The organism is Nocardia sp. NPDC057663 (assembly GCF_042799895.1).
In the GTDB taxonomy this organism is placed as follows: Bacteria; Actinomycetota; Actinomycetes; order Mycobacteriales; family Mycobacteriaceae; genus Nocardia.
Genome location: NZ_JBHVHX010000018.1, coordinates 1 through 114,324 on the forward strand (window position 1 = coordinate 1; position 114,324 = coordinate 114,324).

At 68.8% G+C, this 114,324-nt stretch carries 98 protein-coding genes, 5 tRNA genes and 3 pseudogenes (1 of these 106 only partly in view); 59 read left to right on the forward strand and 47 right to left on the reverse strand.

The annotated features are described in order from the left end of the window. Window positions 1–131 precede the first annotated feature (131 nt). On the forward strand, window positions 132–1,424 hold the full coding sequence (locus tag ACFVAV_RS27745) for a M18 family aminopeptidase (RefSeq protein ID WP_379038447.1): 1,293 nt from the start codon (window positions 132–134) through the stop codon (window positions 1,422–1,424). Here ACFVAV_RS27745 and ACFVAV_RS27750 read toward each other — a convergent pair. Then, a complete protein-coding gene (locus tag ACFVAV_RS27750) occupies window positions 1,376–2,698 on the reverse strand; it encodes a glycosyltransferase 87 family protein (protein WP_379038448.1) in 1,323 nt (440 codons plus the stop codon). The two genes, ACFVAV_RS27745 and ACFVAV_RS27750, sit on opposite strands and share 49 nt — an antisense overlap. Before the next feature lie 158 nt (window positions 2,699–2,856). Here ACFVAV_RS27750 and purL point away from each other — a divergent pair, with 158 nt between their 5' ends. Continuing rightward, window positions 2,857–5,151, forward strand: a complete 2,295-nt coding sequence (gene purL / locus ACFVAV_RS27755) for a phosphoribosylformylglycinamidine synthase subunit PurL (RefSeq protein ID WP_379038449.1) — start codon at window positions 2,857–2,859, stop codon at window positions 5,149–5,151. 23 nt (window positions 5,152–5,174) lie between these two features. After that, window positions 5,175–6,944, forward strand: a complete 1,770-nt coding sequence (locus ACFVAV_RS27760; protein ID WP_379038450.1) for an alpha/beta hydrolase — start codon at window positions 5,175–5,177, stop codon at window positions 6,942–6,944. Window positions 6,945–6,988: 44 nt separating this feature from the next. Here the strand turns inward: ACFVAV_RS27760 and ACFVAV_RS27765 are convergent, their stop codons facing one another. Beyond that, complete coding sequence (locus tag ACFVAV_RS27765; RefSeq protein WP_336086490.1) at window positions 6,989–7,279, reverse strand: YiaA/YiaB family inner membrane protein; 291 nt, start codon at window positions 7,277–7,279, stop codon at window positions 6,989–6,991. Window positions 7,280–7,425: 146 nt separating this feature from the next. On the opposite strand from ACFVAV_RS27765, the gene ACFVAV_RS27770 reads away from it, so the two are divergent. Together ACFVAV_RS27770 and ACFVAV_RS27775 are read left to right on the forward strand one after the other, a co-directional pair. After that, the gene (locus tag ACFVAV_RS27770) at window positions 7,426–9,156 is read left to right on the forward strand and encodes an alpha/beta hydrolase (protein ID WP_379038451.1); all 1,731 of its coding nucleotides are present in this window, start codon (window positions 7,426–7,428) and stop codon (window positions 9,154–9,156) included. 179 nt (window positions 9,157–9,335) lie between these two features. Then, on the forward strand, window positions 9,336–9,950 hold the full coding sequence (locus tag ACFVAV_RS27775; protein WP_379038453.1) for a CPBP family intramembrane glutamic endopeptidase: 615 nt from the start codon (window positions 9,336–9,338) through the stop codon (window positions 9,948–9,950). On the opposite strand, the gene ACFVAV_RS27780 is transcribed toward ACFVAV_RS27775, so the two are convergent. Continuing rightward, the gene (locus ACFVAV_RS27780; RefSeq protein ID WP_379038454.1) at window positions 9,889–11,103 is read right to left on the reverse strand and encodes a type III polyketide synthase; all 1,215 of its coding nucleotides are present in this window, start codon (window positions 11,101–11,103) and stop codon (window positions 9,889–9,891) included. The two genes, ACFVAV_RS27775 and ACFVAV_RS27780, sit on opposite strands and share 62 nt — an antisense overlap. Before the next feature lie 162 nt (window positions 11,104–11,265). After that, on the reverse strand, window positions 11,266–12,135 hold the full coding sequence (locus ACFVAV_RS27785; protein ID WP_379038455.1) for an alpha/beta fold hydrolase: 870 nt from the start codon (window positions 12,133–12,135) through the stop codon (window positions 11,266–11,268). Window positions 12,136–12,217: 82 nt separating this feature from the next. On the opposite strand from ACFVAV_RS27785, the gene ACFVAV_RS27790 reads away from it, so the two are divergent. Continuing rightward, a complete protein-coding gene (locus ACFVAV_RS27790) occupies window positions 12,218–12,853 on the forward strand; it encodes a TetR/AcrR family transcriptional regulator (RefSeq protein ID WP_379038456.1) in 636 nt (211 codons plus the stop codon). Between the two features lie 365 nt (window positions 12,854–13,218). Here ACFVAV_RS27790 and ACFVAV_RS27795 read toward each other — a convergent pair whose 3' ends face one another. Both ACFVAV_RS27795 and ACFVAV_RS27800 read right to left on the reverse strand, forming a co-directional pair. Further along, a complete protein-coding gene (locus ACFVAV_RS27795) occupies window positions 13,219–13,992 on the reverse strand; it encodes a transposase domain-containing protein (RefSeq protein WP_379038457.1) in 774 nt (257 codons plus the stop codon). Between the two features lie 363 nt (window positions 13,993–14,355). Then, window positions 14,356–14,739, reverse strand: coding sequence for a hypothetical protein (locus ACFVAV_RS27800; RefSeq protein ID WP_379038459.1), 384 nt, complete (start codon window positions 14,737–14,739; stop codon window positions 14,356–14,358). A 672-nt stretch (window positions 14,740–15,411) separates the two neighbouring features. Between ACFVAV_RS27800 and ACFVAV_RS27805 the strand changes: the two genes are divergently transcribed. The 8 genes from ACFVAV_RS27805 to ACFVAV_RS27840 all read left to right on the forward strand — a co-directional run bounded on the left by ACFVAV_RS27805 (window position 15,412) and on the right by ACFVAV_RS27840 (window position 20,739). Beyond that, window positions 15,412–15,804: a sterol carrier family protein gene (locus ACFVAV_RS27805; RefSeq protein ID WP_379038460.1), complete on the forward strand. Its 393-nt coding sequence runs from the start codon at window positions 15,412–15,414 to the stop codon at window positions 15,802–15,804. 232 nt (window positions 15,805–16,036) lie between these two features. Further along, entirely contained in the window at window positions 16,037–16,591 is a 555-nt protein-coding gene (locus tag ACFVAV_RS27810) for a DUF3558 domain-containing protein (protein ID WP_379038462.1), read from the forward strand. A gap of 41 nt (window positions 16,592–16,632) precedes the next feature. After that, a complete protein-coding gene (locus tag ACFVAV_RS27815) occupies window positions 16,633–17,094 on the forward strand; it encodes a hypothetical protein (protein WP_379038463.1) in 462 nt (153 codons plus the stop codon). Between the two features lie 9 nt (window positions 17,095–17,103). After that, window positions 17,104–18,315, forward strand: coding sequence for a WXG100 family type VII secretion target (locus ACFVAV_RS27820; RefSeq protein WP_379038464.1), 1,212 nt, complete (start codon window positions 17,104–17,106; stop codon window positions 18,313–18,315). A gap of 24 nt (window positions 18,316–18,339) precedes the next feature. After that, a complete protein-coding gene (locus tag ACFVAV_RS27825) occupies window positions 18,340–19,101 on the forward strand; it encodes an ESX secretion-associated protein EspG (protein ID WP_379038465.1) in 762 nt (253 codons plus the stop codon). A 324-nt stretch (window positions 19,102–19,425) separates the two neighbouring features. Further along, complete coding sequence (locus tag ACFVAV_RS27830; protein WP_379038466.1) at window positions 19,426–19,992, forward strand: GNAT family N-acetyltransferase; 567 nt, start codon at window positions 19,426–19,428, stop codon at window positions 19,990–19,992. Window positions 19,993–20,110: 118 nt separating this feature from the next. Next, complete coding sequence (locus ACFVAV_RS27835) at window positions 20,111–20,431, forward strand: AbrB/MazE/SpoVT family DNA-binding domain-containing protein (RefSeq protein ID WP_379038467.1); 321 nt, start codon at window positions 20,111–20,113, stop codon at window positions 20,429–20,431. After that, a complete protein-coding gene (locus ACFVAV_RS27840) occupies window positions 20,428–20,739 on the forward strand; it encodes a hypothetical protein (RefSeq protein WP_379038468.1) in 312 nt (103 codons plus the stop codon). The genes ACFVAV_RS27835 and ACFVAV_RS27840 overlap by 4 nt, the downstream gene beginning before the upstream one ends. A 27-nt stretch (window positions 20,740–20,766) precedes the next feature. Here ACFVAV_RS27840 and ACFVAV_RS27845 read toward each other — a convergent pair whose 3' ends face one another. Continuing rightward, window positions 20,767–22,029, reverse strand: a complete 1,263-nt coding sequence (locus ACFVAV_RS27845) for a YhgE/Pip domain-containing protein (RefSeq protein ID WP_379038469.1) — start codon at window positions 22,027–22,029, stop codon at window positions 20,767–20,769. 316 nt (window positions 22,030–22,345) lie between these two features. On the opposite strand from ACFVAV_RS27845, the gene purF reads away from it, so the two are divergent. The 6 genes from purF (at window position 22,346) to purM (ending at window position 30,675) form a co-directional block, all read left to right on the forward strand. Further along, entirely contained in the window at window positions 22,346–23,908 is a 1,563-nt protein-coding gene (gene purF, locus ACFVAV_RS27850; protein ID WP_379038569.1) for an amidophosphoribosyltransferase, read from the forward strand. 254 nt (window positions 23,909–24,162) lie between these two features. Continuing rightward, on the forward strand, window positions 24,163–25,779 hold the full coding sequence (locus ACFVAV_RS27855; protein WP_379038470.1) for an ABC transporter substrate-binding protein: 1,617 nt from the start codon (window positions 24,163–24,165) through the stop codon (window positions 25,777–25,779). Window positions 25,780–25,832: 53 nt separating this feature from the next. Beyond that, the gene (locus ACFVAV_RS27860; RefSeq protein WP_379038571.1) at window positions 25,833–26,873 is read left to right on the forward strand and encodes an ABC transporter permease; all 1,041 of its coding nucleotides are present in this window, start codon (window positions 25,833–25,835) and stop codon (window positions 26,871–26,873) included. Further along, window positions 26,873–27,829, forward strand: a complete 957-nt coding sequence (locus tag ACFVAV_RS27865; RefSeq protein ID WP_379038471.1) for an ABC transporter permease — start codon at window positions 26,873–26,875, stop codon at window positions 27,827–27,829. Before ACFVAV_RS27860 ends, ACFVAV_RS27865 begins: the two co-directional genes overlap by 1 nt. Continuing rightward, window positions 27,822–29,507, forward strand: coding sequence for an ABC transporter ATP-binding protein (locus tag ACFVAV_RS27870; protein WP_379038472.1), 1,686 nt, complete (start codon window positions 27,822–27,824; stop codon window positions 29,505–29,507). Before ACFVAV_RS27865 ends, ACFVAV_RS27870 begins: the two co-directional genes overlap by 8 nt. Window positions 29,508–29,595: 88 nt before the next feature. After that, window positions 29,596–30,675 (forward strand): phosphoribosylformylglycinamidine cyclo-ligase, encoded by a 1,080-nt coding sequence (gene purM, locus ACFVAV_RS27875; RefSeq protein ID WP_189030046.1) that lies wholly within the window; start codon window positions 29,596–29,598, stop codon window positions 30,673–30,675. Window positions 30,676–30,962: 287 nt separating this feature from the next. On the opposite strand, the gene ACFVAV_RS27880 is transcribed toward purM, so the two are convergent. The 4 genes from ACFVAV_RS27880 to ACFVAV_RS27895 form a co-directional block, all read right to left on the reverse strand. Beyond that, window positions 30,963–31,187: a DUF3073 domain-containing protein gene (locus ACFVAV_RS27880; RefSeq protein ID WP_189030048.1), complete on the reverse strand. Its 225-nt coding sequence runs from the start codon at window positions 31,185–31,187 to the stop codon at window positions 30,963–30,965. Window positions 31,188–31,362: 175 nt separating this feature from the next. Next, the gene (locus ACFVAV_RS27885) at window positions 31,363–32,313 is read right to left on the reverse strand and encodes an asparaginase (RefSeq protein ID WP_379038474.1); all 951 of its coding nucleotides are present in this window, start codon (window positions 32,311–32,313) and stop codon (window positions 31,363–31,365) included. Next, window positions 32,310–32,993 carry an MOSC domain-containing protein gene (locus ACFVAV_RS27890; protein WP_379038475.1) on the reverse strand — a complete coding sequence of 228 codons (684 nt, stop codon included), beginning with the start codon at window positions 32,991–32,993 and terminating at the stop codon, window positions 32,310–32,312. The genes ACFVAV_RS27885 and ACFVAV_RS27890 overlap by 4 nt, the downstream gene beginning before the upstream one ends. Continuing rightward, entirely contained in the window at window positions 32,990–34,105 is a 1,116-nt protein-coding gene (locus ACFVAV_RS27895) for a YgfZ/GcvT domain-containing protein (RefSeq protein WP_379038477.1), read from the reverse strand. Before ACFVAV_RS27895 ends, ACFVAV_RS27890 begins: the two co-directional genes overlap by 4 nt. A 100-nt stretch (window positions 34,106–34,205) precedes the next feature. Here ACFVAV_RS27895 and ACFVAV_RS27900 point away from each other — a divergent pair, with 100 nt between their 5' ends. The 5 genes and pseudogenes from ACFVAV_RS27900 (at window position 34,206) to cydC (ending at window position 41,821) form a co-directional block, all read left to right on the forward strand. Further along, window positions 34,206–35,108, forward strand: a complete 903-nt coding sequence (locus ACFVAV_RS27900; protein WP_379038478.1) for an aminodeoxychorismate lyase — start codon at window positions 34,206–34,208, stop codon at window positions 35,106–35,108. A gap of 177 nt (window positions 35,109–35,285) precedes the next feature. Continuing rightward, window positions 35,286–36,782 (forward strand): cytochrome ubiquinol oxidase subunit I, encoded by a 1,497-nt coding sequence (locus ACFVAV_RS27905; protein ID WP_379038479.1) that lies wholly within the window; start codon window positions 35,286–35,288, stop codon window positions 36,780–36,782. 9 nt (window positions 36,783–36,791) lie between these two features. Continuing rightward, window positions 36,792–37,820 (forward strand): cytochrome d ubiquinol oxidase subunit II, encoded by a 1,029-nt coding sequence (cydB, locus tag ACFVAV_RS27910; RefSeq protein WP_379038480.1) that lies wholly within the window; start codon window positions 36,792–36,794, stop codon window positions 37,818–37,820. Between the two features lie 3 nt (window positions 37,821–37,823). Further along, window positions 37,824–39,608: pseudogene (gene cydD / locus ACFVAV_RS27915) on the forward strand (thiol reductant ABC exporter subunit CydD); the annotation flags it as partial. A 467-nt stretch (window positions 39,609–40,075) separates the two neighbouring features. Next, window positions 40,076–41,821, forward strand: a complete 1,746-nt coding sequence (gene cydC / locus ACFVAV_RS27920; protein WP_379038572.1) for a thiol reductant ABC exporter subunit CydC — start codon at window positions 40,076–40,078, stop codon at window positions 41,819–41,821. 333 nt (window positions 41,822–42,154) lie between these two features. Here the strand turns inward: cydC and ACFVAV_RS27925 are convergent, their stop codons facing one another. The 6 genes from ACFVAV_RS27925 to ACFVAV_RS27950 all read right to left on the reverse strand — a co-directional run bounded on the left by ACFVAV_RS27925 (window position 42,155) and on the right by ACFVAV_RS27950 (window position 46,226). Further along, window positions 42,155–42,847, reverse strand: coding sequence for an FABP family protein (locus ACFVAV_RS27925; RefSeq protein ID WP_379038482.1), 693 nt, complete (start codon window positions 42,845–42,847; stop codon window positions 42,155–42,157). A gap of 180 nt (window positions 42,848–43,027) precedes the next feature. Continuing rightward, a complete protein-coding gene (locus tag ACFVAV_RS27930) occupies window positions 43,028–43,333 on the reverse strand; it encodes a DUF1416 domain-containing protein (protein ID WP_189030076.1) in 306 nt (101 codons plus the stop codon). A gap of 5 nt (window positions 43,334–43,338) precedes the next feature. Beyond that, window positions 43,339–44,172, reverse strand: a complete 834-nt coding sequence (locus ACFVAV_RS27935; protein WP_379038483.1) for a sulfurtransferase — start codon at window positions 44,170–44,172, stop codon at window positions 43,339–43,341. 31 nt (window positions 44,173–44,203) lie between these two features. After that, window positions 44,204–44,674 carry a DUF4395 domain-containing protein gene (locus tag ACFVAV_RS27940; RefSeq protein ID WP_379038484.1) on the reverse strand — a complete coding sequence of 157 codons (471 nt, stop codon included), beginning with the start codon at window positions 44,672–44,674 and terminating at the stop codon, window positions 44,204–44,206. Window positions 44,675–44,949: 275 nt separating this feature from the next. Continuing rightward, complete coding sequence (locus ACFVAV_RS27945; protein WP_379038485.1) at window positions 44,950–45,384, reverse strand: thioredoxin family protein; 435 nt, start codon at window positions 45,382–45,384, stop codon at window positions 44,950–44,952. After that, the gene (locus ACFVAV_RS27950) at window positions 45,381–46,226 is read right to left on the reverse strand and encodes an LmeA family phospholipid-binding protein (RefSeq protein WP_379038486.1); all 846 of its coding nucleotides are present in this window, start codon (window positions 46,224–46,226) and stop codon (window positions 45,381–45,383) included. The genes ACFVAV_RS27945 and ACFVAV_RS27950 overlap by 4 nt, the downstream gene beginning before the upstream one ends. A gap of 188 nt (window positions 46,227–46,414) precedes the next feature. Between ACFVAV_RS27950 and ACFVAV_RS27955 the strand changes: the two genes are divergently transcribed. The 6 genes from ACFVAV_RS27955 (at window position 46,415) to pstB (ending at window position 52,328) form a co-directional block, all read left to right on the forward strand. Further along, window positions 46,415–47,176, forward strand: a complete 762-nt coding sequence (locus tag ACFVAV_RS27955) for a winged-helix domain-containing protein (RefSeq protein WP_379038487.1) — start codon at window positions 46,415–46,417, stop codon at window positions 47,174–47,176. A 75-nt stretch (window positions 47,177–47,251) separates the two neighbouring features. Next, complete coding sequence (mshD, locus tag ACFVAV_RS27960) at window positions 47,252–48,160, forward strand: mycothiol synthase (protein ID WP_379038488.1); 909 nt, start codon at window positions 47,252–47,254, stop codon at window positions 48,158–48,160. Window positions 48,161–48,451: 291 nt separating this feature from the next. Next, a complete protein-coding gene (pstS, locus tag ACFVAV_RS27965; protein ID WP_379038489.1) occupies window positions 48,452–49,564 on the forward strand; it encodes a phosphate ABC transporter substrate-binding protein PstS in 1,113 nt (370 codons plus the stop codon). 91 nt (window positions 49,565–49,655) lie between these two features. After that, complete coding sequence (pstC, locus tag ACFVAV_RS27970) at window positions 49,656–50,627, forward strand: phosphate ABC transporter permease subunit PstC (protein ID WP_379038490.1); 972 nt, start codon at window positions 49,656–49,658, stop codon at window positions 50,625–50,627. Then, window positions 50,627–51,532, forward strand: coding sequence for a phosphate ABC transporter permease PstA (gene pstA, locus ACFVAV_RS27975; protein WP_379038491.1), 906 nt, complete (start codon window positions 50,627–50,629; stop codon window positions 51,530–51,532). Before pstC ends, pstA begins: the two co-directional genes overlap by 1 nt. Before the next feature lie 19 nt (window positions 51,533–51,551). Further along, window positions 51,552–52,328 carry a phosphate ABC transporter ATP-binding protein PstB gene (gene pstB / locus ACFVAV_RS27980; protein WP_379038492.1) on the forward strand — a complete coding sequence of 259 codons (777 nt, stop codon included), beginning with the start codon at window positions 51,552–51,554 and terminating at the stop codon, window positions 52,326–52,328. 184 nt (window positions 52,329–52,512) lie between these two features. Here pstB and phoU read toward each other — a convergent pair whose 3' ends face one another. From phoU to dusB, 3 genes are all read right to left on the reverse strand, one after another. Continuing rightward, window positions 52,513–53,175: a phosphate signaling complex protein PhoU gene (gene phoU / locus ACFVAV_RS27985; RefSeq protein WP_379038493.1), complete on the reverse strand. Its 663-nt coding sequence runs from the start codon at window positions 53,173–53,175 to the stop codon at window positions 52,513–52,515. Between the two features lie 90 nt (window positions 53,176–53,265). Beyond that, a complete protein-coding gene (locus tag ACFVAV_RS27990) occupies window positions 53,266–55,341 on the reverse strand; it encodes an LCP family protein (RefSeq protein ID WP_379038495.1) in 2,076 nt (691 codons plus the stop codon). A gap of 184 nt (window positions 55,342–55,525) precedes the next feature. After that, the gene (gene dusB / locus ACFVAV_RS27995; protein WP_379038496.1) at window positions 55,526–56,689 is read right to left on the reverse strand and encodes a tRNA dihydrouridine synthase DusB; all 1,164 of its coding nucleotides are present in this window, start codon (window positions 56,687–56,689) and stop codon (window positions 55,526–55,528) included. Window positions 56,690–56,979: 290 nt separating this feature from the next. On the opposite strand from dusB, the gene ACFVAV_RS28000 reads away from it, so the two are divergent. Next, on the forward strand, window positions 56,980–57,576 hold the full coding sequence (locus ACFVAV_RS28000; protein ID WP_379038498.1) for a hypothetical protein: 597 nt from the start codon (window positions 56,980–56,982) through the stop codon (window positions 57,574–57,576). 62 nt (window positions 57,577–57,638) lie between these two features. Here ACFVAV_RS28000 and ACFVAV_RS28005 read toward each other — a convergent pair whose 3' ends face one another. After that, on the reverse strand, window positions 57,639–58,595 hold the full coding sequence (locus tag ACFVAV_RS28005) for an acyl-ACP desaturase (protein WP_379038499.1): 957 nt from the start codon (window positions 58,593–58,595) through the stop codon (window positions 57,639–57,641). A 436-nt stretch (window positions 58,596–59,031) separates the two neighbouring features. Between ACFVAV_RS28005 and ACFVAV_RS28010 the strand changes: the two genes are divergently transcribed. Continuing rightward, window positions 59,032–62,118, forward strand: coding sequence for a TIR domain-containing protein (locus tag ACFVAV_RS28010; RefSeq protein ID WP_379038500.1), 3,087 nt, complete (start codon window positions 59,032–59,034; stop codon window positions 62,116–62,118). 121 nt (window positions 62,119–62,239) lie between these two features. Here ACFVAV_RS28010 and ACFVAV_RS28015 read toward each other — a convergent pair. Further along, window positions 62,240–62,315 (reverse strand) — tRNA-Lys (locus ACFVAV_RS28015). 797 nt (window positions 62,316–63,112) lie between these two features. On the opposite strand from ACFVAV_RS28015, the gene ACFVAV_RS28020 reads away from it, so the two are divergent. The 4 genes from ACFVAV_RS28020 (at window position 63,113) to ACFVAV_RS28035 (ending at window position 64,188) form a co-directional block, all read left to right on the forward strand. Continuing rightward, window positions 63,113–63,784 (forward strand): TetR family transcriptional regulator, encoded by a 672-nt coding sequence (locus ACFVAV_RS28020; RefSeq protein ID WP_379038501.1) that lies wholly within the window; start codon window positions 63,113–63,115, stop codon window positions 63,782–63,784. 92 nt (window positions 63,785–63,876) lie between these two features. After that, window positions 63,877–63,949 (forward strand) — tRNA-Glu (locus ACFVAV_RS28025). Between the two features lie 30 nt (window positions 63,950–63,979). Beyond that, a tRNA-Asp gene (locus ACFVAV_RS28030) sits at window positions 63,980–64,053 on the forward strand. Between the two features lie 58 nt (window positions 64,054–64,111). Next, window positions 64,112–64,188: transfer RNA gene (locus ACFVAV_RS28035), tRNA-Phe, on the forward strand. 41 nt (window positions 64,189–64,229) lie between these two features. Here the strand turns inward: ACFVAV_RS28035 and ACFVAV_RS28040 are convergent. The 10 genes and pseudogenes from ACFVAV_RS28040 to ACFVAV_RS28085 form a co-directional block, all read right to left on the reverse strand. Then, complete coding sequence (locus tag ACFVAV_RS28040; protein WP_379038502.1) at window positions 64,230–64,919, reverse strand: TetR/AcrR family transcriptional regulator; 690 nt, start codon at window positions 64,917–64,919, stop codon at window positions 64,230–64,232. A gap of 50 nt (window positions 64,920–64,969) precedes the next feature. Further along, a complete protein-coding gene (locus ACFVAV_RS28045) occupies window positions 64,970–65,953 on the reverse strand; it encodes an NADPH:quinone oxidoreductase family protein (RefSeq protein WP_379038503.1) in 984 nt (327 codons plus the stop codon). Between the two features lie 18 nt (window positions 65,954–65,971). Continuing rightward, window positions 65,972–67,000 carry a phosphotransferase family protein gene (locus ACFVAV_RS28050; RefSeq protein WP_379038504.1) on the reverse strand — a complete coding sequence of 343 codons (1,029 nt, stop codon included), beginning with the start codon at window positions 66,998–67,000 and terminating at the stop codon, window positions 65,972–65,974. Continuing rightward, the gene (locus ACFVAV_RS28055; protein ID WP_379038505.1) at window positions 66,993–67,775 is read right to left on the reverse strand and encodes an SDR family oxidoreductase; all 783 of its coding nucleotides are present in this window, start codon (window positions 67,773–67,775) and stop codon (window positions 66,993–66,995) included. Before ACFVAV_RS28055 ends, ACFVAV_RS28050 begins: the two co-directional genes overlap by 8 nt. Window position 67,776: 1 nt before the next feature. Next, a complete protein-coding gene (locus ACFVAV_RS28060) occupies window positions 67,777–68,997 on the reverse strand; it encodes an acyl-CoA dehydrogenase family protein (RefSeq protein WP_379038506.1) in 1,221 nt (406 codons plus the stop codon). Between the two features lie 29 nt (window positions 68,998–69,026). After that, complete coding sequence (locus tag ACFVAV_RS28065; protein ID WP_379038507.1) at window positions 69,027–69,848, reverse strand: SDR family oxidoreductase; 822 nt, start codon at window positions 69,846–69,848, stop codon at window positions 69,027–69,029. A 216-nt stretch (window positions 69,849–70,064) separates the two neighbouring features. Next, a pseudogene (locus ACFVAV_RS28070) lies at window positions 70,065–71,600 on the reverse strand (acyl-CoA carboxylase subunit beta); the annotation flags it as partial. A gap of 117 nt (window positions 71,601–71,717) precedes the next feature. Then, on the reverse strand, window positions 71,718–72,866 hold the full coding sequence (locus ACFVAV_RS28075) for an RNA-guided endonuclease InsQ/TnpB family protein (protein WP_379038508.1): 1,149 nt from the start codon (window positions 72,864–72,866) through the stop codon (window positions 71,718–71,720). Between the two features lie 115 nt (window positions 72,867–72,981). Further along, a pseudogene (locus ACFVAV_RS28080) lies at window positions 72,982–73,062 on the reverse strand (biotin carboxylase N-terminal domain-containing protein); the annotation flags it as partial. A 43-nt stretch (window positions 73,063–73,105) separates the two neighbouring features. Beyond that, window positions 73,106–73,735: a TetR/AcrR family transcriptional regulator gene (locus tag ACFVAV_RS28085; protein WP_379038509.1), complete on the reverse strand. Its 630-nt coding sequence runs from the start codon at window positions 73,733–73,735 to the stop codon at window positions 73,106–73,108. Between the two features lie 116 nt (window positions 73,736–73,851). On the opposite strand from ACFVAV_RS28085, the gene ACFVAV_RS28090 reads away from it, so the two are divergent. Beyond that, window positions 73,852–73,925 (forward strand) — tRNA-Asp (locus tag ACFVAV_RS28090). Between the two features lie 50 nt (window positions 73,926–73,975). Here the strand turns inward: ACFVAV_RS28090 and ACFVAV_RS28095 are convergent. From ACFVAV_RS28095 to ACFVAV_RS28105, 3 genes are read right to left on the reverse strand one after another with little or no spacing between them, the layout of a single operon-like run. Further along, a complete protein-coding gene (locus ACFVAV_RS28095) occupies window positions 73,976–75,001 on the reverse strand; it encodes a hypothetical protein (protein WP_379038510.1) in 1,026 nt (341 codons plus the stop codon). 9 nt (window positions 75,002–75,010) lie between these two features. Beyond that, on the reverse strand, window positions 75,011–76,270 hold the full coding sequence (locus ACFVAV_RS28100; protein WP_379038511.1) for a hypothetical protein: 1,260 nt from the start codon (window positions 76,268–76,270) through the stop codon (window positions 75,011–75,013). Then, the gene (locus tag ACFVAV_RS28105; protein WP_379038513.1) at window positions 76,270–76,578 is read right to left on the reverse strand and encodes a hypothetical protein; all 309 of its coding nucleotides are present in this window, start codon (window positions 76,576–76,578) and stop codon (window positions 76,270–76,272) included. Before ACFVAV_RS28105 ends, ACFVAV_RS28100 begins: the two co-directional genes overlap by 1 nt. 151 nt (window positions 76,579–76,729) lie before the next feature. Between ACFVAV_RS28105 and ACFVAV_RS28110 the strand changes: the two genes are divergently transcribed. Both ACFVAV_RS28110 and ACFVAV_RS28115 read left to right on the forward strand, forming a co-directional pair. After that, entirely contained in the window at window positions 76,730–77,413 is a 684-nt protein-coding gene (locus ACFVAV_RS28110; RefSeq protein WP_379038514.1) for a GAP family protein, read from the forward strand. A 126-nt stretch (window positions 77,414–77,539) separates the two neighbouring features. Continuing rightward, window positions 77,540–78,259: a polyprenol monophosphomannose synthase gene (locus ACFVAV_RS28115; protein ID WP_379038515.1), complete on the forward strand. Its 720-nt coding sequence runs from the start codon at window positions 77,540–77,542 to the stop codon at window positions 78,257–78,259. A 63-nt stretch (window positions 78,260–78,322) separates the two neighbouring features. On the opposite strand, the gene ACFVAV_RS28120 is transcribed toward ACFVAV_RS28115, so the two are convergent. Then, window positions 78,323–78,763, reverse strand: a complete 441-nt coding sequence (locus ACFVAV_RS28120; protein WP_379038516.1) for a DUF6069 family protein — start codon at window positions 78,761–78,763, stop codon at window positions 78,323–78,325. Window positions 78,764–78,916: 153 nt separating this feature from the next. On the opposite strand from ACFVAV_RS28120, the gene ACFVAV_RS28125 reads away from it, so the two are divergent. The 3 genes from ACFVAV_RS28125 (at window position 78,917) to ACFVAV_RS28135 (ending at window position 81,318) form a co-directional block, all read left to right on the forward strand. After that, the gene (locus ACFVAV_RS28125; RefSeq protein ID WP_379038517.1) at window positions 78,917–79,465 is read left to right on the forward strand and encodes a hypothetical protein; all 549 of its coding nucleotides are present in this window, start codon (window positions 78,917–78,919) and stop codon (window positions 79,463–79,465) included. 97 nt (window positions 79,466–79,562) lie between these two features. Further along, entirely contained in the window at window positions 79,563–80,120 is a 558-nt protein-coding gene (locus ACFVAV_RS28130) for a copper chaperone PCu(A)C (RefSeq protein ID WP_379038518.1), read from the forward strand. After that, window positions 80,113–81,318, forward strand: a complete 1,206-nt coding sequence (locus ACFVAV_RS28135; RefSeq protein ID WP_379038519.1) for a Dyp-type peroxidase — start codon at window positions 80,113–80,115, stop codon at window positions 81,316–81,318. Before ACFVAV_RS28130 ends, ACFVAV_RS28135 begins: the two co-directional genes overlap by 8 nt. Window positions 81,319–81,353: 35 nt before the next feature. Here the strand turns inward: ACFVAV_RS28135 and ACFVAV_RS28140 are convergent, their stop codons facing one another. Beyond that, window positions 81,354–82,769, reverse strand: coding sequence for an HAD-IB family hydrolase (locus ACFVAV_RS28140; RefSeq protein ID WP_379038520.1), 1,416 nt, complete (start codon window positions 82,767–82,769; stop codon window positions 81,354–81,356). Continuing rightward, window positions 82,769–85,198, reverse strand: a complete 2,430-nt coding sequence (locus ACFVAV_RS28145) for a glycerol-3-phosphate 1-O-acyltransferase (RefSeq protein ID WP_379038521.1) — start codon at window positions 85,196–85,198, stop codon at window positions 82,769–82,771. The genes ACFVAV_RS28140 and ACFVAV_RS28145 overlap by 1 nt, the downstream gene beginning before the upstream one ends. 232 nt (window positions 85,199–85,430) lie before the next feature. On the opposite strand from ACFVAV_RS28145, the gene ACFVAV_RS28150 reads away from it, so the two are divergent. Continuing rightward, window positions 85,431–86,687, forward strand: coding sequence for a salicylate synthase (locus ACFVAV_RS28150; RefSeq protein ID WP_379038573.1), 1,257 nt, complete (start codon window positions 85,431–85,433; stop codon window positions 86,685–86,687). Window positions 86,688–86,747: 60 nt separating this feature from the next. Here ACFVAV_RS28150 and ACFVAV_RS28155 read toward each other — a convergent pair whose 3' ends face one another. Then, window positions 86,748–88,367, reverse strand: a complete 1,620-nt coding sequence (locus ACFVAV_RS28155; RefSeq protein WP_379038522.1) for a (2,3-dihydroxybenzoyl)adenylate synthase — start codon at window positions 88,365–88,367, stop codon at window positions 86,748–86,750. 345 nt (window positions 88,368–88,712) lie between these two features. Here ACFVAV_RS28155 and ACFVAV_RS28160 point away from each other — a divergent pair, with 345 nt between their 5' ends. The 3 genes from ACFVAV_RS28160 to ACFVAV_RS28170 all read left to right on the forward strand — a co-directional run bounded on the left by ACFVAV_RS28160 (window position 88,713) and on the right by ACFVAV_RS28170 (window position 94,274). After that, a complete protein-coding gene (locus ACFVAV_RS28160) occupies window positions 88,713–92,768 on the forward strand; it encodes an amino acid adenylation domain-containing protein (protein ID WP_379038523.1) in 4,056 nt (1,351 codons plus the stop codon). Window positions 92,769–92,845: 77 nt separating this feature from the next. After that, window positions 92,846–93,709: an oxidoreductase gene (locus ACFVAV_RS28165; RefSeq protein WP_379038524.1), complete on the forward strand. Its 864-nt coding sequence runs from the start codon at window positions 92,846–92,848 to the stop codon at window positions 93,707–93,709. A gap of 94 nt (window positions 93,710–93,803) precedes the next feature. After that, entirely contained in the window at window positions 93,804–94,274 is a 471-nt protein-coding gene (locus ACFVAV_RS28170; RefSeq protein ID WP_379038526.1) for a carboxymuconolactone decarboxylase family protein, read from the forward strand. A 97-nt stretch (window positions 94,275–94,371) separates the two neighbouring features. Here ACFVAV_RS28170 and ACFVAV_RS28175 read toward each other — a convergent pair whose 3' ends face one another. Continuing rightward, the gene (locus ACFVAV_RS28175; protein ID WP_379038527.1) at window positions 94,372–95,205 is read right to left on the reverse strand and encodes an NAD(P)H-binding protein; all 834 of its coding nucleotides are present in this window, start codon (window positions 95,203–95,205) and stop codon (window positions 94,372–94,374) included. A 313-nt stretch (window positions 95,206–95,518) separates the two neighbouring features. On the opposite strand from ACFVAV_RS28175, the gene ACFVAV_RS28180 reads away from it, so the two are divergent. The 4 genes from ACFVAV_RS28180 to hrpB all read left to right on the forward strand — a co-directional run bounded on the left by ACFVAV_RS28180 (window position 95,519) and on the right by hrpB (window position 100,124). Beyond that, entirely contained in the window at window positions 95,519–96,607 is a 1,089-nt protein-coding gene (locus ACFVAV_RS28180) for a 3-deoxy-7-phosphoheptulonate synthase (RefSeq protein ID WP_379038528.1), read from the forward strand. Between the two features lie 118 nt (window positions 96,608–96,725). Then, window positions 96,726–96,950: a CopG family transcriptional regulator gene (locus tag ACFVAV_RS28185; protein WP_379038530.1), complete on the forward strand. Its 225-nt coding sequence runs from the start codon at window positions 96,726–96,728 to the stop codon at window positions 96,948–96,950. Further along, window positions 96,938–97,363 (forward strand): type II toxin-antitoxin system VapC family toxin, encoded by a 426-nt coding sequence (locus tag ACFVAV_RS28190; protein ID WP_379038531.1) that lies wholly within the window; start codon window positions 96,938–96,940, stop codon window positions 97,361–97,363. The genes ACFVAV_RS28185 and ACFVAV_RS28190 overlap by 13 nt, the downstream gene beginning before the upstream one ends. A gap of 79 nt (window positions 97,364–97,442) precedes the next feature. Next, complete coding sequence (hrpB, locus tag ACFVAV_RS28195; protein ID WP_379038533.1) at window positions 97,443–100,124, forward strand: ATP-dependent helicase HrpB; 2,682 nt, start codon at window positions 97,443–97,445, stop codon at window positions 100,122–100,124. 121 nt (window positions 100,125–100,245) lie between these two features. On the opposite strand, the gene ACFVAV_RS28200 is transcribed toward hrpB, so the two are convergent. After that, entirely contained in the window at window positions 100,246–100,824 is a 579-nt protein-coding gene (locus ACFVAV_RS28200; protein WP_379038534.1) for a GNAT family N-acetyltransferase, read from the reverse strand. Window positions 100,825–100,890: 66 nt separating this feature from the next. Between ACFVAV_RS28200 and sigJ the strand changes: the two genes are divergently transcribed. Further along, window positions 100,891–101,784: an RNA polymerase sigma factor SigJ gene (gene sigJ / locus ACFVAV_RS28205; RefSeq protein WP_379038535.1), complete on the forward strand. Its 894-nt coding sequence runs from the start codon at window positions 100,891–100,893 to the stop codon at window positions 101,782–101,784. 50 nt (window positions 101,785–101,834) lie between these two features. Here sigJ and ACFVAV_RS28210 read toward each other — a convergent pair whose 3' ends face one another. Then, on the reverse strand, window positions 101,835–102,050 hold the full coding sequence (locus ACFVAV_RS28210; RefSeq protein WP_189030173.1) for a hypothetical protein: 216 nt from the start codon (window positions 102,048–102,050) through the stop codon (window positions 101,835–101,837). 174 nt (window positions 102,051–102,224) lie between these two features. Between ACFVAV_RS28210 and ACFVAV_RS28215 the strand changes: the two genes are divergently transcribed. Beyond that, window positions 102,225–103,403 carry a pyridoxal phosphate-dependent aminotransferase gene (locus ACFVAV_RS28215; protein ID WP_379038536.1) on the forward strand — a complete coding sequence of 393 codons (1,179 nt, stop codon included), beginning with the start codon at window positions 102,225–102,227 and terminating at the stop codon, window positions 103,401–103,403. 31 nt (window positions 103,404–103,434) lie between these two features. On the opposite strand, the gene ACFVAV_RS28220 is transcribed toward ACFVAV_RS28215, so the two are convergent. Together ACFVAV_RS28220 and ACFVAV_RS28225 are read right to left on the reverse strand one after the other, a co-directional pair. Then, window positions 103,435–104,124 (reverse strand): trimeric intracellular cation channel family protein, encoded by a 690-nt coding sequence (locus tag ACFVAV_RS28220; RefSeq protein WP_379038537.1) that lies wholly within the window; start codon window positions 104,122–104,124, stop codon window positions 103,435–103,437. Window positions 104,125–104,221: 97 nt separating this feature from the next. Further along, window positions 104,222–104,818, reverse strand: coding sequence for a LysE family translocator (locus tag ACFVAV_RS28225; protein ID WP_379038574.1), 597 nt, complete (start codon window positions 104,816–104,818; stop codon window positions 104,222–104,224). Window positions 104,819–105,192: 374 nt separating this feature from the next. Between ACFVAV_RS28225 and ACFVAV_RS28230 the strand changes: the two genes are divergently transcribed. From ACFVAV_RS28230 to ACFVAV_RS28245, 4 genes are all read left to right on the forward strand, one after another. Then, window positions 105,193–106,854: a DNA repair helicase XPB gene (locus tag ACFVAV_RS28230; protein WP_379038538.1), complete on the forward strand. Its 1,662-nt coding sequence runs from the start codon at window positions 105,193–105,195 to the stop codon at window positions 106,852–106,854. 134 nt (window positions 106,855–106,988) lie between these two features. Next, window positions 106,989–107,654 carry a DUF3239 domain-containing protein gene (locus ACFVAV_RS28235; protein ID WP_379038539.1) on the forward strand — a complete coding sequence of 222 codons (666 nt, stop codon included), beginning with the start codon at window positions 106,989–106,991 and terminating at the stop codon, window positions 107,652–107,654. 71 nt (window positions 107,655–107,725) lie between these two features. After that, window positions 107,726–109,117, forward strand: coding sequence for a M1 family metallopeptidase (locus tag ACFVAV_RS28240; protein ID WP_379038540.1), 1,392 nt, complete (start codon window positions 107,726–107,728; stop codon window positions 109,115–109,117). A 235-nt stretch (window positions 109,118–109,352) separates the two neighbouring features. Next, window positions 109,353–109,745, forward strand: a complete 393-nt coding sequence (locus tag ACFVAV_RS28245) for an SgcJ/EcaC family oxidoreductase (protein ID WP_379038542.1) — start codon at window positions 109,353–109,355, stop codon at window positions 109,743–109,745. Window positions 109,746–109,847: 102 nt separating this feature from the next. Here the strand turns inward: ACFVAV_RS28245 and ACFVAV_RS28250 are convergent, their stop codons facing one another. Further along, entirely contained in the window at window positions 109,848–110,708 is an 861-nt protein-coding gene (locus ACFVAV_RS28250; RefSeq protein ID WP_379038544.1) for a hypothetical protein, read from the reverse strand. 109 nt (window positions 110,709–110,817) lie between these two features. Between ACFVAV_RS28250 and ACFVAV_RS28255 the strand changes: the two genes are divergently transcribed. After that, window positions 110,818–111,327, forward strand: coding sequence for a hypothetical protein (locus ACFVAV_RS28255; protein ID WP_379038545.1), 510 nt, complete (start codon window positions 110,818–110,820; stop codon window positions 111,325–111,327). Between the two features lie 10 nt (window positions 111,328–111,337). On the opposite strand, the gene ACFVAV_RS28260 is transcribed toward ACFVAV_RS28255, so the two are convergent. Then, a complete protein-coding gene (locus ACFVAV_RS28260) occupies window positions 111,338–113,638 on the reverse strand; it encodes a helicase-associated domain-containing protein (protein WP_379038546.1) in 2,301 nt (766 codons plus the stop codon). 39 nt (window positions 113,639–113,677) lie between these two features. Here ACFVAV_RS28260 and ACFVAV_RS28265 point away from each other — a divergent pair, with 39 nt between their 5' ends. Next, entirely contained in the window at window positions 113,678–113,869 is a 192-nt protein-coding gene (locus ACFVAV_RS28265; RefSeq protein ID WP_378852503.1) for a hypothetical protein, read from the forward strand. Between the two features lie 66 nt (window positions 113,870–113,935). Here the strand turns inward: ACFVAV_RS28265 and ACFVAV_RS28270 are convergent, their stop codons facing one another. Beyond that, window positions 113,936–114,324, reverse strand: the 3' portion of a protein-coding gene (locus ACFVAV_RS28270) for a transglycosylase family protein (RefSeq protein ID WP_379038547.1). The gene runs 220 nt beyond the window's last position; only the last 389 of its 609 coding nucleotides appear in the window; its start codon lies off the right edge, out of view — the gene reads right to left on this strand; the stop codon is at window positions 113,936–113,938.

The window sequence follows — 114,324 nt, forward strand, 5'->3', positions numbered from 1 at the left end:
TCCTTCGTCGCCTACGCAACGGCACCTGACCGGCGGGACGGCCGCGACGGCCGCTTCGCGGCCTGCCCCTCCTCGAGGTCGGGGCGTGCGGGCTAAGTCGATCGGGAGCTTCAGCACTTAGGATCGCGGATGTGCCTGTATCCCTGACTGCGGCTACTGCGAGTGGCCTGTGCGCCTTCATCGATGCTTCGCCGTCGCCGTTCCATGTGTGTGCGACGGTTGCCGCCGAGCTGGCTGCCAACGGGTTCACGCCGTTGGCCGAGGCGCAGGCGTGGGCGGGTGCCGGCGGGAAACACTATGTGGTGCGCGGTGGTTCGCTGATCGCGTGGGCCGACGTCGACGCGGCGCCCACCGATCCGTTCCGGGTGGTCGGGGCGCATACCGACAGTCCGAATCTGCGGGTGAAGCAGCATCCGGATCTGGCCGTGGCCGGGTGGCAGCTGGTCGGGCTCGAGCCCTACGGCGGTGCGTGGCTGAACTCGTGGCTGGACCGGGAGCTCGGGATCTCCGGGCGGCTCAGCGTGCGCGACGGTGCGCGGATGAGCGATGTCCTGGTCCGGATCGACGAGCCGATTCTGCGGGTGCCGCAGCTGGCGATCCACCTGTCCGAGGACCGGCGCGGGGTGACGCTCGATCCGCAGCGGCATGTGAACGCGATCTGGGGGATCGGTGATTCGCCCGCCTCGTTCCTGGATTTCGTGGCCGAGCGGGCCGGGGTCGACGGCGCCGACGTGCTCGGCTGGGAACTGATGACCCACGATCTGGCGCCGAGCACGCTGGTCGGGCGCGACAACGATCTGGTGAGCGCGCCGCGGCTCGACAACCAGGGCACCTGCTACGCCGGGCTGCAAGCGTTCCTCGCCGCGGTCGACGAGCCGGGGGCGGCGACGCCGGTGCTGGTCATGTTCGATCACGAGGAGGTCGGCAGCCAGTCCGATCGGGGCGCTCAGTCGGATCTGCTGCCCGCCGTACTGGAACGCATCGTGCTGGCCCGCGGCGGTGGGCGAGCGGATTACCTTGCCGCGCTCGCCGGTTCGGTGGTCGCCTCCGGTGACATGGCACACGCGACGCACCCGAACTATCCGGAGCGGCACGAACCCGCGCACCGGATCGAGGTCGGCGGCGGTCCGGTGCTCAAGGTCAACCAGAACCTGCGCTACGCCACCGACGCGGCGGGTGCGGGTGCCTTCGCGCTGGCGTGCGCGCAGGCCGATGTTCCGTTGCAGCGCTACGTCCACCGCGCCGATCTGCCGTGCGGTTCGACCATCGGCCCGATGACCGCGGCGCGCACGGGCATGTCCACCGTCGACATCGGCGCACCCCAGCTGGCCATGCACTCGTGCCGAGAACTCATGGGCGCGGCGGACGTTCCCGCCTACGCCTCGGCGCTGGCTGCCTTCTTGACGCCGGCCGCCCTCGACTGAGGGGTGGGCCGGTAGGTGATCACCGCGTACACGATCACCGCGAAAGTGGTCCACACGTAGCTGGCCCCGATGATCTGCTGCCACCAGGCCCAGCCGAGTTCCTTGCCGTTGGAGTGTGGCAGCACCCACTGCGGGCCGACGATGAACATCACCGTGAACAGGGCGACGACGGCGGTGAACGCGCGGGAGCGGCGGCGCGTGACCTGGTCGACGGCGACGACCAGGGCGGGCGCCACCCACACCCAGTGATGCGACCACGACACCGGCGAGACGAGCAGCACGGCAGCGGCATTGACCAGCAGCGCGGCGACGTCCTTGCCCGCGCCGATCAACCGGTACATCCACACCGCGGCCAGCGCCACCGTCAGCACCGACAGCGCGATCCACAGCCCGGTGGCCACCGATTCGTTCATGCCGAGCCGGAACAGCGTGCCCTTGATCGACTGGTTGCCCGCGAAATACGGGGTGCCGATGCGGCCGGTGTCGGTGACGGTGTGGAACCAGTATTCGACCGAATCGCTCGGGAACAGCAGGAAGCCGACGCCGACCGCGCCCGCCGCCGAGACGACCAGGGTGGCCGCGGCCTTCCAGTCCCGGCGCAACAGGAAATACAGCAGGTAGCCGGCCGGGATCAGCTTGATCGACACCGTGATGCCGATCAGCATGCCGCGCGGCCAGAACGGCTTGCGGACCAGGATGTCGACGGTGATCGCGGCCATCAGGATCAGGTTGATCTGGCCGAAGTTGAAGGTCTGCCGGATCGGCTCGAGGAACTGGGCCAGGCCCAGACCGGCGATCACCACGGTGAGCACCGCGATCCGGTCGAGCTCGGGACGGATGCGAACGAGTACCAGCCACAGCGCGACACCCAGGCTCGCCAGCGAGGTCACCAGCACGGCGATCTCGGCGACCACCAGCGGCATCAGCGCCAGCGGCACGAAGAACGCCGCGGCGAGTGGGGGATAGGTGAACGGCAGGCCGAGGCCGTAGACCGGCGGCATCGGCCCGTACAGGTCGCCGCCGTCCAGCCAGACGCGGGCGCCGTTGCGGTAGACCTGCAGGTCGATGAACCCGTGCCACCAGTGCGCGAGCAGCGCGACGGCGGCGGAGAACACGAACAGCCCGATCGAGGCGGCCAGCCACTTCAGCTGCCGATCGCGGGTGACCGCATGCGGTGGGTTGGCCGACGGCCCGGCAGGAGTGGAACCCGACGCCGCGTCCCGCGCGGGAACAGGCGGCTCGACCTGCTCGGCAACCCCCGGACTCTCGTTCACGGCGTCAGACTAACGGGTGCGGACCGGCCCGAAGCGCAGGTGTGATCAGGCCGGGTGCGAGGTCGGTCACCAGTGGGCAGTGCGGGGCGAAGCCGCTCCGGTACTAACCATTAGACTCTGAAGTCAAGTTCCCCCGGCCGAAAGGACCCTGGTCTCCCGTGACACTGCAGGTCGACACCGTCGCTACCGCCGCAGCCACCCCGGATGCTCCGCAGCCGTACAAGGAACTCGGTCTCAAAGACGACGAGTACGCCCGCATCAAGGAGATTCTGGGCCGTAGGCCCACCGACGCCGAATTGGCGATGTACTCCGTGATGTGGAGCGAGCACTGCTCCTACAAGTCCTCCAAGGTGCACCTGCGCTACTTCGGTGAGACGACCACTCCCGAGATGAAGGCCTCCATGCTGGCCGGCATCGGCGAGAACGCCGGCGTGGTCGACATCGGCGACGGCTGGGCGGTCACCTTCAAGGTGGAGAGCCACAACCACCCGTCCTACGTCGAGCCGTACCAGGGCGCGGCCACCGGCGTCGGCGGCATCGTGCGCGACATCATGGCGATGGGCGCGCGCCCGATCGCGGTCATGGACCAGCTGCGCTTCGGCGCGGCCGACGCGGCCGACACCCGTCGCGTGGTCGACGGCGTCGTGCGCGGCGTCGGCGGTTACGGCAACTCCCTCGGCCTGCCGAACGTCGGCGGCGAGACCGTCTTCGACGCCTCCTACCAGGGCAACCCGCTGGTGAACGCGCTGTGCGCGGGCGCGATGCGCGTGGAAGACCTGCACCTGGCCTTCGCCTCCGGCGCGGGCAACAAGATCATCCTGTTCGGCGCGCGCACCGGCCTCGACGGCATCGGCGGCGTCTCCGTGCTGGCCTCGGACACCTTCTCCGGCGAGGAGACCGGCACCGGCCGCAAGAAGCTGCCCGCCGTGCAGGTCGGTGACCCGTTCACCGAGAAGGTGCTCATCGAGTGCTGTCTGGACCTGTACAAGGCCGGTCTGGTCGTCGGCATCCAGGACCTCGGCGGCGCCGGGCTGTCCTGCGCGACGTCCGAGCTGGCCGCGGCCGGTGACGGCGGCATGCACATCGACCTGACCAAGGTCCCGCTGCGCGCCAAGAACATGACCCCCGCCGAGATCCTGTCGAGCGAGTCGCAGGAGCGCATGTGCGCGGTCGTCACCCCCGAGAACGTGGACGCCTTCATGGCCGTCTGCAAGAAGTGGGACGTGCTGGCCACCGTCATCGGTGAGGTCACCGACGGCGATCACCTCGTCATCACCTGGCACGGCGAGACCGTGGTGGACGTGCCGCCGCGCACCGTCGCCCACGAGGGCCCGGTGTACGAGCGCCCGGTGCAGCGTCCCGACACCCAGGACGCGCTGATCGCCGACACCACCGCGAACCTCACCCGGCCCAAGACGGCCGACGAGCTGCGCGAGACCCTGCTGACGATGATCGCCAGCCCGCAGCTGTGCAGCCGCAAGTGGATCACCGAGCAGTACGACCGCTACGTGCGCGGCAACACCGTGCTGGCCGAGCACGCCGACGCCGGTGTCGTGCGCATCGACGAGGAGTCCGGCCGCGGTATCGCGCTGGCCACCGACGCCTCGGGCCGCTACACCAAGCTCGACCCGTACACCGGCGCGCAGCTGGCGCTGGCCGAGGCGTTCCGCAATGTCGCCACCACCGGCGCCACCCCGAAGGCCGTCACCAACTGCCTGAACTTCGGTTCGCCGGAGGACCCGGGCGTGATGTGGCAGTTCCAGCAGGCCGTGCGCGGTCTCGCGGACGGCTGTGCGGCGCTGGGCATTCCGGTCACCGGCGGCAATGTCAGCTTCTACAACCAGACCGGCAAGGACGCCATCCTGCCCACCCCGGTGGTCGGCGTGCTCGGCGTCATCGACGATGTGCACCGCCGCATCCCGACCGGCCTGGGCCTCGAGCCGGGCGAGTCGCTGATCCTGCTCGGCGAGACCCGCGACGAGCTGGACGGCTCGATCTGGTCGCAGGTCGTGCACGATCACCTCGGTGGCGTGCCGCCGAAGGTCGACTTCGCCCGCGAGCAGCTGCTCTCGGAGGTGCTCACCTCGGGTTCGCGCGACGGCATGATCTCGGCCGCGCACGACCTGTCCGAGGGTGGCCTGGCGCAGACCGTCGTCGAGGCCGCGCTGGCGGGCGAGACCGGTTGCCGCATCGTGCTTCCCGAGGGTTCGGACGCGTTCGTCGAGCTGTTCTCGGAGTCGGCGGGCCGCGTGCTCGTCGCGGTGCCGCGCTCGGAGGAGACCCGCTTCACCAAGATGTGCGACGCGCGGCAGCTGCCGTGGGTGCGGATCGGCGTGGTCGACCAGGGCTCGGATTCGATCGAGGTGCAGGGCCAGTTCTCGGTGACACTCGCCGAATTGCGCGAGGCGTTCGAGGGCACCCTGCCTAAGCTGTTCGGAGCGCACACCGCCTGATTCACCGGTACGAGGAGTCGAGCTTGATCATCGAGGAAACCAGCTCGACTTCCACGCCCGCTGTTCATGAGAACCTCTTCGTCCGTGGAATCCACGTGGCGGAGAGGTTTTTTCATCCGAACTACACCGGGCTCGTCGTGGCCACCGTGTTCTTCGGCTGGTCGCTGACACCTTCGCTGCTGCCGCGTGACTGGTTCTTCCAGGGCCTGGTCAGCGGTATCAACGCGACGATCGGCTACGGCCTCGGCTGCGCGCTGGCCTGGGCCTGGCGCCGGTGGCTCGTGCCGAAGATCACCCTGCCGGAGCAGGTCACCGCGCGCTGGGCGCAGCGTCCGAGCTGGACGCTCATCGCGGTGAAGTCCGTGATCGTGGTGGCCTGCCTGCTCTTCGCGATCCTGATGAGCATCCAGTCGGCGCACTGGCAGCGCCAGATCACCGATCTGATGGGGATGGAACCGGTTTCCGGCTCGGGATATTCGCGCACCGTGCTGGTCGGCGCGGTGGTGGTCGGGTTGCTGATCTGGATCTCGCGTGGCGTGGTCAGGCTCGTGCGGGCCGTGGCGCGCGGGCTGAACCAGTGGGTCCGGATTCCCGCCTCGGTCGCGCGCCCGCTCGGCGTGGTCATCGTGATCGTGGCCGCCGTGCTGCTGTTCAACGGTGTACTGGCGAAAACCTTCTTCACCGTGGCGAATTCGGCGTTCAGCGCCCGCAACAGCCACACCTCGGCCCACGCGATCCAGCCGACACTGCCCGAACGTTCCGGCAGTCCGGAGTCCTTGGCCAAGTGGGACACCCTCGGCTCCGAGGGCCGGTGGTTCGTGTCCAACGCCCCGACCGCGCTGGCGATCGGGCAGGTCACCGGAAAGCCTGCCCGCGAACCGATCCGGGTGTACGCCGGGCTGGAATCGGCCGACGGATTCGAGGCGCAGACCGATCTGGCCGTCGCCGAACTCGACCGCACCAAGGCCTTCGAACGCGAAGTGCTGGTAGTGATCAGCACCACCGGCACCGGCTGGGTCGATTCCACCAGCGCGGAGTCGATCGAGCTGATGTACGGCGGAGACAGCGCGCTGGTGGCGACCCAGTACTCCTACCTGCCCAGCGCCCTGTCGTTCCTGTCCGACCGGGACAAGTCGATGACCATGGGTCGCCTGCTGTTCGACAAGGTGTACGAGCGTTGGGCGGCGCTGCCCGAGGACGCCAGGCCCAAGCTGCTGGTCTACGGCGAGAGCCTCGGCTCGCAGGGGTCGGAGGGCGCGTTCTCCGGGCTGGCCGATATCCGCAATCGCGCCGACGGCGTGCTCTGGGTCGGCCCGCCCAACTCCAACCGCCTCTGGTCGGAATTCGTGCGCAGGCGTGACCCCGGCACCGAGGAGATCACCCCGATCTACGCCGACGGGCTCTCGGTGCGGTTCGCCGCGAGCGCCGATCAGCTGGTCCGGCCGTCGGACAACTGGACCGACCCGCGCATCGTCTACCTGCAGCACGCGTCGGATCCGGTGGTGTGGTGGTCGCCGGATCTGCTGTTCGGGCAGCCCGACTGGCTGGGCGAGGAGCGCGGACCCGATGTGTCACCGGCGATGTCGTGGTATCCGATCGTCACGTTCTGGCAGGTCGCCGCGGATCTGCCCCGTGCGCAGACGGTGTCCAACGGGCACGGGCACAACTATGGCAACGTGGTGCCCGACGCGTGGGCCGCGGTGGCCCAACCACCGGACTACACACCGGAATTGGCCGAACGGATCAAGTCTTTCCTCGTCGAGTCCGCGGCCACCGAACATCAGCTGAAATAGACCGGGCGGCGCCGAACCCCTCGATCGGCGCCGGCCCGATCCGATCAGGACACCGATTTGAACGGATTGTGTTCGGCGATCAGCTGTTCCAGCCGTGCCTCATCGATCCGCCCGATCAGTGACTGGGTTTCCTGCTGGTCGCGCACGACCTTGGCGAGGGTGAAGCAGCTGGTCACCAGGAACAGGCCCGACATCGCCAGGAACGCGCGCTGCCAGCCGTCCAGCGGCAAGTAGGCAATTCCGGCACCGGTCCCGAACAGGCTGACGGCGAAAGCGATCGCGGCCTGGGCCATGTAGGCCGAGGTGTTCTTCGGCTTGGCATTGGGTGTGCTCATGAGAACAAGCATGCTGACCGGGGGATATGCCCGGGCGCGTGAAACTACTCGAGTGCGGTGGGTAGTTGCCGAACGCAGGCGGAAAGTGACCGACCCGCCATCCACAACACCCTGCCGCGCCGAAACCGGCCAGCCATACTGGTTTGGTGTCCGCGACAGGCTCGACCCTCGCGACGCTGCGTACGCGCGGCGCCGGGCTGCTGCGCCGCGTCGAGGACGTCGTCGACCTCAACTACCCGGGTCTGGTCCTGGCGACGCTGTTCTTCGCGCTGTCGGTGACGCCGTCGCTGGTGCCACGCGACTGGCTGTTCCAGGGCCTGATCAGCGGGATCAACGCCGCCATCGGCTATGGGCTCGGGTGTGTGCTCGAGTGGGCGTTCCGGCGCTGGGTGCGGGCGCGGATCCCGATTCCCAGCCCGTCGGACCGGCTGCGATACGGGATCAAGGCGACCGTGCTGGTCGTCTGCGCGCTGGTCGCGGCGCTGATGCTGGTGCAATCGGCGCGCTGGCAGCGCGAGATCACCTCGCTGATGGGGATGACGGGCACCACGACGACCGCGTACCTGCGAACCGGGCTGCTCAGCGTGGCCGTCGGGATCGCCGTCGTCGCCGCCTACCGGACCGTGCGGGTGCTGGTGCTGGTGCTGGCCCGCCAGCTCAACCGCTGGGTGCGGGTACCGCGCGAGCTCGCGCCCGCCGCCGGTGCGCTCGTGCTCGTCGTGCTCGCGGTGACGATCTTCAACGGTGTGGCCTCGCGGGCATTCTTCGCCGTGGCCAACTCCGCGTTCAGCGTGCGCAACGACCGGGTTTCCGAGTTCGCGGTGCAGCCGACGAAACCGGAGCGCTCGGGAAGTCCGGCTTCGCTCGCGCCGTGGCAGACCCTCGGCTTCGAGGGACGGTGGTTCGTGTCGAACGGGCCCAGTGCCGACGACATCACCGAGGTGACGGGAAAGACTGCACAGGAACCGATTCGGGCCTATGTCGGGTTGGAGTCGGTGACCGGTGAGCAGACCGCGGCGCAGCTGGCCGTCGACGAGCTCGACCGGACCAAGGCCTTCGAACGCGAGGCCATGGTGGTGGTCACCACGACCGGGACCGGCTGGGTCAACTCGATGGCGGCGGGCGCGATCGAATACCTCTACGGCGGCGACACGGCGATCGTGGCCACCCAGTACTCGTATCTGCCCAGCGTGCTGTCGTTCCTGTCCGACCGGGAGAAGGCGGCCGCGGCCAGCCGGGAACTGTTCGACGCGGTGTATCAGCGATGGCTGGAGCAGCCGGAGGGGCAACGGCCGAAACTGTTCGTGTACGGGGAGAGCCTGGGTTCCCAGGGCTCCGAGGAGGCCTTCGACGGGCTCGCCGATCTGCGCGAGAAGGTGGACGGTGCGCTGTGGGTCGGGCCGCCGAACTCGAACCGGCTGTGGCGGCAGTTCGTCGACCGGCGTGATCCCGGGTCGTTCGAGGTGGCGCCGGTCTATGCCGACGGGCTGGTCGTCCGATTCGCCGACGACGCGGGCGATCTGGGTCCCGCGGAGACCTGGCGCGAACCGCGCATCGCCTACCTGCAGCTCCCGTCCGATCCCATCGTGTGGTGGTCTGCCGACTTGATCCTCACTCAGCCGGATTGGCTGAGCGAACCGCGCGGCACGGATGTGTCGACACAGATGCGATGGGCGCCATTCGTGACGTTTTGGCAGGTCACGGCCGATCTCACCAATGCGCAAGGGGTGGTCGACGGGCACGGGCATCGGTATGGGTCGCTGGTGCTCGACGGGTGGCTGGCCGTGGCTGAGCCGCCGGGGGTCAGTGCTGAAGTCGTCGAAAGTATCCGTGCCGCACTGGAATCCGCGGACGAGTACGAGCGAGCGGTCAAGTGAGTCGGGGCCTGACTGTCACCTCGGTACGCACCGCGCGTCGCGGAGTGGAAGGCCTGGCCGGCGTGCCGGTCGTGGCGACGCTGGAGTCCGCGGAAGGGCCTCGCGTGAGGCGGGCCGCGACGTACACCGTGCGTCGCGCAGGGACGCGCGCGCCCGGTCCGTGGCGACGGGTGCGGACCGTGGCTGCGCTGGGACTACCGCTGCTGTGGAGTAATCGGATGCTGCCTGGTCTCGATCTTCCGTTGCGCGGGCGCACCGCGGCGAACATCGTGTTCGCTGCGGGGTACACCGCGGTGTTCGATGGTCGCCCGAACTGGCTGTCGGCCAAGGGATTCCGATGGGGTGTCGGCAGTGCCGCGCTGGTGTTCGCCGGTTATGTTGTCGCGCTTGCTATTCCGGTATTGCGGAGGTTACCGCTCGAGGTGGCCGAGCGGGTGCCGGAGACCTCGACGCTCGAATGGATCGCTCTGCACATCCCGGTGGGTACGGTGCTCGCCGAGGAAGCGGTGTTCCGCGGCACGCTCGATCCGCTGCTCGACGAGATCGCCGAACCGCGGGGCGCCGCGGCGGTGGGCGCGCTCGATTTCGGGCTGTGCCACATCCGCCCCGCGCAGGCCACCGGCGAATCGGTGCCCGGAACGGTCGCGCTCACCACGCTCGCCGGTCTGGTCTTCGGCGCATTGCGCAGGCACACCGGCAGCGCGACCGCGCCCGCCCTGCTGCACCTGGCGATCAATGCCGGGGGAGCATTGCTGCCGCTCGCGGCGCTGCGGATCGAACTGCTGAGGCAGTAACGACGTCGAAGACGAATCCCTCGATCGTGACTCCCGGCGCGAACGAGAACGCGACGCCCGTCGAGATCGGCTCGGTCACCTCGGTCTGAGCGGCGATCCGTTCGAGCACGAAGATCAGTGAGACGCTCGACATGTTTCCGTACTCACCGAGAACATCCCAGCTCGTCGACGCGGCTTCCGGCGGAAGGCCGAGCGAGCGCGCGGATTCGAGCAAGATCTTCGGCCCGCCCGGGTGGATTGCCCACACGTCGATGTCCGACTGCCGCAAGCCATTGCGGCGCAGAACGTCTCCGACGACGGGAGCGACGCCGTCGTAGATGTACTGGGGTACTGTCTCGGACAGCTCGCAGGTGATGGCGTCCTGGTTGACGCCGACCGCGATGCCGTCCTGGGTGCCCTCGAACAGATGGGTGAATGTGTCCCGGATGACAATCGTCCCGGCAGCGGCTAGCTCCGTTTCGCTGTGTGCCCCGATGACGACCGCGCCGCAACCGTCGCCGAACAGGCTGTGCGCGACCACATCGTTGACGTCTTCGACAGGGACCGCATGCACCGAGTTGAGCTCGAGGCACAGGACCATCGCCTTCTTGTCCGGGTTGGCCCGGACAAAGTCCGAAGCGGCGCGAATTCCGTTCATCGCCGCCGCGCAGCCCATGAAATTGACCACCAGGCGAGCGACCGACCGGGGCAGTCCGAGGTGTTCGACGACCGCGACGTCGACGCCGGGCGCCATGATCCCGGTGCTCGTGGCGAACACGATGAGTCCGACGTCGGCCGGATCGGCACCGTCGAGTGCGCGCCGCGCCACGTCGACCGCCAGCGGAACAGCGTGACGGTAGAACAGGCGCATACGATCCTGGATCGTCGCTGGTTGGCCGCTGGGCGCAGGAAGGCCGGCTTCCAGCGGGTCGACCGCGAAGCGCCGGGTGTTGATCTCGGTTTTGCGGAAGATGCGTCTGACCAGGGATTGCTGCTCCGGATCGGTGAATTGCCCAGCCATCCAGTCCGCTGCGACGGTTTGGTCGAGGACCAGGCTGGGCGCACCGGTCGCGATTGCTTCGATGACGGGTACGGTCGGCGCCGACGGAACTGTGTGCTTGCGCGCATGCGCTACCGTGCGGGTGAGAAGTGCCTGGTCGAGTGCGATTGACATGGAGTCGTTCTTCCTCGTGCGAGCGATTGGGCTACCCCAATCGTCGAACAGCGAACGTCCCGCAAATAGGTACCCAAGGGGTGTGGGTCCCCACCCGTCGCCCAGCGGCCACCGCGGACCAAGGGGAGTCCTCGGTGCTGACGGCGCAGTGGGTCGGGTAGCTCAGGTGGTAGCGACGAAACCGGCGACGGCGTCGGTGAAGGCGTCGTTGTCGTCGCCTGCCGCGGTGTGCGCGGCCGCGGTGATCTCGGCCAGGCGGGCGTGCGGGGCCAAGGCGAGGAAGGCGGCCGCGCCCTCGTCGCTGACGACATCGGACTTGCCGCCGCGGACCAGCAGGACCGGGATGGTCAGCGCCTCGGCGGCGGCTTCCATCTCGGCGATGCGGGACTGCGGGTTGTCCTCGAGGCCGGTGAGCAGGTCCGGATCCCAGTGCCAGTACCAGCGGCCGTCGCGCTGACGCAGGTTGCGCAGCAGTCCGTCGGCGTTGTCGGGGCGCGGGCGGTGCGGGAGGTAGGCGGCGACGGCGTCGGCCACCTGGTCGAGGGTGTCGAAGCCGTCGCGGTGCCTGCCGAGGAAGTCCATGACCCGTTCCACGCCTTTGGATTCCGAGCGGGGCACGATGTCGACCAGCACCAGGGCGCGGATCACGTCGCCGCCGGGCGAAGCGGTGGTGAGCAGACCGGTGATGCCGCCCATGCTGGCGCCGACGACGACCGCGCCCGCCTCGGGCGTCGCGCCGAGCTGATCGAGCACCGTGAGCAGGTCGCCGACCATCACGTCGCGGGTGTAGTCGCGCGTCGGCGACCAGTCGCTGTCACCGTGGCCGCGCGCGTCCACCGCGACGACATGCATCCCCGCCGCCGCCAGCGCTCGGCCGGTGCGCTTCCACGAGTGCCGGTTCTGCCCGCCGCCGTGCAGCATCACGACCAGCGGGCCGCCTGGCACACCGAAACTGTCGGCGACCAGGGTGAGACCGTCGGAGCTGCGCAACCGCAGCGTCGTCGGTTCCAGTGGCTCGGTGGAGCTCGGCATGACACCTCCTGAACGTTGTTTACTGTGCTGAACGTTGTTCAGAATGTAGCGTGAGGCCCCGATCGAAGGGAAGTGGGGACCAGTGGCCGAATCGAGCCGGGCGGGGCGGCGTGACGAGATCGCCGAGGCGAAACGCGCGATCATCCTGCGCGCGGCCAGGACGATCTTCGAGGCCGACGGTGTCGACGCGGCCAATATCCGGGCCATCGCCACCGCCGCCGGCTACACCCCGGGCGCCCTCTACGCGTACTTCCCGAGCAAGGAACACATCTACGCCGCCCTGCTCGGCGAATCCCTGGAACGACTCTCGGCCGAGGTGGCGGCGGCGACTGCCCTCGACGAGCCAGCCGCCCGCTTCCGAGCCGCAGGCCTGGCATTCTTCGACTTCTACGACGGCAACCCCCGCGACCTCGACCTGGGCTTCTACCTCTTCCGCGGCGGCATCCGCCCCCACGGCCTCGGCGCCGAACTGAACGCGGGCCTCAACGCGGCCATGCTGGCCGGCCTCGCCCCGATCGTGTCGGCGGCGATGGAACTCGGCGCCACCGAGGAACGAGCCCGCGTCATCACCGCCGATGTCCTGGCCCACCTCTCCGGCCTGCTCCTGCTAGCCCACACCAAACGCCTGGCTCTTCTCGGCGGCACCGCCGACGCTCGCCAGATGATGCGCGAGTACCTCGACCTGCACATCGATGCGCTGCGCGCCGATCACGGCTAGCCGCCCGACGTTCCCCGTCCTGTGCTCGGCTTATAGGCCGATTCGGCTTGGCGGTGCGAGGCGGGCGGCGTAACCCGCCATGGGGTGATGTGGGTGAGATCGTCGGCGATCGCGGCGCGAGCCATGTCGGCGTCGTATCGGGTTCTTGCGATAGGAGTGCTCCAACAAAAAAACGGCGTCCATGCTTCTATCCTCCCGAGGTGAATCCTTCTGGCCAGTGGTCCTGGCCGATGGGAAATCTGTTTACGTGGAACTCATTCGGCCGATCGCGGAATCCTGGCAACAAGCGCATCCGGTCGATCGCTTCACCAGCCGCAGCCTCGGACGAATATATTCCGATTGTCCGGACCATGTCCCAATGCCATTTAGCTTGCTGCTGGTAGGGCTGTGACCTGCGGTTCGTCGGGTTTCGGGTCGGTCATCCAGCTGGTGTTGGCGAGGCCGACCACGGCCGGTCCGGTGTAACGGGTGCCGCTGTGATGGCCACGTTTGACGGGGAAACCGTTGTGGCGTGCGCGTTTCACCACGCGCGGGTAGCTGCGGTGGCGGACCGGGTTGCGGTTTCGGCGGGCGGTGATCAGGGCTGCGACCTCCCGATACAGTTCCGTTTGCCGGTCCAGGGGAAAAGCGTCCGGATCGGCGATGTGGTCAGCCACGATCCTGACGGTGGCGGCGAACTTGATCCGGTGGGGATCGAGGCCGGTTTCGGTGGCCGCGTCGCAGATCAGGGCACTGATCGCATTGTGGGCCAACAGGTATCCGTAGATTTCCTGGCGGACCAGGTCGGGATCGCGGGACCGCAGGACCTTGCCGGGGCCGCGGAGTTGGGTTTTGATCTCGGCGTTGGCTTGTTCGTGTTGCCAGCGCAGGTGGTAGGCGTGAGCGAGGTCGAGCGCGGGCGCAGCGTCGGGGTCGGTGATGGAGGTGTGCAGGCAGATCAGGTTCCCGCTGCCGCGGTCATCGATGTCGCCGAACAGTGCCATCGCCATCGGGTAGTAGGCCATCACTCGGGGCGGGAGTGTCCCGCCGCGGCGTTTGGCTTGTTTGCCCAATAACGCGATCACGGTGTCGACGTCGTCGCGTGACACCCAGGACGTCAACACGCCCAACGAGATCCGATCGGTCAGTGGTACCGGCACCGTTGCGGTTGTGTCGTTGGTCTCGTGTTCACGGTGTCGAGCATGCCCGATGACGGTCGTGGGTACGAACGTCCACACCTCGGGCAGGTGGGAATCCATCGAAAGCGCAGGTCAAATACTATGCGGCACTAGCTAAATGGCATTGCAGCCGGGGGCACCCTCCGCCGCCCCTGCATGTCAGTGCGAGGTGAATCCACCGGCACTCAGCAAATGCGGGCCGACGCCGGGGCGCGACCGTGACCGCGTGCGTCGTACCGGCACCACGATGTGGACCGTCGGACAGAGCTTCCTCATCGACGGGCGACCTAACGAGAAGGCCGAAGCACCGACCGCAATGCCTGACACAAAAACTTGCCGACTGACTCATAGGTGTTCACCATCAACGTCAATCTTTGGGAATACGTTCAGCTCCCCCAGTACCCGCTGATAATCATCTATATAAAACATATCCATATTGTCTTTTGGGTCCCCGAACAATGCCAGCAGCTCGGCCAAAGCATCACGTTCGGCCGGGCTGACCAAAATTTTATGCTTCACAAGAGTGGCACAAAGATTATCGACCAACAAGGTCCACTCACCAACGTCGCTGAAAGATCGGAAATCAGCCAGCGTTTCGGGCCCAAGGCGGTCCGCGAACCGCTCAAGAAGTTGCCGGGAGCCATTGCTTAGCTTCGCGAATCTGGCCAACTGTTCCGGAGTGAACTGTCGCCTCTTGCGCTTAGAGCTAGGCCTTTCATCAGAATCCATGTGTGTCACCTAACTCTTATTTGATCGGGACGCCTTTTTCGTCATTCCTATAGACGCCGGGACCACTTACCGGATGGCCCGTCACGCCGAGTACGGCGCCGATGTCGCGAACCGGGACTCCGTCGGCGGTCAGTCGTCGCGCGGTCGCGGTCGCGACCTGCGCGGCATGAGCTTTCCTGGCGGGCAGCTTCTGCGCGTGCTCGCGAGACCTCTGCCGCGGCGGCCGTCACGTCGGTTTCGCCTACGCGGTGATCACGAGTTCGACAGTTTGAGGGAGCTACGTCGGCGATTGTGCAGATGTAGTCGGTTGCTTCCTTGGCGATGTCGGCGTAGCGACGTGCCTGGGTGAGCCCTTCGATATTGCCGTTGACACCGTCCAGCTGGGGGATTCGGATCATCCACCAGCGGTCGTCCCGGGACACGGCGATCTGGTAGGTGGTCATGCTTCCTCCGTGCATTGCGCCTGGCACAGGGCGACCGCCTTGTCCCGGTGACTGTGAGTTGTGCCCGGAAGCGACGGTCACTGTGACGGCTCCGTGTTTCGAGATCCACATGGTATGACTGCCCTTGCCTGGACGGCTGGTGAATACGGCTACAACGAGGCGTTTCCGGGTGTGCGCAAAGCCGTCGGCTCGGTGCCGGGGATTGTTCGAGGTCGGTAGCGTCTTGGGCATGGCAGGACGGAATGTGGTCGATCCCGCGCAGGTGCGGGCGGCGGTGTGGGCTGTGGGGGAATGGTTGCGCGATGCGGAGGTGGGGGCACCTGGGCGGGCCGAGATTGCGGCGGCGGTGCGGGGCACAGTTCGGGCGCTGGCCGCCGATGCGCCGGGGCATTCGGTGGAGGTGCGGGTGCCGCCGTTCGTGGCGGTGCAGTGCATCGAGGGGCCGCGGCATACCAGGGGGACGCCGCCGAATGTGGTGGAGACCGATCCGCGTACCTGGTTGCTGCTGGCCACCGGGTTGCTCGGGTTCGATGCGGCGGTGGATTCTGGGGCGGTGTCGGCGTCGGGGCATCGCGCCGGAGAGATCGCGGGGTGGCTGCCGATCGTCCCGTTGTCCGAGTGAGCCGCCGGGTGTCGCGAGTTCGGGAATCGGCGAAATTGGCGGGAACCGGCGAGGGGTGTGGTGCGTCCAAGTAAGCATGAGGCACCGCTGCATCACGGGGGAGAACCCCACCGCCGCCGGTCGATTGCCGGTCACGGTTCGGGTGGGTAGCGTGACGTGCCGACGGGGCGGGGACTTCCCGACGCAGGAAAAGATGGCTGTCGAGGAGGGCGTTGTGCGAGGTAGCCGGGTTGTGTCGACCACGCTGGGCGTGCTGTTGCTGGTCGCCGGGTGTGGGTCGGCGGGCGATGGGGACGCCGGCGGAGGTCAGGGCACGACGAGTGGGCAAGGGCTCGCTGCGGGTGTGCCTGCTGGGTTCGATCCGTGTAAGGACATTCCGAAGTCGGTGCTGGATTCGGAGCGGTTGCGGAAGGCTAGTTCGAACAACAACGCCGATTTCGACGGTGCGGGTGGGATCAAGTGGCGGGGGTGCAGTTGGGTGATGTCCGACGGCTATGCCGTAGGGATCACCACGACCAATCTGACAGTCGACAAGGTGCGGGCCAACACCAAGCTGACGGTTCGCGACGAATACGCCATCGGTGGGCGCACCGCGTTGGCGACCAGCAGCGCCGACCACAACAATCCCCGTTCTGTGTGCACGCTCAATGTCGCGATGCAGGGCGGGAGTATCGAGTTCTCACTGGATAATCCCGACTCGAACAGGTTGACCGGCCATCTAGACACGTGTGGTTTGGCGCGTGGACTTGCGGAAGATGTTGTTCCGTTGATTCCTGTCGGCGCGTGACCGGCGGACGACTGGACTCTTACATCAAGGGGGAACTGATCATGAGCGGTGACAGGCCGTTGCAGGACCTGCTGACCGAAGCGCAGGATGGCCGACTATCGGTGAGCTTTGGGGGCTCCGTTCGACTCGATGCCGAGGAATTCGTGTATATCGAACGGGAATGCCAGTCGTTCAAGGATTTGATTCGCGAGCTCCAGCGAACCGCGTCCGACATTTCCAAGCGCGAGGTGTGGGGCCTCGGTGAAGCGGTCGCCGAGCTGACATCAGCCAAGACCATGGTGAACAGATTCCGGCAGAAGGGCCAGGGCTCGGACAACAGCGTCCACGCCGTCCTCGAACAGCACTACCAGATCGTCGACGATCTCCAGGTCCTGCACCGCACGATCGCCCAGCGCTTCCAGGCCAGCGATGCCGAATTCGCTTCCCGGTACACCGAACTCATGGCCGAGACACCGCAACCGGGCACTCCCGGCGGCGGCGACACCCCGCAAGACCGAGCCTGAGGACGCGACATGGCATTCGAAGACCCCGCGATCGTGACGAAAGAGCTCACGTTCGAGTTCGCGCACTCGAAGATCAATGACGCGTTCAATCCGTTGCAGCCCAACGACAATGCCCTGGCAGCGGCGGGCCAGTACACCCAGATCGCCCAGAAATGGCGCCAGGGTGTCACCGATTTCGCCGCCCGGATGAACCGGGCGAGTACGGCGGCCTGGGAAGGTCAGGCAGCTGAGAAGTCGCGGACGGCGATCACCAACTACACCCAGCGGGCCACCGACCTGACGCCGGAGCTGGAAGCCCTGGCGAACCGGGTCAGTGAGACGGCGCAGGCGATCACCCTGACCAAGGACAACCTGCCCCCGGTGGTCGACAAGTTCAGCTGGGGTTCGCCCAGCACCTGGTTCGGACTCAAGGACGACGAGCGCGACGACGCGGAGGAGAAGGCCAGGCAGGTGATGAACGACAACTACCTGGTTCCGTTCACCGACGCCGACAAGATCGTTCCGAAGCTGTCGACACCGGTGAGCCCGACCAACCCGTTGTACGGGCCGGGCGACGACGACACCGGCGGCGCGGGCACGAACAACAACAACGGCACCGGCGGTGACACGTCCGGTGGCGCGACCGGCGGTGGTGACGATCCGGCCGCCACCGACCCGGCGACCACCGAGGACCCGACCGAAGAGGACCCCGGAACCGAGACCGACGACGGTACGGACGACGACTCGTCCGACGACGATTCCTCGGACGACGACAGCACCGACGACGACACCACCCCGAGCAGCGCCACGCCCACCGGCGATCCCACTTCCCCGGCGGCGACGTCCCCTACCGCGACCACGCCGACAACCGGTTCACCCGGCGGCGGCACCGGCGGCGGCGGTGGCGGGGCCGGATCGCCCGGCACCGGGCTGTCGGCACCGAGCCCCGGCCGCAGCGTCGCCGGCGCACCGGTCGCCGGCGTACCCGGCACCGCGGGAATCGGATCGGCCGCAGCGAGCGCGGGCCGCGCCGGTATGCCGGGCATGATGGGCGCGCCGGGCGCGGGTCGCGGCCGCGGTGGCGACGACGATGACGAACACAAGATCCCCGACTACCTGATCAACGCCGAGAACACCGAGGAACTGCTCGGCGAGCAGCAGCGAACCATCGCGGGCGGAGTGATCGGCGGCGACGCGCCCGCTGCGGCACCAGCTGCGCCCACCCAGCCCGAACAGCACTGAGCGAACCAGGAGTATTACCCAACCATGGCCGAATGGGTCTGGGAGCCAGATGATTTCGCGGCATTGTGGTACAGCGACGGCATCGATCGCTTCCCACGCCCGCTGCACTTCCTGAGTAAGTACCGCACGCTCGACGAGTACGAGGCGAATCGAGCCAGGGTCCGCGCCGCGCTCGACGAGGACTCCCACGAACTGATCCGGCTGGCGTTGCACACGCTGACCTTCGGGCAGTTCCGCATCGAGATCCGGGGCGGTTCGACCGCGACCGACCAGGGCGACCTGCGCGAGTACCGCATCGTCGGCGCGCAGAACCACCAGCACGGCGTGGTGCTGGCCCAGGCCACGGTCGACGACGTCGACGGCCCGATCCACGCCCGCCTCTTCCCCGCCGCCCAGCTACCGCAACGCCTCTCGGGCCGCGTTCCCACCTGCGCGCCCGGCACCCACCAGCCCCTCGCCGTCGACGCGGCAGACCTGCGATCCCCCGCCACCCCGCAGACCTACGCCGCACGCACCCCCAGGGAGCAGTACGAGGCACTGGCCAGACGCCCGATCGACGGCAGCGGCTATGCCCGTCTGCTCGTCGGCCACATCCTCGACCGCCCCGCCCCCTGGTTCACCACCCAATGGATCGACGTCACCGCCGACGGCCGCTACCTCCAACGCCGCACCCCCGACCGCGTCACCGTCCGCCCCGCCACCACCGCCGACCTCACCGCAGGCTTCACCAACTGGATCGACCGCGCCCACCGCCGCCTCCGCGAAGCCGAACCCGCCGATTGGTGATCGGCTCGATCCGGCCCGAATTCCCTACCGAAATACCGACACGACCGCGATCGCCGCCAGTATGCCGAGTATCGACAGCACGAAGTCGGCGTAACGCAGGTGGCGGTCCTGGACTACTTGCATGGAGTTGCAAGAAACCCACAAAATGGACTGTAGGAAACTGTCGGCGAATGCCAACCAGGTTCGGACCCTGGGCCTGCCCGCCCTGCTCAGCGGTCCTGTCGGGAAGCTGGGCGACGACAGGCGGACCCCGTTGCGCGGGAGGCGCCATATGTCGTCGAACGGGCGAATGACGTTGAAGGTCGTGCGAACCGATGCGCGTGCGTGGGCGGACGAGCATGCCAAGGAACTCGCCGGCGAGAAATTCCCCAAGTTCAGAAGTCCACGCTCCCCACCGGGTATACCCAGGCCCTTGTCCAGGCCGTTGAGGGCCGCGAACGGGGCGTGGCGCCGAATACCCTGGTGATCTGCGGTGCAGTCGTCATTCCGTCGCTGAGGGGGCGCGGATTCGCCGGTGAGGTGCTGATGGCTTTGCGCCGGACCGCCGAGGCTGCCGGGCTCAGCCGGGTGATCGTGCCGGTCCGTCCGACCGCGAAGGCCCTCTACCCGCTCACGCCGATCGAGAACTTCATGACGTGGCGCCGCGACGACGGAACAGCGTTCGACCCCTGGGTCCGCACCCATGAGCGCTTGGGCGCGAAAATCCTCGCAGCTGCCCCCAAGTCGCAGACGATGACCGGCACGGTATCCGAATGGGAAAGCTGGACTCGAATGCCGTTGCCGGAATCCGGTGACTACGTGATCCGGGGAGGACTGAGCGTGCTGCGCATCGACCGCTCCGCCGATCAGGGCGTCTACCACGAACCCAATATCTGGATGCGGCACGTCTGAAGCTGAAAGCGAACCAACCCCGATCGGGACCGTTAGCCGTCGACCATTCTCGCCTACCATGCGCTGCATTGCGGTTTTACTGCTTGACGGCATAGCTGCAGGCGAGGATCCTGGGGGTATGGGTATCTTTCGTGGATATGCGGCTATTCAGGGGCGGGGGACCGTCGCGCTACCGGCCGAGCTGCGCAAGAAGTATCGGCTGGACGAGCCGGGGGCGCAGCTGGAGATCACCGAGCGCGCGGACGGTGTCATCGAGCTGCGGCCGACCCTGCCGGTGCCCGTCGACGAGATGTGGTTCTGGAACGAGGGGCATCAGGCCGCCGAGCGTGAGGCCGAAGCGGATGACGCCGCCGGGCGGCACAGCACGTTCGGCGACGCCGAGGCATTGCTGGCACACCTCGATACCCTGGCCTCCGGTCCCGTTGAGGCGGTGGAGTGAAGTACCGGACGCTCGCTGCGTTCGACCGAGATTTCCAGCGGTTGCCCGCTGAGCATCAGCGAATGTTTCTGCAGGCCTTGCGCTTGCATTTCCTGCCGGCCATCGACGCCGGGGCGTTCAGCGGCGCGCCTGGATGGACTCGACGACTGCGGGTGCACAAGCTCGGCAATTGCGATGTCTACTCGTTGACGTGGAATTTCGCCTCGCCCGACGGTCGCGCGACGTTTCACCTGGACAAGACGGACGGGGGCGAGCCGATTCTTGTGTGGCGCCGGGTCGGCGACCATGGAATATACGACCGGCCGTAGCCGCGGGCGATGGGTGCCCGGTCGCGCTCAGGCGTCGGAGTTCTTCCGGTGTAGGCCCTTGTAGTCGTAGTAGCGGGTGATGGTGACGCCGCCGACGACGGCGATCGCGATGCCGAGCAGCGACATCCATATCCCGCGGTCGAGGCCTGCCTCGTAGTTGGCCTCGAAGTACAGGATGGAGCGGACGCCGAGGAAGACCTGGCGCATCGGCTCGAATTCGGCGAGCCAGACCATGTGGGGTGGGATGGCCTCGATCGGGACGGTGCCGCCGGAGGACGGCAGGCCGAGGATGACGAACAGGATCAGGTTCACCAGCAGGCCGGCGCTGCCGAGGGCGGCGAGCGTCATCAGACCGGTCCAGCCGACCGCGACCATCGCCAGTACCGAGAACAGGTACAGCGCGAGCGGGTTGCCGATGGGCATGCCGACGATCTTCGCCGCGATCATGAAGACTCCCGAGATGACCACCGCCGCCAGGGTCAGCACGCCCCATTTGAGGAGCAGGGTGTGGAAGCGGGAGATCGAGGCCGTCGGGTAGTGGACGAACCAGGGTCCGTATTCGGTGGGGACGAAGCCGAGCTGGGCGTCGACCATCGTGTGGATGACCATCGCGCCGACCATGCCGGCCAGCAGCAGGAGCAGGGCGTAGAAGAACGCCGTCAAGCCCTCGCCGGAGCCGCTGGGCAGCGGCCGGAACTGCTGGGACACCACCTCGACCGGGCTCTCCAACGTGAGCATCGCCGCGCCGGACACCTGGGGCGCCGGCGCGCCCTCCGGCGTCTGCGCGAGGGTGGCCTTCACCTGATCGGTCAGCTGGGCGCCGATCTGCTTGTCGACCTCGGCCAGTGCCTGGTCGCCGATGCGGTGCACGATCTGCACGCCGAACGCGCCCATCCCCGGGTTGGTCTGCAGGGTGATGATCGGCCGTTCCATCTCGCCGGGCACGATGCTGCCCGCCCCGAGAATGCCCAGACGTTTGCTGAAGTCGCCGGGGATGACGATGGCGCCGTAGACCTGCGCGTTGCGCAGCAACTGCTCGGACTCCGCCTTGCCGACGACGCGCAGGTTCACCTTGTCGGTGGGCACGTTCGCGACCAGCCCGTCGGCGACCTGCTTGCCGTAGTCGACCTTCTTCTGCTGGTCGCCGGAGCCGGTGACATCGCCGACATCCAGGTTGACCAGCGCGATCGGGAAATCGTGCAGGTTCTCCTCGGGATCGGCGACATAGCCGAGGTACATCACGCCGAGCAGCGCGGTGAGTGCCGTGAGCACCAGCGTGGGAATGACCACGATGTGGGACCAATGACGCCGATCGGGCGCAGGTGTGGCGAATATCGCTTCGCCCGTCCGTGCCTGTCCGGAATCTTTTCGCTCCGAACTGGCGTTTTCACTATCCGAACCAGCATCACCGGCTGCTTCGTGCCCGCTGTCGTCCGTCGTCACCTTGCGCACGGTAACAGCTCGCGGCGGCCGATCGGTGGGTACGCGAACAGGAGATTGCTGCCGGGATGCGAGCGCGCGTACAGCGCGTCCCTATTCACCCGTAGAATGACGGGTGCCCCCAGCCCGCCCGAACAGGGAGCAAACGGTGAATGACGCCGATCCGATGATCGACAGTACTTCCACACTTCCGGACGAGCCCGAAAACGAGCCCCGCGAGGAGTGTGGCGTCTTCGGCGTCTGGGCTCCCGACGAGGACGTAGCCAAGCTCACCTACTACGGCCTGTATGCGCTGCAGCATCGCGGGCAGGAGGCGGCCGGTATCGCCGTCTCCGACGGCTCCCAGATCCTGGTCTTCAAGGATCTCGGCCTGGTCAGTCAGGTCTTCGACGAGCAGACCCTCGGCGCGATGCCGGGTCATATCGCCGTCGGACACTGTCGCTACTCCACCACCGGTGGCGTCACCTGGGAGAACGCGCAGCCGATCTTCCGCACCACCGCCGTCGGCTCCGGCCTGGCCCTCGGCCACAACGGCAACCTGGTCAACACCGCCGAATTGGCCGGGCGCGCACGCGAACTCGGTCTGATCGGGGCAGGCGTGATCGACGGCCGCCCGCAGATGACCGGCGCCACCTCCGACTCCGACATCGTCACCGCCCTGCTGGCGCACGCCGCGGCGGACTCCAGCATCGAGCAGGCCGCGATGGAGCTGCTGCCGCAGCTGCGCGGCGCCTTCTGCCTGACCTTCATGGACGAGCACACCCTCTACGCCGCGCGTGACCCGCACGGCGTGCGCCCGCTGGTGCTGGGCAGGCTCGAGCGCGGCTGGGTGGTCGCCTCCGAGACCGCCGCCCTCGACATCGTCGGCGCCGCGTTCGTCCGCGAGATCGAGCCGGGCGAGCTGCTCGCGATCGACTCCGACGGCGTGCGCTCGATGCGCTTCGCCAACCCCGAGCCCAAGGGCTGCGTCTTCGAGTACGTGTACCTGGCTCGCCCCGACACCACGATCGCCGGGCGTTCGGTGCACTCGACCCGCGTGGAGATCGGCCGCAAGCTGGCCAAGGAGAGCCCGGTCGAGGCCGACCTGGTGATCCCGGTGCCCGAGTCGGGCACGCCCGCCGCGGTCGGCTACGCGCAGGGTTCCGGCATTCCCTACGGCCAGGGCCTGATGAAGAACGCCTATGTGGGCCGCACCTTCATCCAGCCGAGCCAGACCATCCGCCAGCTCGGCATCCGGCTCAAGCTCAACCCGCTGCGCGAGGTGATCCGTGGCAAGCGGCTCATCGTCGTCGACGACTCGATCGTGCGCGGCAACACCCAGCGCGCGCTGATCCGCATGCTGCGCGAGGCCGGTGCGCTGGAGATCCACGTCCGCATCGCCTCGCCGCCGGTGAAGTGGCCGTGCTTCTACGGCATCGACTTCGCCTCGCGCGCGGAGCTGATCGCCAACGGCGCGGGCGCCGACGACAGCTACGACGACATGGTCGAGAACGTGCGCCGTTCGATCGGCGCCGACACCCTCGGCTACATCTCCACCGAGGGCATGATCGCCGCGACCGAACAGCCCGCCTCGCGGCTGTGCACCGCCTGCTTCACCGGCGATTACCCGATCCCGCTGCCGCAGGAAGCGGCCATCGGCAAGAACGTGCTCGAGGGCATGCTCTCGGGTAAGCCCGAGGCGAAGCTGCTCGCCGAGAACGTCAACGCCGATGCGCTGAGCAGGCCGTAGCGCCGCATCGTCACCAGGAGGGGCCGGTCAGGATAAACCTGATCGGCCCCTTTTGTGCTGTGTACGTGAATAATTCCGGTAGCCGATAATTACGTAAGATTTGTTCATAACATCCCCGCAATTTTTCGATCGATTTGAAACTGGGCGGTAATGGTTCGCCTGTACGGTCCCCCGGTATATCGCTAGCTCACCGTGTTGTCGTCGCTCCTGTGATCCGGGTGCGGCGACGACGTGGCGTTCGAGAATGGGACCTGATGTTGAACAGTGCACTGAGCGTTCGCAAGAATCGCGCGAAACAAGTTGCCGCAGTGGGTGTCGCGGCTGTCGTCGCCGCCGCGCTGGCGGGCTGTGGTTCGGGCCGCACCGATGACGCGGGGTCCGGCGCGGGGCTGGTCGTCGGCACCACGGACAAGATCTTCTCGCTCGACCCGGCCGCCGCCTACGACAACGGCTCGCTGCTGGTGGAGAACCAGATCTATTCGTATCTGCTGAATTTCGCGCCGGGCGATACCACACCCAAGCCCGATGCGGCGGAGAAGTGTGAGTTCACCGCACCCACCGTGTACACGTGCAAGATCAAATCCGGGCTGACATTCGCCAACGGAAATCCGTTGACCGCCAAGAGCGTCAAGTTCTCCTTCGATCGAATGCTGAAGATCAACGATCCGCACGGTCCCGCGTCGCTGCTCGGTAATCTCGACAAGACCGATGTGGTCGACGATCTCACCGTCGCGTTCACGCTGAAGGTCGCCAACGATCAGACCTTCCCGACCATCCTGCCGACCCAGGCGGGCCCGATCGTCGACGAGAAGGTGTTCTCGGCCGACAAGGTGGCCACCGACGAGGAAGTCGTTGCGGCGAAGGGCTATTCGGGTCCGTACACGATCACCAGCTACGACAAGAACAAGCTGGTGGAGTACCAGGCCAACCCCGCCTATCAGGGCATCCTCGGCACGCCGAAGAACACCACGGTGTCGACGAAGTACTACGCCACCTCCGACAACCTGAAGCTGGACCTGCAGAACGGCGCGATCGACGTCGGCTACCGCTCGTTCACGCCCACCGACATCGACTCTCTCCGTGCCGATTCCAAGGTGAAGGTCACCGACGGCCCCGGCGGCGAGCTGCGCTACATCGTGTTCAACATGAACACCATGCCGGGCAACACCCCCGAGCAGAAGCTGGCCGTGCGCAAGGCGCTGGCCGCCTCGGTGGACCGGGAAGCGCTGGCCTCCTCGGTGTACAAGAACACCTATCAGCCCGCGTACGGCTATGTGCCGCAGGGCATGACGGGCGCGGCCGAGCCGTTGAAGCAGCTCTACGGCGCCAAGCCGGACAAGACACTGGCCGCGAAGTTCCTGGCCGACGCGGGCGTCGCCGCCCCGGTGACGCTGAACCTGCAGTACAACCCGGACCACTACGGCTCCAGCTCGTCGGAGGAGTACGCCGCGGTCAAGTCGCAGCTCGAGGCGTCGGGCCTGTTCAAGGTGAACTTGCAGTCCACCGAATGGGTCACCTACCAGAAGGAACGCGCCTCCGACGGCTACCCGATGTACCAGTTCGGCTGGTTCCCGGACTTCCCGGACGCCGACAACTACCTCTCGCCGTTCTTCGGGCCGAACAACTTCCTGCAGTCGCACTTCGAGAACCCCGGCATCAACGCCCAGCTGACCGCCGAGACCACCGAATCCGATCCGGCCAAGCGGATCGAGCTGCTGCAGAAGATCCAGACCGACCTGGCACAGAACTTCCTGCCCACGCTCCCGCTGCTGTCGGGTAAGCAGGTCGCGGTGTCCAAGCCCGGCGTCTCGGGTGTCGACCAGACCCTCGACGGCTCCTTCAAGTTCCGGTTCACGGTACTGAGCAAGTGAGTGACGTTCCCGCCGCGCCCGGATCGCTGATCGGGGCGCGGCGTTTCGGGTGGATGCGCGGCGGGGGCTCCCGCCAGGTGGCCTTGCTGCGGTACCTGCTGATTCGGCTGCTGCTGATTCTGCCGACCGCGTGGTTGCTGGTGACGGTGGTGTTCTTCCTGATGCGGGTGATCGGCGACCCGATCAGCGCGGCCATGGGTGGCAGGCTCACCCAGGATCAGATCGAGCAGCGCAAGGAAGCGGCCGGGCTCAATCGGCCGATCCTGACCCAATATTGGGAGTACATCACCGGTTTCCTGCACGGTGATTTCGGCCAGACCCAGGACAACCAGGCGATCGGCGAGGTGGTGATCACCTATGGCGCAGCCACTTTCGAGCTGGTGTTCTGGGGACTGCTCGTGGCCTTCGCCGTCGGCGTGCCGCTGGGCAGATACGCCGCGACACACCGGGATTCGACCTCGGACGCGGTGCTGCGGTTCTCGGCGGTGCTGGCCTACGCGGCGCCGGTGTTCTTCGTCGGCATGCTGTTCAAGCTGATCTTCTCGGTGTGGCTCGGCTGGTTCCCGGTCGGCGGGCGGGCCAGTACCGATGTCGAGCTTGCGCTGCAACATGTCTCGCCGAAGACGAACATCCTGATCATCGACGCGATTCTCTACGGCGAACCGTCCTATGTGCTCGACGTGCTCGAGCACGCGGTGCTGCCCGCTGTCGCCCTGGGTCTGCTCACCGGCGGCATCTTCCTGCGGCTGGTCCGGGTCAACCTGATCCAGACGCTGCGCAGTGATTTCGTCGAGGCGGCGCGGGCGCGTGGATTGTCCGCGCGGGTGGTCACCGGGCGGCACGCGGTGCGCAACGCGCTGATCCCGATCATCACGGTGATGGGTATGTGTATCGCGATGATGCTCGGCGGCGCGGTACTCACCGAGACCACCTTCGAATGGAAAGGCCTGGGCTATCAGCTCGCCGAGTATCTGCGGGCGCGCGACTTCATCGCGGTGCAGGGCATCGTGGCGTTCATCGCGCTGGTGGTCGCGGTGATGAGCTTCGTCGTCGACGCGATCGTCGCGCTGATCGACCCGAGGGTGAGGTTCTGATGAGCACGGCAACGGTCACACGGCGGCGCCTGCCCGGCGCTGAGCTTCTGTCGAAGACTGTTGGGCTGCAACGGGTCACGCTCATCACCGGGCTGGTGCTGGTCGGGGTGTTCGTGCTGGTCGCGGTGTTCGCGCCACTGCTCGCGCCCTACGGACTGGCCCAGAACTCCGCCGACGGTGTGGCTTTCGTCTCGCAGCAGCCGCCGTCGGCGGAGCACTGGTTCGGCACCTCGGTGCGCAGCGAGGACGTGTTCTCCCGGGTGCTGTTCGGCGCGCGCACCGCGCTGCTGGTGATCATGATCGCGGTGGTGCTCTCGCTGCTGGTCGGCGTGCCGCTCGGGCTGCTGTCCGGGTACGTCGGGCGGTGGGTCGACCGGGTGCTGGTGCTGGTCATGGACGCCATCTACGCGTTCCCGTCGCTGCTACTCGCCATCGTCGTGTCGATCGTCGTCGCGGGCGGCACGTCGAGCAGTCTCGGCGGGATGCTGTCGGCGGCCATCGCGATCACGGTGGTGTATGTGCCGCAGTACTTCCGGGTCGTGCGCAATGCGACGGTGGCGGTGAAGACCGAACCGTACGTGGACGCGGCGCGGGTCACCGGCGCGTCGACGGCGCGAATCATGTTCCGGCACATCCTGTCCAATGTCACCGGCTCGCTGCCGGTGATCATCACGATCAACGCCGCCGACGCCATCCTCACGCTGGCCGCGCTCGGCTTCCTCGGGTTCGGCATCGAACCGACCCAGGCCGCCGAATGGGGCTACGACCTGAACAAGGCACTCAACGACGTGTCCAACGGGATCTGGTGGACCTCCATCTTCCCCGGCACCGCCATCGTGCTCGTCGTCCTCGGGATGACGCTGGTCGGCGAGAGCATCGACGAGACGCTGAACCCGCTGCTGCGGACGCGCCGCGCGGTCACCACCGCGGAAGAGAAGGAGACGGTCGATGACTGAGACCCGCACGCCCGCACTGTCGGTGGCCGGGTTGTCGGTGACCTTCGCGACCGACAGCGGGCCGGTCGCGGCCGTGCGCAATGTGTCCTACGAGGTGTTTCCCGGCGAGGTGCTCGCCATCGTCGGCGAGTCCGGCTCCGGGAAGTCGGTGAGTTCGCGCACCGCGATCGGGCTGTTGCCGCACACCGCGCAGGTGCGCGGACTGGTCGGCATCGGTGATCGCGCGGTGACCGCGATGACCGAACGGCAGCTGACCGCGTTGCGCGGCGGCGAGGTGTCGATGGTCTTCCAGGAGCCCGCCCGCGCGCTCGATCCGCTGTTCACCGCCGGCTTCCAGATCTGTGAAGCGCTGCGCGCGCACAGCGGGATGAGCAGGAAAGACGCGCGCGCCAAGGCGATCGAGCTGTTGCGCACGGTCGGGCTGCCCGATCCGGAGCACCGGGTCGACTACTACCCGCACCAGCTCTCCGGCGGGCAGAAGCAACGCGTGATGATCGCCATCGCCATCGCGTGCGAACCCAAGGTGATCATCGCCGACGAGCCGACCACCGCGCTGGACGTCACGGTGCAGGCCGAGATCCTGGAACTGCTGCGTGATCTGCGCGACCGGCTGGGCAGTGCGATCGTGCTGATCACCCACAACATGGGTGTCGTCGCCGACCTGGCCGACCGGGTGGTGGTGATGCGGGCGGGTGAGGTCGTCGAGCAGGCGCCGGTGCACGAGCTGTTCGCCGCCCCGCGCGCCGAGTACACCAGGGCGCTGCTCGACGCCGTTCCGCATCTGGGAGCGGCGACCATCGAGCGGCCCGCCATCGATCCGGATGCCGAGCCGGTGCTCGACGTGCGCGATCTGGTCGTGCAGTTCCCCGGACCGTTCGGGCGGCCCGCGTTCCGGGCCGTCGACGGGGTCGGTCTGCGGATCCGGCCGGGGGAGACCCTCGGCCTGGTCGGTGAGTCCGGGTCGGGCAAGTCGACCATCGGACGGTGCGTGGCAGCGCTGCAGCGGCCGACCTCGGGGCGGGTGCTGGTCCGTGGACAGGACATCGCCGAGTTGTCCCAGCGCAAGCTGCGGCCGATCCGGCGGCGCTTCGGTTTCGTGTTCCAGGATCCGGCGGGCTCGCTCAACCCGCGCCTGACCATCGGTGAGTGCGTGGCCGAGCCGCTGGTGGTGCACGGCGTCGGCAATCGGGCGAGCATCCGCGATCGGGTCAGGAAGCTGCTGGACGACGTCCAGCTGCCCGCGGGCACCGAGAACCGGTATCCGCACGAGCTGTCCGGCGGGCAGCGCCAGCGCGCCAGCCTGGCCAGGGCGCTGGTCCTCGATCCAGATCTGCTCGTGGCCGACGAGCCGACCAGCGCGCTGGACGTCTCCGTGCAGGCGGCGGTGCTCGAACTGTTCGCGCAGCTGCAACGCGAGTGCGGATGGGCATGTCTGTTCATCAGCCACGACCTCGCCGTCGTCGACCAGCTCGCCGATCGGATCATGGTGCTGCGCGACGGAACCTGCGTCGAGGAAGGCGACAACGAGCAGATTCTGCGCAACCCGCGGCACGAGTACACCCGCCGCCTCGTCGCCGCTGTTCCGGTACCGGATCCTGTGCAACAGCGCAGTCGCCGGGCCGAGAACGCCGCCGACCGGCGCAAATCACCCGCACTGGCCACCGAGCTGGAACAATGAGCTAGGAGCCGCACGACAGCTGAACCGGCGGATCACTTAGAGTTACTAGGCATCTATCCGCCGATTCGGTTTGGAGCTTTCCCCCACAATGACTGAACAGACACCCAGCGGTGCAGGCGCTTCCTACGCTGCGGCAGGCGTGAGCATCGAAGCCGGTGACCGCGCCGTCGAATTGTTCGGACCATTGGCGAAGAAGGCCAGCCGACCCGAGGTGCAGGGCGGCATCGGCGGCTTCGCCGGTCTGTTCGCGCTCAAGGGCGGATACCGGGAGCCGCTGCTCGCCGCGTCCACCGACGGTGTCGGCACCAAGATCGCCGTCGCCCAGGCGCTGGACAAGCACGACACCGTCGGCCTCGACCTGGTCGCCATGGTCGTCGACGACCTGGTGGTCTGTGGCGCCGAGCCGCTGTTCCTGCAGGACTACATCGCCATCGGCAAGGTCATCCCGGAGAAGGTCGCCGAGCTGGTCTCCGGCATCGCCGAGGGCTGCATCAAGGCCGGTTGCGCGCTGCTGGGCGGCGAGACCGCCGAGCACCCCGGCCTGATGGATCCGGACGACTACGACCTGTCCGCCACCGGCGTGGGCGTCGTCGAGGCCGACTCGGTGCTGGGCCCCGATCGCGTGCGTCCCGGTGACGTCGTCATCGCGATGGGCTCCTCGGGCCTGCACTCCAACGGCTACAGCCTGGCCCGCAAGGTCCTGCTCGACATCGACCGGATGTCGCTGACCGGCTACGTCGAGGAGTTCGGCCGCACCCTCGGTGAGGAACTGCTCGAGCCGACCCGCATCTACGCCAAGGACTGCCTGGCGCTGATCGCCGAGACCGATGTGCGCACCTTCTCGCACGTCACCGGTGGCGGTCTGGCCGCCAACCTGGCGCGCGTGCTGCCCGCCGGCCTGGTCGCCGAGCTGGACCGTGGCACCTGGAACCCGGCGCCGGTGTTCAAGATGATCGCCCAGCGCGGTCGCGTCGAGCGGGCCGAGATGGAGAAGACGTTCAACATGGGCGTCGGCATGGTCGCGATCGTCGCGCCCGAGGACGCCGATCGTGCGCTCGCGGTGCTCACCGCCCGCCACATCGACTGCTGGACCCTGGGCCAGGTCAAGAAGGCCGCCGACGCCGGCGCGCCGCGTGCCGTCCTGCTGGGAGACCACCCCAGGTTCTGACGCACTGCCTGCAACACGTGAGCCGGGTCGCTGCCGCGACCCGGCTCACGTGTTTGTGGTGGTTTGTGCGCCGCGGGAACGGCTATCCCTGACGGAAGGGGTAGGTGGTGCCTGTCGGCTCGGGGTGGTCGGGGCCTGGAGGCGGCGAACACGACGAGCGTCCTGTGTGTGCACAGGACGCTCGTCGTGTATTCGGATGTTCGCCGTACTTCTGCGAGCCTGGATCGCTGCCGGAACAACGGTTGAAGGGGGAGGCCGCCGTGGCCTCCCCCTTCACCGGCGTTCGATCAGCGACGCCAGCTGTCGTAGTCGTCGTCCTCGTTGTTCCAACGGGACGGCGAATCGTCTGCGTCGTGCTCATCGGAAATCACGCCGCCACTCCTTGGTTGGGAGTGGAGCGGAGTGCTATCCGACAGCTCGCGCTGAAGGCTCGCGAAGTCGGTCGGCGCGGAGCTGTACTTGAGCTCACGTGCGACTTTGGTCTGCTTTGCCTTAGCCCGGCCACGGCCCATGGCTGACCCCCTCGCGTCACTGCGGGGCGGCCTGGGGTTTGTTGGCGGCCCCGTTCGAATTAATACTCTTCCTGACAGACACTTTAGCGTGTGTCAGGCGGTCGCGCTTCCAGGAGTGGGTGAAGAACTGCCGAACCGGTGCCGTTTGCCCCTTCTTCGCCGAGACCAGCCGGTCTCAGAGCGCCCCCGGGATCGCGCGGATCACACCGACTCTGGCATCGCCGCCGAGCACCGCGGTGGCCGCGAGCTCGGTGTGCTCGTCGGTCCAGTCGACCCCGAGCCTGCGCAGAATCGCCAGCGTCAAGGGCATCCTGGCACGGTCGTGACCGTCGTCGATCTTGTACGCGAAGGCCCTGCCGTCGGGCAGCGCGCCCGCGTGCACACCGTCCGCGCCGATCTTGCAGAACAGGCCGGGAGTGGCCGCCATGGCCAGCAGGTCCGGGCCCTTCGTGCCCGAAATCACTCGCGGATTCGCCCGAACGGCGTCGGCGATCCGGCGCGGCGCGGTGCCGGTTTCGGCCGTGGTGAAGCCGGCGAAGGAGCGCGCGAGGTTGACCAGTGAGACGGGCACGATCGGCAGGCCGCAGCCGTCGATGCCCAGGTCGGTTTCCGGTTCGCCGGTGACGTCGGCGATCGTGGCGAGCACCGCCTGCTGCAGCGGGTGCTCGACGTCGAGATATCCGGTGCGCGGCCAGTCGTTGATCACGCAGGTGGCCAGCATCGCCGCGTGTTTGCCCGAGCAGTTCATGTAGAGCGGGCTCGGGCCGGAGCCGGTGAGCGCGGCGGCGCGGGCGCGCTCCTCGAAGGGCAGGTCGGGCGGGCAGGCCAGGTCGGCGGGGGTGAAGCCGTAGCGGTCGAGCAGCCTGCGGACCAGCGCGATGTGGTCGGGCTCGCCGAAGTGCGAGGCGGTGGCGACGGCGAGTTCGTCGTCGTCGACGGGGTCGAAACCGTTGCGCAGCAGGGTCAATGCCTGCATCGGCTTGTTGGTCGAGCGCGGGAAGATCGGGCCGTGCACCTCGCCGAGCTCGAGTGTCGGCGTGCCGTCGGCATCGAGCACGACGACCGAGCCGCGGTGCACGCACTCACGGAATCCCGACCGGACGACTTCGACGAGTTCGACGCTCATGGCCGGGCCTCCAAGCGAACATCGGGGCGGGTTCTGGTGTGCCGGTCGATCTGCATCCGGATGTCGTCGGAGATGCTCGGCTCCTCGGTGCGCAGCCGTTCCAGCAGCGCGGGGTCGGCGCCGGTGAACACGTCGCGCACGGTGATGCCGTGGTCGGGCACATGCACCACGCGCACCTCGTCGCCCGCGCCGATCGTGCCCTCGGTGAGCACCCGGAAGTAGGCGCCGGTGTCGGACTGGAGGGTGAAGCGCTTCACCCACTGCCGCTCGCCCGCCCACTGCTGGAAGGTCGAGCAGGGGACGCGGGGCGCGCTGACCTCGAGGAGGGTGTCGCCGATCGTGACACGTGCGCCGAGCACCGCATCGCTGATCGGGAGCCGGCTCAGTCGCAGGTTCTCGCCGAACCAGCCGGCGGGCAGCTCGCGGTCGAGTTCACCGGCCCAGCGGCGGGCGTCCTCCTCGCCGTAGGCGTAGACGGCCTGGTGCGCGCCACCGTGGTTGGTGGTGTCGCAGACGTGATCGCCTGCCAGGCCGAGGGCGCGGACTTCGACGCGACCGTCGACGGGGCGCTTGTCGATGGCGGTCCGTCCGACCCGGGTGCGTACCTCGAGCTCGGCGTGCACGACGCACACGGCCTCGACCCGGCCGGTGTCACCGACGCGCAGGATCGGGCGGCTCATCGCCCGCGCAGCCGGTCGACGGCGGCCCTGCCCGGCTGTACGACATCGTCGGCGGGGATCGAGTCGGGGTCGATGGCGGCGGCCATGGCGCCGACCACCAGTTCGGTGCCCGCGGGGACCGACCGCTTGACCAAGGCCAGCGCGATCGGGCCGAGTTCGTAGTGGTCGACGACCGTGCCGAGCCTGCCGACCGTGCGGCCACCCGCGGTGACGTCGGCGCCGGTGGCCGGGCGCTCGTCGGCCGAGCCGTCCAGGTGCAGCAGCACCAGATTGCGCGGCGGCTTGCCGAGGTTGTGCACCCGGGCGACCGTCTCCTGCCCGCGGTAGCAGCCCTTGTTCAGGTGCACCGCGCCGTGCTCGTCGACGCCGCCGATCCAGCGGGCCTCGTGCGGGATGGTGCGCTCGTCGGTGTCGACGCCGATCCGGGGCCGCAGTTCGGCCACGCGCAAGGCCTCGAAGGCCCACATGCCCGCGGGCTCGGCGCCCGCCTGGGTGAGCTTGGTCCACCAGGAGGTGAGCTCGGCGCGGGGGATGACGAGGTCGAAGGAATCGGCGCTCGGCCACGGCATGCGCCGCAGGAAGCCGCCACCCGGCAGCGCGACGGCGGCGTAGACCTCGGGCAGTGCGGCGATGCCCAGCGCGTCGAGCAGCGTGCCGACCTGCGGGCCGAGCAGGCTCAGTACGGCGTAGTCGGGCGCGGGCTCGGGCTTGGCGTCGGCCCAGAAGACCATCTTCTGCAGGAACGCGACCAGTTCCGCACCGCGCTCGGCTTCGGTGTCGAGCCAGACGGTGCCGTCGAGATCGGTGAGCACGAAGTGGTGCAGCACGCGGCCGTTGAGATCGAGGTCCAGATTCTCGGCGCTGTGCCCGTCGGGCAGCGCGGCGATGTGCTGGCTGGTGATGGTGTGCAGCCAGCTCAGGCGCTCGGCGCCGGTGATCCTGGCGACGCTGCGATGCGAGCGGTCGACCACCGCGACCCGCTGCGCCGCGGCCTTCTGCTCGCCGAACGGATCACCGTAATGCCACGCGACCGCGGCGTCCGGGGAGCCCGGTGCGCCCGCGACGGCACCCGGAGTGTGGAGAACAGGACTGGGGGCGACGACCACCGACACAAGACCCACTGTAGGCGCGTCCACCGACACGCGCCGCAGCCGGGCGTCCGATTCGGAGCAGCCGTAGGCATAACGGACCGATAACGCCTACGCTCGTCACATGGGAGAACGGGTACTTGTGACACTCGACGGCGCGCTCGCTGATGCGAACGCGCCGTTGCTTTATGCCGACGACATCGGCGCACTGCGCGGCGATGGCGTCTTCGAAACGATTTTGGTGCGCGGCGGCACGGCGACCGCGCTGGAATTCCACCTGGCCAGGCTGCGCCGGTCCGCGCAGGCGCTCGAGCTGCCGGAGCCGGGGCTGTCGAAATGGCGCGCCGCGGTCGAGCTGGCGTGCAAGGAGTGGGGTTCGGACGAGGAAGGCATGCTGCGGCTGATCTACTCCCGCGGCCGCGATTCGGAATACGACGCTCCGGCGGGACTGACCCCGACCGAACCGAAGCCCACCGCGTACGTGCTCGTCTCCCCGGTACCGGCTCGGGTCGCGACGGCCCGTGCCGAAGGCGTGAAGGTGATGTCGCTGGCGCGCGGCATCTCGGTCGACCTCGCGCAGGCGGCGCCGTGGCAGCTGCTCGGCGCGAAGACCCTCTCGTACGCGACCAATATGGCCGCGCTGCGGTTCGCGCGGCGGATGGGCGCCGAGGACGTGATCTTCCACAGCACCGAGCACCGGGTGCTCGAGGGCCCGCGGTCGACCGTCGTGATCGCGCGCGACAAGCAGCTCATCACGCCGCCTGCGAAGAGCGGAGTGCTGCCGGGGGTAACGCAGCGTTCGTTGTTCGCGGTGGCGGAGAAGCAGGGCTGGGAGTGCAAGTATCAGTCGCTGTTCACCGCCGACCTGTTCGACTGCGACAGCATCTGGCTGCTGTCGAGCATCACGCTGGCCGCGCGGGTGAACCAGCTCGACGGTGTGCGCATGTCGGCGCCGGACAACGCGCAGGAGATCATCGACATGGTGAATCTGGGGATCGAACGGCCGGGGACCATCGGCGACTGGTGAGTCGTGTGCGGGGCACGGGTGGGCGTGCCCCTGCGGCGCCGGGAATCCCCGGTCGGACCGCGTATATCCAATCGTGCAGCAACTTTTCGGCGTGTCGTGGCGGTTGTCACGCTCCGCGGGGGTAGATCCGGGCGTAGGATCTACTACGACATGTCGTAGTAGTGGCTGGAGGGTCGGATGGACATTGTGGACGTCTCCCGGTGGCAGTTCGGGATCACCACGGTCTACCACTTCATCTTCGTTCCGCTGACCATCGGTCTGGCACCGCTGATCGCCATGATGCAGACCGCCTGGGTGATCACCGGCAAGGAACACTGGTACCGGCTCACCAAGTTCTTCGGCAAGCTGTTCCTGATCAACTTCGCCATCGGCGTCGCCACCGGCATTGTGCAGGAATTCCAGTTCGGGATGAACTGGAGCGAGTACTCCCGCTTCATCGGCGACATCTTCGGCGCGCCACTGGCGCTGGAAGCGCTCATCGCGTTCTTCATGGAGTCGACGTTCATCGGCCTGTGGATCTTCGGCTGGACCCGGCTACCGAAACTCGTGCACCTGGCGACCATCTGGATCGTGGCCTTCGGCGTGAACGCGTCGGCCTACTTCATCGTCGCCGCGAACTCGTTCATGCAGCATCCGGTCGGCGCGCGCTACAACCCCGAGACCGAACGCGCTGAGCTGGAAAGCATCTGGGCGCTGCTCACCAACAACACGACCTTGGCCGCGTTCCCGCACGTCGTCGCGGGCGCGTTCCTCACCGCGGGTACCTTCGTCGCCGGCATCGCGGGCTGGTGGATGGTGCGCAACGCGCGCAGCGGCGATCCGGCGAAACTCGAGGACGCGCGCACCATGTGGCGGCCGGTGGCGCGGGCCTCGCTGGTGGTGGTCGCCCTGGCCGGCGTCGCGGTGATCTTCACCGGTGACATCCAGGGCAAGCTGATGTTCGAGCAGCAGCCGATGAAGATGGCCTCGGCGGAATCGCTGTGCCACACCCAGACCGACCCCGACTTCTCGATTCTCACCGTCGGCACGCACAACAACTGCGACAGCGTCACCCACGTGCTCGAGGTGCCCTATGTGCTGCCGTACCTAGCCGAGGGGCAGTTCACCGACGTGACCCTCGACGGCGTCGTCGACCTGCAGCAGACCTACAACGTCAAGTACGGTCCCGGCGACTACCGGCCGAACCTGTTCGTCACCTACTGGGCCTTCCGCGCCATGATCGGCCTGGCCGCGGGCTCGGTGCTGCTGCTGCTCGCCGGATTCTGGGTGACCCGCGGGGGCAGGGTGCCCGACCAGCGCTGGTTCTCCTGGCTGAGCCTGCTCGCGATCCCCACCCCGTTCCTGGCCAACGCCGCGGGCTGGGTGTTCACCGAGATGGGTCGCCAGCCCTGGGCGGTGGTGCCCAACCCCACCGGCGACCCGAACATCCGGATGACGGTGCAGCAGGCGGTCTCCGACCACGCGCCCGCGACGGTGGTGTTCTCCCTGGTGGTGTTCACGCTGCTCTACGGCGCGCTGGCGGTGGTGTGGTTCTACCTGATCCGCCGGTACACCGTCGCCGGGCCGGACGAGCCGACGCCGCCCACCCCCGGCGAGGGCCCCGGCGGTCCGGACACCGGCGGGCACGGGAAGCCGGAAGAGTCTGCCGTCGAACAACTTTCCTTCGCGTACTAGGAGCCGGTGATGGATCTGCAGCAGTTCTGGTTCGTACTGATCGGCGTGCTGTTCACCGGGTACTTCGTGCTGGAGGGCTTCGATTTCGGGGTCGGCATGCTGATGCCGATCCTCGGCAAGGGCTCCGATACGCGCAGGCGCGTGGTGCTCAACACCATCGGCCCGGTGTGGGACGCCAACGAGGTCTGGCTGATCACCGCGGGCGGCGCGATGTTCGCGGCGTTCCCCGAGTGGTACGCGAGCATGTTCTCCGGGTTCTACCTCGCGCTGTTGCTGTTGCTGGTCGCGCTGATCCTGCGGATCTGCGCGATCGAATACCGCGCCAAGATCAACGATCCGAAATGGCGGGCCTGGTGCGACATCGGCATCGGGATCGGCTCCTGGATCCCGGCGCTGGCCTGGGGCTGGGTGTTCGCGAACCTGGTGCGCGGCGTGCCGCTGAACGAGGAACGCCAGATCGTCGGCTCGGTGTGGGACCTGCTCAGCCCCTACGCCCTGCTCGGCGGCCTGACGACCGGCGTCCTGTTCGCGCTGCACGGCGCGGTGTTCCTGGTGCTCAAGACCGGCGGCGAGGTCCGTGCCGACGCGCAGCGCATCGTCCGGTTGCTGCTGGTGCCGACCGCGGTGATCGTCGGCGGCTTCGGGGTGTGGACCCAGCTCGCCTACGGCACCGGCTGGACCTGGGCGGTGCTGGTGACGGCCGTACTCGGCCTGGTGCTCGCCGGCGCGGCGAACGCGGCGGGCCGCGACGGCTGGGCCTTCGTCGGCACCACGCTCACGGTCATCTCGGCGACGGCGCTCATCGTCGGCTCGATGTACCCGAACGTGCTGCCCTCGACCATCAGCCCGCTCTACGACCTGAACATCTACAACGCGTCCTCGACGCCGTACACCCTGAAGGTGATGAGCTGGGCCGCCCTGCTGGCTACGCCGGTCGTGCTGGTCTACCAGGGCTGGACGTACTGGGTGTTCCGCCAGCGGCTGACCGTCGAGCACATCCCCGCGCCGACCGGGCTGCCGCTGACCAGCAAGGACTGAGTGATGTCAGCGGCGACCACATCCCGGAACGGTTCGGCCGCCGACCGACCCGGCGCTGCCAAGCGCCGCCCCGTCGATCCACGCCTGTGGCGGTACGCCCGCTCGGCCCGGCCCCACCTGGTGGTGTCGGTGCTGCTCGCGCTGGTGATCACGGCGACGATCGTGGTGATCGCCGTATTGCTCGGCCGGGTGCTCGCCGGGGTCATCACCGATCCCGGCAAGCGCGAGTTCAGCGCGTGGACAGCGGAATTGATCGGGCTGGCCGTCGCTGTGGCGGTGCGTGCCGCGGCGAGCTGGTGGCAGGCGCGGGTGGCCCATCGGGCGGGAGCCACCGTCGTCGCCGAGCTCGAATCGGCGGTGCTGCGGGCGGGCGCCGAACTGCCGCCGCGGGAACTCGACGCGCGCCGGACCGAGATCGCGGTCGTGGTCGGCAACGGTCTGAGCGGCTTGCGCGGCTGGTTCACCGGTTACCTGCCCGCACTGCTGCTGGCCTGCCTGGTGCCGCCGATCGTGTTGGTGGTCATCGCCTTCCACGATCCGACCTCGGCGCTGATCGCGATCATCACGGTGCCACTGATCCCGCTGTTCATGGTGCTCATCGGCCTGCTCACCCAGGGGCGTGCCGAAGCGACCCTCGCCGCGACCACCCGCCTGTCCGACCAGCTCCTCGATCTGTTCGCTGGCATGCCGACACTGCGCGCCCTCGGCCGTGAAGGGTCCGAGGGTTCGAGCATGGTGAATCAGGTCCGGGCACTGGGGGATTCACTGCGGCGGCGGACCATGCGAGCGCTGCGGATCGCGTTTCTGTCCTCGATGGTGCTGGAGTCGCTGGCGACTCTGAGCGTCGCGCTGATCGCCGTCGCCATCGGATTGCGGTTGGTGTACGGGGAGATGAGTTTGTACGCCGGGCTCGTCGCGTTGATCCTGGCGCCGGAGGTGTACTGGCCGCTGCGGCAGGTGGGGGAGAAGTTTCATGCGGCGCAGGATGGGATGGCGGCGGGGGACAAGGCTTTTGCGGTGCTGGAGCCGGGGGATTTCGCCGGTGATGGCGCGTCGGCTGCCCGTGACCAGAGCGCGGCACACGGTGACGTCCGGGGCGCCGGGTCCGATGCGAGCCGTCGGGCTGCGGAGATCGGCGACCCTCGGGGTCGTACTGGTTCGGGAATCATGCTGCGCGGGTTGACGATTGCCGCCCGCTCGGGGAACGCGCCCGATCGCCTGACCGCCGAGCTCGCTCCCGGAGCGGTGACAGTGCTGACCGGGCCGAACGGATGCGGGAAATCGACCGCGCTGCAAGCGATTCTCGGCCTGGTCGCCCCCGATGCCGGTGCCGTCCTCGTCGACGGTACCGATGTCCGCGAGCTCGACCCGGACAGCTGGTGGGCCCGCATCGCCTGGCTGCCTCAGCGACCTGTCCTGGTCCCGGGAACGCTGCGCGAGAACGTCGAACTCCTCGGCGCCCACTCCACCGCCGCAGGCCTCGACGAGATCAGCGCCACAACAGGTTTCGATGCCGTGCTGAACGAACTACCGGACCGCTGGGACACGATCGTCGGCCAGGGCGGCATCGGCCTGTCACTGGGTCAGCGACAGCGCCTCGCCCTCACCAGGGTGCTGGCCGCCCGCCGCCCTATCCTCCTGCTCGACGAACCCACCGCCCACCTCGACTCCCAGAGCGAGCAGCAGGTGCTGACCACTCTGCGCGCCCTCGCGGCCGCAGGCGCGACCGTCGTCGTCGTCGGCCACCGCCCGACAGTCCTGGCCGCAGCGGACGTCGTCGTCCAGGTAGTCGGCAGCAGCGCGCCCGCCACCGACCGACCCGCCACCGACCGACCCGGCGACGACGATCCCGACCGGCCGGCACCTACGGCTGAAGCTGCCTCGGCTGATGCGGTCCCGGACACCGGATTCGGCGTCGGCGGCACCTCGTCCAACCACGCCCACGGCACACAGACGATGAGCGCGAGCGCGGAGTCCCAGAGCTGCGGAGCCGCCGATCGTGGACCTGACGGGGCCGATGGCGATCAGAGCGATGGGGCGTCGAACGGTTGGCCCGTAGCAGCGGGCCGCGGACCGGATGCGGCCGGTGGCGCGTCTGACGTGGCTGGTGTGTCTGGACGTGAGCCTGTGGTGGTCAGCGACGCCGGTCCGGGTGATGAGATGCCGCATGGCGTGCAGGGGGTGTCGGTGTCATGACCGAAGTCGCGCTGGTGCGTGGCGGTTCCGATGGGTCGCTGCGGCAGGACCTGCGGGAGATGCGGCAGCTGCTGGCGTTGTCGCCGTGGCGGGTTGTGGTGGCGATCGCCTGGGGTGTGGCGGCGCTGGGTAGTGGGCTCGGGCTGGCTGCGCTGGCGGCGTGGTTGATCGCGCGGGCCTGGCAGATGCCGCCGGTGCTGTATCTCAGTGTGGCGGTGGTCGGGGTGCGGGCGCTGGGCATCTCGCGGGGATTGTGCCGGTATCTGGAGCGGCTGGCCACCCATGATGTGGCGCTGCGGGCGATGACCACGGCGCGGACGACGGTGTATCGCACCCTCGCCCATGCGGATATCTGGTGGTGGCAGGGGACTTCGGCGGATCGTCCGTCGGCTACGCAGGCCGGCGCGCGTGGGATCGGCTCCGCGGCGGAGGCCGGCCTGGGCGGGTCGGTGCCTGGTGTCGCGGCGCAACCCGCACGCGTGGGCGTTTCGGGGCGCGGTGCCGTGGCTCGAGCCGGCGTGAGCGGGGGCGGTGATCTGCGGGAGATGCGGCGTGGTGATCTGCTGGTGCGCATCGGCGCCGATATCGATGACCTCGGTGCGGTGGTGGTCCGGGTGCTCGTTCCGGTCGCGGTCGCGGTGATCCTGTCACTCGCGGCGGTCGCCCTGATCGCCTTCATCTCGGTGCCCGCCGCGGTGATTCTGGCTGTCGCCCTTGCTGTGTCGGGGATGCTGGCGCCCTGGCTGTCGGGCGTGGCGGCGCGCGAGGCCGAGCAGGCCGTGCGAGCCGACCGTGCGGAGTTCACGGCGGAGGCGGTCACCGTGCTCGACCATGCCGCCGAACTGCGGGTCGCGGGCAAGCTCGACGGCGCACTCGCCCAGGCGGACACGGCGACTCGGCGCGCGGTGAAAGCCGAGGACACCGCCGCCGCGCACAGCGCCTGGGCGGCTGCGGCGACCCCGCTGTCCATCGGCGTCAGTGCGCTGGGTGCCCTGCTGGTCGGCATCGCCGCGTACGGACCGACGGGTGGTCTGCCCGGCGGGATGACACCGATGGCCCTCACCATCCTCGTGCTGGTCCCGCTGTCAGCCTTCGAAGCAGTCGGCGCCCTCCCCGCCGTGGCAACCACTTTGACGACTTCCCGCGCCGCCCTGCACCGTCTCCGCGCCGCCGAGTCCGCCGAGACCGGCGAGACCAGCGGCGCCGCCGAAAGGGTTGTCGGCGCGGCGTACCGGTTGCCGCGTATCCCGCTGCCCGAGGGCCGCCGAATCGTCGTCATCGGACCCAGCGGCGCGGGCAAGACGACCCTGCTCATGTCCTGGGCAGGCCTGTTCGGCACTCCCCGCGACGGAGTCACCTTCTTCGCCGAGGACGCCCACCTGTTCGGCACCTCGATCCTGGAGAACCTGCGCGTCGCTCGCGGTGATCTCACGGTCGAAGACGCGGAAACCGTCCTGCGCACAGTCGGACTCGGCCCTTGGCTCGACTCCCTGCCCGACGGCGTGCACACCGGACTCACCGCAGGCGCGGCCGCGGTGTCAGGTGGGCAGCGCCGCCGCATCCTCCTCGCCCGCGCACTCGTCGCCCCAGCCACCACCCTGCTGCTCGACGAGCCCACCGAACATCTGGCCGCTGCCGAAGGCGAACAACTGCTACGAGACCTGCTCGATGCTGACAGCGGCCTGATCGATCCGGACCGCACGGTTGTCGTGGTCACCCACCAGCTCCCGGCGGACCACCGCGCCGACACGATCGTCACCGTCGACGCCACCGGCACCTGCCAGCTCACCCACCCGGCGCAGTGACCGGCGTTCGCCCAGGTCAGCGCGACGAGAAAATCAATTGCCGAGCTCACGATGCGCCGATAGATTCGTCAGTACACAAGAGAGGAGGTGATCTGAGGAATGTATGTTCATCGGATGCGTGAGGTGGCTGCCCGCTAGCACCACCACTGCGGGAGATTCCCCAGCGGTGCGCTGAGCGAATCCCAGGCAGTCACCCGACCCCCGAGCCCCCGGCGAATCCAACCGGGACCGCCGCGTTCACCGAACGCAGTGGAACGGCTCGGGGGTCGCTCCATTTCTCCCGGAGAACGTCGAAGGCCCCGCACAGCAGGTGCGGGGCCTTCGGTGTGTCTGTCAGCCGATGTAGCGCTGCAAGCGGGCCGAGAGGCGGGGTTCGAGGGCGCCGTCGGCGTCTACTCGTTCCTCGACGTAGGCCAGGTCGCCACCTTCGACGATGCCGTAGAGGCGCTTGGCGCCGCCGACGACCGCGCCGGACTGGCTGCGGATCACCACGTCGGTGGCCAGTTCCCAGGAGGACTGGGTGCGGGCGGTGCCGTAGAACAGCTCGACGATGCCGTTGCTGTGGGTGAGCAGGAGTTCGAGCATCTCGTCGTCACCGTCGGTGCCGACGCGCCAGAAGCCGCTCTCGCGCAGATCGGGGCGCTCGTAGTTGCCCTCCGCGTCGAGCTTCCAGGTCTGCGATTCCCAGACCAGGTAGTCGCCGCCGTCGTGGGAGACGATGATCTGCTGGCCGAAGCGGTAGTCACCGTCGGCGGAATGATTGCCCTCGCCCTCGCCGCGCCACACGCCGACCAGTGGCAGCAGGGCGAGCATGGCGTGGTTCAGGTCGGGACCTTCGCGCAGGTTCGCGGTGTCGGTGGGCAGGGGAAGACCTGCCAGGACCGCGATGTTCCTGACACCGGTCTCCTTGGCCCGTTCGGCGGCGACGTTGACTGCCTCGTCACCGCTGCGACGCTCGGCCGGAGCGTCTTGCTCTGTGCTCGCTCGCTCGGCCGGATCGGAACCTTCGCTCGCGAGACCGCTCATGACTCGGTGAAGAGCCGGTAGAAGACGTACAGGCCGAACCAGCCGATGAGGATCGACACGGCGACAAGGAGAATCTCGAAGAAGAGGACCACGAATCGGAGTCTAGCGAGTCCGGTGAGTGGACACGAAAACGGCCCTGGTAGTTCCCGCACAGGAACTACCAGGGCCGTTGTGAGGTTCTTACTTCGCGACCGCGACGTCCACCGAGTGGATGCCGGCGCCCTCGGGGGTGACCGAGGCCGAGCCGTTGCCCGACGAGGACAGCGCGCGCAGGGTCCACGAACCCGGCGCGGCGAAGAAGCGGAAGTCACCGGTGCCGGAGGCCACGACCTCGGCGGTGAAGTCACCGTTGCCGTCGAGCAGACGCACGAACGCGCCGCCCACCGGCTGACCGTCGGCGCTCAGGACGCGGCCGGTGATGACCGTCTCCTTCTCCACGTCGACACCGGCCGGGATGGCCTGACCCTGGGTAGGTGCTGCACACATATTGATTACGCTCCCAACTCGATAGGTACAGCGACGAGCGAACCGTATTCGGTCCAGCTGCCGTCGTAGTTCTTGACGTTCTGGTGGCCGAGCAGCTCCTGCAGCACGAACCAGGTGTGCGAGGAACGCTCGCCGATGCGGCAGTAGGCGATGGTCTCCTTCTCGCCGTCCAGGCCCGCATCCTTGTAGAGCTCGGCGAGCTCGGCGTCGGTACGGAAGGTGCCGTCCTCGTTGGCCGCCTTGCTCCACGGCACGTTGATCGCGGTCGGGATGTGGCCGGCCCGCTGGCTCTGCTCCTGCGGCAGGTGCGCGGGAGCCAGGATCTTGCCGGAGAACTCGTCGGGCGAACGCACGTCGACCAGGTTCTTGGCGCCGATGGCCGCGATGACCTCGTCGCGGAACGCGCGGATCGAGTTGTCGGGGGCGGCGGCCTTGTACTGGGTGGCCGGGCGCGCGACCGCGTCACGCGAGAGCGGACGACCGTCGAGCTCCCACTTCTTGCGGCCGCCGTCGAGCAGCTTGACGTCGTTGTGGCCGTACAGCTTGAAGTACCAGTAGGCGTACGCGGCGAACCAGTTGTTGTTGCCGCCGTACAGCACGACGGTGTCGTCGTTGGCGATGCCGCGCTCGGACAGCAGGTCGGAGAACTGCTCCTGGTTCACGAAGTCGCGACGAACGTGATCCTGCAGGTCGGTCTTCCAGTCCAGCCGGACGGCGCCCTCGATGTGGCCACCTTCGTAGGCGGAGGTGTCCTCGTCGACCTCGACGAAGACGACGCCGGGGGCGTTGAGGTTCTCTTCGGCCCAGTCAACGGAGACCAGGACATCGGAGCGAGCCATGTTGTTCCTTTCAGAGATGACTTGCAGGGGGTCAGAACGGTGCCGGGGCAGTGGTCCGGCGGAAGCGGGCCACCAGCGGATAGATCTGGCAGCCCAGGCAGACCCCGAACGCCGCGTTCAAGAACGCCGCGAACAGGGCGAAGCCGGCGAACACCGCGCCGACGATCGGGGAGCCGAGCGCGAAGCCCAGCAGGGCGAGACCGGCGAACGCGAAGCCGAGCAGCTGCGCGAAACGCAGCGGCGGCACGGGCTCGGTCTCGGTGGGCGGACCCAGCCGCGGCGCGATGAACGCCGCGTAGATCCGGCCGTAAGGGTGCTTGGCAGGGCCGCCGGCCGCGCCGATCGCGAAGACCACGGCCTGCAGGCCGATCAGGATCGCGGCGGCGACGGTGGAGAAAGCGGCGGCGACGAGCACCAGAACCAGCACGCCGGTCGTCACCCAGGCCACGAAACGTGGCCCGCGGACGTCGACGCGCGGTGGGGAATCGAGGGTAGTGGTCATTGTGCGAACTCCTGCGCTGAAATGAGTCTGTTGACTTCGGATCTGCCAGTTCGCCGGGGGATCGAGACGATCACTCGCGCGGCGGACATAGGTCGGCATCAGGAATCTCGGGAGAGAAGCCGACCGTTCAGCGGCACAGGCAGCAACAACCACCGAGCCGACACAGATCAACTGTGCGGCGTCGGGTGAGCATCAGCTCGTGGTCGGATTGCACGAGAAGCAGTTTACCCGGTCGTCCCGGGAAATGTCCCGGCCCCCCTGAACAGGGGGCTAGATCACACTGTCAGCGGCTGCAGCGCGGTGCGCAGATCGCCCGCCTTCGGCACGCCGGAGATGCGGAAACGCTCCTTGCCCTCGGCGTCGAAGACGAAGGTCGTCGGCAGTGAGAGCACGTTGAGTTCGCGGGCCAGCGCGGGGTCGGCGTCGATGTCGATCTCGATGTCGCGCGGGGCGTTCGGGGAATCGGACAGGTCGGCGGTGACGCCGGCGACGACACGGCGGACCGCGTCGCAGGGGCCGCACCAGTCGGCCGAGAAGTGCAGCACCGCGGGGGTGACGCCGGTGACGCCCGCCGCGTCGAGCAGGCGGGCGCGCTGCGCGGTCTCGGGGTCGAGTGTGGCCGGGCGGACGCGGCCCTGGTTGCGCTGCAGCAGCAGGCCGACCGCGACGGCGGCCAGCACGACGGCGGCGAGAATGACGAGTTCGATCATGGTTGTTGCAATCGGTCCAGGTCGATGGTCAGGGAACGGCCGACACCGTAGACGATGATCTGGCCGCCTTTGGCCTCCACCTCGGTGGGGGCGATGCCGAACGGCAGTTCCTTGGTATCGATCGTACGGCTGAAGCGTTCGAGCACGGCCGGCCGATCGACGTCGAGGATCTCGGACTTGGTGGTCGAGGCCGGGGTATCGGCGGTCGAGGCGCGGTCGGTGTAGAAGCGGGTGGCCTGGATCCGGATCTTGTCGCCGTCGAGCAGCAGATCGGCTTCGACCTGCACCTCGACCTTGGTCGCGTTGCTCGTCGGGACGACGCCGGGCCCGAGAATGCGGCCGTTGGGCGCGACCGGGAGGGAGCCCTTGAGGACATGGGCGCCCGCAGTGGTCAGCCCGGAACCGCCGGAACCGCCGGTGCCGTCGGACTTGTCGGCGGGCGGACCGAGTACCTGCAGGTCGGGGATGCCGAACAGGCGACCCAGCTCGGTCGGCTCGATCGCCATCTTGGCTTCGACGCGGTCGACCTGCACGGTGCGCGCGGTACCGTCGACCAACTGGCTCGCCGAGGCGTGCAGGCCGTAGAGGTTGGCCTCCAGCGCGATCTCACCCGGGATGTCGGGGCGCATGCTGCGGGCCCGGATCAGCACGTCGTCGTAGCGGCCCGACACCGCCTGGGCGAGGAACGGGAAACCCTTGATGGTCACTTCGGGGTCGGCCGACAAGTCGGCTCCGGCTCGCAGTTGCCGCGATACGTGGTACTCCGTGTAGGCGGCGGCGCCGAAATCGATCACCACCGCCACCCCGGCCAGGCACAGCAGCCCGATGATCAGCTTGCGCATGCTGTGACTCTAGCGGCGTGCACCGCGGGTCACGGGCCCCTGGTCCCGGCAAAGACACGTCAGCGAGGCCCATGGTGCGAGGTCATTGGCGTTCAGGGGCTAATGTTGCAATCGACTGACCTGTGTTTCGGCGACGTAGCTACGCGGCTGCTGTCGTCCGCGGAGCCACGAGATAGGAGGAGAGCCCGGTGGAGCTGCTCCTACTGACCTCCGACCCCAACCCCGATGCGGTGTTGCCGTCGTTGTCGCTGCTGGCGCACAACGTGCGGCCCGCGCCGACCGAGGTGTCGTCCCTATTGGAGGCGGGCAGCGCCGATGTTGCGCTGGTCGACGCCAGAACTGACCTGGCCGCCGCGCGCGGCCTGTGCAGGCTGCTCGGCAGCACCGGCTCCTCGGTGCCGGTCGTCGCGGTCCTCACCGAGGGTGGTCTGGTGGCCGTCAACGCGGACTGGGGCCTGGACGACATCCTGCTGCCCGGCACCGGCCCCGCCGAGCTGGACGCGCGGCTGCGGCTGCTGGTCGGCCGCAACGGTGGCGTGGCCAGCCCCGAGAACACGGGCAAGATCACCCTGGGTGAGCTGGTGATCGACGAGGGCACCTACACCGCGCGGCTGCGCGGCCGCCCGCTCGACCTCACCTACAAGGAATTCGAGCTGCTCAAGTACCTCGCCCAGCACGCGGGCCGGGTGTTCACCCGGGCCCAGCTGCTGCAAGAGGTGTGGGGCTACGACTTCTTCGGCGGCACCCGCACCGTCGACGTGCACGTGCGGCGCCTGCGCGCCAAACTCGGCAGCGAGTACGAGTCGCTGATCGGCACCGTGCGCAATGTCGGCTACAAGGCGGTCCGCCCGGCCAGGACGCCCGCGGGCAAGGGGGACGTGGTGAGCTTCCACGACGAGGACGTCGACGGCGACGACTCGCTGACCCCGCTCAACGGCACCGCGCAGTAGCGCGCGCCGAGCAGCGCCAGGACGGTACGGCGCGGCGTGGTCATCTCCCCGCCGCGCACAGCGAGGAGGACGGCGATGTCGCAGACAGCAACCCTGACCTGGACCGATCGGGTCGAGCCGGTGACCGCGTCGCTGGTGCGCGACCTGCTCGCCAGGACAAAGGCCGCCGACGGCGTCGCGCCGGTCTCCGAGCAGGCGGTGCTCTCGCTCGCCGAGGCCGACCCGGCGACCAGGCATCTGCTCGCCGAACGCGCGGGCGAACTCGTCGGCTACGCGAATCTCGTTGCGGCACATGACGAACACCCCGCGATGGCGGAGGTCGCGGTCGACCCCGCCGCGCGCGGCGACGGCGTCGGCGCCGAGCTGGTGCGCGCCGCCCTGGCCGAAGGCGGACCCGGCGCGCGGGTGTGGGCGCACGGTGACCTGCCCGCGGCCAAGGCGGTCGCGGCCGACCTCGGGCTCGTCACGGCCAGGGAGCTGTGGCAGATGCGCCGATCGCTGGCAACCCCGGAGCTACCGGAGCTGGTGGTGCCGGATGATCTCGTCCTGCGCACCTACCGAGGCCCCGCCGACGACGCCGAACTGTTGCGGGTCAACAACGCCGCCTTCTCCTGGCACCCCGAGCAGGGCGGCTGGACCGAAAGCGACATCGCGGCCAGGCGCGCCGAATCCTGGTTCGATCCGGCCGGCTTGTTCCTGGCCTTCGACGCCGCCGATCCGGCGCGCTTGCTCGGCTTCCACTGGACCAAGGCGCATCCCGACGCCGCGCCGGCCGGTGAGGTCTACGTGGTCGGCATCGATCCGTCCGCGCAGGGCCGTGGCCTCGGCAGGCTGCTGACCCTGGCCGGACTGCGGTACCTGCGCGCCGAGGGGCTGGCCGAGGTGTTGCTCTACACCGAAGCCGACAACCACGCCGCCGTGCGCACCTACACGAAACTCGGGTTCGCCCCGGCGCATATCGACGTCGCCTACACGCTGTCCTGACGGATGCGAGACACCTCACACCGCGGGTGAATTCTTCTGCGCCGCTGAATATTGCGCAGATGACCGGGTACGTGTGAGTAAAACTGGGGCAAACGTCACAATCGTGGCCCTATTCGCGCCGGGGTGTTCATTCTCCGTTAACCCACGTCCGGCTCACTGTCAACCGGGCGACCCTAGGTTACTTCTGGGCGGCACAGTCGTCGCCTGGTGCGCGCGTTCCCCCGCGATCCGCACCTCCCAACTCGCCCGGGCCGGTGAGGGACCGAGCGAGTCAGCAATGTCGGAGGAAAAGTGAACTTCAAGCGCACCAGTGCCCTGGTCGGTGTTTTCGCCGTGGGTGCCATGACCCTGGCCGCCTGTGGCAGCGATGACAACACCGGTGGCGACACCGGCAACGCCGCCAACAGCAGCGTCGCCTGCGGCGGCAAGAAGGCGCTGAAGGCGTCCGGCGCTTCCTCGCAGAAGAACGCCATGGAGCGTTTCGTCGCCGCCTACGAGACCAACTGCGACGGCTTCACCCTGAACTACACCTCCAGCGGCTCCGGCGCCGGCGTGAACGAGTTCATCGGCGCCCAGACCGACTTCGGTGGCTCCGACTCGGCGCTGAGCTCGAAGAAGGAAGAGCCGGCCAAGGCTCAGGAGCGTTGCGGCGCCCCCGCGTGGAACCTGCCGACCGTCTTCGGCCCGATCGCCATCACCTACAACGTCGACGGCGTGACCGACCTGGTCCTCGACGGCCCGACCGCCGCCAAGGTGTTCAACGGCTCCGTCGCTACCTGGGATGCCCCCGAGATCAAGGCGCTCAACCCCAACGCCAAGCTGCCGTCGGAGAAGATCGCCGTGATCTTCCGCTCCGACGAGTCGGGCACCACCGACAACTTCCAGCTCTACCTCGACGCCGCCTCCGACGGCGCGTGGGGCAAGGGCGGCGGCAAGACCTTCAACGGCGGTGTCGGTGAAGGCGCCAAGGGCAACGAGGGCACCTCGGCCGCGATCAAGAGCACCAAGAACTCGATCACCTACAACGAGTGGTCCTTCGCCAAGGCGCAGAGCCTGTCGATCGCGCAGATCATCACCTCCGCGAGCAAGGACCCGGTCAAGCTGTCGGCCGAGTCGGCCGGTAAGTCGATCGACGGCGTGAAGGTCAAGGGCGAGGGCAACGACCTGGTCCTCGACACCAGCTCGTTCTACAAGCCGACCGCGGCCGGCTCGTACCCGATCATGATGGCGACCTACGAGATCGTGTGCTCCAAGTACGCCGACGCCGAGACCGGCAAGGCCGTCAAGGCGTTCCTGACCTCGGCCGTCACCAACGGCCAGACCGGTCTCGCGGACGCCGGCTACGTGCCGCTGCCCGACGCCTTCAAGACCAAGCTGACCACCGCGATCAACGCCATCTCCTGATCGCTCGAAGACCATGACCACGCACCCTGAGGTGACCGCAGCGGGCTCGTCGGATTCGACGAGCCCGAGGGCGGCCGGAGATACTGCGACTATGCCGACCGAACCGAAAATCGACAAGGCCCCTGACGGGGGTCGTACCGGCCGCCTGAACGCCGAGACGATCTTCCGTTGGACGGCCACCGCGGCCGGCGCGACCATCGTCGCTGCCATCGCGTTGATCGCGCTGTTCCTGCTGATCCGCGCGGTCCCCTCGCTCCGGGCTGACGAGGTCAACTTCTTCACCAGCACCGAATTCTCGACCGGTGACGCGAACAACCTGCGCTTCGGCATTCGTGACCTGTTCATGGTCACGGTGCTGAGCTCGGTGTTCGCGCTCATCGTCGCGGTGCCGATCGGTGTCGGGATCGCGCTGTTCCTGACCCACTACGCGCCGTCGAAGCTCGGCAGGCCGTTCACGATGCTGATCGACCTGCTCGCCGCGGTGCCGTCCATCGTGTTCGGCCTCTGGGGCTTCCTGGTGCTCGCGCCGCAGATCGCGCCGGTCCAGCAGTTCCTCAACGACAAGCTGGGCTGGTTCTTCCTCTTCTCCGACGGCAACGTCTCGATCGGCGGCGGTGGCACCATCTTCACCGCGGGCGTCGTGCTCGCCGTCATGATCCTGCCGATCATCACCTCCGTTGCCCGCGAGGTCTTCGCGCTGACCCCGCGCGCCCACATCGAGGCCGCGCAGGCGCTCGGCGCCACCAAGTGGGAAGTCGTGCGGATGACCGTGCTGCCCTACGGCCGCAGCGGTGTGATCGCGGGCTCGATGCTCGGCCTCGGCCGCGCGCTCGGTGAGACGATCGCCGTCCTGGTGGTGCTGCGCACCGCGAGCCAGGCTGGATCCTGGTCGCTCTTCGACGGCGGCTACACCTTCGCCTCCAAGATCGCTTCCGCCGCCTCGGAGTTCAGCGCACCGCTGCCGACCGGCGCCTACATCGCCGCCGGCTTCGTCCTGTTCGCGCTGACCTTCGTCGTCAACGCGCTGGCCCGCCTGGCCTCCGGTGGAAAGGTGAACGGCTGATGACCAGCACAACGACCCTCGACAAGCCGGTCAAAGCGCCTACCTTCCGCCACGTCAGCACCGGCAGGCGGATCAAGAACAACATCGCGACCGGCCTGGTCACCGCTTGCTTCGTCATCGCGTTGATCCCGCTGGTGTGGGTGCTCGGACTGGTCGTCACCAAGGGCATCACCGCGATCGTGTCCGCCGACTGGTGGTTCAACTCGCAGAAGGGCATCCTGCCGGATCAGACCGGCGGCGGTGTCTACCACGCGATCTACGGCACCATCGTGCAGTCCGCGGTCGCCTCGGTGATTGCCGTGCCGCTCGGCGTCATGGCCGCGGTCTACCTGGTCGAATACGGTCGCGGCAGGCTCGCCAGGGTCACCACCTTCATGGTCGACATCCTCGCCGGTGTGCCTTCGATCGTCGCCGCACTGTTCATCTTCGCGCTGTGGATCGCCACCTTCGGTATGCCGCAGAGCTCCTTCGCCGTCTCGCTGGCGCTGGTCCTGCTGATGCTGCCGGTCGTCGTGCGCAGTACCGAGGAAATGCTCAAGCTGGTGCCCGACGAGCTGCGTGAGGCGTCCTACGCGCTCGGCGTGCCGAAGTGGAAGACCATCCTGCGGATCGTCATTCCCACCGCGGCCCCCGGCATGATCTCGGGCATCCTGCTCGCCCTGGCCCGCGTCATGGGTGAGACCGCGCCGGTGCTCGTGCTGGTCGGCTACAGCAAGTCGATCAACCAGAACATCTTCGACGGCAACATGGCCTCGCTGCCGCTGTTGATCTACCAAGAGCTGGCCAACCCGGAGGCTGCCGGTCGCGAGCGGGTCTGGGGTGCGGCGCTCACGCTGATCCTGATCATCGCGGCGCTGTACCTGGCCGCTGCCGGCGTCAACAAGCTGCTCACCCGGAACCGATAGAAGCGAACGGATAACTCAGATGGCCAAGCGGATCGACGTCAAAGATCTCAATATCTACTACGGCGCCTTCCACGCTGTGTCGGACGTGGACCTGACCGTGCTGCCCCGCAGCGTCACCGCCTTCATCGGTCCCTCCGGTTGTGGCAAGTCCACCGTGCTGCGTTCGCTGAACCGGATGCACGAGGTGACCCCGAACGCCCGCGTCGAGGGCGCGGTGCTGCTCGACGGCGAGGACATCTACGGCGCCGCCATCGACCCGGTGGGCGTGCGCCGCACCATCGGCATGGTGTTCCAGCGCCCGAACCCGTTCCCCACCATGTCGATTCGCGACAACGTGGTGGCGGGCCTGAAGCTGCAGGGCGTGCGCAACAAGAAGGAACTCGACGAGGTCGCCGAGCGCTCGCTCAAGGGCGCCAACCTCTGGAACGAGGTCAAGGACCGGCTCGACAAGCCGGGCGGTGGCCTCTCCGGTGGTCAGCAGCAGCGTCTGTGCATCGCCCGCGCGATCGCGGTCTCGCCCGACGTGCTGCTGATGGACGAGCCCTGTTCGGCGCTGGACCCGATCTCCACCCTGGCGATCGAGGACCTGATCACCGAGCTCAAGAAAGAGTTCACCATCGTCATCGTCACCCACAACATGCAGCAGGCCGCGCGCGTGAGTGACCAGACCGGTTTCTTCAACCTCGAGGCCCAGGGCAAGCCCGGCAAGCTGATCGAGATCGACGACACCGAGAAGATCTTCTCCAACCCCACCCAGCGCGCCACGGAGGACTACATCTCCGGCCGATTCGGGTAGAGAGTGACTGTGAAAGGCCCGTGCAGTCGCTGCACGGGCCTTTCACATTGCAAGCCGACAGATCTCGTCAGCACATGGGTAACTCGTCGGGTACCGGCGAACCCAGCCTGACAGCTACCGGCGGGCGCGTGCCGCAGTACCCCGCGCCTAGGTCTGGCTAGGGGCGCGGGGAGGCGGGGGAGCCCTAGCTTTCGGTGTCGTCGTCGCCGGGGAGGACGCCCGTCACGAGGAAGATGACGCGGCGGCCGATTTCCACGGCGTGGTCGGCGAAGCGCTCGTAGTAGCGGCCCAGCAGGGTGACGTCGACGGCCGAGGCGACGCCGTACTTCCACTCGCGGTCCATCAGCAGGGTGAACAGGTGGCGGTGGAGGTCGTCCATCGCCTCGTCGTCCTGGTTGAGCTGGGCGGCGCGCTCGGGATCACGGGTCTCGAGCACCTCCTTGGCGCCGGCGCCCATGTTCACCGCGATCCGGCCCATCTCGGCGAAGTAGCCGTTCACCGACTCGGGCAGCGCGTGGTTGGGGTGGCGGCGGCGGGTCACCTTGGCCACGTGCAGCGCCAGCGCGCCCATCCGGTTGACGTCACCGACGATCTGGATGGCGCTCACCACCTGGCGCAGGTCGCCGGCGACGGGGGCCTGCAGCGCGAGCAGGGCGAAGGCCTTCTCCTCGGCCTCGGAGATCATCACCGAGATCCGATCCTGCTCACCGATGACCTGCTCGGCCAGGGTGAGGTCGGCTTGCAGCAGCGACTGGGTGGCCTGTTCCATCGCCTGGCCAGCGAGACCGGCCATCTCGCCCAGGAGGTTGGCGAGATCGGCCATTTGCTCGTTGTAGATGACACGCATGATTGCAGACCCTAGTGGGTACCCCCGGCGCTGTCACCCAACGGCGGGTTAATGCCGCGTGGCAGTGTCGTGGCAGCTCAGCGGGGTTTGTTACTTGCAGGTGTCGTCGGCGGCGTTCATGTGCTCGAGGTCCGAGGGCAGCGCCACCGGGCCCGCGCTGTGCGGCGTGCCGATCGGCACGTTCGGCAGTTCGCTCCCGATCGGGGTCGCCGTGCGCACGGTACCCGCGAAATCGGTGCCGAGTACCACCTCGATGATGCTGCCCAGCTCGTTGGCCTGCTCCAGGCTCGCGCCGGGGATCGTGCTGGCCACCGTCGCCGCCTCGGCCTCGAGACCTGGGGCGAAGCGGATCTTCGACGTGGTCGCGGTGCCGCCCGCGTAGTTGCCGGTGCTGTAGATCTGGAAGCCCTGGTTGTCCAGCTTGGTCGCCGCCCGATTGGCCGCGCCCGGCTGACCCGAGCCGTTGGAGACCAGCAGCGACATGGTGCTCGGTGCCACCGCGAGCAGCTTCGGCGCGGCGGGTGCTGGTGTCGGGGCCGAGCTCTCCACCTCGGGCGCCTTCACCTCGCCGGGCAGCGGCTGGTCGTCGATGACGGCGCGGAAGATGGCCTTGATGTCGGATTCGCGGGGGATCTCGTTGCCGTAGGAGGTGGTGCCCGCGGTCGGGATGGTCAGGAACGTCACCGCGCCCGCGTCCATCTTCTGCAGCGAACGGCCGAGCAGCAGCAGGTCCTGTGGCGTCACCTTGTCCACGAAGGTGTGGTTGGTAAACGCCTGGATGAACCCGTTGAGCTTGCCCGGATCGAAGAGCACCTTGCTCGACAGCGCCCCGCGCAGCAGCGACGCCATGAACCGCTGCTGGCGGTTGATCCGGTCGTAGTCACTGCGTTCCTCGCCGACGACATGCCTGGCCCGCACATAGTTGAGCGCGGTCTCACCGTTGACGCGTTGCTTGCCCGAGGTTTCCAGGACCGTGCCGAGCACGCCGTCGATGATCGGCTTGGTGGAGCAGACCTCGACGCCGTCGACCTGGTCGACCATCGCCTGGAATCCGGCGAAGTCGATGCCGATGAAGTGGCCGATACTCAGACCCGACATCTTGCGGACGACGTCGACCAGGCAGCGCGGGCCGCCGAGGGCGTAGACGGCGTTGAGCTTGTCGCCCATGGCCGAGGGGAACTTCTGGTCGGTGTAGGCGGCCTTCTCGTTGTCCCAGCCCGCGCACTGCGGCCGGGTGACATCGAGGTCGCGGGGAAAGGAGACGACGACGACGCGCGAACGGTTCTTCGGGATGTGTACCAGCATGACCGTGTCGGCGCGCGCGCCTTCGGCGTCGTCGGTGGTGCCCGCGCCCAGATCGGCGTTGACGCCCGCCCTGGTGTCGGTGCCGACGATCAGGTAGTTCTCGTCACCGAGCTGCATATCGCCGTCGAGCACGTCCTCGGTGGTGCCGTCGAGCGCCGAGACCTGGGTGAAGGCGTTGCCGGTGGCACGCAGGTAGCTCCAGCCGCCACCGGTGACGACCAATGTCAGCACCGCGAAGAAGATGAGTGCGCCCCGGCCCGCCATCCGTGCCTGCTTGCCGCCGCGGCGGCCGTCGGTCGATGGGCGGCGCGGTGGCGCGCCCGCCGCGGACTTGACCGGTCTGGCGCGCTGCGCCGGCTCGGTGGTGACGGCGGGCAGGATGTCGGTGGCCGGATCGCCGATCGGATCATGTGCGCGGCGCGGCGCGGCAGGCTTGCGCCCGCCACGGCCTGGCTCGGGGGTCTGGGCAGGCAGCGCGGTGGTCGCGGTGCGGTCGGCGGGGGACTCGGCGCGATGCGGTGTGCCCACGATGTCGTCGACGACGGGCGAGCTGTCGGTGCGGGCGGCGATGTCGGGACGCTGGGTGGGACGCGGCGCCTGCTCGCGAGCCCGGCGACCCGCACGCGAACCCGCATCGGTGTCGGGGGCGGGGCGCCTGCTGCGCCTGGTGCGTTCGCTGTCGACGCGGTCGACCAGGTCCTGCACCGTCAGCGGCGCCGCACCGGGGTCCTGCGTCGTATCCGCGTGCCGGGAACGTCGCGTGCCGGTCTCCGGCTGCCCGGTGGGTTCGGCCGTCGAATAGCGCTCCCAGGGGGCGCGACCTCCGGGCCGGGGCGTACGCCCGCGCCGATCGTCACCCACCAACGAACCTCACTTCTTGAATCTGCCGCACCATGCGCGTCACCACCCGGCCCCGATTCGTACCGCAGCCGAACGATGTCCGCAATGATAACGATTCCGCCACGAGTAGCCACTCCTGTACGCAAACGAATCGAAGGCGAACTCGTTGCGCACCTATGACAAAGGGGGGCTGACCTCGTCGGAATCAGCCGCCGCTGTGCATCACATCGGCTGCCGAGGGGACGGTGTCGTCCTCGGGATCGTCGAGCCAGCCGTCGGGGAGGGCGACTTTGGCCTGCGGTGAGCCCTGGCGGCCGCGGGGGCCGAGGGCGTCGGTGGGGAAGGGGGCGGACGGGTCGAGCTGACCGATCAGATCTTCGAGCTGAGTGAGCCGGGAGACGGTGGCGAAGCTGCGGCGCAGTTGCGAGCCGACCGGGAAGCCCATCAGGTACCAGGCCATGTGCTTGCGGATGTCGCGCATCGCCTTGTCTTCGCCGTCGTGCTCGGTGAGCAGGGTGGCGTGCCGGAGCAGGATCTCGCCCACGCGCCCGAGCACAGGGCCCTCGGGGATGGGTTCGCCGCGCAGCGCGGCACTGAGTTCGGCGAACAGCCAGGGGCGGCCGAGGCAGCCGCGGCCGACGACGACGCCGTCGCAGCCGGTCTCGTGCATCATCCGCAGCGCGTCGTCGGCGGAGAAGATGTCGCCGTTGCCGAGCACGGGGATGGTGGTGACGGCCTCCTTGAGCCGGGCGATGGCCGACCAGTCGGCCGCGCCGGAGTACAGCTGGGCCGCGGTGCGGGCGTGCAGCGCCACGGCGGCCGCGCCCTCGGCTTCGGCGATGCGACCGGTGTCCAGGTAGGTCAGGTGGTCGTCGTCGATGCCGATGCGGAACTTGAAGGTCACCGGGACACCCGCTGGTTCGGCGGCCTGTACCATCTCCCGGACGATATTGGCGAAGAGCCTGCGCTTGTACGGCAGCGCCGAGCCGCCGCCGAGCCGGGTCACCTTGCGGACCGGGCAGCCGAGATTCAGGTCGATGTGATCGGCCCAGCCCTCGCCGACGATGATCCGCACCGCCTCGCCGAGGGTCTTCGGGTCGACACCGTAGAGCTGCATCGAGCGCGGGTTCTCGTCGGCGTCGAACGACATCATGTGCAGCGTCTTCTCGTTGCGCTCGACCACCGCGCGGGCGGTGATCATCTCGCACACGTAGATCGAGGTCGAGCTGCCGAACTCGCGGCACAATGTGCGGAACGCGCGGTTGGTGATGCCCGCCATGGGGGCGAGCACGACCGGCGGATCGACCGGGTAGGGCCCGATCCGCAGCGCCGTGGTTGCCTGGGGCATCGTCGTAGTCACGCCAGCCATTGTCTCATCACCCGAGGTCGCGACCGAAAAACACCCTCGTGCGACCTATCACAGCCGTGCCGGTGAGCGCTCGGCGCCGACCGATTCGCGTCGAGTGTGATCGATATCGCTCAGTATCTGTTTCGCGTGGTAACAGCATTGTGACCGGCCCGGCGGGCCGGCAGGTGTGAGCAACGCGACAGCATTCGGCCGCGGCTGACCGCTGACCCCGCTACGGCTCAGTAACCTGTCACTGCTGGCATCGTCGCCTCCGGCGGTGCGCTGTCCCCACGTAATCGGAGAAACCACCCATGGCCGAACCCGCTGACGACGCCACCGACCTGACCAAGTCCGCCCCCACCGCCGCGCCGGCCCAGCCGGGCAAGGGCACGGTCGCGGTGCAGGTCTCGTCGCTGATCGGCGGCGCCGTGATCGCCGTCCTCGCGATCATCGCCCTCGTGCTCGGCGTCCTGCTCGGCTCGGCGCGTTCCGATCTCTCCGACCTGAAGGCCCAGGACGCCGACAACGCGAAGGCCGGGCAGATCGCCCTCGACTACGCTGTCGGCTCGGCGACGCTGAACTACCAGGACGTCAACGCCTGGGTGGCCGAGCTGAAGGCGGGCACCTCGCCGGAGCTGTCGGCCAAGTTCGACGCCACCGGCGCCAAGCTGGAGCAGATCATCATCCCGCTGAAGTGGACCTCCTCCGCGACGCCGATCACCGCCAAGGTGATGTCGCACGAGGGCGAGGTCTACCAGGTCGCCGCCTTCGTCGACGTGAGCACCACCAACGCCCAGAACCCCGACGGCCTGCGCAATACGGTCACCTACGACATCACCGTCGATGCGGGTCGGGACTGGAAGATCACCGACGTCGGCAGCACCGACGGCGCGCTGCCCACCAAGTAGCCCCACCGACAACAGTGCCCGCCTTCCGGACTCGGAAGGCGGGCACGTGTCGTTGTGGCCGACTAGACGCGGGCCAGCTCGAGCTTCTTGGCTTCGCGGGCGAGCATCTTGTCGCGCTGCTCCTCGAACTTGAGCACGTCCTGGCCCAGCCTGTCGAGGAATCCGGCCAGCCGCTCACGGGTGGCCTCGCCGCGGGCGGTGAAGTCGGTGCGCTCGAAGATGTTCCACTTCTTGAGCACCGGCTGGACGACCTCTTCGAGGTGCTGACGCAGGTCGTAGATGCCGTGCTTGGCCATCAGGACGCCGTTGCGCCGGAAGTTCGGCATGCCCGCGCCGGGCATCTGGAAGTTCTCGACGATGAGCGAGATGGCCTCGATCGCCTGGTCGGGGCTCAGGTCGAGGGCCGCGCCGCAGAGGTTGCGGTAGAAGATCATGTGCAGGTTCTCGTCGGCGGCGACGCGCTGCAGCATCCGGTCGGCGATCGGGTCGTCGCACACCTTGCCGGTGTTGCGGTGGCTCACGCGAGTGGCCAGTTCCTGGAAGGTCACGTAGGCGACCGAGTGCAGGAAGCCGGCGTCGACCTCGGTGGGCGAGGCGAACCCGTTGGTCATGTGGATCATGCGCGCGTTCTCGAGGGCGACCGGATCGACGCCGCGGGTGACCACCAGGTAGTCACGCATCACGATGCCGTGGCGGTTCTCCTCGGCGGTCCAGCGGCCGACCCAGGTGCCCCAGGCGCCGTCCTGGGAGAAGTTCTCGGCGATCTCGCGGTGGTAGGAGGGCAGGTTGTCCTCGGTGAGCAGGTTGGTGATCATGGCCGCCTTGGCGACCTCGTTGAGCTTGGACTGCTCCGGATCCCAGTCGATGCCGCCCATGGCGGCGAAGTTGCGGCCCTCATCCCACGGGACGTAGTCGTGCGGATGCCATTCCTTGGCCAGCGACAGGTGCCGGTTGACGTTTTCTTCGGCAACCGGCTCCAACTCCGTGAGCAGTTCGAGTTGAGTCAGATCCCTTGCCATGTAAAAACCCTTCGCTGTCGTGCTTACGGTCGAACGTCGCGATGCGGCCATACCTTACGGCACCGTAGGTGTGATGCGAAACGCAACTGAGCGGATTTCCGCCGAAGTTGAGCAACGCCACAACCTCGGCCGACGCCGTCTCGTCGTGCTGACGAGTCTAGGTGCTCGGCCCGCAGCGTAGGGTCTATCGCTGCGGGCCGCGCGACGTTAGCTTCCGGTGGGAAAACTCTCAGCGCTTGCCGCCGAGCGCGCTGATGACCGTGTTCTTCTCGTCACCGAAGACGTTGCGGCGCGTCGCCACGTGACGATCCATCGTGTGGCCGGAGATGTGCCCGGCCGAACCCGAGTAGCCGGGTACTCGTGATCCGGGCGCGCCGCCGGGGGACCCTCGAGGGGAACGGTCGTCCCGTGCTGGGAGAAGACGATGGGTGAGTCGATGACGATCACGACGGATCCACCGCCCGGTCCCGCGCCGACGTTCGCCTACGACGCGTTCCTGTCGTACGCACACGCCGACCGCGCGGTCGCGGCGGGCACCCAGAAGGGCCTGCACCGCATCGGCCGCCGGATGGGGCACCTGCACGCGCTGCGGGTGTTCCGTGACGCGACCGACCTGACCGCGAGCCCCGATCTGTGGGGCAAGGTCACCGAGGCGATGGACCAGGCCCGGTACTGCATCGTGGTGCTGTCGCCGCACTCGGTCGCCTCGGAGTGGGTCGACCGCGAGATCGACTACTGGCTGCGTTCGCGAGGACCGGAACAGTTGTTGTTCGCCGTCGCGGGCGGACAGCTGAAATGGGATCGGCACACGCACTGCTTCGATCCGCAGCGATCGACCGTGGCGCTGCCGGTCCTGACCCAACCGGGCGTGCTGCCCACCGAACCCCTCTACGTCGACGTCACCGAGGACGCGCCGTGGGACCCGCGTGCCTCGTTGTTCCGGGAGAAGCTCACCGACCTGGCCGCTCCTATCCACGGCAAACCGAAATACGAGTTGGCGGGAGATGACCTGCGGGAGCAACGCCGGTTCCGCCGGGTGCGCCGTGCCGCCATTGCGGGTCTGGTGCTGCTGACCGTGCTCGCGTTGGCGGCGGCGTTTATCGCCGTCGACCGGCAGCGGGAGGCGGTGAGGCAGCGCAATCAGGCGATCGCGTTGCGGTTGGTGTCCGAGGCCGAAGGGATGCTGGGCGGTGCCCGGCCCCGCGACGACGTCCGGGCGATCCAGCAGACGCTCGCCGCAGCGCAGATCGCTCCCGACTTCGACGAGGGTGCGCTGCTGCGCACTCTGAATGACGAAGCGGCGGTGGACAAGATCGTCCAGACCGGCAAACCGTTCGATCCGTTTCGCTTGTCCGATGACTATGCGGCAACGGTCGAGTACATGCGGTCGACCAAGCCCGACCTGGGCATCGCGTTCAGCCCCGCAGGAGACCGAATCCTGACCAGCGGCATAGAGATGCGGCTCTGGGATGCAGCGACCGGAGCCAGGATCGACCGGGACTTCGCGTCGCAATCACCCCAATCGCGAGCCGTGTACGCGGTGTTCAGTCCGGACGGCCGTCGGATCGCCGCCGGCACCGTGGACGGCGCGGTCCGGATCTGGGACGCCGAGACCGGCCGGGCCGAGACCACGCCGCTCACGGGCTTCCAAAGAGCCGCCAGCAGTGTCGCTTTCTCGCCGGACGGCCGGTTGGTGGTAGCAGCAGGCCCGGACGGCACGATCCGGTGGGGGGACGTCGCCGGCGGTCGCGCGGAGGTTTTCACCGGCCACGACGGCCCGGTGCATTCCGTGGCGTTCAGCCCCGACGGGCGGCACATCGTCTCGGGCGGCGAGGACACCACCGTGCGAATCTGGAACGTCGAATCCCCCTCGGATCCACCCGAGATTCTGCGGCAACACCACTATCCCGTGAGGACCGTCGCGTGGAGCCCCGACGGTCGGCGCATCGCGTCCGGCAGTTCCGGTGCGGCCAAGGCGGCAGAGGTGACACCCGAGCTCGGCACGCCGCTGCTGCTCTGGGATGCCGACACTCGCCGACCGGTGGGAAATCCACTCGTCGGGCACGAGGGTGTCGTCAATTCGGTCGCTTTCAGTCCGGACAGCACCAGGTTGGTCTCCGCGGCGTCCGACAACACGATCCGACTGTGGAACGCCGCCACCGGCTCCGCGGAAGGAACCCCGCTGACGGGGCACGCGGGGTCGGTGATGGGCATCGTGTTCAGCCCCGACGGTCACCGCCTCGCCTCCACCGCCTGGGACGGGACGTTGCGCGTCTGGAATGTCGGCCGGTCCGGTTCGCTCGGTGCGCCCTGGCCGTCGGACCCCGGATCGCCAAAGGCCGGCTACGGTCCGGTGCTGACCTTCGAGGCCGATGGCAGGCGACTCGTGAAGCAGGACAAAGAGAATGCCTCCGTCTGGCTCATGGATTCGCGGACCGGCCGCAGCACCGCCTTGGTCGACTACCCCGACGGCTCCGGCGCCCGTGCGGCGATGAGCGAGGACGGCAGCCGTGTTGCCGTCGCCGGACCGGACAAGACCGTCACCTTCTACGACACCGAGACAGGTAAGCAGGTCGGCCGTCCGCTGACCGGCTTCGGTGAGCCGGTGGGCGCGCTGGAGTTCGGTGCTCGCGGCACCCGCCTGGCCACAGTCACCGCCGGAACCGTCGTGCAGCTGTGGAACATCGAAACCGGGGCACCCGTCGGCGGTCCGTTCGAAGGATTGCCCGAGGTCGACGGGATCAAGCTCAGCTCGGACGGCCGTTACCTCGCCGCTGTCGGCGACAAGACCGTGCGACTGTGGGACACCGAAACCGGCACACCGATCGGCGACCCGATGATCGGGCAGACCGCCGGCTTCAGCGGCCTCGAATTCGACACCGCGGGAACACGCCTGCTCACACACAGCGATTCGGTACGACTGTGGGACGTGCGTACTGGTGCCCTGGTCAAGGAAATTCGTGCTACGGGAATCTGGTCGGTGGCGATGGCTCCGGACGGTTCCATGTTTGTGACTGGTGAGGAGACCACCCTGCGCCGGTGGGACATGCGCACCGGCGAGCAGATAGGCCCCCCGATGGAAGGGCACACCGCGATGGTGCGCAGCGTGGCGATCAGCGCCGACAGCCGCTACATCGTCTCGGGCTCCACCGACCAGACCCTGCGCTTCTGGGGCTTGGCCGACGGCCGCGCCGTCGGAGAGCCGTTGCACGGGTCACCGGGCTGGATCGAGGGCGTCTGGATCAGCGCGGACAGCACGATCGTCAGGACCAGATCTCAGGACTTCACCAATAAATCCGCCGTGTGGACTTGGCCTGGGCCCGGCGCATGGACAGAGCTGCTGTGCGACAAGCTGAACCTTCGAAATGAGTCGCCAGCAGTGGTCGGACTGGGTTTCCCCCGACCTGGAGTACCGCCCCAGCTGCCCCGGCCTCCCACCTCATCCCGACGACCGCTGACGCGGCTCGAGCGTGGCGGGAATCACAAGAATTCGCCCTCGTGGAACCGCAGGTCAGGGGCATAGGCGGCGGGAATCATTAGGACGTGCGATGGCTTCGGAGAGCGTCGTCGGCAGTGTTGTGGGCACGTCAAGCCCTGCTCGTGGTTCGCCTGGGCTATAACCACTGGTCAGGCGCGGTGAAGCGTGGTGCCCCCTGTAGGACTCGAACCTACGACCTAGTGATTAAAAGTCACCAGCTCTACCAACTGAGCTAAAGGGGCGCGGAGGGGAGTCTAGCGGACACCCTGCCATCGGGCCGAATACCGGTCCCAGGCCGCCGTCGCGGGGGCCCGATCGGCGCTGGTGGCCGCCGGTAACGAAGGGCGGGGTGCCGACGATTCCCGGTAAACAACTGGTGCCCACCAGTGTTCGCACTTCAGGTTTCGGCATGGTATCGAATACTGTTGTCACACAACAGGTTTCGATGAGCAGGGGATTCGTGGTCGATCAGGTGGTCCGGTGTGGACGCAGGTCTCGCGACCGTGGGGCGAACAGCAGGGGGTTCGCCCGAGGGTCGTCGGCCCGGTCAACCGGGCTGTGCGCCTACGGAATTCATAGCCGACGAAACCATTCGGGTTGCGCCTCGTTTGCTGAGTTGGGTAACCGAACCGGATGTTCGGATGGGTGTTCCATTTGCCGCGTGTCGGCTCGCGAATGCGGGTACGGTGATCGCCTGGTGAATTTCGAAACAATCACCGGTGCTGCGTTATCCGGCGCACCGGTGCCGGTTGTTGTGTCGAGGAATTCATCGAGGGTTCGAACTGCCGGGGTAATCGTGAAGGGTGCGCGAATCTTCGGCAAAGGGGCAATCGTTACCGCAGGAGGAGGCGGTTCTCACAGGTAGTTGAGCCCGAGTGTGCACCCCCTGCGGCGCACCCGGGCGGGCGAACTATACCAGCCGGCGGGGTACCGGCTTTTCTGCGAGATTTCATACCGAAAGTTTGTAATAAAACCACTATTCGCGTCAACGGTCGGTTATTGACCGATGGCGGTGAGAAGGTTCGGAGGCGTTTCGAGCATGGCACGGCAACAAGAGCGGGCGCGCCGGACACGCGCGGCGATAATCAAGTCCGCGGCCGTCGAGTTCGGGAAGAGCGGATATGCCGCGGCATCGCTCAACCGCATTCTGGAAGGCTCGCGCGCGACCAAGGGTGCGATGTACTTCCACTTCGACTCCAAGGAAGATCTGGCGCGCGCGGTATTGGAGACGGCGGTCGAGCGCTACCGCACCTGTGCGGATCGCTGGCTGGCCCGCGCCGACCTCGGTCCGCTCGACGTGCTGCACGGGATGGTCGACGAGATCGCGCTGCGGCTCGAGCACGACACCATCGTGCAGGCCGAGTACCGGCTCGTGATCGAGCCCGACTTCCATCGTGACGCGGGCAACGGCGGTGGACGGATCGTCGGCCGCGCCACCCGGGTCCTCGCGGTGCGCGCGATCGACGACGGCCAGCTGCGCGCCGACGCCGACCCCGACCGCTTCACCCGCACCCTCTCCGCGGCCCTGGCCGGCCAGCGCTACCTGGTCGATCCGATCGCCGGCGGTTCGGCCGCCGATCTGCGTGCCCGGTTCGCCGAGGTGCTGGAGGTTATTGTCGAGGCGATGGCAACCCCGGTGTGGATCCAGAACTTCCGCAGCGACGGGTGGCGTGCACAAGCACGCCTCGATGACCTCGGTTTGGGCGCCTGACCAGGCGATTTGGAAGTCTGCGCACACCTGTCATAAGCTATGCGAGCTCCCAACGGAAACGTTGAAAGCCGGTCCGGAGAGATCTGGGACGAGCCCCCTTCGTCTAGCGGCCTAGGACGCCGCCCTTTCAAGGCGGTAGCGCGGGTTCGAATCCCGTAGGGGGTACAGTCTTCGGACTGTGTAGCAGTACAGCAAGGCCCTGTGGCGCAGTTGGTTAGCGCGCCGCCCTGTCACGGCGGAGGTCGCGGGTTCGAGTCCCGTCAGGGTCGCAAGTAAGCGCCGGAGTGATCCGGCGCTTCGCGTATGGCATTCAGTACGGGTGCCTGCGGCCAGGTAGCTCAGTTGGTACGAGCGTCCGCCTGAAAAGCGGAAGGTCGCCGGTTCGATCCCGGCCCTGGCCACCACAAAATCCCCTCACCAGTTCCTGGTAGAGGGGATTTTTGCGTCAGCGGGTGGTGGGCATGCGCAGGGCGTTCACCCAGAGGCGGGTGACGGTGTAGACGAGGTCTTCCATCGGGCGGGCTGCGCCGTCGAGGTGGCCGTCGCCGATGACGAAGTAGTTGAAGGCGAGGCGGCTGACCATGCCCGACAGCGCGCGTGAGGTGAGCATCGGGTCCAGGTCGGGGTCGGCGAGGCCGCGTTGTTGCAGGTTCGCGATGCTGCGGGCGTTGCGGTGGATGAAGGCGTCGGCGCGGTCCTGGCGTAGCTTGCTGAACTCGGGGTCGATATTGGCGACCTGCTCGAGCAGGCCCATCAGCTTGGCGTTGCGCTTGTAGGCCTCGAAGTAGGCCCGATTGCTCGCTTCGACGATCGAGGCGGGATCGTCGTCACCGGCCACATGCTGCATGCCGGGATGCAGCATGTCTTCCTGGGCGTGCTCGAGGATCGCGGCGAAGATCTCTTCCTTGCCGGCGAAATAGGTGTAGAAGGTGCCCGAGGAGCAGTTGGCTTCCTGGGTGATGTCGACCAGCCGGGTGTCGAGGTAACCGAGCCGCTCGAACACCTTGCGGCCCGCGTCGATCAAGGCGGTGCGCGTCCGCAGACCACGCGGGGTGGCCGGCAGCTCGCGCAACAGCGAAGTGCGCGCCATCGAGGGCAGCGCGCCTTCGCCGTCGGTGTCCGCGGGTCGATCCATGCTGTATTTATAGCGCGCGGCCGGGGCCGCGGCGTCCGGCGAGTCGCTGCTCAGGGGCGGAAGACGACACGGCCGACCGTGCTGCCGTCGCCGAGCCTGCCGAGGCCGTCGGGGACATCGGCCAGCGAAAGGCGTTCGCTGATGAGCGGTTTCAGCTGACCCGCCGCGGCCAGCCGGGTCAGTTCGGTGTGGCAGTCGTCGATCGCCTGCTGGTTGTACTGCTTGTACAAGCCCCAGTGCAGGCCGATGATCGAGTAGTTCTTGATCAGCGCGTGGTTGAGCGCGGGCTGCGGGATGGTGCCGCCCGCGAAGCCGATGACCAGGATACGGCCCTCGAACGCGATGCACTTGGTGGATTTGGCGTAGGCGTCGCCGCCGACCGGGTCGTAGATCACGTCGGCGCCGCGCCCGCCGGTGAATTCCTTGACGATCGGCACGAAGTCCTCGGTGCGCCGGTCGATGACGAGGTCCGCGCCGAGCTTGCGGCAGTAGTCGGCCTTGTCCGGCCCGCCGACCACGCCGATCACCGTCGCGCCCGCGGCCTTGCCCAGCTGCACGGCCGTGCTGCCGACGCCACCGGCCGCCGCGTGCACCAGCAGAGTCTCGCCGGCCCGCAGCTGGGTCCGCCGGTGCAGGGCGAACCAGCTCGTCTGATAGCCGATGCACAGGGCGGCCGCCTCGGCGTCGTCGAGCGATTCGGGTGCGGGGAAGACATTCTCCGCGTCCAGCACTGCCAGCTCGGCGAACGCGCCGCCGGGCAGGGTGGTGGTGCCGACGATCCGATCGCCGACCGCGAACCGGGTGACACCGTCACCGACCGCGACCACCGCACCACACAGTTCGACACCGGGGGTGAACGGCAGCGGCGGCTTCACCTGATACTGCCCACGGCACAGCAGCACGTCCGGGAAGTTGGCCGGTGCCGCGAGCACGCGCACCAGCACCTGTCCCGGTCCGGCAACGGGGTCGTCGATGTCGTCGAGCCGCAGCACGTCCCGTGGTTCGCCGAGCTCACTTACCTGCCAAGCCTTCATGATGGTTTCCCTCAGTCGCTAGATTCCCGCGTCGTCGGCGACGTCGCAGGCCAGACGCACCACGGCGTCGATTCGTTCGATGGTCGGTGTGCCCGCGGCGGCTTTGTTCATCGGGTTGTCCTGTGCCCGGCGCAACACGCCTTCGGCGATGATCGCGAGCTTCCACAGGCCGAGGACCTGCCAGTACCGCAGCGCGGCCGGGTCGCGGCCGGTCAGCTCGAGGTACATCCGCGACATCTCGGCGCGGTTCGGGAACCCGTCGAGCGCGGAGGCGGGGAAGTCGCCGCCGATGAGCTCGCCCGGCTCGGCCCAGTAGGCGAGCATGCTGCCCATGTCGGCCAGCGGGTCACCGAGGGTGGACAGTTCCCAGTCCAGCGCGGCGGTCACCGCGCCGGTCTCGCGCGAGGTGATGACATTGCGCAGGTGGAAATCGCCGTGCACCAGGCATACCTCGTGCTGCTCGGGCACGGCGGCGGCGAGTCTGCGGGTGAGCTCGTCGATCTCGGGCAGTTCCCTGGTCTTCGAGTGCTCCCACTGCCCGCTCCAGCGCTTGAGCTGCCGGGGCGCGTACGGCTTGTGACTGGCCAGATCGGCCAGCCCGACGGCGGCCGGATCGACCGCGTGGATGCGCGCCAGCGTCCGCGGCAGCGATTCCGCGATCGCCCTGCGCCGCTGCGGGGTGAGCGACCGCGCGATCGGCATGGTGTCGACCACCTGCCCGTCCACGTACTCCATCAGCACCAGCGGCGCCGCGACGAGCTCCGGGTCGGTGAGCACGCCGAAGATCCGCGGCACCGGCACGTCGGTGTGCTCGAGCGCGGCGATGATCCGCGCCTCCCGCACCACATCGTGTGCCGAGGCCAGCAGCTCACCGAGCGGCGGCCTGCGCAGGACCCACCGGCGCTCGGCCGCGTCGGAGACCAGATAGGTGAGATTCGATTGGCCGAGCCCGATCCGGTCGAAGCGCAGCGGTGCCGCGCATTCGATGCCGAGCGTGGCGAACCAGTCGGTCACCACGGCCGGGTCGATCCCGACAATCTCAGACACCAGCGGACGCTCCGCTCCGGAACAGCGGCGCGTCACCGAGCCGCTGCCCGCCGTCGATCACCATGACCTCACCGGTGATCCAGCTCGCCGCATCCGAGACGAGGAACGCGACGGCCGCACCGATGTCCTCCGGCTCGCCGATCCGGTCCAGCGCGGTGGCACCGGCGACCGACTCCTCGTGGTTCTTCCACAGGGCCTCGGCCAGTTTGGTGCGCACCACGCCGGGCGCGACCGCGTTGACGCGCACCTTCGGCGACAACTCCAGCGCCATCTGCTTGGTCAGCTGGATCAGCGCCGCCTTGGACGCGTTGTAGAGGCCGATGTTCGCCTCCAGCACCAGCCCACCGATGGACGCCGTGTTGACGACGGCCCCGCCGTGCTCGCCCATCCAGGCTTCGGTGACCAGCGAGGTCCACAGCACCGGCGCCCACACGTTCACGTCGAAGGTCTTGGCGAACCGGGCGTGGTCCTGGCCGATCACCGGGCCGAAGGCGGGGTTGGTGCCCGCGTTGTTGACCAGGATGTCGACGCTGCCGAACCGTTCGACGGTCAGCTCGACGCAGCGTCGCGCCGCGTCCTCGTCCACCGCGTGCGCCGCGACGCCGAGGACATTGCCGCGTACCTGCGCGGCGGCCGCGTCGGCGGATTCCTGGGTGCGCGAGGTCAGGACGACATTGCCGCCCGCCGCCGCGATGGCCTGGGCGATCGCCAGCCCGATGCCGCGCGAGGCGCCGGTGACGATGGCGGTGCGCCCGGTCAGATCGAGTCCGGTCATGTCAGTTGCTCTCCTTGCTGCGGTACTTGCCCAGTTCCTGGCGCGCGATGGCGCGCTTGTGCACCTCGTCGGGGCCGTCGGCCAGGCGCAGCGTGCGCAGCTGGGCCCAGGCCATCGCGAGCGGGAAGTCATCGGTGACGCCACCGGCCCCGTGCACCTGGATCGCCCGGTCGAGGACCTTGAGCGCGATGGTCGGCGCGGCGACCTTGATCGCGGCGATCTCGGTGCGCGCCGCCTTGTTGCCGACGGTGTCCATCAGGTGGGCCGCCTTGAGCGTGAGCAGCCGGATCATCTCGATGTCGATGCGTGACTCGGCGATCCAGTCCTGGATATTGGCGTTCTCGGCGATCGGCTTGCCGAAGGTGACGCGCGACTGCGCCCGCTTGCACAACATCTCCAGCGCGCGTTCGGCCATGCCGATGCTGCGCATGCAGTGATGGATGCGGCCGGGGCCGAGCCGGGCCTGGCTGATCGCGAAGCCTTCGCCCTCACCCTTGAGCACATCGGTCACCGGCACCCGCACGTCGGCGAAGTCGATTTCGGCGTGGCCTTCGCGTTCGTGGTAGCCGAACACCGGCAGCCCGCGCAGGATGGTGATGCCCGGCGCGTCGATCGGGACGACCATCATCGACTGCTGCCGGTGCGGCGCGGCGGTCGGATCGGTCTTGCCCATCACGATCAGCACCTTGCAGTTGCGGTGCAAGGCGTTGGTGGCGAACCACTTCCGGCCGTTGAGCACGTACTCGTCGCCGTCACGCACCATCGACAGTTCGACATTGGTGGCGTCGGAGCTGGCCACGCCCGGTTCGGTCATCGCGAAGGCCGAGGCCATGGTGCCGTCGAGCAGCGGTTCGAGGTACCTCTTCTTGTGCTCCTCGGTGCCGAACAGCTCGAGCACCTCCATGTTCCCGGTGTCGGGGGCATTGCAGTTGCAGGCCTCCGACGCGAGATGGCTGCGGCCCATGATCTCGGCGAGCGGCGCGTATTCGAGGTTGGTCAGGCCGGGGCCGCGGCCGGGATGCGGATGGAAGAGGTTCCACAGGCCGCGCCGCTTGGCCTCGGCTTTGAGCTCCTCGAGGATCGGCGGCTGGAAGTGCGGGTCGCCTGAGGCGCGCATCTGCTCGTCGTAGACGGCTTCGGCCGGATAGACGTGCGCGTCCATGAAATCGAGCAGGTCGTCCCGATACTTCTCGGCGCGATCGGAGAGATCGAACAGCGACATGGGGTGCTCCCGAGGGTTGATGATGGGGTTCAGCGGGTTTCGGCCAGCAGGGCCGCCTGGTAGCGGCGCATCCCGCGCAGCCAGCGGTCGTAGTCGGCGCCCTTGTTGCGGTACATCTCCAGCACCTGCGGATGCGGCAGGATCAGGAACTGCTCGGCCGCGATGGACTCGAGCACGATCTCGGCCACCTCGGCGGGTTCGAGGACTTCACCCGCCGAGACGACGGCGCGGGTGGCGGCGGCGCCGAGCGGCTCGCCCGACTCCTGCCCGGCGTAGAGCAGGGCGGTGTTCACCCCCATCGGGCACAGGCAGCTGACCCGGATGCCCTGGTCGCCGTAGGTGACGTTCAGCCATTCGGCGAACCCGACCGCGGCGTGCTTGCTCACCGAGTAGGTGGCCGAGCCGATCTGGGTGAGCAGACCAGCGGCCGACGCGGTGCTCACGAAGTAGCCTTCGCCGCGGTCGAGCCACTGGGGGACGAGCAGCTGCGCGGCCCGGACGTGGGCGCGCAGGTTCACCGCGAGCGAGAGATCCCAGTCGCTTTCGGCGGCATCGAGTCCGGGCGCGCCGACCACGCCGGCGTTGGCGAAGTACAGATCGACGGGTCCGAAGTGCTGCTCCGCCAGCGCGATCAGATCCTGGATCGCGGCGGTGTCGGCGGCATCGGCGCCCGCGCCCACCGTCGCCCCTGGGTGCTCGGCATTGATGCGCGCCGACACGGCCAGCGCGGCGGCCTCGTCGAGGTCGGCGACGACCACCCGCGCGCCCGCCGCGGCGAGGGCGGCGGCCAGTGCGGCCCCGATCCCCGCGCCGCCACCGGTCACGATGGCCACTTTGTCTGAAACTCTCACGGTGAATTCCTTCGGTCGGTCGATCCGCAGGACCGAACGTATTAGAAGTTGACGTCAACTTCAAGTCTAATGGCGCAGCTCAGGGCTGGTCTGCCGGGGCGCGGACCCGATGAACTGGCCTTTCGCCGCGACGGCGGACTGCTCTTCGCACCGACCGGGAAGGTCGACGAGAAGGGGGCAGCCCGCGCCATGGCACCCCGGCGGAACTCGGCGCCATCAATGCCGAGCTCGTGCCGATCCTGTGCGCGCCGGGTCGCCGACCAGCGTGGCGATCCACGCGCGAGTGTCGGCGGGGTCGATGACGTCGTCCAGTTCGAACCCGGTCGCCGCGGTCAGCGCCTTGCCCTGCCGATAGGCCAGGGTCAGCAGCTGCTGGAACAGCGTGTCACGCTCGGCCGGATCCGCCACGGCGGCAAGCTCTTTACGGAAGCCCAGACGCACCGCGCCTTCGAGCCCCATCGGCCCGATCTCGCCCGTCGGCCAGGCGACGGTGAAGTTCGGCGCGCGAAAGTGCCCGGCCGCCATCGCCATCGCGCCGAGGCCGTAGCCCTTGCGCAGGATGATCATGCCGAACGGCACGCTCAGCCGGGCGCCGAGCACGAACAGCTCACTGAACCGGCGGACCGTCGCCGTCTTCTCCGCCTCGGGTCCGACCATGAATCCCGGTGTGTCGCACAGGGAGACGACCGGCAGTCGGAACGACTCGCACAGCCCGAGGAAATCGCCCATCTTGTCGGCGGCCTCGGCATCGATGGCGCCGCCGAGGTGATGGCTGCTGTTGGCCACCAGACCGAACGGCACGCCGTCGACCCTGACCAGCGCGGTGACGATGCCGACCCCGTAGTCGGCCCGCAGCTCCAGGATCGAGCCGACATCGGCGATCGCCTCGATCGCGCGATGGATGTCGTAGGCGCGCAGGCGATTCTCCGGCACCACATGCCTGGCCAGGCGGGGGTCGGGCGCTTCGTAGTCGGCGACCGGGCCCTGGAAGTAGCCGAGGTACTGCCTGGCCAGCGCCACCGCGTGCGCCTCGTCGCGGGCGACCAGGTCGACGACGCTGTTGCGCCGTTGCACGTCGATCGGACCGATGTCCTCGGGCCGGTACGCGCCGAGCCCGCCACCCTCGATCATCGCGGGGCCGCCCATGCCGATATTGGCGTCCGGGGTCGCGATGATCACGTCGCAGACCCCGGCCAGGGCGGCATTCCCGGCGAAGCAGCGCCCCGACACGATCGTCACCAGCGGTACCTGTCCGCGCAGTGCGGCGAGCGCGCGGAAGGTCGGCACGTCCAGGCCCATGCCGGTCACGTCGGTGTCGCCGGGCCTGCCACCGCCACCCTCGGCGAACAGCACCACGGGTACCTGTTTGCGGGCGGCCAGTTCGAAGGCGCGGTCGGTCTTGGCGTGGTTGTTCTTGCCCTGGGTGCCTGCGAGCACGGTGTAGTCGTAGGAGACCACCACGGCTTCGGCGGCCGCCTTGCCGAAGCGGTCGGCGCCGATGGTGGCCAGGCCGGTGACGAGGCCGTCGGCGGGGGTGTTGGCGATCAGGTCGTCCTCGGTGCGCCTGCTGCGCTGGGCGGCGAAGGCCAGTGCGCCGTACTCGACGAAGCTGCCCGCGTCGACGAGATCGGTGATGTTCTCCCTGGCGGTGCGGCGGCCGAGCCCGTGCCGTGTGGCCACCACGTCGGGGCGGGACTCGTCCAGGGTGAGCAGGTGACGCGCGCGGATCTCGTCGACATCGGCGCGGGCGCGACTCTCACATGGCCAGCAGTGAGTCTTGACGTCCTCCCCCGGCCTGAAGGCGGGGGGTTTCTACCAGCGCCGGCGGCGCTCTCGGTGGGTTCCTGTTTCATCGAGTCGTGCTCCCCGCTAGGCGGGGAGGCTTACCGTCTCTCCGCAGGCGTTTCGACTCTCCGCCCGTCCGGCGGCGAGGATATTCATTGCGGCATTCAGGTCCCGGTCGTGGACCGCGCCGCACGGGCACGTCCACTCCCGGACCGACAACGGTTTCTTACCGTCGACCCGACCACACGCCGAGCAGGTTTGCGACGACGGGAAGAACCGGTCCACCTTCGAGAAGTGCCGCCCGTACCGGGCGGCCTTCGCCTCCAACAGTCGGGTGAACATGCTCCACCCGGCATCGTGTACCGATTTCGCCAACCGTGTCCGTGCCAGCCCGATCACGCACAGGTCCTCGACATACACCGCTTGGTTCTCACGGATGATCGTCGTGGACTGTTTGTGCGCGAAGTCCTTGCGCGCATCGGCCACTGCGGCGTGGGCCTTGGCGACACGGATACGTGTTTTGGCCCGGTTGTTGGAGCCCTTCTCTTTGCGGCACAGGGCCTGCTGCGCCTTGCGGAGTCGGCGTTCGGCGTGGCGCAGGAATTTCGGGGACGTGATGGTCGTGCCGTTCGACAGGACCGCGAACGTCGTAAGCCCGAGGTCGATCCCGACCTCGGAGTCGATGAGCGACAGCGGCTCCGGCGTGACATCGACGACGAAGCTGGCGAAGTATCGGCCGGCAGAGTCACTGATGACCGTCACGCTCGACGGGTCCGAGGGCAACTCCCGCGACCACGCCACCTTCACGTCCCCGATCATCGGAAGCCGCAACTTCCCACCGGCGGTGACGCGGAACCGTGCATTCCTGGTGAACCGGATCGACTGCCGATTGTCGTGGCGGGACCGGAACCGCGGAGCACCGACCTTGCGGCCCTGACGTTTTCCGGTGACCGAGGTGAAGAAGTTGCGGTACGCGGTATTCGCGTCCGCGAGCGCCTGCTGCAATACCACCGACGACACATCGGCCAGCCACGCCCGCTCCGGTGTCCGCTTTGCGGCGGTGAGGGCTTTCGACAGGTCCGCATCTGTGGGGTACGGCAGGCCGTCCCGCCACGCCGCTTCCCGTGCGTGCACCGCGTCGTTGAACACCACCCGCGCACACCCGAACGCCCGGGCCAGCGCATTCTGCTGGCCGGGCGTCGGATAGACGCGGTATTGGTAGCGAAGCTGCACGGCCGCAGCATAGCAATGGGCTATGGTTGAGTGTGGTGATGTTCGCTGGCAGGCGCTGCGTTTTCGTCCTTCATGCCAATTCGGTTTTCGTGACCAAGTGTCGGCATCGAGTGTTCACCGTTCCCACCCCGAGTTCGGTGGCGGTGCGGATGATGCGCAGGGCGATCTCGCCGCGGTTGGCGATCAGCAGCTTCACTGGACGTCCTCGATGTCGTTGTCGGCCAGGGTGAACCCCGGGGTTATCGGGTGAAGCCGATCAGTCGTTCGGCGATGGCGATGTGGTGTGTGATGAACTGTTCGCGCTGGTCGGGGCCTGCTCCGGCGAGCCGGGAGGCGCCGATCAGCAGTGCGTCGGACAGGGTCTCGACGACCCGCGACAGCGGCGCGCACGGATCGATCCCGCCGCGCGCGTCGACCCGTTCCAAAAACGTGGTGAACCGCTTGCGCAGCCGGGTGCGCACCTGCGACCACTGCGCGCCGATCGCCGGGTCGATCCCGGCGCGGTGCTCGATCAGCGCGACCAGCGCGCCGTTGGCGAACACCGCCTCCGCGAAAGCCCTTGTCGTGGCCGCGATGACCTCGGCCGGCTCGGTGACCTCGACATCCACCACAAGCTGCGCGTCCAGGAACTGCGCGCACACCCGCTCGGTGATCGCCCCGAACGCCTCGTCCTTCGAGGAGAAGTACGCATAGAACGTCGCCCGGGAAACCCGCGCCCGCGTCGTGATCGTCTCCACCGAGGTCTGGTCGTACCCGAATTCCGCGAAGCACCGCCCCGCCGCGTCGAGCAACTCACCCCGCCGCGGCCCGGCGCTGTCCTTGCGCGCCGACCGCGCCCGCTCCTGCGCCGCGCTTGTGGTCACCGTCACAAGTGTTGTTGACGTTGACGTCAATGTCAACACCCGATCGACCGCCCCACCTGCTCGGTTAACGCCCCGGCCCTCCGCCGGGGTACAGTCGCTCCCGCGATGTAGCGATACATCACGGCCCTGTGGCGCAGTTGGTTAGCGCGCCGCCCTGTCACGGCGGAGGTCGCGGGTTCGAGTCCCGTCAGGGTCGCAAGAAATCCCCGCACCAGTTCTGGTGCGGGGATTCTGCGTTTTCCGGGTCTAGCGGCGGTGGTCGATGCTGGTGATGCGATAGCGGCCGGGGGCTACCTCGGCGGTGCGCATCGTCTGCTGGATTTTCTCGATGGCGGTGTCGCCGGGCCATTGCTGCTGGACGGTGACGTTCCAGAGGGTGGGGTCGGTGGAGTCGGCGCGGGTGATGTGGATGCAGTACTTGACGCCGGTGGGGAAGGTGGAAATGCCTGCGGCCAGTGCGGATTCGTCGCCGACATGGGCGTCGTCGGTGACGTAGGTGCGGGCCTTGGCGGCGTCGCGGTCGACGTAGTAGCTGTATTCGAAGCCGAGGATCGCGCCCTGCGGGGTGGCGGTGTCGCCGCGTTCGGCGCTGATGGTGATGGATTGGCTCCGGAAGGATTCGCAGCCTGCCACGGCGTGCGCGGGGAGCGGGGGAACCGTGGTTGCTGTTGTCGGCGAACCGGATACGGTCGCCTGCTTCGCCGCGACCGGTTTGTCGCCGGAGCCGAGGAAGATATTGGCCGCCAGGCCGACCGCGACGACGAAGACCAGCGCGCCGACGATGCCCTTCACCGCGGCAGCGGCTTTCGTGCGGCCGTGGGGATCGTCGTAGCGCTCGTCGTCGTACTTCTTGCGTGGCCTGCGCGCGATCGGTCCACCGCCGCCGAAGTCCTTGAGGCGCGGCAACACCGGCATCTCGACCCGGTCGCCGCTCTGCTCGGTCGCGGTGGTGGTGGCCCAGTCGTTCCAGTCGACATCGTCACCGCGACGCGGTGTTTCGTCGACGGGAGCCTCGTCGTTCCAGTCGTTCCAGTCGCCGGTGAACCCGTCCTCGTCGGTAGGCGACCGGTAGATCGGCTCGGTCTGGGCGTTCGCGAGGTGGCCGGCGGCATCCTCGTAGAGCTCCGGCTCCGGCGGCGGCCACGTCTCCGGATTGGTGCCGATGGTCTGCGGCTCGGCCTCGCGCCGGCGACGGCGACGCCGTTTGCCTTGCGGGCGACGGCGCGCCGGATCCTCCGGCGACGAGAAATAGGCCCCGAACGGGTTGTCCATCCGGGCGCCTTACGCGGTCGCCGGGACGACTCCCGGCTGCCCGTGCTTCGGTGCGGCCAACGGCTTTTCGGTCTCCTGATCCTGCTGCGGTCGCCCGGTCGGCGGAATCACCCCGCTCTGGACCGGCTGCTGCGCGGGCGCGGGAGTCGCGGGGGTGTTGGGCGTGGTCGCCGGAGCCTGCCACTGTGGCTGTTCCACGGCAGGCGCCTGGCTCGCCGGGGCCGGTGACGCGGGCTTGTTGTTGTTCGCGGGTTCCGGCTTGGTGGCGGTGTCACCGTTGCCGAGCCCGGCGAACAGCCCGCCCGAGTTGCCGCCGCCGTTGGTGGACGGCGTGGTGGGCGACGGTGTCGTCGTGGCCGGGCTGGTCGCCGTGCCCTCGGTGCCGGTGACATTCGCGGCGAGCGTATCGATCCCGGTGGTCGCCAGCTCGGAACCCTTGTCGATGCCGTGCATCGCGACCTCGGCGATCTTGTCGATCAGGTGCGTGCCGAAGGTGACGCCCGCATCGATCGCCGCGGTGCCCAGCGCGACCCCACCGTCGATCAGCGCCTCCTGCAACGCGATCTGCGCCGCCGTCGCCGGATCGGTTGTCGTGGTGTCGGTGTCGATCGTGTCCGTGGACGTGCCGCCGGTGCCGAGCACATAGACGCCCGGCGCCACCTCGGTCGCACCCTGCGGCACGGTTACCCCGTTGGTCCCGCCGAGATCGGAGGTCAGTTCCCTGGTGTTGCGGGTGTACTGGTCCATCTCGGTGCTCGCGGTCCCGACGACGCCGACGGCCTCCTGGATCGCCTCCTCCGCGAGCTCGACGATCGCGTCCAGGTTGTTGCCGTTCACCGCGGGTGCGGCGGCTTTCGCCTTGGCGCGGAAGTCCGCGATGATCGCGTCGACCTTGGCCGCCGCGGTCGCCTGCGTCGAATGCGCCTGTCCGAGCAGGGTGCTCAGTTTCTGGCCACGGTCCGCGGCCGCCGACACCTCGGTCGCGGTCTGACGCAGCGCCGGCGTGGCGGGTGCCGCGGTCTCGGTGGACTCCAGCGCGTACAGGCCGAGCCGGTGCGGGTCTTCGGTAGCGGTGGTGGCATCGGTCGCCGAGGTCAGCGCGGCCACCACATCGGCATCGGGGTCGGCGGAGGTGTTGGAGCCCAGCGATTTCCGCAGCTCCAGCAACGGCACCTCGAGCAGCGCGACCACCGGCGCGATCCTGGCCTCGGCCTCGGCCGGGGTGATCGTGCTCAGCGTGGTCTCGGTGACCAGGGACTTCGTGGCCATCACGCCACCTCGCTCTCGGTCGCGCGCAGGTCGCCCGCCAGCCCGGTATCGATCCCGGTGACGTCGGCGCCGTAGCGATTCAGAATGTCCTGATACGCGGTGACCAGATTCCCCGCGGTACTCAACGTCGACGCGTGCGCGCCCGCGGCCTCCGTCCACGCCGCGGCGAACTCCCGCCCGAGCACCCCGAGCCCGGACAGGTCGACTCCCGCCGCCGTGCTGGTATTGGTAGCCGCTTCACCAAGTAGATCCGAGACCCGAGCTGCAGCGCGCTGATACGCGTCGAGCGCTGACGGGTCGAATGACATTTCCGCCACGATGTCTTCCCCTTCACGATCGCGGGTGCTCGTCGGGCACTCCCGGCACGAAAAGCGTAACGAGATCGGCGCCGTTGTGGGTGGGACTGGGTCGCACCGTAGGCCGGAACCCGGCTGACCGGCGAGTAGGGTCGCGAGAGTCATGGGTGTCCTGCTGATCACATTGCTCGGGTTTGCGGTGGTCGACGCGCTCGATGTGCTGCTGGTGGCGATCACTACGGCGGTGGTGGCCGACAGCCGGTTGGCGCGGCGGTCGCCGGTCGTGGGTGGGCTCAGTTTTCTCGGTGGCGTGTTCGCGGTGTCGGTGGCGTTCGGGATCGCGACGGTGCTGGGGATCGATTTCCTGGTCCGGCTGTTCGACTTCGAGCTGACGCCGCTGCTGCGGTATTGGGGTGAGCTGCTGATCGGCGTGGTGCTGATCGTGGTGGCGGCGTTGCCGATGGATACGACGATGCGCGGCGGTGGGCGCTGGGTGCGGCCGGTGCGTAAGTATCCGTGGCTGATGGGGGTCGTCGGGCTCACGCTCGGACTGGCGAAGGTGCCGACCTCGGTGCCGTATCTGGCGGCGCTGGCGATGCTGTCGGCGCAGCGGCCACTGCCGGTGGTGTGGCCGCTGATCGTGGCCGGATATTGCGCGATAGCCCTGCTGCTGCCACTGGTGGTGCTCGCCCTGGCCATGCGGAAGACGCCGCGTGCCCGCCGGGTTTACCGCCTGCTGGTGCGGTGGATCACTCGCTTCGGACCGCCGGTGGTGCGGGTGCTGTTCGTGGTGTTCGGCGTGGTCCTGGTGGTCGACGCGCTGGTCCACGCTCGCCAGCTGTGGTGAGGGGCCCGCACGGCCGCTCAGGTCCGCGTCAGGTCGATCGAGTACCGTCATAACGAATCGATGACATGCTCCCGCGGTCGCTGGCTGGGTCGCGGGGGGTTACCAGGTGAGCAGGGAGGGCGACCCTTGAGGGTTACCGTTGTTGTGCCGACCTACAACGAGCGGGAAAATCTGCCGGTGGCGGTGGAGCGGCTGACGGCGCTGCCGGTCCCCGATCTGCACGTGCTGGTGGTGGACGACAACTCACCGGACGGCACGGGTGAGGTGGCCGACAAGCTGGCCGCCGAGCTGCCGAACGTGGTGAGCGTGCTGCATCGCACAGAGAAGGACGGCCTCGGCCGCGCCTACATCGCCGGCATCACCCGGGCTCTCGACGAGGGCGCCGACGTGGTGATCCAGATGGACGCCGACCTGTCGCACCCCGCCGAGGTGATCCCGGCCATGCTGGAGAAGCTGAGCTCCGCCGATACCGGCGTCGTGCTCGGTTCCCGGTACGTGCCCGGCGGCTCGACCGCGGCGGAGTGGAAGTGGTACCGCAAGGCCCTGTCGGCCTGGGCCAACTTCTACGTGAACCTGATCCTGCGCCTCGGCGTGAAGGACGCGACCGCCGGTTTCAAGGCATGGAAGGCCGACACCCTGCGCGCGATCGACGTGGCGTCGATCCGCAGCAACGGCTACTCGTTCCAGGTCGAGATGAACTACCGCGCGATCAAGAAGGGTTACACGATCGCCGAGGTGCCGATCCGGTTCGAGGAGCGCACCCTCGGCGCGTCGAAGATGAGCCTGAAGGTGCAGCTGGAGTCGGCTCTGATGCCGTGGAAGCTGCTGTTCGGCCGCTCGGTGTAAGTACTGACCACACGAAGGACCCCGCCGGAGATCTCCGGCGGGGTCCTTCGTCGTTGCGGTGGGTCAACGGGTGGCGATGCTCTTGCGCACGCCTTCCAGCGCGACCACGATCACCGGCACCAGGACCACGTGCATCACCGACAGGGCGATGGTGGACGCGGTGTCGAAATCGGCGTCCACGGTCAGTGCGATCGTCGCGATCGACAGTGCCGAGCCGACGACCGCGCCGACGCGCAGCACCCCGGACCACAGGTAGGACACCAGCACGGCGACGGTCAGGCCGATCAGCAGCGGCACGGCCGACATGAAGATCACGCCGCCGGGAGCGACGTCCATCACCTTGCCGCCGTCGGTGGTGATGAAGGATCCGCCTGCGGCCGCACCGATGCCCCAGACGATCAGGTTCGCCACGACGGCGGCGGCCACGCCACCCAGGACGGCGACCGCCCGGTTCAGCGCGGGCAGCGTGCGGATGGCGGTCGGGGTGGCGGTGGTGGTGGTCATGATGTGCTCCCTCATTCGGTGGTGAGACCATCATCAAACCTGAACCATTATTTAGGTCAAGCCCCTGTTCGAATTCTCCTGCGCCGAGTCGATGAGACGCTGGTCATAGGTCCTGAGCTCGGCAACTACGACAGATGGTCGTAGCATGGCCGGGTGCGCTCACCGACGGATCACACCGCGCGCTTGCGCGGCGCGGCGGTGGGTGCCGCGTCCGGTGCGGTCGCCGTGCTGGCGCACGGACTCGGTGGCGCGACAGCGGTTCCCACCGGATCGTCGATGACACTGCTGTTCGCCGCCTGCGCCCTGATCGGTGTCGTGGTCACCGCGCTGCCACGGGGTAACAGCCCGGTGTCGACCATGGCGGTGCTGGCGGTCGGCCAGGGCATCGGGCACACCGCGCTGTCGCTGGGCCACGTGCACCACCACGCCTTCTCCGCCGCCATGCTGCTCGCCCACCTGGTGGCGATCCCGGCGGGCGCGATCGCGATCCGCGCCGCCGAGGTCGGTGTGCGCCGGGCGATCACCAGCGTCCGACGGCTGGTCCTCGTGCTGGCCGGGATCACCGAATCCGCCGCGCCACCGTTGCGGCTGCCCCCGGCCGAGGAACGCGCGGTCCTGCGGCAACTTCTCCTGCGACCCGGCATCGGCCTGCGCGGACCGCCACCTGCGGGCGCAACCGCACTCCACCCCGTCCCGGCGTAGTCCACTGACCGGAGAATCCCGCTGTCCTGGCGGTTGATTCGTCGACTCCGCACGTCGGTTCGGGTTCTCACCCAACCCCGATGATCGGAGTTCTCCCATGTCCGCATTCCCGCGTACTTCCTTGCGTCCACCCCGGCTCGCACGCCGTCTCGGCGCCGCGGCGGCCCTGTCCGCGCTGACCTTCTTCGCCACCGCCTGCTCGGGTTCCGAGCCCGCTCCCGCCGCGCCCGCCGCGGCGGGTGACCGGATCACCATGAGTGACCAGTGGATCAAGGCCGCCGACTCCGGCATGTCGGCCGCCTTCGGCAATCTGAAGAACGACGGCGACGCGCCGGTGACCCTGGTCGCCGCCACCAGCCCGGCCTCGGACCGCGTCGAGATCCACGAGGTGGTGCCCGACAGCACCGGCGCGAAAACCATGCGCCCCAAGGAAGGTGGCATCACCATCCCGGCGCACGGCGAGGTGACCTTGAAACCCGGCGCCGAGCACCTGATGTTCATGGACCTGAAGCAGCCCCTGCGGACCGGCGCGGAAACCACGCTCACCCTCACCTTCGCCGACGGTTCGAGCACCGTCGTCACCGCGCAGGTGCGTGACTTCGCCGGGGGCAAGGAGAACTACACGCCGGGCACCGAGCATCCCACGCATGGCTGATCCGCATCTCAGGCTCTCCCGCCGTCGGTTGCTCGGCGGGGGAGCCGCGGCGGCAGGCGTCGTCGGCGCGGCCGGAATCGGCCGGGGCGCGACCGGACTCACCCGCGATGCGCCGGAGCGGGACGAGGCGCTCGACATCGTCCCCTTCTACGGCCCGCACCAGGCAGGTGTCGAGACGACGCCACCCGGCCACGTCGCCTTCGCCGGTTTCGATCTGACGCCCGGCGCCGGCCGCGAGGACGTCATCGGCCTGCTCCGGATCTGGACCGACGACGCGTCCCGGCTCACCCAGGGCCTGCCCGCGCTCGCCGACACCGAGCCGGAACTCGCGACCAGACCCGCCCGCCTGACGATCACCGTCGGTTTCGGACCCGAGTTGTTCACTGTCGCGGGCCTGACCGAGCGACGGCCGGGCTGGCTGCGCCCGCTGCCACCGTTCCCCATCGACCGTCTCGATCCCGCCTACACCGGCGCCGACCTGGTCCTCCAGGTCTGCGCCGAGGAGGCGACGACGGTCGCGCACGCGGTGCGGGTGCTGTCCAAGCACGTCAAATCGCTGGTGACGGTGCGCTGGGTGCAGCGCGGCTTCCGGGACGCGCCGCGCGGCCAGACCATGCGCAACCTCATGGGCCAGGTCGACGGCACCGTCAATATCGCCCCGCGCACGGTCGACTTCGATCGGCTGGTGTGGGACGACGGCGCGTCGACGCCGTGGCTGGCCGGCGGCACCTCCCTGGTGCTGCGGCGCATCGCCATGGACCTCGACACCTGGGACGAACTCGACGCCGACGGCCGCGAACTCACCGTCGGCCGCCGGGTGTCCACCGGTGCGCCACTGACCGGCACCGCCGAACACGACGAGCCCGACCTGGCGGCGGTCGACCGCAACGGCATCCCGGTCATCCCGCCGTCGTCGCACGTCGCGCGGGCCAGGCACACGCACGACGGGGAACGGTTCCTGCGCCGCGGGTTCAACTACGACGAGGCCCCCGCGCCGGGGCAGCTGTCGAACTCGGGTCTGCTGTTCGTGGCCTACCAGCGGGATATCGACGCCCAGTTCCTGCCGGTGCAGCAGCGGCTGGCGGAATTCGACGCGCTGAACGAATGGACGACACCCGTCGGTTCGGCCGTGTTCGCGATCCCGCCCGGCGTGCCAGGGCCTGGGCACTATCTCGGGGAGCAGTTGTTCGAGGGCTGAGAGGCAGGCCGGGCGCACCACCGCGCCCGGCCTGCTCAGGCCTGCGGCCAGTCCAGCAGGGTGTTCTCGAACAGCTGCCGCACCTGCTCGACCTCGTCGTCCATCGCGGCGGGGTCCCAGCCGGAGACGTCGATCGGTGCGAGCACCGCGACATCCACGACCCCCGGCCGCGCGATCGGCGAATCCCGCCACGCGATCTCGCCCGCATTGCGGATCACCACCGGGATCACCGGTACGCCCGCCTGGATGGCGATGTGGAACGCGCCCTTCTTGAACGGTCCGACCCGCGGCGTGTACGACCGGGTGCCTTCCGGCGCGATGCCGATCGAGAGACCGCCGCGCAGGGTGGAAACCACCGGCGCGAGTGCGGCTTTGGCACGTTCGGTATCGGCGCGGTCGATGAAGGTGACGCCGACGAACCGCATGAGCGGGCCGAACAGCGGATGATTGGCCAGCTCCTTCTTGCCGATGCCGGTGACCGCTCCGCCGAGCACCTTGGGCACGATGATCACGTCGAACTGGCTCTGGTGATTGAACAGGAATACCGCGGGCCGTGGGGCGCGGGCATGCTCCGCGCCGACGACGCGCAACCGCACGTCGATCGCCGCGAGTGTGGCGGTGGTGGCGTCGTGCATGAGGGCGTCGGCCATGGCTTGGCGTCGGCCGGTGTAGGACTTGCGCAGCACGCCGACCAGCGCGCCGCCGATCAGCGCGGCGAAACCGGCGAGGGTGCGCAGATAGTCGACGGGGCGTGGCGCGAGGCGGGGACGGAAAGTCAGTGTGGGCCAGCCCCGTTCGGCGGCGATCTCGGCCAGCTTCGGATCGGGGTCGACCACGGTGGGGATCTCGGCCAGGTCGAGCAGTTGCAGATCGGTGGCGCTGTCGGCATAGACATAGCCGATCTCCACCTCGGCCGCCGCCGCGAATTCACCGACGGCGTCCGCCTTTTCGGCACGCCACAGCGGTGCGCCTTCGGTGCGCCCGGTCAGGATGCCGTCGTACACAGCCAGTTCCGTGCACAGGACGTGCTCGATGCCGAGTCGTTCGGCGGCGGGCAGCACCTGGAACCGGGTGAGTTCGCTGACCAGCACCACCGTGTGCCCGGCCAGCTGATGGGCGCGCACGAGCTGCCAGGCCTCGGGGAACAGCCTGCCGTAGATCTCCCGGCGGAAGGCGCTGCGGCCCAGCTCCTCCAGATCGGACTCGGTCTGGTCGGCCCAGGTTCGCTCGACGGCGTGCAGCACGCGTGCGTAATCACCGTCGTCGCCACCGCGCACGATGCCGCCGAGCAAGGCGGCCCTGCGCGCGTCACCGCGGCGGAACAGTCTGCGCGTCAGACTCCGTCGCGGCAACCCGTCGACGACGGTGCCACCGAAATCGAAGACGGCGGCGACCTGCGATCCCTGCGGTCCCGAGCGGATCGCGGCCAGGGACTCGGCGAGTGTGCTCATCAGATCACCGTCCGGTTCGACGGATCGAGGCTTGCGGCCCGCGCGATGCGATCGCCGAGATCACGCAGGCGCTCGGCGAATTCCTGCCGTCGCGCCAGCAGTTCGGCTTCGGCGCCGGGAGCGGCCGGTGCCACGAGTCCGTGGTTGTCGGCCAGTTTGCAGGCGCTGGTGAACAATTCGGTCGAGACCGACTCCGGGCTGTGCAATCGCTGTTGCAACAGCATCTGTTTGCCGACCGCCACGCACTCGTCGATGAACTCCTTGCGATCGATCGTCGCGTCGGCCGACCGCGCGGCCAAGCGCTCGGCCACCACCAGCTGCGCGTCGAAGAACGAGCGCAGCACGCGGTGCGCCATCACGAAGCCGGAATCGGTGAGCGCGCCGAGGAATTGGCGATCGAGCCGGTCGTCGGGGGTGTTCTCGTCCCATTCCGGCACGATGATCCGCACCTCGTCGATGATCTGCTCGGCGAACTCCTTGCGCTCGGGGAAGAAGAACTCGAACTTGAGCAGGTCGCGCAGCGCGAAGGCGGCCTTCCAGGCCGAGCGCAGCGGGTCCTCGCCCGGTTCCTCCACGGCGGTGAGCGCGGCCAGTTCGAGAATGGCCCGGTTGACGAACCAGTGCACGGCGCTGTTGCGGTAGAACGCCGCCTCCAGGTGCGCGCCGGCTTCGATCGCGTACACCGGTTCCAGCCCACCGCGATACACGGTGACGACACCGGCGAGCGCGAGCTGTTCGAGCACCACCCGCAGGCCCTGATCGTCGCGCAGGGCCGACAGCTCGCCGCTGGGCAGGCCGCGCCGGGCGATGTAGCCGAGCACCGGGTCGACCACCGTGCGCACCTGTCCCAGCGTCAGCGCGCGCTCGTGCACGCCGAGCAGCGCCAGCGTGACCAGCGCGTTCACCGTGATCGGGGTGACCTGGTTGATGCCGACGGCTACGTCGAAGGCCAGCCGCTGCACGGCTTTGCGCTCGCTTTCGCGCAGCGCCGACTCGTCGGGAACGCTGGCCGCGCCGGTGGTGGTGTCGCGCAGCGGGATGGTCGTCGGGCGCTGATCGAGCGGATCACCGTTCGCGCCGAGCCGTTCCCGCGCCGACAGCGGCTCGCCGAACCGCACATACACGCGACCGGCCGAATGCTGCTGGCTGCGGACATATCTGGCGAGCCAGCCGATGCCCTCCGGTTTCTTCGTACCGCCGGACTGTTCGCTCGCGATCGCGCCCAGCTCGTTGAGCCGCTCGTAGGTGATCGAGACCGGCACCAGCAGCACGTCCTCGACGCGCCGGGAACGTACCGCCGCGGCAAGGAAATTGAGCAGTCCGTAGCGGGGTGGCCGAAGTTTGCCGGTGCGGGTGCGCCCGCCTTCGAAGTACCACTCCAGATTGAAGCGCTTGGCCAGCAGGTAGGCGAAGTACTCCTCGACGACCGCCTTGTAGACCTCGTCGTCGCCGAAACTGCGCCGGATGAACACCGTTCCGGTGCGCCGGGCGATCGGGCCCATCGGCCAGAAGTTGAGGTTCGCCCCGCCGATCACGTGGTTGGGCGGAAAATCGTTGCGCGCCAGCACGTCACCGAGCACGAACGCGTCGACATAGGAACGGTGCGAGGGCAGGAAGACCAGCGGGTGCTTGCGGTTGAGCTTGCGTAGCGCGTCCAGGCCGTGCAGGTCGGTGTCGACCTTCCAGGTCGAGGCGTGCACCGGTCGCATGGCCTGGGTGAACAGGTCCGAGACCAGCCTGCTCTGCGCGGCGACCAGTTCGCGCAGCGCCTTCTCCGCGTTGCGGTACACCTGGTCGGGTTCGGAACCGATCTCCTCGGCGATGTAGTCGAGTTTGCGCTGGAATTCAGGGGAGTCGAGGATCTCCTCGGCCACCAGCTGCGGCACCTTGTAGCGGTCACCGATGACGGTGCGCTCGGCCCGCTCCAGCGCGACGACGGCGGCGCGCAGCACCGACCGCGCGAACGGCTCGGCCGTGCCCGCCCGCAGCAGGGCCGCGGCCTCGGGATTGTTGGTGCGCAGCTCGCTGAGCCGGGCGGGCGCGCCGACGAGCACCCGGTGCCGGTCGGGTTCGGTGCGCAGCAGCCTGCGCTGGACGAGCCGGTTGGGTTTGCGCGGGTTGGTCAGCATGACCAGGTCGGCGAAGGTGACCCGGCGGACTCCGTCGCGTTCCGGCGGCAGCCACAGCACCCGGACCGGGACGACGAGTGGGTCATCGTGCCTGCCGACCAGGCGCTTGGTGATCGCCTTGGCGTCGAGGTCGAGCTGGGTCACCGGGGCGTCGGAGCCGATGTCGCGGCCGAGGCCGCCCTCGGCGATCCAGTTGCCGATGAGTTCGCGTTCGACGCCGGAAGCCGCGTCGACCAGGGCGACCACCGAGTCGGCCATGGGTCCCGTTCGCGGGCCGCGCCGCCCACCGATGTCGATCATCTCTCCATTCAAGCGGCAGATCCGCCTCGGCGCACCGAACTTGGACTTCAGCGCGTTGCGGACTGCCGCGTCGGCGAAGGGTGGCGAAGGATACCCACGGACGAGGCTCGCTAATCGCCGAGGTAATGCTAACCTAACCGCGAAGAAGTTAGGTCAGCATTACCTTGGAGGATCGTTGTCGTCGACGGAACAGCCCGTACGGGTGGAGTATGTGACCGATCCGGCGGCAGCGATGTCCCGCCTGGCAGGAGCCGATCGATTCGGCGAGTACGTGATGTACGAGCAGCCCGGCGGGTGGGTGTTCGCCGCCGACCCGCTCGGCAGCGTCGAACTCGACGCCGGTGAACTGCGCACCGTGTGGGGTGGCAAGACCACCGCACGCGCGTGGACCGGCAGTCCCGCCCAGGTCGTCGACGCCGCGCTGGCCGGGCTGCCACTGGACGGCCGCAATGCCTACGGCTGGATCGGTTTCGAGTTCTGCGCCTATTCGCTGGCCGCGACCAGGTACCTGAACCCGCTGACCCCGCTGGCGCACCTGATGATTCCGCGGATCGAGGTCCGCATCGACGCCACCGGCGTGCGGATCAGCGGCGCCACCCCCGCCGAGGCTTGCGATATCCACGATCTGATCGCCGCGTCGCAGGGCACCGACCTGCCGGTCGCGTTCCCGGTCGACGTGCGTCCCGACCCGACCGACTACCAGGGTCGTGTCGCCACGGCGGTGTCGGAGATCCGTTCCGGCGGCTACCAGAAGGTGATCCTGTCCAGGAAGGTCGATCTGCCCTTCGCCGTCGACGTGCCCGCCACCTACCGGCTCGGCCGGGCCAACAACACCCCGGCCCGCTCCTTCCTGCTGCGCCTCGGCGGGCTGGAAGCGGCCGGGTTCAGCCCGGAGCTGGTGGCCTCGGTCGACGACGACCGGATCGTCACCACCGAGCCGCTCGCGGGCACCCGCGCCTTCGGGCTCGGCGTCGAAGCCGATGACGCCGCCCGCGCCGAACTACTCGCCGATCCGAAAGAGATCGTGGAGCACGCGATCTCGGTGCAGACCTCGTTCGCCGAGATCACCGAGGTCGCCACACCCGGCACCCCGGCCGTCTCCGACTTCATGGCGGTGCGTGAGCGCGGCAGCGTGCAGCACCTGGCGTCCACCGTGCGCGGCACCCTCGCCGCCGACCGCACCAGCTGGGACGCGCTCGAGGTGCTGTTCCCCTCGGTGACCGCCTCCGGCATCCCCAAGCGCGAGGGCGTCGACTCCGTCTTCCGCAACGATCACGATCCGCGCGGCCTGTACTCCGGTGCGGTGGTGTGTGTTTCGCCGACCGGCGCGCTGGAGGCGACGCTGGTGCTGCGGGCGATCTACCAGACCGGCGAGGGTGCGTGGCTGCGGGCCGGTGCCGGCATCGTCGGCCAGTCGCGTCCCGAGCGTGAGTTCGAGGAGACCTGCGAGAAGCTCGGCAGCGTGGCCCCGTACGTGGTCAAGGCTTGATACTCGGTACATAGCAACGGCGGCTCACCTTTGAGTGAGCCGCCGTTTTCGTGTCTTCGGTCAGCCGTGCAGGGCGCGCAGGGCCTTCTTGTCGATCTTGCCGACCGCGGTGAGCGGCAGCGAATCCGCTTGGCGCACCAGGTCGGGCAGCTTGTAGGTGGCCAGGCCGCGTTCGGTGAGGAAATTCTTGATCTCGCCCAGGCTGGGCAGCCCACCGGTGACAACCAGGACGACACAGGCCTTTTCGCCGAGCGAGGCGTCCGGGAGCCCGACCGCGGCGGCGTGCCGCACGGCGGGGTGCGCGAGCAGGTGCTCCTCGAGTTCGTCGCAGGAGATGTTCTCGCCGCCGCGGTTGATCACATCCTTGATCCGGCCGCTGACCACCAGGTGCCCGGTGGGCAGCTGCCGCACCAGGTCGCCGCTGCGGTAGTAGCCGTCGGGGGTGAAGGCACGCGCATTGTGTTCGGGCGCACGGTAATACCCGCGCAGCGTGTAGGGGCCGCGGGTGAGCAGTTCGCCCTCCTCGCCGGGCGCGACATCGTCGCCCTCGGCGTCGACGACGCGGAGCTCGTCGGCGGGGGAGAGCGGGCGGCCCTGCGTGGTGCAGATCAGCTCGTCGTCATCGTCGAGGCGGGTGTAGTTGAGCAGGCCCTCGGCCATGCCGAACACCTGCTGCAGCCGGCAGTGCAGCGCGGGCTCCACCTCGCGGGCGTTGACCTCGGCCAAGCGGGCGCCGCCGACCTGGAGCAGGCGCAGCGAGCTCAGGTCGGCGTCCTCCCATTCCACCGCGGCGCTCCACAATTGGGCCAGCGGCGGCACGACAGCGGTGACGGTCACCCGGTGCCGCTCGATCGCGGCGAACGCGGCCTCGGGGCTCGGGTCGAGGGTGAAGGCGATCGCGCCGCCGGTGGCGACGGTGCCGAGGATGCCGGGGCAGGCCAGCGGGAAGTTGTGGGCGGCGGGCAGCGTCGCCAGGTAGACGTCGTCGGGGGTGAGCTCGCAGACCTGCGCGCTGGCGGTGGCGTTGTAGACGTAGTCGTCGTGGGTGCGGGCGATCAGCTTCGGCAGGCCGGTGGTGCCGCCGGAGACCAGCATCAGCGCGATCTCGGACGGATCGACCGCGGGCAGCGAATCGCCGTCGCGGGCAATCGAATCCAGTGCGATGAACGCGCCCGGCTCACCCGCGACGAGGACGTGGCGCAGCGACGGAACCGCCTGCCGCACCGTGGTGGCGAGCTCGCGGTAGTCGAAATCGCCGAGGGTGTCGGGGATCAGGTAGGCCACGGCGCCGGACAGTGCGGCGAGGTGCTGGATCTCGGCGCGGCGGTGTGCGGGCAGGGTGAGCACCGGGATGATGCCCGCCCGCAGCAGGCCGAACAGGGCGGTGGCGAACACGGGCACGTTCGGCAGCTGCACGATCACCCGGTCGCCGGGGTTGATGCCGAGGGCGAGCAGGCCGTGCGCCATCCGGTCGGCGGCCGCGTCCAGTTCGGCGTAGGTCTGGGTGCCGTCGGCGGTGAGGATCGCGGGATGTTCCGGCTGGATGCGGGCGGAGTCGCGCAGGAGGTCGCCGAGAGTGCGTCCGGCCCAGTAGCCGTCGCCCCGGTACCGCTGTGCCGCGGCCTCGGGGAAGGGGACGTAGCCCTCGCGGTGGTCTGCTTCGGCCGATGTCGACGTCACGTTCTGCCTCGCTGCTCTGGCGGCTCGCGCCGCATGTTTCTGTCCTGGCCGTCCCGCGAGTCGATCGGGGCGGGCCGTGCTTCCGGGCATGTTTCGCGCCCGGTCCCGGCCGTCCCGCAGGTCGATCGAGGCGGGCCGGGTGTCCGGGCACGTTCTCGCACCCGGCCTCGGCCCTCCTGCTGGTCGACCCGGAATCGATGCGGGTGGGGAGACCGGTAGCTCGGTGCCCGCGTCGCAGGCTAACCTTGCATAGGTTAGGCAACCCTATCTCAATGAAGTAGGCTGCCGCCGGGCAGTACCGAAATCCGTCCGGCCCCGGACGGCGAGCAAGGAGTGAACCGGCAGATGGACACAGCACCCGCAGGCGTCGTGATCGACCGCGCCGAGATCCGTGCCGCGATCGCCCGCCACCTCGACCTCACCCCCGAGGACATCGCCGACGCCACCGACCTCATCCAGCTCGGCCTCGACTCGATCCGCACCATGAAGCTGGCCGGCGGCTGGCGCAAGCGCGGCATCGCCGTCAACTTCGCGCTACTAGCCGCCCACCCGACGGTCGACGCCTGGTTCGCCCTACTCAACGGCGCCGACCCGGACGACCTCGCGGCCGGCGCCGCCGAAGCGCCGAGCGCGCCGAACACCGCCGTGGTTGCTGCGGATGGCGTTGTGCTCGATCGCCCGGCCGCTGCCGAGGCCGCAGCGGCTGCCGCGTCGACCCCGGCCGGTGACGCCTTGTCCGCTGCTCCCGCCGGAGAGCCCGCAGCCGGGCGAGGCGAGTCCGTCACGGGCGCCACGTCCGCCGATGGCAGGCTGACGGCCGGCAACTCCGCGGTGACCGTCGGCTTCGATTCGGCGGCAAGCGAATCCGTGATCGTGCCCGATGATGGCACACCGTTCGCCCTGGCCCCCATGCAGCACGCGTACTGGATCGGCCGTTCGGACGCCCAGGAACTCGGCGGTGTCGCGGCGCATCTCTATGTCGAATTCGACGGTGCCGGTGTCGATCCCGAGCGGCTCGAGCGCGCGGTGGAGCAGCTGCTCGTCCGGCATCCCATGCTGCGCACCCGGTTCCTGCCCGACGGCACCCAGCAGACCCTCGACCGGCCGGGCCGCGCGGTGTACAGCGTGACCGACCTGTGCGAGGACTCCGCCGCGGACGCCGAGCAGCGGCTCGAGGAGCTGCGGACCGCGCGCACCCATCAGCGGATGGCGGTGCAGGACGGACAGGTGATCGATATCGCACTGACCCGGCTCGCCGACGGCCGCACCCGCCTGCACCTCGATGTCGACATGCTCGCCGCCGACGCCATGAGCTACCGCATCCTCATCACCGACCTGGCCCGCCTCTACCACGGCGAACAGCTGCCGCCGCAGGACTACACCTTCCGCCAGTACCTGGCCGAGCACCCCGCGGGCACCGGCGACGAGCATGCCCGCGACCGCGCCTGGTGGCAGGAGCGCCTGCCCGAGCTGCCCGGTTCGCCGGAACTGCCGCAGGCCCAGCAGATCTCGGATCCCAGCCGGACGATCCGGCTGCACCGCTGGCTTTCTCCGCAGGCCAAGGCGCAGGTGTTCGACGCCGCGCACGCCCGCGGCATCACCCCGGCGATGGCCTTGGCCTCGGTATTCGCCGAGACCATCGGCGGCTGGTCGGCCCAGCGCCGGTTCCTGCTGAACCTGCCGCTGTTCCACCGCGAACCGGCGCACCCGCAGGTCGACGGCGTCGTCGGCGACTTCACCTCCTCGGTGCTGCTCGAGGTCGACGTCACCGAGCCCGCCACCGTCGCCGACCGGGCCCGCGCCCTCCAGCAGCGCCTGCACGAAGCGGGCGCGCACTCGGCCTACTCCGGCCTCGAGGTCCTGCGTGACCTGGGCCGCCACCGCGGCGAACCGGTGCTCGCCCCCATCGTCTACACCAGCGCGCTCAACCTGGGTGAACTGTTCGCCGACACCGTCACCGACACCTTCGGCGACCCGGTCTGGATCATCTCCCAGGGCCCGCAGGTACTCCTGGACGCCCAGATCACCGAGGTCCGCGGCGGCCTCCTGCTCAACTGGGACATCCGCGAATCCGCGTTCCCCGCAGGCATGGTCGAGGTGATGTTCGCCCGCTACATCGAGGCGATCGAGCGACTGGGCGGCCAGAGCTCCGAGCTCACCGATTCGCTGGGTGGCGCCGTGGTGGCGACCGCCGATGCGCAAGGTGGCGCCCAGGTGGCGACGGGCGGTGCGCAGGGCGTCGCCGAGGTGGTGGCCGGTGGCGCGGAGGTCGCGGCCAGTGGTGCGCAGTCGGTAGCCGGGGGCGCCGATGGCCGGGCGGATGATGTCGCGCCGGCCGCAGGCGTCGGGGATGCGGGCTCGGTACCTGCGGTCACCGGTTCGTTGTCCAGCGCATCGGGTGCTGACCTCGGCACCAGGGCCGTGTCCTCGGCGACCGGCGAGCAGGTTGGCCGGGTGCGGTCGAGCGCCGCGGTCGGCAGCGCCGGGTGGCAGGCCGAGGCAGGCGTGCGTATTCCGGTGGAGCAGGCGGCAACTCGCGCGCGGGTCAACGCTACGGCGGGACCGGTGAGCGGGGGACTGTTGCACACCGGGTTCTTCGCGAACGCGGCGACGAATCCTGTTGCACCCGCGGTGATCTGGGAGCCCGCCGGGCAACTGACCTACGGCGAGCTCGCCGCCGACGCGCTGGCCGTCGCCGGTGCGCTGCGCGAAGCCGGTGTGGCGCCGGGTGATTCGGTGGCCGTGCAGCTGCCGAAGGGCCCCGACCAGGTGCTGGCGGTGCTCGGTGTCCTCGCCGCCGGTGCGGTGTACGTGCCGATCGGCTTCGATCAGCCCGCCGCGCGGCGCGCGGAGATCCTGCGCACCGCCGACGCGGTCGCCGTGCTCACCGTTGGCGGCGCGCAGATTCCCGACGCGCGGGCGATCGACCTGGCCGAGGCGCGCACGCATCAGGAACCGTTGGCGCGCCCCGTCTTCGGTGATCCCGAGAACATCGCCTACGTGCTGTTCACCTCCGGCTCCACCGGCAAGCCCAAGGGCGTCGAGGTCCCGCATCGCGCCGCGATGAACACCATCGACGACCTGAACGAGCGCTTCGGGCTCGGCGCCGACGACCGGGCGCTGGCCCTGTCGGCCCTCGAGTTCGACCTCTCCGTCTACGACATCTTCGGCCTGCTCGCCGCGGGCGGCGCGGTGGTCGCGGTGGACGACGCGCAGCGCGCCGACCCCGCGCGCTGGGTGGAACTGATCCGCCGCCACCGGGTTTCGATGCTGAACTGCGTCCCCAGCCTGCTCGACATGCTGCTGACCGCCGCGGCGGGCGAGCAGCTGGCGTCGCTGCGCACGGTGATCCTCGGCGGCGACTGGGTCGACGTCGCCCTGCCCGCCCGCCTGGCCGCGGTCGCCCCGGAGTGCCGGTTCGCCGGTCTCGGCGGCGCGACCGAGACCGCGATCCACTCCACCATCTGCGAGGTCGTCGGCGCCGAGGTTCCCGCCGAGTGGAGCGCGGTGCCCTACGGCACCCCGCTGCGCAATGTGCAGTGCCGTGTCGTCGGGCCCGCGGGCACCGACTGCCCCGACTGGGTCACCGGTGAGCTGTGGATCGGTGGTGACGGTGTGGCCGCCGGGTACCGCGCCGATCCGGAGCGCACCGCCGACCGGTTCGTCACCCATGAGGGTCTGCGCTGGTACCGCACCGGCGATCTGGCCCGCTACCTGCCCGACGGCGGCCTGGAATTCCTCGGCCGGGCCGATCACCAGGTCAAGATCCGTGGCTACCGGGTAGAACTCGGCGAGGTGGAGAGCGCTCTGCGCGCGGTGCCCGGCATCCGGCACGCGGTGGCCGCCGTGGTCGGCTCGGCCGCGCCGAAGCTGGTCGCCGCGATCGTCGCGACCCCGGACACCACCCTCGACGTCGAGTCCGTGCTCGCCGCCACCGCCGAGCTGGTGCCCGCCTACATGGTCCCGACCCGGCTCGAACTGCTCGCCGAGCTCCCGCTGACCTCGAATGCCAAGCCGGACCGCAAGGCCGTCCGCGCGGTGCTCGACAAGAGCGAGACGGCAACGGAATTCGTCACCCCACGGACCGATCTCGAACGCGCGCTCGCCGCGGTGATCGGCGAGGTCCTCGCGACCGAGCGGATCGGCGTCACCGACGACTTCTTCGCCCTCGGCGGCGACTCGGTGCTGGCCACCACGGCGGTGGCCCGCATCCGCGAATGGCTCGACGCGCCCGACACCGTGGTCGCCGACCTGTTCACCGCCCGCAGCATCGCCGGCCTGGCCACGCGCATGCTGGAGCGGGAGACCGAAGCGGGCGCCACCGGCAGGCTCGACGCCGTCGCCGCGATGTACCTCGAGGTCGCCGCGATGACCGACGAGGAGATCCTCGCGCAGTCCTGACGGCCCGGAGCCGGTGCGAACCACGCACCGGCTCTTGCCGATTCGCGATTTTCGCAGGTCGCAGTAGACTTTCGCCAGTGAGTAAGTGGACAACCGCGAACCTGCCCGACCAGACCGGCCGCACCATCGTCGTCACCGGAGCCAATAGTGGGTTAGGCGCCGCCACCGCGCGTGCGCTGTCCGCCGCGGGCGCCCGGGTGATCCTGGCCTGTCGAGATACGGGCAAGGCGGAGCGGGTCGCGGCGAGCATGCCGGGTGCGACCGAAGTCCGTGAGCTCGACCTGGCGAACCTGAACTCGGTGCGCGCCTTCGCCGACTCGATCGAGCGCGTCGACGTGCTGATCAACAACGCGGGCGTGATGGCGCTGCCGCTGCGCCGCACCGCCGACGGCTTCGAGATGCAGTTCGGTACCAACCATCTCGGCCACTTCGCGCTCACCAACCTGCTGCTCGACCGGATCACCGACCGCGTGGTCACGGTGTCCAGCGGCGCGCACCGCATCGGCCGGATCGACCTGGACGACCCCAGCTGGGAGCGCCGCCGTTACGACCGCTGGCTCGCCTACGGCCAGTCCAAGCTGGCCAACCTGATGTTCGCCTACGAACTGCAGCGCAGGCTGGCCGGCGAGGGTTCCGCGGTGGTCTCGGTGGCGGCGCACCCCGGCTACGCCGCCACCGAACTCATGTCGCACACCGAGTCCATCCAGGACGCGATCATGTGGCTGGGCAACCGCACGCTGGCCCAGAGCGCCGAGCAGGGCGCGCTGCCGACGCTGTTCGCGGCTACCGCCGACATCGCGCCCGGCGCCTTCTACGGCCCTGACGGCCTGCTCGGTCTGCGCGGTTATCCCGCCCGCTGCGGCAGCACCGCCGCCTCGAAGGATCGCACCGTCGCGGCCGAGCTGTGGGAGCTCTCCGAGAAGCTCTGCGGCCTGATCTGAGTCCGAGTGACCGGCATCACATTCGGTGCTGTCACACCGCGGGTGGCTGCCTCGTCGTCTCTGTAGAACCCCACAGAACGACGAAGGAGCCATCATGGAACCGCGCTTCAACCTCTACGCCAACCCCGTCTCGGTCAGCTTCACCAAGCGGCTGACCATGGCGAGCAAGGTGATCGACGACTCGACGCTGGACAAGGCGACCTATGAGCTGGTGAAGCTGCGGGCCTCGCAGATCAACGGCTGTAGCTACTGCACCGACATGCACTTCAAGGACGCCGTGCACGCGGGCGAGTCCGCGACGCGGCTGAACCTGGTCGCCGCCTGGCACGAGGCCACCGTCTTCACCGAGGCCGAGCGGGCCGCCCTCGCGCTGACCGAGGAGGCGACCCGCGTCGCCGACGGGGGCCACGTCTCCGACGACACCTGGGAGCAGGTGCGCAAGCACTTCGACGACGACCAGACCGCCGCCCTGATCGCTGCCATCGCGATGATCAACGCCTGGAACCGGATGAACGCCATTGCACGTACCCCCGCCGGCGACTACGTGCCGGGTCAGTGGGGCTGAGCGACCGGGTGGTGTCACCGCCCGGCTCAGCCGTTGATCGGCGACTACGTGCCGGGTCAGTGGGGCTGAGCGATCCCGCCCGGTCCCACCGCCCGGCTCAGGCGACTACGCGCGGTGGGGCTGGGCGAAACCGGTGCCCGTGTTCGGCCGCCCACTGCGCGAAGGTGCGCGCCGGGCGGCCGAGTACCTGCTCCACCGTCGGGTCGACCGTGTACGACTCCGGGCTCGACTCGGCGTACCAGCCGATCACATAGTCCGCGTCGGCCTTCGAGACGCCGGTCGCCATGAGCCGGTCGACGGCCTGCTGATGGGTGATCCTGGCGAACTCGATGGGCCTGCCCGCCGCCGCGGCCAGGATCGTGATCCGCTCGTGCGGGGTGATCGCCGCGGGTCCGGTCAGGTTGTAGGCGCGGCCGTGGTGACCGTCCTCGAGCAGCGCCACGGCCGCGACCGCGCCGATATCGGCCTCGTGGACCACCGCGCTCGGGTGGTCGTAGGGCTCGCGCACCACGCCGTCGGCCAGGATCGGCTCGAGCCAGGTGAGCGTGTTCGACATGAACTCCTGCGGCTCCAGCCGCGTCCACTCCACCCCGGACTCGGCGACGGCCTGCTCGACCGGGCCGACCCCGCCGCCCCAGACGACGGTGATGCGGCGCACGCCCGCCTCGACAGCCCGGCCGACCAGCTCCGGCCCGACCTCGGCGAGCCCCGTGGTCACCGTCACATGCAGCCGGTCGACACCGTGCCAGGCGTCGTCGAGCGTCGACGGCACAGTGTGGGTGCCGGTGACCAACTCCACCTCGGGGCCGAGCAGGCTGCGTGCGGCGGCGGGATCGCGCGTGAGCGCCTTGACCTTCTCGCCGCGGCCGACGAGTTCGCGGACCACCTGGCGGCCGGTGTTTCCGGTAGCGCCCGTAACCAGTGTTGTCACAGTCGATTTCCTTTCCTCGGCTACCGACGCTAAAAGCTCGAGCAAGGTAGAGGTCAAGGCTTCCGGCCTGGAGATTCGCCGACGCAGCGGTGTGATGGTCCGCACTCCAGGCAACCTTGCCCCGGCCGATGACGTTTCACCGGTGGTACAGTCCACGGCATGCAGCGCGCATATTTCTGGTTTAGCGAGCCGGCCCTGGGTGGGCCGGTCTGCGACCCTGCGCGCTGACCTCTTCCACCCCGAGCCGGACACTGACCGGCTCGACGGGTTCGCGAAAGTCCGTGGGTCGGCCTCGAAGATAGGAAACCCACACATGACCACCGCAGCCGATGTCGACTCGCGGCATTCCGATCTGGATGACCAGCGCACCCTCAGCGTGAGCCCCCTGCGCTCGCCCGCCGAGGTCCGCATGGTCCACCCCATCACCGACGAGCTCGCCGACACCGTTCGTGCGGGCCGTAAAGCCACCGTCGACGTGCTCAACGGCGACGACGACCGCCTCATGGTGATCGTCGGCCCGTGCTCGGTGCACGACCCGGCCGCTGCGCTGGACTACGCCCGCAAGCTGGCCGCCAAGGCCGCCGAGCTGAGCGACCGGCTGCACGTGGTGATGCGGGTGTACTTCGAGAAGCCGCGCACGACGCTGGGCTGGAAGGGCCTGATCAACGATCCGCACCTGGACGGCTCGTTCGACGTCAACACCGGTCTCGGCATCGGCCGCAAGGTACTCGTCGACATCACCGCGCTCGGCCTGCCCGTCGCGTGTGAGTTCCTCGACCCGATCACCCCGCAGTACATCGCCGACCTGGTCTCCTACGGCGCGATCGGCGCCCGCACCGCGGCCAGCCAGGTGCACCGGCAGCTGTCCTCGGCGCTGTCCATGCCGGTCGGCATCAAGAACGGCACCGACGGTGACGTGCAGGTCGCCGTCGACGGCGTGCGCGCCGCCGCGGCCAGCCACGTCTTCCCCGGCACCGACCTCGACGGCCGCTCCGCGCTGATCCGTACCTCGGGCAACCCGGACTGCCACGTCATCCTGCGCGGTGGCAGCAACGGCACCAACTACGACGCCGCCTCGGTCGCCGAGGCCAAGCTGCGGCTGGAGAAGTCCTCGCTGGCCCAGCGCGTGGTCGTCGACGCCAGCCACGGCAACAGCAACAAGGACCACAACCGGCAGGTCGACGTCGTCACCGATATCGCCGAGCGGCTCGCCGCCGGTGAGCAGGGCGTGGTCGGCGTGATGCTGGAGTCGTTCCTCGTCGCCGGCCGCCAGGACCTGACCCTCGGCAAGGCCGACGAGCTCACCTACGGCCAGTCCATCACCGACGCGTGCATCGACTGGAACGTCACCGCCGCCCAGCTCGACCGGCTCGCCGCCGCCGTCGAATCCCGTCGCGGCTGAGTTTTTTTTCGCTGTGTGGCCCCGGAAACCTCCGGGGCCACACAGCTCAACCGCAACGGACCTGCGATCTGCGCGGGATGCTAGCTGCGAATCTCCACCGAGGGTATGCTGGCATACCATGAAGCGCACTACCATCAAACTGCCCGACGACCTCGATAGTCGCATTCGGCACGAGGCTGCGCGACGTGACATGACCGTGTCGGAGTGGACGAGGGAAGCCCTGACGGAGCATCTGCCCGGGCACGGTATTCGCCGGTTCGGCGCGGCAGGCGCAGGCCGGAGTGGGCGCTCGGATATTTCCGAGCGGATCGAGGAGATTCTGCGCGGGGAGTGGGACCGATAACGCGGCTGCTGGTCGACGCGGGACCGCTCTACGCCTACGTCGACGCTGACGATGCCCATCACCGGGCCTGCCTGGATCTGCTCCAAAACCACCGTGGCCCGCTCGTCGTGCCGACACTGGTCATCACGGAGGCGGCGTACCTCATCGCGACGCGGCTGGGCACCGAAGCCGAGGTGCGTTTTCTCGGTGACTTCGCCGAAGGGCTGTTCGAAGTAGAGCCGGTGCATCCCGCAGATTGGCTGCGGATCGCGGAACTTGTTGCACGGTACCGTGACTGGCCTCTGGGTACGGCTGATGCTTCGGTGGTAGCCACTGCGGAAAGGCTGGGCATCACCGAGATCGCGACGGTGGATCGCCGGCACTTCGGCGCCGTGCGGCCCAAGCACGTCGACGTCTTTCGGCTGCTGCCCTGATTGCCGGCGTCCCCTCATCGAGTTGGGTCGTGTGGGCGGGCATCGACCGGGTGGGTGCGGGTCGGCAGACTGGTGGGTGATGAAGCTGCCTGAACTGCCTGATCTGCCGGTGCGGCCCGCGCTGGGGGAGATCGTCGAGACGCTGGCCGATCGCGGGGTCGCGGTGCTGGTCGCGCCGCCGGGGACCGGTAAGACGACGCTGGTTCCGTTGGCATTGGCTGCCGAGACCGAGGGGCGGGTCGTCGTGGCCGAGCCGCGGCGGCTGGCGGCGCGGGCGGCGGCGGCGCGGATGGCGGCGTTGCTCGGGGAGAAGGTGGGGGAGACCGTCGGGTACTCGGTACGCGGGGACCGGAAGGTCGGGCGGGGGACGCGGATCGAGGTGGTGACCTCGGGGTTGCTGGTGCGGCGGTTGCAGAGTGATCCGGAGCTGGCCGGGGTCGGCACCGTGGTGCTCGACGAATGCCACGAGCGGCATCTGGACGCCGACCTGCTGTTGGCGCTGCTGCTCGACGCCAGGTCGGGATTGCGGCCGGACCTGCGGGTACTGGCCACCTCGGCGACCGTGGCGGCGGATCGTTTGGCGCAGCTACTCGGCGCGGGCGACGCAACCGAGCAGGCGCCGATGGACTCCCCAGGTTCGATGTCCGCGCCGGAGCAAGGCGGGCGCCTCGCGATGTCCTCGGAGGCGTTCTCGGTGTCCGCGCACTCGAGTTCGCAGGCCCGGGTGACTCATGGCCCGTCGCCGGAACGCGGGGTGGTTCGTTCCAGCGCAGCGGGGTTCGCGCCGGTGCTCGAAGTGCGTGGGCGGACCTATCCGGTGGATGTCCGGTACCTACCCGCGTTGCCTCGCGAACGGGTCGAGGCGCAGGTCGCGCGGGCTACGCGGGCTGCGCTCGCGGATACCGACGGGGACGTGCTGGTGTTTCTGCCCGGCGTCGGTGAGATCAATCGGACGGCCGGACTGCTGCGCGATCTGGGTGTCGATGTCGTGCCGCTGCACGGGAGACTCGGTGGCGCCGCCCAGGACACAGCGCTGCGGCCGGGATCGCGGCGTCGCGTCGTATTGTCCACGGCGGTAGCCGAATCCAGCCTCACGGTGCCCGGGGTGCGCGCTGTCGTCGACTCCGGCTTGGCGCGGGTGCCACGCATCGATCATCGGCGCGGGCTGTCCGGCCTTGCCACGGTGCGGGTTTCATCGGCGGTGGCCGAACAACGCGCGGGCCGCGCGGGCCGCGAAGCACCCGGTTCCGCCTGGCGCTGCTGGCCCGAATACGAGCATCAAACCCTCCCCGCCTACCCCGAACCCGAGATCCGCACCGCCGAACTCACCCGTCTCGCACTGGAATTGGCCTGCTGGGGCACCCCCGACGGCTCCGGCCTGGCCTGGTGGGACGCCCCACCCGAAGGCGGCCTCGCCGCAGGCCGCGCCGTCCTGCGTGCCCTCGGCGCCCTCGACAACACCGACCGCATCACCCCACGTGGCCGCGCCATGTCCGCCCTCGGCCTGCACCCCCGCCTCGCCCGCGCCCTCCTCGACGGCGCAGCCCATGTCGGTGCGCGCGCCGCCGCCGAAATGGTGGTGCTCATGGACGACGACTCGCTGGCCTCAGGCGTCGACGCGGCGGCCGCCCTACGCGCCCTGCGCGCCGAACGCCCACCCCGCTGGACGAAGGAAGTGCAGCGGCTGGTCGAACTGGTCGCCGCGAACGACCTGCCCAGCGGCAGTCCCACAGCAGGCGAGTCCGCCGCAGGCAGGACCGGCCGACCCGGATCGGCGGGGCATCCTGCGGATGTCGCTGCGCTCATGATCGCTTTGGCGCATCCGGAGCGGTTGGCTCGGCGGCGGGCGAATGGGTCCGCCTATCTGATGGCCGGGGGGACTGCGGTGACCTTGCCGCCCGGTTCGGGTCTCGCTGCGGCGGAATGGCTCGCGGTGGCGGTGGCGGATCGTGATCCGGGGCGGGCCGAGGGGCGAATTCGGTTGGCGGCCATCGTGGATGAGGATCTCGCCAGGGAGGCGGCGCCCGGGTTGGTGACGCGGGCCGAGGAGGTGCACTGGGAATCGGGGGACGTGGTCGCCCGGCGGGTGGAACGGCTCGGGTCGATCGTCCTCTCGGAAAAGGTGCTGCGCGAACCGGATACGCAGTTGCTGGAACAGGCGGTGCGCGAAGGATTGCGGTCCGAGGGGCTCGATCTCCTGCGGTGGGACGACGATGCGCGCGGCCTGCGCCGGCGCCTCGACTTCCTGCACCGCACACTCGGCGCCCCATGGCCCGCCGTCGACGACGACACCCTCCTGGCCGACCTCGACCGCTGGCTCGGCCCCGAACTCGCCACCGCCCGCCGCCGGTCCGATCTCGCCCGCATCGACGCGGGCACCGCCCTGCGCCGCCTGCTCCCCTGGCCGGAGGCGGCCCGCCTCGACGACCTCGCCCCCGAACGCCTGGAAGTCCCCTCCGGCAGCCGCGTCCGCCTCGACTACAGCGCCGACCCGCCGGTCCTGGCCGTGAAGGTCCAGGAGATCTTCGGCTGGACCGACCCGCCGACCCTCGCCGACGGCCGCTCCCCGATCCTGCTGCACCTGCTCTCCCCGGCCCAGCGCCCCGTCGCCGTCACCGCCGACCTCCCCTCCTTCTGGAAGAACGGCTGGCCCCAGGTCCGCGCCGACCTTCGCGGCCGCTACCCCAAACACGCCTGGCCGGAAGACCCCACCACGATCACCGCCCACCGCGGCACCGCCCGCCGCGCCCAGAACCGCTGACCGATCCTCGCCGACCAGCCCCGAGCCGCCGACGCGCAGCTGGACGGTCGATCACCATGCTCTGGTGTCAGAAGCGACCGCCACCAGCGCGTGGTGATCTTGATTTCCCGACGGAGACAGCTCAGCGAGGTGCGATGTCCGCGGGCCAGGTGTCGTCGGGGCCGGGTGGGTCGGTGGACAGGCGGGCAGCGTGCCATTCGTCGACGCGGACGCCGCGCTGGACGCCGCCGAGGCGGGCGGTGCCCTCGAAGTGGAAGCCGTTGCGACGGACGGCGGCGGCCGAGGGGTGGTTGCCGACCATGGCGCGCCAGGTGACGCGGGCCAGGGCGAGGCCGTCGGGGGCGAAGGCGAAGTCGCAGGCCAGGGCGATGGCGCGCGACATCAGGCCGCGGCCGCGGTGGTCGGGGGTGAGCCAGAAGCCGATCTCGCAGACGCCGGGGCTGCGGGTGTGCAGGCCGAGCATGCCTTCGACCTGCCCGTCCGCGGCGGTGCGGATCGCCCAGACGGGCGCGTTGCCCGCCCAGCCGGGTGCGACGACCAGGTCGAGGAATTGCTCGGCGTCCGAGCGGCTGTACGGGACGGGAATCGTCGTCCAGCGACCCACCTCGGGATCCTGGCAGCACTCGGCGATGCGGTCGAGATCGGCGCCGGTCGGGCGGGTGAGCCAGACCGTGCCGTCGGTGAGCGTGTGCTCGTACATCGTGTCATCCTGACAGGTCGACGCCCGGTTTCTCAGCAGGATTTCCGGTCCGTAGGATCATCGACGATGGTTTCCCCGCTTCTCGCCGACCTGTTCGAATCGCATCGAGCGCACCTGCTTTCGGTCGCCTACCGGCTCACCGGAAGCGTCGGCGACGCCGAGGACGCGGTGCAGGAGAGCTGGCTGCGGATGGCCGGGGTGCACCAGTCCGAGATCGACGACCTGCGGGCCTGGCTGACGACGGTGGTCAGCCGGATCTGCCTCGATCATCTGCGCAGTGCGGCGGTGCGCCGGGAAACCTATGTGGGGCAATGGCTTCCTGAGCCGATCGTCACCACGCCGGCACGCACGCCTGATCCGCTGGACGTGGTGGTCCGCAACCAGGACAGCCGGATGGCGGCGATGGTGGTGCTCGACGCGTTGACGCCGCAGCAGCGCGTCGCGCTGGTCCTGCACGACGGCCTCGCGGTGCCGTTCGACGAGATCGCCGAGATCCTCGGCGTATCCGCCGACGCCGCACGGCAATTGGCGGTGCGGGCACGCAAGGCGGCCGCCAAGGCGCCGGAACCGGTCCCCGACGAGGTGCACGACCAGGCGGTGCAGCGGTTCCTCGCGGCACTGGCCACCGGCGACGTCGCCGCGGTGGCGGCCACCCTGCACCCGGACGCGACCTTCGTCGCCGATGCGGGCGGTACGACCAGGACCGCGCTGAATGTCGTCGCGGGAGCGGAGAAGATCGCGCGCCTGGCGCTGGGCCTGTGGCGCAAGCACCTGGAAGAACCGGGGCTGGACCTGGGATTCGCCGCGGTGAACGGGCAATCGGGCCTCGTGCTCACCGATCCGAACTCGCCGTTCGGGCGGCCGGTGCGCGTACTCGGATTCGCGGTACGCGATGGAAAAGTCTGGGCTACTTACGATTTCGCCAATGTAGTGAAGCTGTCGGGCGCGCGGCTGCGCTGAACCCGCGCATCGGACCGGACCCGCGCGATCCGGTCCGATATCGCGAGTGTCTACGGGTAGGTCGACCCCCACTGGTGGTCGCCGGTCGACGAACCGAGGTTGTGGTCGCCGGTCGAGGAGCCCATGTTGTTGTCGGGGGTCGCCGAACCGGTGAAGTAATCCACGATCGGGCTGCCCATCAGATGGTCGTGGATGAATCGCAGAGCGGAACCGGCAACCTCCGACGCAGCCGGTCCGGCGATGAAATCGAGCAGAGGTGAGGCCATAGGGAGCCCCTTTCGATATACCACCACGCAGTGGTGTGTGAGGTAGAACACGGCGAGGCTAGCTCAGCCTGGGTGATCGCACAATAGCGCAGGTCAACACGGCAAAACGTTTGTGAAACATGCATGTTCGCTATCGGTCGGCAACGTAACCGAAAAGTGGGATACGCTGCGGAGATGTCGTCTGCGCCGCCCACTGTCTCCCGTTTGCGCCCGTTCGGATCGACCATCTTCGCCGAGATGACCGAACTGGCCGTCCGCCACGATGCGGTGAATCTGGGTCAGGGATTCCCGGATACCGACGGGCCCGCGGGCATGCTCGAGGTCGCCAGGGCCGCCATCGCCGACGGGCTCAACCAGTACCCGCCGGGGCGCGGCATGCCGGTGCTGCGCCAGGCCATCGCCGACGACCGCGCCCGCCGCTACGGCACCGCCTACGACCCGGCCACCGAGGTACTGGTGACCGTCGGCGCCACCGAGGCGATCAGTGCCGCCGTGCTCGGGCTGGTGGAGCCGGGCCAGGAGGTGGCGCTCATCGAGCCGTACTACGACTCCTACGCCGCCTCGGTCGCGCTGGCCGGTGCACAGCGGCGGACCGCGCGGCTGGTCGCCGACGGCGATCGTTTCGTGCTCGACCTGGACAGCCTGCGTGCCGCGATCACCCCGAAAACCCGCATGCTGGTGATCAATTCACCGCACAACCCGACCGGCGCCGTCCTCGATCGCGCCGATCTCACCGCCATCGCCGAGCTGGCCCGCGAACACGATCTGCTGGTGCTGGCCGACGAGGTGTACGAGCACCTCGTCTACGACAACGCCGAGCACATCAGCATCTCCACCCTGCCCGGTATGCGCGAGCGCACCATCGTGGTGTCCAGCGCGGCGAAGACTTTCAATGTCACCGGCTGGAAGATCGGCTGGGTGTGCGCGCCCGCGCCGCTGCTCGACGGTGTGCTCGCGGCCAAGCAGTTCCTCACCTTCGTGGGTGGCGGGCCGTTCCAGCCCGCGGTCGCGCACGCGATCAACGCGGAGCTCGACTGGGTGCACGCCCTGCGCGAGAGCCTGTCCGACAAGCGGCTGCGCCTCTCGGCCGCGCTGCGTGACACCGGTTTCGGTGTGTTCGCCAGCTCGGGCGGCTACTTCGTGTGCGCGGATATCCGCCCGCTCGGTGCCCAGGAGGGTCTGGCGTTCTGCCGCGAACTGCCCGCTCGCCTCGGCGTCGCCGCCGTGCCGGTGAGCGTCTTCGCCGACCACGCCGACGACTGGAAACACCTGGTGCGCTTTACGTTCAGCAAGCGCGACGAGACCATCGACGAGGGTGTGCGCCGCCTGCGCGCGGGAATGCCGGTGCGCTGACGGACTGCCGTGTCAGGGTGAACAGATCGGCTCAGTCACGCGCGTGGCGAGCTAGCGGCGCGTGCCACTGGTAGTGGCGGGCCAGCAGCCGGAAGCCGATGGCCCCGGCGGCGGCGAGCAGCCCGGTCCACGCCCGGTACAGGTCGAAGTGCAGCAGGGTAGCGGTGGTGGCCGCGCCGAACAGGGCGGGGATGGCGTAGAGGTCCTGATCGGGGCGAAGGACGCGAGGCACCTCGCCGCTGAGCACGTCGCGCAGGACGCCGCCGCCGATGGCGGTCGTCAAGCCGAGCAGCGCGGCGGTGGGCGCGCCGAGGCCCGCCGAGTCGGCGATCACGGTTCCGGTGACGCAGAACAGGCCGAGCCCGATCGCGTCGGCGATCTCCAGCGGACCCTTGGTGAGCCGGGGCGAGGGCGCGATGAAGTACAGGACGAAGGCAGTCAGCAGGGACGCGGACAGGTAGGTGAGGTCGGTGAACGCCTCGGGCGGCGTGCGCCCGATCAGCAGGTCGCGCACGATGCCGCCGCCGAGCGCGGTCGCGCAGGCCAGGACCGCCATCCCGAACAGGTCGAGCCGCTTGCGGACGGCCACCAGCGCACCGGAGGCGGCGAACGAGATCACCCCGAGCAGCTCACCGCCGTGATGCACCGCGGTCACCGCGGAATCCAGCTCCGTCACCGACGGCCCGGTCGCGACCGCCGCCACCAGCACCCCAACGCTCACCGCTCACTCCTTCTCGCCCGATCCACCCAGCAGCGTGACACGCAGGAGTGCACCGCCGGCCACCCGGCCTCACCGTGTCGCGCGGTGGGCGGAGAGCTCAGGCCGGCGCGGGACGCGCCTTGTCGGTGGCGAGCAGCACCGCGATGGTGCCGAGCGCGGTCCCCATCAGGTACCGCTGGGTGCGTAGCCAGAGCGGCCGCGCGGTGAGGAAGGCGGCCAGACCGGCCGCGCCGAGCACGATCAGAGCGTTGACGGTGAGCGCGACCGAGATCTGGACCGCCCCGAGCGACAGGCTCTGCAACCACAGCGTCCCGCGCTCCGGATCGACGAACTGCGGGATCAGCGCCATGTACATGATCGCGATCTTCGGATTGAGCAGATTGGTGACGAATCCCATGGTGAACAGCCGTCGCGCCGGATCAATCGGCAGGTCGGCGGGCGCGAACACCGACACTCCACCCGGTCGCACCGCCTGCCAGGCCAGCCACAGCAGATAGCAGGCGCCGGCCAGCTTGATCCCCACATACAGGCCGGGAACCACCGCGAACACCGCCGTGATCCCCGCCGCGGCGGCCAGCAGATACACCCCGAACCCTGCCGCGACCCCGGCCAGCGAGATCATCCCCGCTCGCCGCCCCTGCGCCACCGTCCGTGATACGAGATACATCATGTTCGGCCCTGGCGTCAGCACCATGCCGAGCGCCGCCGCCGCAACCCCGATTACCGCCGTTGTCTGAAGCACTCATCGAGTCTGACCTGGTCAGCCGGGCCTTGTCGCGGTCCAGTCGGCGTCTGCTGGACCCGGGCCGCTGCGCGGGGGACCGAATCAGCCCAGGTCGTGTCGGCCCCGGTCCGTACAATCGACAAAGGCAGCCGAAGCGCCCCATCGCGTCGGTACCCACTGGAGAAACATCCCGGCCGAACGCACCCCGCACAGGGCTGACGAGCCCGTTCGGGGCTGCCCCTCGCCCCAGCAGTCGAAGCGCATGCGCAGCAGGCGCCCGTCTCGAGTGCTGAGTCGAGGGTCGCGAGGCCCAGAACCCGCGGCCCCGGCCGCCGAGGAGCACTGTGACCGACGGTCCTTTGATTGTGCAGAGCGACAAGACCCTGCTGCTCGAAGTCGAGCACGAGCTGGCAGGCAACGCGCGGCAGGCCATCGCGCCGTTCGCGGAGCTGGAGCGTGCGCCCGAACATGTGCACACCTACCGGATCACGCCGCTGGCGCTGTGGAATGCCCGCGCCGCCGGTCACGATGCCGAGCAGGTCGTCGACGCGCTGGTGAACTTCTCGCGCTACGCGGTGCCGCAGCCGTTGCTGGTCGACATCGTCGACACGATGGGCCGCTACGGCAGGCTCCAGCTGGTCAAGCATCCCGCGCACGGCTTATGCCTGGTGAGCCTGGACCGCGCGGTGCTCGAGGAAGTGTTACGGCACAAGAAGATCGCGCCGATGCTCGGTACGCGCATCGACGACGACACGGTGATCGTGCATCCGTCCGAGCGCGGCCACATCAAGCAGATGCTGTTGAAGATCGGCTGGCCCGCCGAGGACCTGGCCGGCTACGTCGACGGCGAGGCGCACGACATCGGCCTGGATTACACCGACGCCAAGTGGCATCTGCGCGACTACCAGGAGATGGCCGCCGACTCGTTCTGGGCGGGCGGCTCGGGCGTGGTCGTGCTGCCCTGTGGCGCGGGCAAGACGATGGTCGGCGCGGCCGCGATGGCCAAGGCCAAGGCGACCACGTTGATCCTGGTCACCAACACGGTCGCCGGCAGGCAGTGGCGGCGGGAACTGCTGGCGCGCACCACACTGACCGAGGACGAGATCGGCGAGTACTCCGGTGAGCGCAAGGAGATCCGCCCGGTCACGATCGCCACGTATCAGGTGATCACCCGCAAGACCAAGGGCGAGTACAAGCACCTCGAGTTGTTCGACAGCCGCGACTGGGGGCTGGTGATCTACGACGAGGTGCACCTGCTGCCCGCGCCGGTGTTCCGGATGACCGCCGACCTGCAATCGCGGCGCAGGCTCGGCCTGACGGCGACGCTGGTGCGCGAGGACGGCCGCGAGGGCGATGTGTTCTCGCTGATCGGCCCGAAGCGCTACGACGCGCCGTGGAAGGACATCGAGGCGCAGGGCTGGATCGCCCCCGCCGACTGCATCGAGGTGCGGGTCACGCTCACCGACGCCGAGCGGATGGCGTACGCGGTCGCGGAACCGGAGGAGCGCTACAAGCTGTGCTCCACCGCGCGTACCAAGATCCCGGTGGTCGAGTCGATCCTGGCCCGGCACAAGGACGCGCCGACGCTGGTGATCGGCGCGTACCTGGACCAGCTCGAGGAACTCGGCATCGATCTGAACGCCCCGGTGATCACGGGCGCGACGAAGAACAAGGAACGCGAGGCGCTGTTCGACGCGTTCCGGGCGGGTGACGTGCCGGTGCTGGTGGTGAGCAAGGTGGCGAACTTCTCCATCGACCTGCCGGAAGCATCTGTGGCGGTGCAGGTTTCGGGCACCTTCGGCTCACGCCAGGAGGAGGCCCAGCGTCTCGGTAGACTGTTGCGGCCGAAACAGGATGGGGGACAGGCGCACTTCTATTCCGTCGTCGCCCGCGACACCCTCGACGCCGAGTACGCCGCGCATCGGCAGCGGTTCCTCGCCGAGCAGGGGTACGCGTACCGGATCACCGATGCCGATGATCTGCTCGGACCGCCGATCGGTGACTGATCTGCTCGAGCCGCTGATCGCCTGTGTGGACGGCGCGTAGCGCTGATCGCCAGGTCGGATCGCGGTACCGTGCGGTGAAGTCCCCAGCAGATAAGTGGAGGCAACACCTCCGCAACTTGTGCTAGGAAGGAACCGTGCGCCGCTTCGAATTCGTGGTCGACCGTGAGCACGCTCATGCGGTCAACGAGACGTTCACCGGGTTACGCAGGATGCGCGTGGTCGCGCTGCTGGTGGCCGGGCTCGCCGTCGCGGCCACGGCCGCCCTGCTGTGGGGCGGGCAGGCATGGGGATACCTGCTCGCGGTGGTGTGTGTCCTCGTGGCGGCGATCGCGCTGTGGGTCGCACTGTGGACCCCGCACCGCTCCAGTATCGAAAAGCTGTACCAGGACGGCGCTTTGGTGCCCGCCGTGGTCACCGAGACCGAGCCGTCCGGCATCGTGCTGCTCGCCCTCGTCGACGTCGCCGAGCCCACGGCGACGACGCGCAGCTGGGCGCTGATCACCCGCAAGGTGCGCACGCTGCCCGGCCACGCGTCCGAGCCGGGTGAGCGGGTGCCCGCGGTCGCGGTCCGCACCGACAGCGCGCCGCGGCAGGTGGGCGAACGCTGGCAGCTGGTCACCGCCATGCCGATCGCCTGGGGCACCCGCGACAGCGCGGTGATCGAGCGGGCCCGTGGCGAGATCACCGAGATCGAATGGCAGTTGCTCACCGAGAACCTGGCGCTGGCCGCGCGGGTGCGGCGCACGGCGACCAAGCGCCTGCTGCTCGACCCGCAGCAGCTGCCCGGCGACCTGGGCTAGGAGCGTCCCGGCGGGGCTGGGACGATGGACTGTGTCCGCGGGGCCCGATCCGGCGAAAGGTGTCTGTCCAGATGCGATGGTCGGCCTCCATCTGCGCGATCCTGGCGATACTGATGCTCGGTATCCGCCCGGTCGACGCGGATTCGGGGCTGATCGGCGCGCCGGGGCTGGGCGATCCCTACTACCCGATGGACGGCAACGGCGGCTACGACGTCACCCACTACGACCTGACGATCGACTACGAACCGTCCACGTATTTCCTGCGCGGCACCGCGCGCATCGATGCCCGCGCGACCCAGCCACTGGCGCAGTTCAACCTCGACTACCGCGGCCCCGAAGTGCTGATGGTGACGGTGAACGGGCAGCCGGCGGGGTTCACGCGCGACGGCGACCACGAACTGGTCGTCACCCCGCTGCTCCCGCTGTTGCCCGGCCTGCCGATGCGGATCGTCGTCGACTACGCCGGTCAGACCGCCGACACCGAGGGCGAGGGCTGGACCTACGCGCCCAGCGGCGGCGCGTTCGCCGTCGGCCAGCCGCACAGTGCGAGCACCTGGTATCCGCTCAACGACACGCCACTGGACAAGGCGACATTCACCCTGCACGCCACCGTGCCCGCCGACTGGGAGGTCATGTCGACCGGTGACCGCACAGTGCACGAGGTGCGCGACGGCCGGCTCGTCACCACCTGGGAGACCAGGCAGCCGGTCATCGGGTACCTGACCACGGTCGCGGTCGACCACTTCACCTTCCTCGAACAGCGGCGAGCGAACGGCACTCCGGTGCTGAGCGCCTTCGCGCCGGAGTCCGAGAGCAATCGCGACGACGAACAGCGTCTGCCGGAGATCCTCGACTTCCTCGAAAACCTGTACGGCCCCTACCCGTTCGACGTCGCGGGCGGCATCTACGTCGACACCGTGATCCCGTTCTCGCTGGAAACCCAGACCCGCCCCACCTATGCGCCGTGGGCGGACCTGGACACCGTGGTGCACGAGCTGGCCCACCAGTGGTGGGGCGACACCGTGTCGGTGAAGCAGTGGTCCGACATCTGCCTCAACGAATGCTTCGCCAGCTACACCGCCGAATACCTCTGGATCGAGCGGGTCGAGCAGGCCGACGTCGACACCAAATACCGCGAGACGATCGCGAAATTCCGGGACGAGCCCGAGTTCTGGGAGATCGCGCTCGCCAATCCCGGCGCGGGCGACGAATTCACCTCGGTCTACTACCGCGGCCCGCTGTTCCTGCACGCCCTGCGCAAACTGCTCGGCGAGGACGTATTCTTCACGGCCATCCGTGATTTCGTGAGTACGCGCCGCGACGGCCATGCCTCGATGCCGGAATTCCGGCAATTCCTGCAGAGCCGGACTTCGATGCCGCTCGGTGAATTCCTGGGCGAGTGGCTGGATTCGACGTCGCCGCCGCGGGAGGCATTCCTGTATCCGGGCACGCTGGGGCGCTGAATCGCCGCGGCGTCGATCAGACTCGGGGTTCCTTGGCTGCTGGTCAGGTTTGATCATCAGCTGGGAGGTGGGGTTCGTAGCACCACGCGGGCGCGGGTCGGCGGTGCGGCGCGGGCTTGCGGTTGCCCTGTGCGTAGCGATGTCGGAATGTGATCCAGCTCGGCGGGCTTTACCTGAAGTGCACTCGAGCTTCTAGTCTAGGTTGTACTGCGTCAAACCGAAGCTAGGAGAAGCGATGACGATCGATGCGGCAGTGCGGGTGCTGGAGCGGTATGAAGGGGCATTCAACTCCAACGACGCCGACGGCATGAACGCATTGTTCTGGGAGGACAGCACTTTCGTGAACTTCAGTGGCAGTGTGGCGGCCGGCCGGGACGAGCTGCTGACCAAACAACGCTTCGTGTTCGGCGCGAACGGGCCACTGCACAACGTGAATGTGCACTACCACCTGGAGAAGACTATCGAGTTGGCACCGACATTCGTGCAGGTCGTTGCGCGGCAACGCACACGAGGTAGCGACGATTCGGCGCGGGACCCGATGCACGGTGTGATCATCTTGACTCTCGAGCAGCGGGCGAGCGAATGGCGTATCCGCACCGGGCAGAACACCCCGGTGAGTATCGGGTAGCGGGTGGGGCGCGTCGACCGCGGCGGCGGAGATGATGTCCTGTGTCGCCTGCCATTTCTCGTACGGCAGGTAGTGCGGGATGGGTGCGGCACGGGCGGTTGACTATTTCTCTTCCATGCGGGCGCGGGCGCGGTCTGCCCATCGCTGCATTCGCTCGAATTGGCTACGTGCGGAAGTCAATTCGCCGCGTGCCCGATGCTCGGCGGTGCGGGCGAAATGGCGCTGCTGTTCGGCGTGCTCGAGTTCGGTGCGCAACTCGTCGATGCGGGACTCGATGGCGTCGAGGTCGGTTTTCGATTGTGCGGCAGCTGCTTCCGCCTCGTCCCGAGCCGATCGGGCAGTCTCGAGCCCGGATTCGGCGTCGTCGAGTTCCTGCTTCGCCTCGGCGAGACGTGCCGTCTCGACGTCCTCCGGTGACTTGCCGGAACGGCGGGTGCTCGCGCGCTTCGCGGGCGCTGCGGCCTTGCCGCCGGTGATCGCGACCAGCCCGGCCGGGCCGAAACCGTCGTAGGTGACGGTGGCGGGCAGGACACCCGCGCGGACCTGATCGGCGACGCCGGGATCGGCCAGCGCGGCGGTGAGGGTCTGGCCGACCTCGCGCAGCACCTGTTCGCTCGCGGGACGGTCGTGCTCGGCGGCCAGTTCGGCCGCCCGCTTGGTCATCGCGTTGACCACTTGCTGGCGTTGCGCGCCGAGCGCGCGGAGTTTGTCGCCGGAGAGCTGGCGCTGCGCCGAACGCAGGGCGTCACCGAGGTCGAGCAGCGCCGCGATCTCCTTCGGCGCGTGCCGGGCCAGCAGGTTGACCGTCCACGCCGCGACCGTGGGTTTGCGCAGCGCGGTGACGGCCTTGGCCAGGTCGCGGTCGCCGTCGGCACGCGCCTGGGCGGCCCGCTCGGTGCGGGTCGCCACGAAGTCGCCGGGGTCGAGGCCGTACAGCTCGCCTGCGACATCGTCGAGGGTCATCTTTGTGATGGTAGCCAGGGTTCGACGTGGCTGAGCGCGGACGACACCGGCTTGGGTATCGTCACCGGCGGTCATGTATGCCTGAACCGTTCGGTGAGTGAGGTTTTCAGTGATTTTCCCAGGAAAGCGGCTGCTGGCGCGGATCGTGCTCGCCCCCGTGGCGACGGTCGCGCTGGTCGGGGCGGTCGTCGCCTGTTCGTCGGACAGCGATTCGTCCGCGGGCGCGGTTACCAAGGGCGCCTGCGTCGAGGTCACCGACAACGCGGCCGACGCGATGAAGGCCAGCGTCGGTGACTGCTCGGCGGCGACGTCGAACTACCGGATCGCGCAGGTCGGCACGGCCCCGCTGACCTGCGCCGTCGAGGACGCCACCTTCAACGGCACCGTCGGCGACACCAAGACCGGGCTCTGCCTGGCCCCCAACTTCGCCCAGGGCAGCTGCTACGCCGACGCGGGCAAGCGTCCCGCCGAGGCTGTCGCCTGCACCGCGCCCGAGGCCACGTTCAAGGTCGTCAAGCGCATCGACGGGGTGGCCGACGAACTCCAGTGCGGCACCGACGCGACCCAGTTCCGCACAGTGACCGACCCGAAGGCCACCTTCTGCATGGCCAAGCCGTAATCCTGGAGCGTCAGTCCAGAAGGGCGACCGACGCGATCCGGTGGAGGGTGAAGTGGCGGGTCGCGCCGGTGACGGGGTCGACGGCGTCGAGTTGGCCGTTGCCGACGCGGACCGGTTCGACCACGCGCTGGCTGGCGACGCCCTGGGCGTCGACGTAGCCGATATTCACCGGGCGGCCCACCCTGGCGGCCAGCTGGAGCAGGGCCAGGGTGGCCGCGGTGCCGGTGCGGGTGCCGTCGGTGCGCACGGACTGGCCGGTGCGGGCACCCGCGGCGCGTTCGCCCGCGCGGAGTTCGGTGACCAGCAGGGACAACTGCTCGTCGCTCGGGGGGCTCGGGCGGTAGGGCTTGCGGGCCAGCGGGCGGACGGCGATGCGGGCGCCGCGCGGGCGCAGGTCGACGATCGCGCCCGCGGAATCCTCACCGGCCGGGGCGAAACCGGCCGCGCGCAGCTGGTCGAGCAGCTCGCCCAGTGGGGCGAGGGCGATGGCGACGGTCGGCGCGATCGCGCGCAAGGCCAGGATGTCGGCCACCGGTGCGGCCAGGACCTGGGCGAGCAGGGCCGGGTCGTCGCTGCGCAGGAACGACTGGGCCATGCCCGCGCGCAGTTGGCCGTGGCGGCGGGCGACGTCGTCGATGAGATAGGTCAGCGACTGGGGGACCGGCGTGCGGGAATGGCCGGCGAACAGGGCGTGCAGTTCGGCGGCGGTCATCCCGGCGTCCAGCGCGCGGCGCACCGAAGCGTCGCCGACCCGGTAGACCGTGGCCGCGCCCGCCGACTCCACATCGGCGACCAGCGCGATCCGGCCGCGTAGTTCGGGGACGAGCGGGCCGGGGGCGATCACCGTCAGGTCGGCTTGGACGAGCACGTGATCGACCGGTTCCGGCAGAGCCGCGGCCATCTCGGCCTCCGCGTCGGCGACGCTGGTGGGCGCGCCGTGCAGCAGGGCCCTGGCGGCGGAATCGAGCGCGCCGCGGCCGAGCAGGCCGACCGTGGCGGCCTCGGCGAGGGTCGCGGTGACCGCGTCGAGGCGGAAGTGCCTGCGCCTGCGCGGCATCCGCCAGGCCAGCAGCTTGCCGATATCGGACGCGGACAGCGCGGTGCCGCTCGGATATTCGGCGAGCAGGCTGAGGATCGCGTGCCGGTCACGCACGGCGTGCGGGATGCGCAGCTCCGCCGAGAGCGCGGCGATCGGCTTGTCGGCGGCGTCGCGCAGGCCGATCATCCAGGGCATGCGGTCCAGGTCCAGCCAGGCCTGTGCCAGCAGCACCCAGCGGGTCGCCGGCGGCGCGTCGAGCCAGGCGTCGGCGGCGGGGGTGGGGGCCCAGAAGTCGTCGGTGGTGTCCAGGTCCGGCATCGGCTCGGGCAGGCCCTTCTCCACGAGCTTGGCGGCGGCGAGCAACTCCAGCAGCAGGCCGGTGCGCGGCTCGTCGACGCCGGTCTGCTTGGCCAGCCTGCGCAATTCGCGCACCCCGAGCCCACCCGCGCGCAGCGCGGGGGCGGGCAGGCGGCCCAGCGCGTCGAGCAGATCGGCGCAATCGCGCAGCAGCTCACCGACTTCACCCGCGCCGACCGCGTTCACCTCGGCGGGCGCGTGCCTGGTCAGCGTGGGCTTCGGCGGGGCCAGGGCATGCGGGTCGGTGACCGGTTCGCCGCGCAGCACCTGACCGACCGTCACCGGCAGCTCGACCGTCTCGTCGTCGATCCGGTGCAGCAGCCTCGCATCCAGCAGGCGCGGCACCGGACGGTCGGCGGGCGTGCCGGGCGCGGCATCCCTGGTGCGGCCGCGCGGGCCCGTGCTGGCCAGCTTCTCCAGCAGCGCCCGTTCGGCCGGACTCGCCTGTGTCAGCGCGGTGGTGACCTCCGGCTCGGTGAGCGCGTCCGGCAGCGCCGTCGTCGCGCCGAGCGGCCAGGGGAGGGCTTCGGCGGCGCTGGGCGACAGGTGCAGGCTGTCGCCGGTCTGCCAGACCAGCGCGCGGTCGAGCAGGCGGGTCAGCGCGGCGGTGAACGCGACCTTGGTGACCCGGTCCTTCAGCTGCGCGTGCAGCGTGGTCTTGGACAGCGGCGTGATCGCGGTGCCGATGGTGCGCGCGTCCTCGTCGACCGTGAGTGCCTCGATGATCGCGAACTCGAGCGTGTCGAGGTCGTCGGCGGCGCGCAGCACCGAGGCCCGCTGCTGGGCGCGCACCGCGAGCACCGACATGGACGCGGGCAGCGGCACCGCCAGATCGGGCCGCAACTGCAGCAATTTCACCAGCTGGACGTCGGTGCGCGCACCGAGCCAATCGGCGAGGGAGTCCGTCGCGATCATCCGATCCAGCCTACGTTGTGCGTATGCCAGAATGAGGCCGTGGTGAACAAATCGAAGAAACCCTACGTCGACAACGGCTGGCCGCAGGTGGCCGACGGCGAGCACGCCGTGACCGAACTGTCGGCGACCCGCGCCGGTAATCTCTCGCCCTTCGGTGAGGACACCGAGTTTCCCGTCCCGGCGGCCAAGCTGCCGTATATCCACCCGCAGACTGTCATCAACCGGGTGTAGTTCGGACGCGAAAGACAAGAGCCCGCATCCCTGGGGGATGCGGGCTCTTGTTGTCTGCGGGGGCGATCAGGAGGGCAGCAGGCCCTTGTTCGCCTCGAAGAAGTCGATCACGGCCGGGTCGAGCTGAGTGCCCTTGGCCGAGTTGAAGAAATCGAGCGCCTGCTGCGGCACGGCGACACCCTGCTGCTGCACGACGGCGAGCGCGCGGTCGACGGCCTGGAAGACTTCCTGGCTCGGATCCTGCACCTGCGGGACGTTGACCTGCGGGACCCAGCTCGGGGCCGAGGGAGCGATGCGCTCGGTCGGGCCGCTGCTCAGACCCAGCTTGGACGAGCAGGAGGGCCAAGCGCCCCAACCCTGCGAAGCGAGAACCTTTTCGGCGACCGCGATCTGCTGCTCGCGGCTGGCCTGGTTGGCCGTGGCGGCGTACTCGCCACCACCGTGTGCGTTCCAGG

Bases quoted from the DNA above. Each gene is read 5' to 3' on its own strand.
- ACFVAV_RS27765 (WP_336086490.1), bottom strand. From the start codon at position 7,279: ATGAGCACACCCAATGCCAAGCCGAAGAACACCTCGGCCTACATGGCC.
- ACFVAV_RS27780 (WP_379038454.1), bottom strand. From the start codon at position 11,103: ATGTCAATCGCACTCGACCAGGCACTTCTCACCCGCACGGTAGCGCAT.
- ACFVAV_RS27785 (WP_379038455.1), bottom strand. From the start codon at position 12,135: ATGCCGAGCTCCACCGAGCCACTGGAACCGACGACGCTGCGGTTGCGC.
- ACFVAV_RS27800 (WP_379038459.1), bottom strand. From the start codon at position 14,739: ATGGATTCTGATGAAAGGCCTAGCTCTAAGCGCAAGAGGCGACAGTTC.
- ACFVAV_RS27805 (WP_379038460.1), top strand. From the start codon at position 15,412: ATGGCAGGACGGAATGTGGTCGATCCCGCGCAGGTGCGGGCGGCGGTG.
- ACFVAV_RS27815 (WP_379038463.1), top strand. From the start codon at position 16,633: ATGAGCGGTGACAGGCCGTTGCAGGACCTGCTGACCGAAGCGCAGGAT.
- ACFVAV_RS27820 (WP_379038464.1), top strand. From the start codon at position 17,104: ATGGCATTCGAAGACCCCGCGATCGTGACGAAAGAGCTCACGTTCGAG.
- ACFVAV_RS27825 (WP_379038465.1), top strand. From the start codon at position 18,340: ATGGCCGAATGGGTCTGGGAGCCAGATGATTTCGCGGCATTGTGGTAC.
- ACFVAV_RS27835 (WP_379038467.1), top strand. From the start codon at position 20,111: ATGGGTATCTTTCGTGGATATGCGGCTATTCAGGGGCGGGGGACCGTC.
- purF (WP_379038569.1), top strand. From the start codon at position 22,346: ATGATCGACAGTACTTCCACACTTCCGGACGAGCCCGAAAACGAGCCC.
- ACFVAV_RS27855 (WP_379038470.1), top strand. From the start codon at position 24,163: ATGTTGAACAGTGCACTGAGCGTTCGCAAGAATCGCGCGAAACAAGTT.
- ACFVAV_RS27860 (WP_379038571.1), top strand. From the start codon at position 25,833: ATGCGCGGCGGGGGCTCCCGCCAGGTGGCCTTGCTGCGGTACCTGCTG.
- ACFVAV_RS27865 (WP_379038471.1), top strand. From the start codon at position 26,873: ATGAGCACGGCAACGGTCACACGGCGGCGCCTGCCCGGCGCTGAGCTT.
- ACFVAV_RS27870 (WP_379038472.1), top strand. From the start codon at position 27,822: ATGACTGAGACCCGCACGCCCGCACTGTCGGTGGCCGGGTTGTCGGTG.
- purM (WP_189030046.1), top strand. From the start codon at position 29,596: ATGACTGAACAGACACCCAGCGGTGCAGGCGCTTCCTACGCTGCGGCA.
- ACFVAV_RS27880 (WP_189030048.1), bottom strand. From the start codon at position 31,187: ATGGGCCGTGGCCGGGCTAAGGCAAAGCAGACCAAAGTCGCACGTGAG.
- ACFVAV_RS27885 (WP_379038474.1), bottom strand. From the start codon at position 32,313: ATGAGCGTCGAACTCGTCGAAGTCGTCCGGTCGGGATTCCGTGAGTGC.
- ACFVAV_RS27890 (WP_379038475.1), bottom strand. From the start codon at position 32,993: ATGAGCCGCCCGATCCTGCGCGTCGGTGACACCGGCCGGGTCGAGGCC.
- ACFVAV_RS27900 (WP_379038478.1), top strand. From the start codon at position 34,206: ATGGGAGAACGGGTACTTGTGACACTCGACGGCGCGCTCGCTGATGCG.
- ACFVAV_RS27905 (WP_379038479.1), top strand. From the start codon at position 35,286: ATGGACATTGTGGACGTCTCCCGGTGGCAGTTCGGGATCACCACGGTC.
- cydB (WP_379038480.1), top strand. From the start codon at position 36,792: ATGGATCTGCAGCAGTTCTGGTTCGTACTGATCGGCGTGCTGTTCACC.
- cydC (WP_379038572.1), top strand. From the start codon at position 40,076: ATGCGGCAGCTGCTGGCGTTGTCGCCGTGGCGGGTTGTGGTGGCGATC.
- ACFVAV_RS27925 (WP_379038482.1), bottom strand. From the start codon at position 42,847: ATGAGCGGTCTCGCGAGCGAAGGTTCCGATCCGGCCGAGCGAGCGAGC.
- ACFVAV_RS27930 (WP_189030076.1), bottom strand. From the start codon at position 43,333: ATGTGTGCAGCACCTACCCAGGGTCAGGCCATCCCGGCCGGTGTCGAC.
- ACFVAV_RS27935 (WP_379038483.1), bottom strand. From the start codon at position 44,172: ATGGCTCGCTCCGATGTCCTGGTCTCCGTTGACTGGGCCGAAGAGAAC.
- ACFVAV_RS27940 (WP_379038484.1), bottom strand. From the start codon at position 44,674: ATGACCACTACCCTCGATTCCCCACCGCGCGTCGACGTCCGCGGGCCA.
- ACFVAV_RS27945 (WP_379038485.1), bottom strand. From the start codon at position 45,384: ATGATCGAACTCGTCATTCTCGCCGCCGTCGTGCTGGCCGCCGTCGCG.
- ACFVAV_RS27950 (WP_379038486.1), bottom strand. From the start codon at position 46,226: ATGCGCAAGCTGATCATCGGGCTGCTGTGCCTGGCCGGGGTGGCGGTG.
- mshD (WP_379038488.1), top strand. From the start codon at position 47,252: ATGTCGCAGACAGCAACCCTGACCTGGACCGATCGGGTCGAGCCGGTG.
- pstC (WP_379038490.1), top strand. From the start codon at position 49,656: ATGCCGACCGAACCGAAAATCGACAAGGCCCCTGACGGGGGTCGTACC.
- pstA (WP_379038491.1), top strand. From the start codon at position 50,627: ATGACCAGCACAACGACCCTCGACAAGCCGGTCAAAGCGCCTACCTTC.
- pstB (WP_379038492.1), top strand. From the start codon at position 51,552: ATGGCCAAGCGGATCGACGTCAAAGATCTCAATATCTACTACGGCGCC.
- phoU (WP_379038493.1), bottom strand. From the start codon at position 53,175: ATGCGTGTCATCTACAACGAGCAAATGGCCGATCTCGCCAACCTCCTG.
- dusB (WP_379038496.1), bottom strand. From the start codon at position 56,689: ATGGCTGGCGTGACTACGACGATGCCCCAGGCAACCACGGCGCTGCGG.
- ACFVAV_RS28000 (WP_379038498.1), top strand. From the start codon at position 56,980: ATGGCCGAACCCGCTGACGACGCCACCGACCTGACCAAGTCCGCCCCC.
- ACFVAV_RS28005 (WP_379038499.1), bottom strand. From the start codon at position 58,595: ATGGCAAGGGATCTGACTCAACTCGAACTGCTCACGGAGTTGGAGCCG.
- ACFVAV_RS28010 (WP_379038500.1), top strand. From the start codon at position 59,032: ATGACGATCACGACGGATCCACCGCCCGGTCCCGCGCCGACGTTCGCC.
- ACFVAV_RS28020 (WP_379038501.1), top strand. From the start codon at position 63,113: ATGGCACGGCAACAAGAGCGGGCGCGCCGGACACGCGCGGCGATAATC.
- ACFVAV_RS28040 (WP_379038502.1), bottom strand. From the start codon at position 64,919: ATGGATCGACCCGCGGACACCGACGGCGAAGGCGCGCTGCCCTCGATG.
- ACFVAV_RS28045 (WP_379038503.1), bottom strand. From the start codon at position 65,953: ATGAAGGCTTGGCAGGTAAGTGAGCTCGGCGAACCACGGGACGTGCTG.
- ACFVAV_RS28055 (WP_379038505.1), bottom strand. From the start codon at position 67,775: ATGACCGGACTCGATCTGACCGGGCGCACCGCCATCGTCACCGGCGCC.
- ACFVAV_RS28060 (WP_379038506.1), bottom strand. From the start codon at position 68,997: ATGTCGCTGTTCGATCTCTCCGATCGCGCCGAGAAGTATCGGGACGAC.
- ACFVAV_RS28095 (WP_379038510.1), bottom strand. From the start codon at position 75,001: ATGGACAACCCGTTCGGGGCCTATTTCTCGTCGCCGGAGGATCCGGCG.
- ACFVAV_RS28100 (WP_379038511.1), bottom strand. From the start codon at position 76,270: ATGGCCACGAAGTCCCTGGTCACCGAGACCACGCTGAGCACGATCACC.
- ACFVAV_RS28105 (WP_379038513.1), bottom strand. From the start codon at position 76,578: ATGTCATTCGACCCGTCAGCGCTCGACGCGTATCAGCGCGCTGCAGCT.
- ACFVAV_RS28110 (WP_379038514.1), top strand. From the start codon at position 76,730: ATGGGTGTCCTGCTGATCACATTGCTCGGGTTTGCGGTGGTCGACGCG.
- ACFVAV_RS28120 (WP_379038516.1), bottom strand. From the start codon at position 78,763: ATGACCACCACCACCGCCACCCCGACCGCCATCCGCACGCTGCCCGCG.
- ACFVAV_RS28130 (WP_379038518.1), top strand. From the start codon at position 79,563: ATGTCCGCATTCCCGCGTACTTCCTTGCGTCCACCCCGGCTCGCACGC.
- ACFVAV_RS28135 (WP_379038519.1), top strand. From the start codon at position 80,113: ATGGCTGATCCGCATCTCAGGCTCTCCCGCCGTCGGTTGCTCGGCGGG.
- ACFVAV_RS28140 (WP_379038520.1), bottom strand. From the start codon at position 82,769: ATGAGCACACTCGCCGAGTCCCTGGCCGCGATCCGCTCGGGACCGCAG.
- ACFVAV_RS28145 (WP_379038521.1), bottom strand. From the start codon at position 85,198: ATGATCGACATCGGTGGGCGGCGCGGCCCGCGAACGGGACCCATGGCC.
- ACFVAV_RS28150 (WP_379038573.1), top strand. From the start codon at position 85,431: ATGTCCCGCCTGGCAGGAGCCGATCGATTCGGCGAGTACGTGATGTAC.
- ACFVAV_RS28160 (WP_379038523.1), top strand. From the start codon at position 88,713: ATGGACACAGCACCCGCAGGCGTCGTGATCGACCGCGCCGAGATCCGT.
- ACFVAV_RS28170 (WP_379038526.1), top strand. From the start codon at position 93,804: ATGGAACCGCGCTTCAACCTCTACGCCAACCCCGTCTCGGTCAGCTTC.
- ACFVAV_RS28180 (WP_379038528.1), top strand. From the start codon at position 95,519: ATGACCACCGCAGCCGATGTCGACTCGCGGCATTCCGATCTGGATGAC.
- ACFVAV_RS28185 (WP_379038530.1), top strand. From the start codon at position 96,726: ATGAAGCGCACTACCATCAAACTGCCCGACGACCTCGATAGTCGCATT.
- hrpB (WP_379038533.1), top strand. From the start codon at position 97,443: ATGAAGCTGCCTGAACTGCCTGATCTGCCGGTGCGGCCCGCGCTGGGG.
- ACFVAV_RS28200 (WP_379038534.1), bottom strand. From the start codon at position 100,824: ATGTACGAGCACACGCTCACCGACGGCACGGTCTGGCTCACCCGCCCG.
- sigJ (WP_379038535.1), top strand. From the start codon at position 100,891: ATGGTTTCCCCGCTTCTCGCCGACCTGTTCGAATCGCATCGAGCGCAC.
- ACFVAV_RS28210 (WP_189030173.1), bottom strand. From the start codon at position 102,050: ATGGCCTCACCTCTGCTCGATTTCATCGCCGGACCGGCTGCGTCGGAG.
- ACFVAV_RS28215 (WP_379038536.1), top strand. From the start codon at position 102,225: ATGTCGTCTGCGCCGCCCACTGTCTCCCGTTTGCGCCCGTTCGGATCG.
- ACFVAV_RS28225 (WP_379038574.1), bottom strand. From the start codon at position 104,818: ATGGTGCTGACGCCAGGGCCGAACATGATGTATCTCGTATCACGGACG.
- ACFVAV_RS28240 (WP_379038540.1), top strand. From the start codon at position 107,726: ATGCGATGGTCGGCCTCCATCTGCGCGATCCTGGCGATACTGATGCTC.
- ACFVAV_RS28245 (WP_379038542.1), top strand. From the start codon at position 109,353: ATGACGATCGATGCGGCAGTGCGGGTGCTGGAGCGGTATGAAGGGGCA.
- ACFVAV_RS28250 (WP_379038544.1), bottom strand. From the start codon at position 110,708: ATGACCCTCGACGATGTCGCAGGCGAGCTGTACGGCCTCGACCCCGGC.
- ACFVAV_RS28260 (WP_379038546.1), bottom strand. From the start codon at position 113,638: ATGATCGCGACGGACTCCCTCGCCGATTGGCTCGGTGCGCGCACCGAC.